Origin of the sequence: Sphingosinicella microcystinivorans (genome assembly GCF_003634215.1) — a bacterium.
Lineage (GTDB): Bacteria > Pseudomonadota > Alphaproteobacteria > Sphingomonadales > Sphingomonadaceae > Sphingosinicella > Sphingosinicella microcystinivorans.
The window spans coordinates 447,314-558,246 of record NZ_RBWX01000008.1 but is presented as its reverse complement, the minus strand read 5'-3'; the positions used below and the strand labels follow the sequence as shown (position 1 = coordinate 558,246).

General features: G+C 65.7%; 117 protein-coding genes and 1 tRNA gene (2 of these 118 running past the window's edge). 70 read left to right on the top strand and 48 right to left on the bottom strand.

Annotated elements, in window-relative coordinates; all coding sequences use genetic code 11:
• Together DFR51_RS11700 and DFR51_RS11695 are read right to left on the bottom strand one after the other, a co-directional pair.
• A protein-coding gene (locus tag DFR51_RS11700) for an acyl-CoA dehydrogenase family protein (RefSeq protein WP_121051617.1) crosses the window boundary here: on the bottom strand, window positions 1-1,129 show its 5' portion. The gene continues 14 nt to the left of window position 1, outside the view; only the first 1,129 of its 1,143 coding nucleotides appear in the window; it begins with the start codon at window positions 1,127-1,129; its stop codon lies beyond the left edge, outside the window.
• A 53-nt stretch (window positions 1,130-1,182) separates the two neighbouring features.
• Complete coding sequence (locus DFR51_RS11695) at window positions 1,183-1,746, bottom strand: helix-turn-helix domain-containing protein (RefSeq protein WP_121051284.1); 564 nt, start codon at window positions 1,744-1,746, stop codon at window positions 1,183-1,185.
• An 89-nt stretch (window positions 1,747-1,835) separates the two neighbouring features.
• Here DFR51_RS11695 and DFR51_RS11690 point away from each other — a divergent pair, with 89 nt between their 5' ends.
• Window positions 1,836-2,312: a DUF6456 domain-containing protein gene (locus DFR51_RS11690; RefSeq protein WP_243445517.1), complete on the top strand. Its 477-nt coding sequence runs from the start codon at window positions 1,836-1,838 to the stop codon at window positions 2,310-2,312.
• Here DFR51_RS11690 and DFR51_RS19510 read toward each other — a convergent pair.
• Window positions 2,300-2,431 carry a hypothetical protein gene (locus DFR51_RS19510; RefSeq protein WP_276330567.1) on the bottom strand — a complete coding sequence of 44 codons (132 nt, stop codon included), beginning with the start codon at window positions 2,429-2,431 and terminating at the stop codon, window positions 2,300-2,302. The genes DFR51_RS11690 and DFR51_RS19510 overlap by 13 nt on opposite strands.
• A 289-nt stretch (window positions 2,432-2,720) precedes the next feature.
• Here DFR51_RS19510 and DFR51_RS11685 point away from each other — a divergent pair, with 289 nt between their 5' ends.
• The 3 genes from DFR51_RS11685 to DFR51_RS11675 are packed head-to-tail and all read left to right on the top strand — an operon-like array spanning window position 2,721 to window position 4,949.
• Window positions 2,721-3,200, top strand: a complete 480-nt coding sequence (locus DFR51_RS11685) for a hypothetical protein (protein ID WP_121051282.1) — start codon at window positions 2,721-2,723, stop codon at window positions 3,198-3,200.
• 59 nt (window positions 3,201-3,259) lie between these two features.
• Entirely contained in the window at window positions 3,260-4,522 is a 1,263-nt protein-coding gene (locus tag DFR51_RS11680) for a DNA-packaging protein (RefSeq protein ID WP_243445620.1), read from the top strand.
• Window positions 4,523-4,577: 55 nt separating this feature from the next.
• Window positions 4,578-4,949 (top strand): hypothetical protein, encoded by a 372-nt coding sequence (locus tag DFR51_RS11675; protein ID WP_126494491.1) that lies wholly within the window; start codon window positions 4,578-4,580, stop codon window positions 4,947-4,949.
• A gap of 159 nt (window positions 4,950-5,108) precedes the next feature.
• On the opposite strand, the gene DFR51_RS18835 is transcribed toward DFR51_RS11675, so the two are convergent.
• Window positions 5,109-5,708 (bottom strand): nuclear transport factor 2 family protein, encoded by a 600-nt coding sequence (locus DFR51_RS18835; protein WP_126494489.1) that lies wholly within the window; start codon window positions 5,706-5,708, stop codon window positions 5,109-5,111.
• Window positions 5,709-5,911: 203 nt separating this feature from the next.
• Between DFR51_RS18835 and DFR51_RS18830 the strand changes: the two genes are divergently transcribed.
• The 23 genes from DFR51_RS18830 (at window position 5,912) to DFR51_RS11555 (ending at window position 23,627) form a co-directional block, all read left to right on the top strand.
• Window positions 5,912-6,100, top strand: coding sequence for a hypothetical protein (locus DFR51_RS18830; protein WP_126494487.1), 189 nt, complete (start codon window positions 5,912-5,914; stop codon window positions 6,098-6,100).
• Between the two features lie 614 nt (window positions 6,101-6,714).
• Window positions 6,715-7,044, top strand: coding sequence for a DHCW motif cupin fold protein (locus tag DFR51_RS11660; RefSeq protein WP_121051274.1), 330 nt, complete (start codon window positions 6,715-6,717; stop codon window positions 7,042-7,044).
• 115 nt (window positions 7,045-7,159) lie between these two features.
• Window positions 7,160-8,290 (top strand): phage portal protein, encoded by a 1,131-nt coding sequence (locus DFR51_RS11655; RefSeq protein WP_420853150.1) that lies wholly within the window; start codon window positions 7,160-7,162, stop codon window positions 8,288-8,290.
• Window positions 8,287-8,598: a DUF6127 family protein gene (locus DFR51_RS11650; protein WP_243445516.1), complete on the top strand. Its 312-nt coding sequence runs from the start codon at window positions 8,287-8,289 to the stop codon at window positions 8,596-8,598. The genes DFR51_RS11655 and DFR51_RS11650 overlap by 4 nt, the downstream gene beginning before the upstream one ends.
• Before the next feature lie 17 nt (window positions 8,599-8,615).
• On the top strand, window positions 8,616-9,047 hold the full coding sequence (locus DFR51_RS11645) for an HK97 family phage prohead protease (RefSeq protein ID WP_121051270.1): 432 nt from the start codon (window positions 8,616-8,618) through the stop codon (window positions 9,045-9,047).
• Window positions 9,037-10,128 carry a phage major capsid protein gene (locus DFR51_RS11640; RefSeq protein WP_121051268.1) on the top strand — a complete coding sequence of 364 codons (1,092 nt, stop codon included), beginning with the start codon at window positions 9,037-9,039 and terminating at the stop codon, window positions 10,126-10,128. Before DFR51_RS11645 ends, DFR51_RS11640 begins: the two co-directional genes overlap by 11 nt.
• A 74-nt stretch (window positions 10,129-10,202) precedes the next feature.
• Window positions 10,203-10,574: a hypothetical protein gene (locus tag DFR51_RS11635; protein ID WP_121051266.1), complete on the top strand. Its 372-nt coding sequence runs from the start codon at window positions 10,203-10,205 to the stop codon at window positions 10,572-10,574.
• 13 nt (window positions 10,575-10,587) lie between these two features.
• Window positions 10,588-12,939, top strand: a complete 2,352-nt coding sequence (locus DFR51_RS11630; RefSeq protein ID WP_121051264.1) for a hypothetical protein — start codon at window positions 10,588-10,590, stop codon at window positions 12,937-12,939.
• Window positions 12,940-12,962: 23 nt separating this feature from the next.
• Window positions 12,963-13,244: a phage fiber-tail adaptor protein gene (locus DFR51_RS11625; protein ID WP_121051262.1), complete on the top strand. Its 282-nt coding sequence runs from the start codon at window positions 12,963-12,965 to the stop codon at window positions 13,242-13,244.
• Complete coding sequence (locus DFR51_RS11620) at window positions 13,241-13,732, top strand: head-tail connector protein (RefSeq protein ID WP_121051260.1); 492 nt, start codon at window positions 13,241-13,243, stop codon at window positions 13,730-13,732. Before DFR51_RS11625 ends, DFR51_RS11620 begins: the two co-directional genes overlap by 4 nt.
• Entirely contained in the window at window positions 13,729-14,049 is a 321-nt protein-coding gene (locus DFR51_RS11615) for a head-tail adaptor protein (RefSeq protein ID WP_121051258.1), read from the top strand. The genes DFR51_RS11620 and DFR51_RS11615 overlap by 4 nt, the downstream gene beginning before the upstream one ends.
• Window positions 14,046-14,267 (top strand): hypothetical protein, encoded by a 222-nt coding sequence (locus DFR51_RS11610; RefSeq protein ID WP_121051256.1) that lies wholly within the window; start codon window positions 14,046-14,048, stop codon window positions 14,265-14,267. Before DFR51_RS11615 ends, DFR51_RS11610 begins: the two co-directional genes overlap by 4 nt.
• Window positions 14,264-14,656: a DUF3168 domain-containing protein gene (locus DFR51_RS11605; RefSeq protein ID WP_121051254.1), complete on the top strand. Its 393-nt coding sequence runs from the start codon at window positions 14,264-14,266 to the stop codon at window positions 14,654-14,656. Before DFR51_RS11610 ends, DFR51_RS11605 begins: the two co-directional genes overlap by 4 nt.
• A 13-nt stretch (window positions 14,657-14,669) precedes the next feature.
• Window positions 14,670-15,077, top strand: a complete 408-nt coding sequence (locus DFR51_RS11600) for a phage tail tube protein (RefSeq protein ID WP_121051609.1) — start codon at window positions 14,670-14,672, stop codon at window positions 15,075-15,077.
• On the top strand, window positions 15,074-15,376 hold the full coding sequence (locus tag DFR51_RS11595; protein WP_121051252.1) for a GTA-gp10 family protein: 303 nt from the start codon (window positions 15,074-15,076) through the stop codon (window positions 15,374-15,376). Before DFR51_RS11600 ends, DFR51_RS11595 begins: the two co-directional genes overlap by 4 nt.
• On the top strand, window positions 15,373-15,552 hold the full coding sequence (locus DFR51_RS11590) for a phage tail assembly chaperone (RefSeq protein ID WP_121051250.1): 180 nt from the start codon (window positions 15,373-15,375) through the stop codon (window positions 15,550-15,552). Before DFR51_RS11595 ends, DFR51_RS11590 begins: the two co-directional genes overlap by 4 nt.
• Window positions 15,545-16,108, top strand: a complete 564-nt coding sequence (locus DFR51_RS11585) for a phage tail tape measure C-terminal domain-containing protein (RefSeq protein WP_121051248.1) — start codon at window positions 15,545-15,547, stop codon at window positions 16,106-16,108. The genes DFR51_RS11590 and DFR51_RS11585 overlap by 8 nt, the downstream gene beginning before the upstream one ends.
• The gene (locus DFR51_RS11580; protein WP_121051246.1) at window positions 16,108-18,408 is read left to right on the top strand and encodes a DUF2460 domain-containing protein; all 2,301 of its coding nucleotides are present in this window, start codon (window positions 16,108-16,110) and stop codon (window positions 18,406-18,408) included. The genes DFR51_RS11585 and DFR51_RS11580 overlap by 1 nt, the downstream gene beginning before the upstream one ends.
• Entirely contained in the window at window positions 18,408-19,241 is an 834-nt protein-coding gene (locus DFR51_RS11575; protein WP_121051244.1) for a DUF2163 domain-containing protein, read from the top strand. The genes DFR51_RS11580 and DFR51_RS11575 overlap by 1 nt, the downstream gene beginning before the upstream one ends.
• Window positions 19,238-19,651 carry a peptidoglycan endopeptidase gene (locus DFR51_RS11570; RefSeq protein ID WP_121051242.1) on the top strand — a complete coding sequence of 138 codons (414 nt, stop codon included), beginning with the start codon at window positions 19,238-19,240 and terminating at the stop codon, window positions 19,649-19,651. The genes DFR51_RS11575 and DFR51_RS11570 overlap by 4 nt, the downstream gene beginning before the upstream one ends.
• 4 nt (window positions 19,652-19,655) lie before the next feature.
• On the top strand, window positions 19,656-21,854 hold the full coding sequence (locus tag DFR51_RS11565) for a phage tail protein (RefSeq protein WP_160119062.1): 2,199 nt from the start codon (window positions 19,656-19,658) through the stop codon (window positions 21,852-21,854).
• A gap of 9 nt (window positions 21,855-21,863) precedes the next feature.
• Window positions 21,864-22,355 (top strand): DUF2793 domain-containing protein, encoded by a 492-nt coding sequence (locus DFR51_RS11560; protein WP_121051238.1) that lies wholly within the window; start codon window positions 21,864-21,866, stop codon window positions 22,353-22,355.
• Window positions 22,356-22,502: 147 nt separating this feature from the next.
• The gene (locus DFR51_RS11555) at window positions 22,503-23,627 is read left to right on the top strand and encodes an OmpA family protein (protein ID WP_121051236.1); all 1,125 of its coding nucleotides are present in this window, start codon (window positions 22,503-22,505) and stop codon (window positions 23,625-23,627) included.
• Between the two features lie 131 nt (window positions 23,628-23,758).
• On the opposite strand, the gene DFR51_RS11550 is transcribed toward DFR51_RS11555, so the two are convergent.
• Window positions 23,759-24,361, bottom strand: coding sequence for a hypothetical protein (locus DFR51_RS11550; RefSeq protein ID WP_126494486.1), 603 nt, complete (start codon window positions 24,359-24,361; stop codon window positions 23,759-23,761).
• 4 nt (window positions 24,362-24,365) lie between these two features.
• Window positions 24,366-24,665, bottom strand: a complete 300-nt coding sequence (locus tag DFR51_RS11545; RefSeq protein WP_121051232.1) for an SCP2 sterol-binding domain-containing protein — start codon at window positions 24,663-24,665, stop codon at window positions 24,366-24,368.
• A gap of 152 nt (window positions 24,666-24,817) precedes the next feature.
• Here DFR51_RS11545 and DFR51_RS18825 point away from each other — a divergent pair, with 152 nt between their 5' ends.
• Both DFR51_RS18825 and DFR51_RS11535 read left to right on the top strand, forming a co-directional pair.
• On the top strand, window positions 24,818-25,054 hold the full coding sequence (locus DFR51_RS18825) for a hypothetical protein (RefSeq protein WP_126494484.1): 237 nt from the start codon (window positions 24,818-24,820) through the stop codon (window positions 25,052-25,054).
• A 123-nt stretch (window positions 25,055-25,177) separates the two neighbouring features.
• The gene (locus DFR51_RS11535; RefSeq protein ID WP_121051228.1) at window positions 25,178-26,296 is read left to right on the top strand and encodes an EAL domain-containing protein; all 1,119 of its coding nucleotides are present in this window, start codon (window positions 25,178-25,180) and stop codon (window positions 26,294-26,296) included.
• Between the two features lie 3 nt (window positions 26,297-26,299).
• Here the strand turns inward: DFR51_RS11535 and lipB are convergent, their stop codons facing one another.
• Entirely contained in the window at window positions 26,300-26,914 is a 615-nt protein-coding gene (gene lipB / locus DFR51_RS11530) for a lipoyl(octanoyl) transferase LipB (RefSeq protein WP_121051226.1), read from the bottom strand.
• A 66-nt stretch (window positions 26,915-26,980) separates the two neighbouring features.
• Between lipB and DFR51_RS11525 the strand changes: the two genes are divergently transcribed.
• Window positions 26,981-27,229, top strand: coding sequence for a FliM/FliN family flagellar motor switch protein (locus DFR51_RS11525; RefSeq protein ID WP_121051224.1), 249 nt, complete (start codon window positions 26,981-26,983; stop codon window positions 27,227-27,229).
• Window positions 27,230-27,279: 50 nt separating this feature from the next.
• Here DFR51_RS11525 and DFR51_RS11520 read toward each other — a convergent pair whose 3' ends face one another.
• From DFR51_RS11520 to DFR51_RS11510, 3 genes are all read right to left on the bottom strand, one after another.
• The gene (locus DFR51_RS11520) at window positions 27,280-28,404 is read right to left on the bottom strand and encodes an epoxide hydrolase family protein (RefSeq protein WP_121051222.1); all 1,125 of its coding nucleotides are present in this window, start codon (window positions 28,402-28,404) and stop codon (window positions 27,280-27,282) included.
• Complete coding sequence (locus DFR51_RS11515; RefSeq protein ID WP_121051220.1) at window positions 28,401-30,017, bottom strand: GMC family oxidoreductase; 1,617 nt, start codon at window positions 30,015-30,017, stop codon at window positions 28,401-28,403. The genes DFR51_RS11520 and DFR51_RS11515 overlap by 4 nt, the downstream gene beginning before the upstream one ends.
• Before the next feature lie 76 nt (window positions 30,018-30,093).
• Entirely contained in the window at window positions 30,094-31,671 is a 1,578-nt protein-coding gene (locus DFR51_RS11510) for an MFS transporter (RefSeq protein ID WP_121051218.1), read from the bottom strand.
• Window positions 31,672-31,768: 97 nt separating this feature from the next.
• On the opposite strand from DFR51_RS11510, the gene DFR51_RS11505 reads away from it, so the two are divergent.
• On the top strand, window positions 31,769-32,239 hold the full coding sequence (locus DFR51_RS11505) for a low molecular weight protein-tyrosine-phosphatase (RefSeq protein ID WP_174234213.1): 471 nt from the start codon (window positions 31,769-31,771) through the stop codon (window positions 32,237-32,239).
• Here DFR51_RS11505 and thpR read toward each other — a convergent pair.
• Together thpR and DFR51_RS11495 are read right to left on the bottom strand one after the other, a co-directional pair.
• A complete protein-coding gene (thpR, locus tag DFR51_RS11500; RefSeq protein WP_121051217.1) occupies window positions 32,203-32,733 on the bottom strand; it encodes an RNA 2',3'-cyclic phosphodiesterase in 531 nt (176 codons plus the stop codon). The genes DFR51_RS11505 and thpR overlap by 37 nt on opposite strands.
• Window positions 32,733-33,338, bottom strand: a complete 606-nt coding sequence (locus DFR51_RS11495; RefSeq protein WP_243445515.1) for an arylesterase — start codon at window positions 33,336-33,338, stop codon at window positions 32,733-32,735. Before DFR51_RS11495 ends, thpR begins: the two co-directional genes overlap by 1 nt.
• 68 nt (window positions 33,339-33,406) lie before the next feature.
• On the opposite strand from DFR51_RS11495, the gene DFR51_RS11490 reads away from it, so the two are divergent.
• The 4 genes from DFR51_RS11490 to mmsB all read left to right on the top strand — a co-directional run bounded on the left by DFR51_RS11490 (window position 33,407) and on the right by mmsB (window position 38,439).
• Window positions 33,407-34,111, top strand: a complete 705-nt coding sequence (locus DFR51_RS11490; protein ID WP_420853140.1) for an ABC transporter ATP-binding protein — start codon at window positions 33,407-33,409, stop codon at window positions 34,109-34,111.
• Window positions 34,108-36,606: an ABC transporter permease gene (locus DFR51_RS11485; RefSeq protein ID WP_121051213.1), complete on the top strand. Its 2,499-nt coding sequence runs from the start codon at window positions 34,108-34,110 to the stop codon at window positions 36,604-36,606. The genes DFR51_RS11490 and DFR51_RS11485 overlap by 4 nt, the downstream gene beginning before the upstream one ends.
• A 92-nt stretch (window positions 36,607-36,698) precedes the next feature.
• Complete coding sequence (locus DFR51_RS11480; protein ID WP_121051603.1) at window positions 36,699-37,427, top strand: Bax inhibitor-1/YccA family protein; 729 nt, start codon at window positions 36,699-36,701, stop codon at window positions 37,425-37,427.
• Window positions 37,428-37,545: 118 nt separating this feature from the next.
• A complete protein-coding gene (gene mmsB / locus DFR51_RS11475; protein ID WP_121051212.1) occupies window positions 37,546-38,439 on the top strand; it encodes a 3-hydroxyisobutyrate dehydrogenase in 894 nt (297 codons plus the stop codon).
• A 4-nt stretch (window positions 38,440-38,443) separates the two neighbouring features.
• Here mmsB and DFR51_RS11470 read toward each other — a convergent pair whose 3' ends face one another.
• The 4 genes from DFR51_RS11470 to DFR51_RS11455 all read right to left on the bottom strand — a co-directional run bounded on the left by DFR51_RS11470 (window position 38,444) and on the right by DFR51_RS11455 (window position 43,985).
• Window positions 38,444-39,607 carry a sugar-transfer associated ATP-grasp domain-containing protein gene (locus DFR51_RS11470; RefSeq protein ID WP_121051210.1) on the bottom strand — a complete coding sequence of 388 codons (1,164 nt, stop codon included), beginning with the start codon at window positions 39,605-39,607 and terminating at the stop codon, window positions 38,444-38,446.
• Between the two features lie 107 nt (window positions 39,608-39,714).
• Window positions 39,715-40,068, bottom strand: a complete 354-nt coding sequence (locus tag DFR51_RS11465) for a hypothetical protein (RefSeq protein ID WP_121051208.1) — start codon at window positions 40,066-40,068, stop codon at window positions 39,715-39,717.
• Entirely contained in the window at window positions 40,061-42,406 is a 2,346-nt protein-coding gene (gene clpA, locus DFR51_RS11460; protein WP_121051206.1) for an ATP-dependent Clp protease ATP-binding subunit ClpA, read from the bottom strand. The genes DFR51_RS11465 and clpA overlap by 8 nt, the downstream gene beginning before the upstream one ends.
• A 118-nt stretch (window positions 42,407-42,524) precedes the next feature.
• Complete coding sequence (locus DFR51_RS11455; protein WP_243445514.1) at window positions 42,525-43,985, bottom strand: sigma-54-dependent transcriptional regulator; 1,461 nt, start codon at window positions 43,983-43,985, stop codon at window positions 42,525-42,527.
• A 156-nt stretch (window positions 43,986-44,141) separates the two neighbouring features.
• Between DFR51_RS11455 and DFR51_RS11450 the strand changes: the two genes are divergently transcribed.
• From DFR51_RS11450 to DFR51_RS11425, 6 genes are all read left to right on the top strand, one after another.
• A complete protein-coding gene (locus tag DFR51_RS11450; protein ID WP_121050326.1) occupies window positions 44,142-44,282 on the top strand; it encodes an aa3-type cytochrome c oxidase subunit IV in 141 nt (46 codons plus the stop codon).
• A 7-nt stretch (window positions 44,283-44,289) separates the two neighbouring features.
• Entirely contained in the window at window positions 44,290-45,432 is a 1,143-nt protein-coding gene (locus tag DFR51_RS11445; protein WP_121051202.1) for an NAD(P) transhydrogenase subunit alpha, read from the top strand.
• Window positions 45,433-45,435: 3 nt separating this feature from the next.
• Window positions 45,436-45,723, top strand: a complete 288-nt coding sequence (locus tag DFR51_RS11440; RefSeq protein ID WP_121051200.1) for an NAD(P) transhydrogenase subunit alpha part 2 — start codon at window positions 45,436-45,438, stop codon at window positions 45,721-45,723.
• A gap of 6 nt (window positions 45,724-45,729) precedes the next feature.
• Window positions 45,730-47,151, top strand: coding sequence for an NAD(P)(+) transhydrogenase (Re/Si-specific) subunit beta (locus DFR51_RS11435; RefSeq protein ID WP_121051197.1), 1,422 nt, complete (start codon window positions 45,730-45,732; stop codon window positions 47,149-47,151).
• A 69-nt stretch (window positions 47,152-47,220) separates the two neighbouring features.
• Complete coding sequence (locus tag DFR51_RS11430; RefSeq protein ID WP_121051196.1) at window positions 47,221-47,748, top strand: superoxide dismutase family protein; 528 nt, start codon at window positions 47,221-47,223, stop codon at window positions 47,746-47,748.
• A gap of 63 nt (window positions 47,749-47,811) precedes the next feature.
• A complete protein-coding gene (locus DFR51_RS11425) occupies window positions 47,812-48,222 on the top strand; it encodes a DUF4112 domain-containing protein (protein ID WP_121051601.1) in 411 nt (136 codons plus the stop codon).
• On the opposite strand, the gene DFR51_RS11420 is transcribed toward DFR51_RS11425, so the two are convergent.
• The 10 genes from DFR51_RS11420 to DFR51_RS11375 all read right to left on the bottom strand — a co-directional run bounded on the left by DFR51_RS11420 (window position 48,203) and on the right by DFR51_RS11375 (window position 59,038).
• Window positions 48,203-48,910, bottom strand: coding sequence for a ribonuclease T2 family protein (locus DFR51_RS11420; protein WP_160119060.1), 708 nt, complete (start codon window positions 48,908-48,910; stop codon window positions 48,203-48,205). The genes DFR51_RS11425 and DFR51_RS11420 overlap by 20 nt on opposite strands.
• Window positions 48,897-49,742: a carboxylating nicotinate-nucleotide diphosphorylase gene (gene nadC, locus DFR51_RS11415; RefSeq protein WP_121051192.1), complete on the bottom strand. Its 846-nt coding sequence runs from the start codon at window positions 49,740-49,742 to the stop codon at window positions 48,897-48,899. The genes DFR51_RS11420 and nadC overlap by 14 nt, the downstream gene beginning before the upstream one ends.
• A complete protein-coding gene (locus DFR51_RS11410) occupies window positions 49,739-51,817 on the bottom strand; it encodes a prolyl oligopeptidase family serine peptidase (RefSeq protein WP_243446562.1) in 2,079 nt (692 codons plus the stop codon). Before DFR51_RS11410 ends, nadC begins: the two co-directional genes overlap by 4 nt.
• 147 nt (window positions 51,818-51,964) lie before the next feature.
• Entirely contained in the window at window positions 51,965-53,776 is a 1,812-nt protein-coding gene (locus tag DFR51_RS11405) for an ABC-2 family transporter permease (RefSeq protein WP_121051188.1), read from the bottom strand.
• An 89-nt stretch (window positions 53,777-53,865) separates the two neighbouring features.
• On the bottom strand, window positions 53,866-54,870 hold the full coding sequence (nadA, locus tag DFR51_RS11400; RefSeq protein WP_121051186.1) for a quinolinate synthase NadA: 1,005 nt from the start codon (window positions 54,868-54,870) through the stop codon (window positions 53,866-53,868).
• A 24-nt stretch (window positions 54,871-54,894) separates the two neighbouring features.
• Window positions 54,895-55,506 (bottom strand): DUF4230 domain-containing protein, encoded by a 612-nt coding sequence (locus DFR51_RS11395; RefSeq protein WP_160119058.1) that lies wholly within the window; start codon window positions 55,504-55,506, stop codon window positions 54,895-54,897.
• Window positions 55,503-56,402: an MBL fold metallo-hydrolase gene (locus tag DFR51_RS11390; RefSeq protein WP_121051182.1), complete on the bottom strand. Its 900-nt coding sequence runs from the start codon at window positions 56,400-56,402 to the stop codon at window positions 55,503-55,505. The genes DFR51_RS11395 and DFR51_RS11390 overlap by 4 nt, the downstream gene beginning before the upstream one ends.
• A gap of 37 nt (window positions 56,403-56,439) precedes the next feature.
• On the bottom strand, window positions 56,440-57,657 hold the full coding sequence (locus DFR51_RS11385; protein ID WP_121051180.1) for an acyl-CoA dehydrogenase family protein: 1,218 nt from the start codon (window positions 57,655-57,657) through the stop codon (window positions 56,440-56,442).
• 12 nt (window positions 57,658-57,669) lie between these two features.
• On the bottom strand, window positions 57,670-58,764 hold the full coding sequence (locus DFR51_RS11380) for an acyl-CoA dehydrogenase family protein (RefSeq protein ID WP_121051178.1): 1,095 nt from the start codon (window positions 58,762-58,764) through the stop codon (window positions 57,670-57,672).
• A 76-nt stretch (window positions 58,765-58,840) separates the two neighbouring features.
• Entirely contained in the window at window positions 58,841-59,038 is a 198-nt protein-coding gene (locus tag DFR51_RS11375; protein ID WP_121051176.1) for a DUF1192 domain-containing protein, read from the bottom strand.
• A gap of 75 nt (window positions 59,039-59,113) precedes the next feature.
• Here DFR51_RS11375 and DFR51_RS11370 point away from each other — a divergent pair, with 75 nt between their 5' ends.
• The 10 genes from DFR51_RS11370 to DFR51_RS11325 all read left to right on the top strand — a co-directional run bounded on the left by DFR51_RS11370 (window position 59,114) and on the right by DFR51_RS11325 (window position 68,062).
• On the top strand, window positions 59,114-60,136 hold the full coding sequence (locus DFR51_RS11370) for an NAD(P)H-quinone oxidoreductase (protein WP_121051174.1): 1,023 nt from the start codon (window positions 59,114-59,116) through the stop codon (window positions 60,134-60,136).
• Window positions 60,114-60,734, top strand: coding sequence for a glutathione S-transferase family protein (locus DFR51_RS11365; protein ID WP_121051172.1), 621 nt, complete (start codon window positions 60,114-60,116; stop codon window positions 60,732-60,734). Before DFR51_RS11370 ends, DFR51_RS11365 begins: the two co-directional genes overlap by 23 nt.
• 115 nt (window positions 60,735-60,849) lie before the next feature.
• Window positions 60,850-61,701, top strand: a complete 852-nt coding sequence (locus DFR51_RS11360; RefSeq protein WP_121051599.1) for a UDP-2,3-diacylglucosamine diphosphatase — start codon at window positions 60,850-60,852, stop codon at window positions 61,699-61,701.
• Between the two features lie 10 nt (window positions 61,702-61,711).
• Window positions 61,712-62,731 (top strand): glycosyltransferase family 4 protein, encoded by a 1,020-nt coding sequence (locus tag DFR51_RS11355; RefSeq protein WP_121051170.1) that lies wholly within the window; start codon window positions 61,712-61,714, stop codon window positions 62,729-62,731.
• A gap of 104 nt (window positions 62,732-62,835) precedes the next feature.
• The gene (locus DFR51_RS11350) at window positions 62,836-63,462 is read left to right on the top strand and encodes a DUF1013 domain-containing protein (RefSeq protein WP_121051597.1); all 627 of its coding nucleotides are present in this window, start codon (window positions 62,836-62,838) and stop codon (window positions 63,460-63,462) included.
• Window positions 63,463-63,513: 51 nt separating this feature from the next.
• Window positions 63,514-64,608, top strand: coding sequence for an MBL fold metallo-hydrolase (locus DFR51_RS11345; RefSeq protein ID WP_121051168.1), 1,095 nt, complete (start codon window positions 63,514-63,516; stop codon window positions 64,606-64,608).
• The gene (locus DFR51_RS11340) at window positions 64,598-65,284 is read left to right on the top strand and encodes an HAD-IA family hydrolase (protein ID WP_243445513.1); all 687 of its coding nucleotides are present in this window, start codon (window positions 64,598-64,600) and stop codon (window positions 65,282-65,284) included. Before DFR51_RS11345 ends, DFR51_RS11340 begins: the two co-directional genes overlap by 11 nt.
• A 26-nt stretch (window positions 65,285-65,310) precedes the next feature.
• Window positions 65,311-67,005 (top strand): long-chain-fatty-acid--CoA ligase, encoded by a 1,695-nt coding sequence (locus tag DFR51_RS11335; protein WP_420853139.1) that lies wholly within the window; start codon window positions 65,311-65,313, stop codon window positions 67,003-67,005.
• Window positions 67,006-67,016: 11 nt separating this feature from the next.
• Window positions 67,017-67,658 (top strand): maleylacetoacetate isomerase, encoded by a 642-nt coding sequence (gene maiA, locus DFR51_RS11330; protein ID WP_121051166.1) that lies wholly within the window; start codon window positions 67,017-67,019, stop codon window positions 67,656-67,658.
• A gap of 2 nt (window positions 67,659-67,660) precedes the next feature.
• Window positions 67,661-68,062, top strand: a complete 402-nt coding sequence (locus tag DFR51_RS11325) for an EVE domain-containing protein (RefSeq protein WP_121051164.1) — start codon at window positions 67,661-67,663, stop codon at window positions 68,060-68,062.
• A 137-nt stretch (window positions 68,063-68,199) separates the two neighbouring features.
• On the opposite strand, the gene DFR51_RS11320 is transcribed toward DFR51_RS11325, so the two are convergent.
• Window positions 68,200-69,633 (bottom strand): amidohydrolase, encoded by a 1,434-nt coding sequence (locus tag DFR51_RS11320; RefSeq protein ID WP_121051162.1) that lies wholly within the window; start codon window positions 69,631-69,633, stop codon window positions 68,200-68,202.
• A 154-nt stretch (window positions 69,634-69,787) separates the two neighbouring features.
• On the opposite strand from DFR51_RS11320, the gene DFR51_RS11315 reads away from it, so the two are divergent.
• Together DFR51_RS11315 and DFR51_RS11310 are read left to right on the top strand one after the other, a co-directional pair.
• Window positions 69,788-70,792: a threonine aldolase family protein gene (locus DFR51_RS11315; RefSeq protein ID WP_121051160.1), complete on the top strand. Its 1,005-nt coding sequence runs from the start codon at window positions 69,788-69,790 to the stop codon at window positions 70,790-70,792.
• Window positions 70,789-71,724: a DMT family transporter gene (locus tag DFR51_RS11310; protein WP_121051158.1), complete on the top strand. Its 936-nt coding sequence runs from the start codon at window positions 70,789-70,791 to the stop codon at window positions 71,722-71,724. The genes DFR51_RS11315 and DFR51_RS11310 overlap by 4 nt, the downstream gene beginning before the upstream one ends.
• Here the strand turns inward: DFR51_RS11310 and DFR51_RS11305 are convergent.
• The 3 genes from DFR51_RS11305 to DFR51_RS11295 form a co-directional block, all read right to left on the bottom strand.
• A complete protein-coding gene (locus DFR51_RS11305) occupies window positions 71,721-73,385 on the bottom strand; it encodes an MFS transporter (protein ID WP_121051591.1) in 1,665 nt (554 codons plus the stop codon). The genes DFR51_RS11310 and DFR51_RS11305 overlap by 4 nt on opposite strands.
• A 61-nt stretch (window positions 73,386-73,446) precedes the next feature.
• The gene (locus DFR51_RS11300) at window positions 73,447-75,720 is read right to left on the bottom strand and encodes a xanthine dehydrogenase family protein molybdopterin-binding subunit (protein WP_121051156.1); all 2,274 of its coding nucleotides are present in this window, start codon (window positions 75,718-75,720) and stop codon (window positions 73,447-73,449) included.
• Window positions 75,717-76,514 (bottom strand): Rossmann-fold NAD(P)-binding domain-containing protein, encoded by a 798-nt coding sequence (locus DFR51_RS11295; RefSeq protein ID WP_121051154.1) that lies wholly within the window; start codon window positions 76,512-76,514, stop codon window positions 75,717-75,719. Before DFR51_RS11295 ends, DFR51_RS11300 begins: the two co-directional genes overlap by 4 nt.
• Window positions 76,515-76,567: 53 nt before the next feature.
• Here DFR51_RS11295 and pepN point away from each other — a divergent pair, with 53 nt between their 5' ends.
• A complete protein-coding gene (gene pepN, locus DFR51_RS11290) occupies window positions 76,568-79,171 on the top strand; it encodes an aminopeptidase N (protein WP_420853138.1) in 2,604 nt (867 codons plus the stop codon).
• Here pepN and DFR51_RS11285 read toward each other — a convergent pair.
• Window positions 79,168-79,998, bottom strand: coding sequence for a class I SAM-dependent methyltransferase (locus DFR51_RS11285; protein ID WP_121051150.1), 831 nt, complete (start codon window positions 79,996-79,998; stop codon window positions 79,168-79,170). The two genes, pepN and DFR51_RS11285, sit on opposite strands and share 4 nt — an antisense overlap.
• Window positions 79,999-80,022: 24 nt before the next feature.
• Here DFR51_RS11285 and DFR51_RS11280 point away from each other — a divergent pair, with 24 nt between their 5' ends.
• Window positions 80,023-80,253: a hypothetical protein gene (locus DFR51_RS11280; RefSeq protein ID WP_121051148.1), complete on the top strand. Its 231-nt coding sequence runs from the start codon at window positions 80,023-80,025 to the stop codon at window positions 80,251-80,253.
• 4 nt (window positions 80,254-80,257) lie between these two features.
• On the opposite strand, the gene DFR51_RS11275 is transcribed toward DFR51_RS11280, so the two are convergent.
• The 5 genes from DFR51_RS11275 to DFR51_RS11255 form a co-directional block, all read right to left on the bottom strand.
• A complete protein-coding gene (locus tag DFR51_RS11275; RefSeq protein WP_126494480.1) occupies window positions 80,258-80,512 on the bottom strand; it encodes a hypothetical protein in 255 nt (84 codons plus the stop codon).
• The gene (locus tag DFR51_RS11270) at window positions 80,509-81,945 is read right to left on the bottom strand and encodes a TadA family conjugal transfer-associated ATPase (protein ID WP_420853137.1); all 1,437 of its coding nucleotides are present in this window, start codon (window positions 81,943-81,945) and stop codon (window positions 80,509-80,511) included. Before DFR51_RS11270 ends, DFR51_RS11275 begins: the two co-directional genes overlap by 4 nt.
• 147 nt (window positions 81,946-82,092) lie before the next feature.
• Window positions 82,093-82,515 (bottom strand): acyl-CoA thioesterase, encoded by a 423-nt coding sequence (locus DFR51_RS11265; protein WP_121051144.1) that lies wholly within the window; start codon window positions 82,513-82,515, stop codon window positions 82,093-82,095.
• A complete protein-coding gene (locus tag DFR51_RS11260) occupies window positions 82,512-84,566 on the bottom strand; it encodes a S9 family peptidase (protein ID WP_121051587.1) in 2,055 nt (684 codons plus the stop codon). The genes DFR51_RS11265 and DFR51_RS11260 overlap by 4 nt, the downstream gene beginning before the upstream one ends.
• Window positions 84,567-84,633: 67 nt before the next feature.
• Window positions 84,634-87,012: a bifunctional diguanylate cyclase/phosphodiesterase gene (locus DFR51_RS11255; RefSeq protein WP_160119056.1), complete on the bottom strand. Its 2,379-nt coding sequence runs from the start codon at window positions 87,010-87,012 to the stop codon at window positions 84,634-84,636.
• A 110-nt stretch (window positions 87,013-87,122) separates the two neighbouring features.
• On the opposite strand from DFR51_RS11255, the gene DFR51_RS11250 reads away from it, so the two are divergent.
• Both DFR51_RS11250 and DFR51_RS11245 read left to right on the top strand, forming a co-directional pair.
• Window positions 87,123-88,910, top strand: coding sequence for an aminopeptidase P family protein (locus DFR51_RS11250; RefSeq protein WP_121051140.1), 1,788 nt, complete (start codon window positions 87,123-87,125; stop codon window positions 88,908-88,910).
• 241 nt (window positions 88,911-89,151) lie between these two features.
• Window positions 89,152-89,226, top strand: a tRNA-Thr gene (locus tag DFR51_RS11245).
• 51 nt (window positions 89,227-89,277) lie between these two features.
• Here the strand turns inward: DFR51_RS11245 and DFR51_RS11240 are convergent.
• Window positions 89,278-89,790, bottom strand: coding sequence for a YybH family protein (locus tag DFR51_RS11240; RefSeq protein ID WP_121051138.1), 513 nt, complete (start codon window positions 89,788-89,790; stop codon window positions 89,278-89,280).
• A gap of 334 nt (window positions 89,791-90,124) precedes the next feature.
• On the opposite strand from DFR51_RS11240, the gene DFR51_RS11235 reads away from it, so the two are divergent.
• Window positions 90,125-92,080 (top strand): NAD(P)-binding protein, encoded by a 1,956-nt coding sequence (locus tag DFR51_RS11235; protein WP_121051136.1) that lies wholly within the window; start codon window positions 90,125-90,127, stop codon window positions 92,078-92,080.
• A gap of 90 nt (window positions 92,081-92,170) precedes the next feature.
• On the opposite strand, the gene DFR51_RS11230 is transcribed toward DFR51_RS11235, so the two are convergent.
• The gene (locus DFR51_RS11230; RefSeq protein ID WP_243445510.1) at window positions 92,171-92,830 is read right to left on the bottom strand and encodes a TetR/AcrR family transcriptional regulator; all 660 of its coding nucleotides are present in this window, start codon (window positions 92,828-92,830) and stop codon (window positions 92,171-92,173) included.
• A gap of 325 nt (window positions 92,831-93,155) precedes the next feature.
• Between DFR51_RS11230 and DFR51_RS11225 the strand changes: the two genes are divergently transcribed.
• From DFR51_RS11225 to DFR51_RS19350, 3 genes are all read left to right on the top strand, one after another.
• The gene (locus DFR51_RS11225) at window positions 93,156-93,506 is read left to right on the top strand and encodes a hypothetical protein (protein ID WP_121051135.1); all 351 of its coding nucleotides are present in this window, start codon (window positions 93,156-93,158) and stop codon (window positions 93,504-93,506) included.
• An 80-nt stretch (window positions 93,507-93,586) separates the two neighbouring features.
• Window positions 93,587-94,477 (top strand): hypothetical protein, encoded by an 891-nt coding sequence (locus DFR51_RS19355; protein ID WP_243445509.1) that lies wholly within the window; start codon window positions 93,587-93,589, stop codon window positions 94,475-94,477.
• A gap of 2 nt (window positions 94,478-94,479) precedes the next feature.
• Window positions 94,480-94,734, top strand: coding sequence for a sulfurtransferase TusA family protein (locus tag DFR51_RS19350; RefSeq protein WP_243445508.1), 255 nt, complete (start codon window positions 94,480-94,482; stop codon window positions 94,732-94,734).
• On the opposite strand, the gene DFR51_RS11215 is transcribed toward DFR51_RS19350, so the two are convergent.
• Complete coding sequence (locus DFR51_RS11215) at window positions 94,688-95,065, bottom strand: VOC family protein (RefSeq protein WP_121051134.1); 378 nt, start codon at window positions 95,063-95,065, stop codon at window positions 94,688-94,690. The two genes, DFR51_RS19350 and DFR51_RS11215, sit on opposite strands and share 47 nt — an antisense overlap.
• A gap of 51 nt (window positions 95,066-95,116) precedes the next feature.
• On the opposite strand from DFR51_RS11215, the gene DFR51_RS11210 reads away from it, so the two are divergent.
• The 4 genes from DFR51_RS11210 (at window position 95,117) to DFR51_RS11195 (ending at window position 99,584) form a co-directional block, all read left to right on the top strand.
• Window positions 95,117-97,045, top strand: a complete 1,929-nt coding sequence (locus tag DFR51_RS11210) for an alkyl/aryl-sulfatase (protein WP_121051133.1) — start codon at window positions 95,117-95,119, stop codon at window positions 97,043-97,045.
• Window positions 97,046-97,137: 92 nt separating this feature from the next.
• Window positions 97,138-97,581, top strand: coding sequence for an Hpt domain-containing protein (locus tag DFR51_RS11205; protein ID WP_338068315.1), 444 nt, complete (start codon window positions 97,138-97,140; stop codon window positions 97,579-97,581).
• 55 nt (window positions 97,582-97,636) lie between these two features.
• Window positions 97,637-98,305, top strand: coding sequence for a hypothetical protein (locus DFR51_RS11200; protein WP_126494478.1), 669 nt, complete (start codon window positions 97,637-97,639; stop codon window positions 98,303-98,305).
• Between the two features lie 88 nt (window positions 98,306-98,393).
• Window positions 98,394-99,584, top strand: coding sequence for a DmpA family aminopeptidase (locus tag DFR51_RS11195; protein ID WP_121051130.1), 1,191 nt, complete (start codon window positions 98,394-98,396; stop codon window positions 99,582-99,584).
• 21 nt (window positions 99,585-99,605) lie between these two features.
• Here the strand turns inward: DFR51_RS11195 and DFR51_RS11190 are convergent, their stop codons facing one another.
• The 3 genes from DFR51_RS11190 to DFR51_RS11180 are packed head-to-tail and all read right to left on the bottom strand — an operon-like array spanning window position 99,606 to window position 103,531.
• Window positions 99,606-100,031, bottom strand: a complete 426-nt coding sequence (locus DFR51_RS11190) for a GFA family protein (RefSeq protein ID WP_121051128.1) — start codon at window positions 100,029-100,031, stop codon at window positions 99,606-99,608.
• A 31-nt stretch (window positions 100,032-100,062) separates the two neighbouring features.
• Complete coding sequence (gene purL / locus DFR51_RS11185; RefSeq protein ID WP_420853136.1) at window positions 100,063-102,228, bottom strand: phosphoribosylformylglycinamidine synthase subunit PurL; 2,166 nt, start codon at window positions 102,226-102,228, stop codon at window positions 100,063-100,065.
• 40 nt (window positions 102,229-102,268) lie between these two features.
• Window positions 102,269-103,531: a DNA polymerase Y family protein gene (locus DFR51_RS11180; protein ID WP_121051124.1), complete on the bottom strand. Its 1,263-nt coding sequence runs from the start codon at window positions 103,529-103,531 to the stop codon at window positions 102,269-102,271.
• 31 nt (window positions 103,532-103,562) lie between these two features.
• Here DFR51_RS11180 and DFR51_RS11175 point away from each other — a divergent pair, with 31 nt between their 5' ends.
• From DFR51_RS11175 to DFR51_RS11165, 3 genes are read left to right on the top strand one after another with little or no spacing between them, the layout of a single operon-like run.
• On the top strand, window positions 103,563-104,306 hold the full coding sequence (locus DFR51_RS11175; protein WP_243445507.1) for a queuosine precursor transporter: 744 nt from the start codon (window positions 103,563-103,565) through the stop codon (window positions 104,304-104,306).
• A gap of 24 nt (window positions 104,307-104,330) precedes the next feature.
• Window positions 104,331-104,834, top strand: coding sequence for a MarR family winged helix-turn-helix transcriptional regulator (locus DFR51_RS11170; protein WP_121051120.1), 504 nt, complete (start codon window positions 104,331-104,333; stop codon window positions 104,832-104,834).
• Between the two features lie 43 nt (window positions 104,835-104,877).
• Entirely contained in the window at window positions 104,878-105,897 is a 1,020-nt protein-coding gene (locus DFR51_RS11165) for a phosphotransferase family protein (protein WP_243445506.1), read from the top strand.
• Here DFR51_RS11165 and DFR51_RS11160 read toward each other — a convergent pair.
• The 3 genes from DFR51_RS11160 to purS are packed head-to-tail and all read right to left on the bottom strand — an operon-like array spanning window position 105,891 to window position 107,771.
• Window positions 105,891-106,874: a sulfotransferase gene (locus DFR51_RS11160; protein WP_121051118.1), complete on the bottom strand. Its 984-nt coding sequence runs from the start codon at window positions 106,872-106,874 to the stop codon at window positions 105,891-105,893. The two genes, DFR51_RS11165 and DFR51_RS11160, sit on opposite strands and share 7 nt — an antisense overlap.
• Window positions 106,871-107,539, bottom strand: a complete 669-nt coding sequence (gene purQ / locus DFR51_RS11155) for a phosphoribosylformylglycinamidine synthase subunit PurQ (protein ID WP_121051116.1) — start codon at window positions 107,537-107,539, stop codon at window positions 106,871-106,873. The genes DFR51_RS11160 and purQ overlap by 4 nt, the downstream gene beginning before the upstream one ends.
• A 1-nt stretch (window position 107,540) precedes the next feature.
• On the bottom strand, window positions 107,541-107,771 hold the full coding sequence (purS, locus tag DFR51_RS11150) for a phosphoribosylformylglycinamidine synthase subunit PurS (RefSeq protein WP_121051114.1): 231 nt from the start codon (window positions 107,769-107,771) through the stop codon (window positions 107,541-107,543).
• A gap of 134 nt (window positions 107,772-107,905) precedes the next feature.
• Here purS and DFR51_RS19030 point away from each other — a divergent pair, with 134 nt between their 5' ends.
• The gene (locus DFR51_RS19030; protein ID WP_160119055.1) at window positions 107,906-108,070 is read left to right on the top strand and encodes a hypothetical protein; all 165 of its coding nucleotides are present in this window, start codon (window positions 107,906-107,908) and stop codon (window positions 108,068-108,070) included.
• Window positions 108,070-108,234, top strand: coding sequence for a hypothetical protein (locus tag DFR51_RS19025; RefSeq protein ID WP_160119054.1), 165 nt, complete (start codon window positions 108,070-108,072; stop codon window positions 108,232-108,234). Before DFR51_RS19030 ends, DFR51_RS19025 begins: the two co-directional genes overlap by 1 nt.
• A 160-nt stretch (window positions 108,235-108,394) precedes the next feature.
• On the opposite strand, the gene DFR51_RS11145 is transcribed toward DFR51_RS19025, so the two are convergent.
• The 3 genes from DFR51_RS11145 to DFR51_RS11135 form a co-directional block, all read right to left on the bottom strand.
• Entirely contained in the window at window positions 108,395-109,144 is a 750-nt protein-coding gene (locus DFR51_RS11145; RefSeq protein WP_121051112.1) for a PEP-CTERM sorting domain-containing protein, read from the bottom strand.
• Window positions 109,145-109,266: 122 nt separating this feature from the next.
• On the bottom strand, window positions 109,267-110,055 hold the full coding sequence (gene purC, locus DFR51_RS11140; RefSeq protein WP_121051110.1) for a phosphoribosylaminoimidazolesuccinocarboxamide synthase: 789 nt from the start codon (window positions 110,053-110,055) through the stop codon (window positions 109,267-109,269).
• Window positions 110,056-110,199: 144 nt separating this feature from the next.
• Window positions 110,200-110,933, bottom strand: the 3' portion of a protein-coding gene (locus DFR51_RS11135) for a DUF3667 domain-containing protein (protein WP_160119053.1). Its footprint extends 409 nt past the window's final position; 734 of the gene's 1,143 nt are visible here — the last part of the coding sequence; its start codon lies beyond the right edge, outside the window; its stop codon occupies window positions 110,200-110,202.

Here is a 110,933-nt window from a genome sequence, read left to right as displayed (position 1 = left end):
TGACGACTTCCTTCATGATCTCCGACGTGCCGCCGTAGATGCGCTGCACGCGCGCGTCGCGCCACAGGCGGGCGATCGGATATTCGTTCATGTAGCCGGCGCCGCCGTGCAGCTGGAGCGAGAGGTCGCAGGCATCCCATTGCAGCTCGGTATGCCAGAGCTTCGCGGCGGAGGCTTCAGCGGCGGTGAGTTGACCCTCGACGTGACGCTTCAGCGCCCAGTCGAGATGCGCCCAGCCGACCTGGAGTTTCGTCGCGAGATCGGCGAGCGTGAACTTGGTGTTCTGGAAATCGAAGACGGTTTTGCCGAACGCTTTGCGCTCCTTCGTGAACTTCACGGCCTCGTCGAACGCACGCTGCGCGACGGCCTGACCGGAGAGCGCAATCTGCAGGCGCTCCTGCGGGAGTTGCTTCATCAGATAGATGAAGCCCATGTTCTCTTCGCCGATGCAGTTGGTGATCGGCACGCGGACGTCGTTGAAGAAGAGCTCCGACGTGTCTGCGGAATGCTGGCCGATCTTGTCGAGGTTGCGGCCGCGGGCGAAGCCTTCGCGGTCGGCTTCGACGAGGATGAGCGAGGTGCCTTTCGCGCCGAGCGCCGGATCGGTCTTGGCGACGACGATGATGAGGTCGGCGTTCTGGCCGTTGGTGATGTAGGTCTTGGAGCCGTTCACAACATAGTGGTTGCCGTCGCGCTTCGCGGTCGTCTTGACGCCCTGGAGATCCGAGCCCGCGCCGGGTTCGGTCATTGCGATCGCGGTGATGACCTCGCCCGAGACCATGCCGGGGAGCCAGCGGCGCTTTTGTTCTTCGGAGCCGTAGTTGATGATGTAGTCGACAACGATGTCGGAGTGGAGGGTGATGCCGGCCGAGGAACCGGCGTAGCAAAGTTCCTCCCCTATGACGGCGTTGTAGCGGTAGTCGAGGCCGAGGCCGCCGTATTCTTCGGGCACTTGCGGGCAAAGTAGACCCGCTTCGCCGCAGGCGCGCCAGAAATCGCGGTCGACGATGCCCTCGTGCTCCCACCGATCGAGGTTGGGATAAAGTTCGCGGTCGAAGAACTTGCGGACGCTGTCGCGGAAGAGGGCGTGATCCTCGTCGAAGGCGGTGCGGGTGGCGGTTTCGAGCATATGGCTTCCTTTCGGCGCTGCGGTTAGCCGCGACGCTTCCGCGCGCATACTCCCTAAAGTGGCCGTACCAGCGTGACCGCGACCGCAAGCCAAGGCGTTTCGGAAATGACGAGCTGTCGTGCGCCGGGGACAAGCGGCAGGATGGCGAGGCGCTGCCCATCGAGATCGACGAGGCGTCCGAACACGAAGCGCCCGGCGGGACGCGGCACGAGCACGTCGCGGTTGCGCGCGCGCTCGAACTCGGCGGGCGACAGCCGCTCGCACCAGATTGAATCGCCGGTGCGGTAATCGCCGATTCCGGAGACGACCTGCACCGCGATCATCGCGCCCGAAGGGCGCGGCGGCAGCAGCGTCTGCGCCATGGTGGGCGCGCGCGCGCCGTCCGCGCCGAGGAGCGCGGCGACGGGAACGTCGGGGCGTTCGGGGTGGGTTACGAGTTCGGCGGCTTCGACACCGAGCGCGTCGGCGATACGGTTGAGCCAGCCGACCGAGACGGTGCGGGTGCCGGTTTCGAGGCGGCCGATGGTCTGGGGGGTGGTGGCGGGGCGGCAGCGCTCCGCGACGTCCGCCAGCGTGAGACCCTTGCCCTTGCGGACCTCGCGGATGCGTGTGAGCATCGAATTATCCTATTGGGTTATTTTTCACTGTCCTACAGCCGAAGCGCAATGGCAAGGGCGATTCGCAATCGAACGCGAGGGAGACCCGAATGCCCCAGACCCGTAACCGTATGATCGTGAACAGCATCGACAGCCCGCCGCACCGCCGCGCGGCCACGAAAGGCGCGCGCCACGCCAACCGCGCGGAAGAGCCGATCGCGTGGCTGCACGCGCGCGGCAAGATCAGCGACCGCCAGTTCGAGGCGGGCGTGCGCCTGCGCCGCGACTTCCTGATCGCCGCGCAAGGCCCGCGCGTGACGATGGCATGGGATGCAGGCCCGGTGGCGAGAGGTGCGCGCAGCGCGCCGGATGCACCCGATCCCACAACGGCCCAGATCGGCGCGAAAACGCGCGTGGATGGGGCACTCTCACACGCCGGGCGAGGGCTTGCGGATGTGTTGACGCGAACCGTCTGCCTGGGTGAAGGGCTGGAAACGGCGGAACGGGCGATGGGCTGGCCGGCGCGTGCCGGTAAGGTGGTGCTATGCCTGGGGCTGGACCGCGTGGCGGACTATTACCGCGTGTGAACGGCGGCGTCTGCGGCGGCAGGCGGCGTGGAGGCGATCGCGCCCGCATGCGGCGGAATCGCAATCGCGCCAACAGCGGCGATGAACAGAAGACAGGCGCAGACGATGATCGTTTTCATTTCAACCTCTATTGCCTGGCCCCGGTAAACGTCTCTTACGCCGCTTAAAATTACGATCCGATGAACGGCGTATGTGGATCGACGCGCGAAATGCCTCTGCCGCAGCCACATTACAACCCGCCTGCGACCAAAGGGGGCAATAATAACCAAATCGGTGAAATAATGCTTGACGAGCGAACCGCTCTTTGCTAGAGAACAGACACGCTGAGGAATTGCGGCTCCGGGGCTTCACCGCCTTCGGGGCCGTTTTCACATCGGGGCTCGGCGCTTCTCCAGCGAATGAGGCCCGATGACGAACACGACACCCGCCAAGCCCACGGCGCGCCGCGGCGCCGAGCGACACGACGGCTGGACGGCGAAACGGCGCGAGATCTTCCTGGAAACGCTGGCCGAAACGGCGAATGTGCGCCGCGCCGTGGCCGCGACGGGCAAGGCGACATGCGGTGTCTATGCGCTGCGACGCCGCGACACCGCCTTCGCGCGGGCCTGGGACGATGCGCTTTCGCTCGCGATGGACGAGCTTGAGGCGATCGCGTTCGACCGCATCCGCAACGGCGTGGAAAAAACCGTGGTGCGCGGCAACGGCGTGCCGGTGACCATCCGGGAATATTCGGATCGGCTGCTGATGTTCATGCTGAGCCGCCGCAGGCCGGAGGCCTATGCGATGATTGTGGGCGAGGAGGCGGAGGATGAAGCCCTGACGCTGTATCGCACCGTGGAAGCGCGCGCGACCGCCATCGAAGCACGACGGGTAGAGGGCGACGCGTGACAGCCTTGACCCTGAAAGCCCGGCTGGAGGCGATGACGCCGGCGGAGTTCTCCGAGGCAATGGAGGGGATCGCCGTTAAAAAGCAAAACGTGCTTGTCGGCAGCTGGTATTCGCGCGCGCGGGCTTCGCAGGTCGTGCCGCCGGGCGACTGGCACACCTGGCTGGTGATGGCGGGGCGCGGCTTCGGCAAGACGCGCACGGGCGCCGAATGGGTGCAGCGCGCGGCGCGAAACGGCGGCGCGCGCATCGCCATTGTGGGTACGACGCTGCATGAAGCGCGCGCCGTGATGGTGGAAGGCGAATCCGGCCTGCTTCGCGTGCGCGCGGATTGGCGCCCCGAATTCGAGCCTTCGCTGCGGCGACTTTCGTGGCCGACGGGCGCGCAGGGCTTTCTCTATTCGGCGGACGATCCGGATGCGCTGCGCGGCGCGCAGCATAGCCACGCCTGGGGAGACGAGATCGCGAAATGGCCACGCGGCCTCGACGTGTGGATGAACCTGCGCATGGGGCTACGGTTGGGAAGCGCGCCGCGCGCGGTGCTGACGACGACGCCGCGCCCCGTGCCGCTGGTGCGCCGCCTGCTTGAAGAGGCGATGGCGGGACACGCCCTCATCGTGACGCGCGGGCGCACGGCGGAGAATGCGGCAAACCTGCCCCCCGCCTTTCTGGCGGCGGTGACGGAGGCTTACGGCGGCACGCGACTGGGGCGGCAGGAACTGGACGGCGAGATGATCGAGGAGGTGGAGGGCGCGCTCTGGTCGCGCGCGCTGATCGAGCGATGCCGGGTGCCGGTGACCGGGGCGCACGATGAGGGCTTCGCGCGCGTGGTGATTGGTGTCGATCCGCCCGCCGGGCACGGCGCGGGATCGGTGTGCGGGATCGTCGCGGCGGGGCTGCGCGCGGATGGCACGATCGTGGTGATCGAAGATGCGAGCGTCGAAGGCCTGTCCCCCGAAGGCTGGGCACGCGCGGTTTCAGACGCTGCCGCGCGGCACGGCGCGGACCGCGTGATCGCGGAGGTAAACAACGGCGGCGACATGGTCGCGCGCGTGCTCGCCGCCGTGGACGAGGCGCTGCCCGTGAAATCGGTGCGCGCGACACGCGGCAAGGCGATCCGCGCCGAGCCGGTCGCGGCGCAATACGAAGCCGGGCGCGTGCATCATGCGGGCGCATTTCCGGCGCTGGAGGACGAGCTGTGCGGGCTGATCGCCGGGGGCGGCTACGAAGGGCCGGGACGCTCGCCGGACCGGGCGGATGCGCTGGTCTGGGCGGTGTGGGCGCTTATGGGGAAGAGTGCGCGGCCGGGGGTGCGGGTGGTTTGAGGGAATGGCATGGAGCCGGTATTGTAGGGAAAACCTTTTCGGCTATCCTCTCGCCGTGACGGAAAACCCTTCCAGAAGCGTCGGGCTCGGTGGCGATGGGGATGAGATCGCGGCGATAGCCGACGTTGAGCGGACCTTTGGCGTGAAGCTGGATTACGCGGATGCGCAAGGCTGGCTCACTGCTGGGGATGTGTTCACAGCTCTTCAAAGAGTTCTTCCGGCCGAGGAATTGAGCAAACCGGACCTGTGGGATCGCTTCACTTTTGCACTCTGCGAACAAACGGGCGTGAATCCCGATGACATAGATCGGGACAGTCCGCTGCTCTCGGAGTCAAGATTTTGGGCACGTCTGGCAGATGTGTCGGCGATGGTTTGGATTGTCGTCTTTGTGAGCACCCTTGTCATGTTTGCAGCGATTGCATTCTAGCGAACGTACCGTCCTTAAACAAATCATCGCCCGCCCCCTCGTCATACCGGCGAAGGCCGGTATCCATGCGACCGTAGTTATGGACCCCGGCCTTTGCCGGGGTGACGGGTAGAGTGTGTTCTGAATCGGAGGCGAACCGAGCCCCGGATGGACGCCAGCTCAGCGATTGTCGAGTAACGGAAGCGTTATGTGCCTGATCGATTTTATCCTCGTTCTGTCGAGAGGCGTTTCCGGCTTTGCTGTCGGCGCGTGCGAGGGTTTTGGTGATGACAAGGATTGCAGGGTAATGACCGGGGGGTCGACGGGCAGCACCGTCACATCATAAATCGCAATTCGCTTCTGCCAATTAAAGTCGTTGCCGCAGCTTGTCTGGCGTTCGGGCGGGATGTCTTCAAACTCAACGAACTCGAACTGCACAAGCTGAAAGTCGGAAACATCTATGGTGCGGGATTTTATGCCATCGCGCTTGGGCGTCGGCTCGCCTTGAAGGCCGGCGATGTACGCGTTTCCGTCCACCGGCGATTCATTCAAATCGGGGAAGAACCGGAAATCGTCGGACAGGAGGGGCGCGAGGCGTTCAAACTGTCGCTCGTTCAACGCATAGAGGAATGTTTTCACGATCTCTTCAAGCGCTTCAGCGCCTTCGAGGATGACGCACGCGGATGCAGGCTTTGCATAGAGGGCCACAATTCCCGTGATGGCGAGAAGCTCACGCCGCCCTACGCCGGTTAATGGTCCATGCTGGTGATCACTCGACATGTACAATTCCGATCATGTTGAGAGGCGAAACAGTAGTTTGGCTTCTCGCGGCTGTGAAGCTGTGCAGGACCGTTATGGGCCCGGCCTTTGCCGGGGTGACGGTCGAGGGTATGTTCTGGCCGACTCTCGACCTGTGTTTGGACGGCAGAGTGCTCAGTGATCGTCGAGCAGCGGAGGCGGACGATTGGAGGGTTTTGCCAGCTATGACCATCCTTCTGCGCAAAATTGGCTGCTATCCGCCGGACTCGCATATCCATGATGGAGGTGCTTGTACCGCCCATGAGGAGATGGGGGATGAAAAAGACTGTTATCGCGGCATTGCTGTTTCCAACGATGGCTTTTGCGGGTTCGCCGACCTTGAAGGCTTTCTCAGCCGTCGGAACTCACGTTGAGAACGCTGACGGCGTTTCGGGGCTACGACGCGGGCCTTGCACGCCAGATGACTGCGAAATTCTAACGCGTAATAACTCGCGGTGGACGATCTTTGGGAACACAGTGACAAGGCAACGGTACCTCCGATCGGAGGCGGGTAAACGCCTACCATTTGGGCTTGCCGGCGTTGCGGACAAGGACAAATCGTTAAGCACTGTGAGCGTTCGGGCTGGCGTTACGCTCACGCGGTCTGCACCACGTGTCTACGACGGGCCCGTTAAACTTCAGGATGGCACCGATGCCATCCTTTACGTTAAACTGAGTCCGAAGGGTGCGGTCGAGGAGATCGGGGTCACCCTTGGTGAGGCGGAGTAATGACGCTCTGACCGAACCTTTGCCGCAAAAGGTAAACGTCGATCAAAGCTGTGCCGGGAAGGCGGCAGCGAACGATCTTGCTGTTCAGGCGGCCGCTCTCGCTGCACTTAACTCAGCGCCTTCAAATGGTGCCGAATTCGGGTCCACCGAGGTGGTGGTGGAGGCGGGGTGTTCGGCAGAATGCTTCGGGCGCGGGTATCGCCTTGGCGAACGGGGGCGTTATGGTCGGCGGCATCATGATTCCGGAGAAGTCGTTACCATGCACATCGAACCACTCGCCTTCGAAACGATGGACTGGGCCTCTGCCCCCGAGACTGTGTATCCCGGCGAGACCGGCCACGCCGTCTGGCGGACACGGCAGTTCGGGGCGATCCGGGTGCGGATGGTGGACTATTCGCCGGGGTATCTCGCCGATCACTGGTGCGAGAAGGGGCATATATTGCTCTGCCTGGAGGGCGAGCTGGTGACCGAGCTTGCCGATGGGCGGCGGGTCACGCTGACGCCGGGGATGTCGTATCACGTGGGTGATGGCGCGATGGCGCACCGGTCGGTGAGCGCGGTGGGTGCGCGATTGTTTGTCGTGGATTGAGGGTTCTGCGCCGCTCCTGAAGGGGGCGTAGATCGGTTTTTTGATTGTCCCCTCTCCCCATCCCTCTCCCCAACGGGGCGAGGGGGATTTTCTTCTTTTTTGGAGATCGCTGATGTTGAACTGGTTCGGCCGCAAGAGCGGGCGTCCGGCCTTGCCGCGTCATGTGCTGGGCTATGGCGGGGGCTGGGACGCGGGCGATGTGCCTGCGTCTTATGCGGCGCGGGTGCGCGAGGCTTTGACGCGCAATCCTGTCGCGAGCCGGGCAATCCGGCTGGTTGCGGAGAGTGCGGGATCGGCGCCGCTCAAAGTTTCGGGCGGGGCGCTCGCGGGGCTGATCGCGCAGCCCAATCCGCGCGAGACGCGGGCGGGGTTTCTGGAAACGCTGGCGGTGCATCTTCTGCTGCACGGCAACGCCTATGTGGACGCGGCGATCGGCGCGGGCGGGCGGCCTGCGGAACTGCACGCGCTGCGGCCGGACCGGGTGACGGTGGAAGGCGACGCGCGCGGGTGGCCGGCGGCGTATCTCTACCGCGCCGGAGAGACGGCAGTGCGGCTTCCGGCGCATGGCTGCGGATCGGGTGATGGTGCCGGCGTGCTGCACATCCGGATGCTGAACCCGACCGACGATCATTATGGGCTCGGCTGCCTGGCGGCGGCGGCGGGGGCGGTGGCGACGCACAATGCGGCGGCGGCGTGGAACCGCGCGCTGCTCGGCAATGCGGCGCGGCCCTCCGGCGCGCTGGTGTTCGAGGGCGAGGGCGCGCTGTCTCCGGCGCAGTTCGCGCGGCTGCGCGCCGAGATGGAGGCGAGCTTCGCGGGGGCTGGGAACGCGGGGCGACCGATGCTGCTGGAAGGCGGGCTGAAATGGCAGGCGCTCTCGATGACGCCCGCCGACATGGATTTCGCCGGAATGCACGCCGCCGCCGCGCGCGACATCGCGCTCGCCTTCGGGGTGCCGCCGATGCTGCTGGGGCTGCCGGGCGACAATACGTATGCGAACTATTCGGAAGCCAATCGAGCGCTGTGGCGGCTGACGGTGCTGCCGCTCGCCCAGCGGATCGTGGAGGCGCTTTCGGGGTGGCTTTCGCACTGGTGGGCGGACGCGAGCGTCGCGATCGACAAGGACGAGATTCCGGCGCTGTCGCACGACCGCGAGATTTTGTGGGCGCAGGTGAGCGCGGCGGATTTCCTTTCAGGTGAAGAGAAGCGGCGGCTGCTCGGGATCGATGCGGAGGACTTCGCGTGAATGAAGCCGCGATGCTGACGGGCCTTATCGCGCAGGCGGCGGGGAAGGGCGCGGACCTGGTGACGCTGCGCGCGCTCGTGGAAGAGGCGAGCGAGGTGGGCGCGGCGCGGGCACTGGCGCGCGTGGGGCTGACCGACGCGAAGGCGGCGCATGACGTGGGTGAACTGCGCGCGCTGCTCGGCGCGTGGCGCGAGGCGAAGAAAAGCGCGCGGGCGGCGCTTGTCGGCTGGCTGGTGCGCTTGACGCTCGCGGGGCTGGTGATGGGGCTGGCGGTGACCGTGGGCCTCAAGGGCGTGTTCGCCGAATAACAGCGAGGACATTGCGGATGATGGGAACGGAAGGCGCGCTGCGCCTCGCCGGCTATGCGGCTGTGTTCGATGTGCCGGACCGGGGGCGGGACGTGGTGCGGAAGGGCGCTTTTGTGGGCGCGGGGGCGGTGCCGCTGCTGTGGCAGCACGATGCGGCGCGGCCGGTGGGGCTTGTCGAGCGGGTCGAGGAGGACGGGCGCGGGCTTCGGATTTCGGCGCGGCTTGCGGACGGGAGCGCGGGGGCACGGGAGGCGGCGAGTTTGCTGCGCGCCGGGGCGCTTTCCGGGTTGTCGTTCGGATACCGCGTGAAGCGCGCGCGGGCCGACCGGGCGCGGGGGCTTCGCGAACTGCTGGCGGTGGAGCTGATCGAGGTCTCGCTGGTGACCTTTCCCATGCAGCCGCTCGCGCGGGTTTTTTCAATCACAGAAGGAGGATCCCATGGACTATGAAGTGAAGGCGGACGGTGAGGTTGAGGCGGCGCAGGTGGATGTGCTGCGCGGCGAAGTGGCGGCGCTGACGGCCGAGCTGGTGAAGGCTGGGCGGCCGGCGCTTGGGCACGAGGCTGTGCCGGAGCGGAAGGCGTTTGCGGACGGGTATCTGCGCAAGGGGATTGCCGCGCCGGAGGTGAAGGCGATGTCGCTTGCAGACAGCGACGGCGGCTATGCGGTGCCTGTGGAAATCGATCAGAAGATCGACGCGACCTTGAAGGACATCTCGCCCATTCGCGCGATCGCGAACGTGGTGAAGGTGGGGAGCAGCAATTACCGCAAGCTGGTGGCGAGCGGCGGCTTCGCTTCGGGCTGGGTTTCGGACATCGCGGCAAGGCCCGAGACGGAAACGCCCGACTTCAACGAAATCGCGCCGCCCATGGGAGAGCTTTATGCGAACCCGGCGGCGAGCCAGGCGATGCTCGACGATGTGGCGTTCGACGTGGAAAGCTGGCTTTCGGACGAGATCGCCCGCGAGTTCGCCGCCGTGGAAGGCGCGGCGTTCGTGAACGGGAACGGGACGAACCAGCCCAAGGGGTTCCTGAGCTATGCGACCGCCGCGACCGGGGATGCGGTTCGGGCGTTCGGGACGCTGCAGCATCTGGCGACGGGCGTTTCCGGGAACTTCACGGCGAGTGAACCGGAGAACGCGCTGATCGACCTCGTGCATCTGCTGCGGCCCGTTTACCGGCAGGGCGCGGTGTTCGTGATGAATTCGAAGACGCTGGCGCGGGTGCGCAAGATGAAGGACGGCGACGAGAATTTCCTGTGGCGTCCGGGTCTCGCTGAGGGGCAGCCGGCGACGCTGCTCGGCTATCCGGTGGTGGAGGCCGAGGCGATGCCGGATATCGGCGCGGGCAGCCTTTCGATCGCGTTCGGCAATTTCGCGGCCGGTTATGTGATCGCCGAACGCACGGCGACGCGCATCCTGCGCGATCCCTATTCGCACAAGCCGTTCGTGCATTTCTACGCGACGAAACGGATCGGCGGCGCGGTCGCCAATTCGGAAGCGATCAAGCTTTTGAAATTCGCCGCGGCCTAGCCGCAGCGAACGCGCCGCGGCGGTCCCCCTGCCGCTGCGGCGCACCCCTTTTTCACGAAACAAGGAGACAGGACATGGCGAAAGCCGTGCACAACGACGTGCTCGATGCGGCGCTCGGCGCCGTGAAGACGGGCGCCACACGCATGGTGGCACTCGCCGCCGAACCCGCGAGCTACGGCGCCGCAAACAGCGGCGCACTTGCCGATGCGGCGATGACGAGCGCGGACTTCACGATTGGCGAGGGCGTCACCTCCGGGCGGCGCCTCAGCGTTGCGGCGAAAAGCGATGTCGCCATCACCGCATCGGGCACCGCGACGCATGTGGCGCTGCTCGATGCCGCCGGATCGCGGCTGCTTTATGTGACGACCTGCCCCGCGCAGCCGCTGGTTGCCGCAAGCACCGTGAGCTTCGGCGGGTGGGATATCGAAATCGGCGATCCGGCCTGAGAGGCACAAGGCCATGACCGCTCCCCAATTCGTGAACGCCGCCGTTGTCCATGTCGACACGACGGCGAACGCGAGCCCGATCGCCACGGACGCCTATGCCGTTTCGGGCAGCGGTCACACGCTGATCGCGGTGATCGACCACGAGCGTGCGAACGCATCGTCGCCGCTTGCCATCACCGGCATTGCGCGCGGTGCGCAGAGCTTTACGCGCGCAAACAAGGGCGACCTCGGTTCGTCGGCCACGGTGGACGTTGCCGACATGTGGGTTCTGGAGAACGCCGCGACGGGCAGCGCGCCGCTTTCGGTGAGCCACAACGGCGTGACGGGCAGCGACATCCAGATCGCGGTAATCGAATATGACGCCGGCAGCCCGGGCGCAGTTTCCACGCCCGCCTATGCGCCGGGATCGAGCGCCGCGTGCGCAACGTTCGACATCGACGTGCCCGCCGATGCACGGCTGGTTTATCTTCAGGTCGTGACCGCGGCGGGCTGCACGTGGGGCAGCCCCTCCCACGGGGCCGCGCGATTGACCGCCGCAGTCGGATCGGGCGCGTCGGGCGGGGCGATGGGCGTTGCGGACCATGCTCCGGGCGAGGCGCAAACGCTGACGGGTATCTGCTATCCGTTCACGCCGGCAAGCGGCAGCTGGTCGAACGGATCGAACCACGTCGTGGGCCTGATCCTTCAGGGCGCGGCAGCCGGTTCGCTTGCCCCTGCCGGCGCCAGGTCGGGCCACACGGCGGGGTCGCCGCTTCCCGGCGTAGCCGATATCACGCCGACGCTGTCGCGTCCGCCGGGCGGCGGCGACATCGATGTTGGGGCAACGGTCATCACCGGTGGCAGCACGACCACGCCGACCATCGCGCTGTTCGGCGATCCTGAAATGAACGCGAACATCCCCGGATCGAAGTGGGAAGGGTTTTACGCGACCGTCGACCTGAAAGAGGCGGGGCGTTCGCCGACGTTCACGCTCGACTTCGCGAACTGGCGGCAATCGACACCGCCCGCGAGCAACCGGCTTTACTGGCGATATGGCTCCACGATCGGCGACATGTCTGCCTGGGTGCCGTTCGACAGCCGATCGGTTTCGGGATCGCTGCTGACCTTTGCGAAGACGGGTGCCTTCGCCGAAGCGGTGATCCAGATCGCCAACATTCCGCCGGTGCCCTACGCTGAGCTGGAGGCCTGGCTGACGACGTGGGACGCGAACGCGCACATGTGCCGTCCGGCGGCGTGCGCGGCGCTCGGCGTTTCGGCCTCGGCGCCGAACAAATATGCGTATTACGATTTTCCGGACCTCGTGAGCCCGGACGGAATCGCTGTCGGTGACACATATGCCTTCGCATTCGGCATAACAGACGCCAGCGCCTCGGGACCGAAGACGCGGCTGTTTCACACCTGGACGCACGCGGGCGAATGGGGCGGGCTGCGCGCCATGCTGCGCTTCGCCGAACGGCTGATGAGCGTGGACGACGCTGACCACGACAGTCTGCGCAGCGCATTCGAGCACGTGTTCCTCATCACCAATACGGCGGGCATGGTCGGCGGCATGGCGCGCGGCGTCGCGGAGGCCGGAGATGTCGGCGACGATCCCAACCGGGCCTGGGGATCGAACGCGATCAACCGCAGCGACGTTGCCGATCCGATCCTCAGCATCGAGGCGAGCGTTGCGCTGCTTGTGGCCGAATGGGGCGTGAATGCCGCGAGCCTGCTGAATTGCGCCGGCCAGATCGCATGGCACAGCCATACGTTCAGCGGCGCGCAGTTCGGGACGTACAAGGACGGTGCGAGCGGCGCGGAAAGCGCGTTCATCGCCAATGTCGAGACGCTCTACGGCACATCGCTGCACAATTATTCTTCGAGTTCGACGGGCAGCAGCACGGCGTTTGCGCGAGCCGGAACCGTGGGCGGCTTCGGCATCACATTCGAATGGTCTTACGCCTTCGCGGATTTCCTGAGCGAGATCGGCGCTAGCGTCGACACGATCGGCCCTGCGCTTGCGGATACATATCAAGACGGCTGGTTCGGCGCCGCGCTGAGTCCGGCGGCGGCGGTGCAGAGCATGCAGTCCGGCCCGGCGGCATTGACGCCGTGGCTCGCGCCTGCGGGTGCCGCGCACGTGCAGCAGAGCAGCGCAGCGGCGCTGTCGCTCGCAGGACAAATCGCGGCGGCGTCCTGCCGTCACAGCCAGCATGTGGCTGCGTCCACTCTGACGGCGGCGGGACTGGTGCGGGGCGCGGGCGCATCGATGCCGCACCGCGCGGCGCGGCCTGTTCTCAGCACGGGTCTCATCCCGCCCGCCCTGTCCGGCGCGGTGCTGCGCGTGCGGCCGGACAGCCGCGTGCTCGGCGTCGGCGCGGCCTGACCAGATCAACCACGGAGTTTGCGATGGGATTCTATCTGAAGGATCCCGGCGCGCGGATCGACTACACGGTCGACTGGGCGGCGGGCTATCTGGCGGGCGACACGATCGCCGCCAGCGTATGGATCGTGGCGCCCGAGGAGCCGGGCGGCATTGCCGTGGATGGGGCTGCGAGCGAAGCCGGGCGCGCTTCGGCGACGCTTCAGGGCGGCATCCCCGGCCACGTCTATCGCGTGACCAATCGGGTGACGCTGACGAGCGGGCGTATCGAGGAACGCGCGCTTTCCATCCGGGTGGACGAACGATGAGCGCGCCGCTTGCCGTCTCGCTCGGCGAGGTGAAGGCGTATCTGCGCATCGATGGAGTTGAGGAGGATGCGCTGCTCGCCGGGCTGGTGCGGAGCGCTGCAGCGCTGTGCGAGGCCTTCACGGGGCAAGTGCTGATCGCGGAGGAACGCAGCGAGACGGTTGCGGCTGACGGTGAGTGGCACCGGCTGGCGGCGACACCCGTGCGCAGCTTCGAAGGCGCGTTCGTTGGTGAGGATGCCGCTGCGTTCGACAGTCTGACAGACGCTTCCGGCGATGGCTGGGTGCGTGTTTCCGGGCGTACGCCAGCGCGCATCGTGGTGGAAGCGGGGCTGGCCGGGGACTGGAACGGCGTGCCCGAGCCGCTGCGGCAGGGCATCGTGCGGCTGACCGCGCACCTTTATGGGCACCGCGACGCTGCGGGCGACGCGGGGCCGCCTGCGGCGGTTGCGGCGCTTTGGCGGCCCTGGCGGCGGATGCGCCTCGCATGAGCGGCGAGCTGGCGGGTGCGCTGAAAGAGCGCGTTGCGATCGGGGTCCACACCGCGGGCGATGCTGCGGGCGCGGCCGGCGATCCCGTGTTCGGCGCGCCGATGTGGGCGAGCGTGGAGAGCGAGACGCCTGTGATCGGTGCGCGGGCCGAACGGCTCTCGGCGCCTGCGCGCTACACGATCGTGATGCGCGGGGAGGCTTCGGCAAAGGTCGGGGACCGCTTGCAGTGGCGTGGACAGGCGCTGACCGTGATCGCCGCGACGCGCGATCCGCTGCGGCCTGATCGCATCCTCCTCAGAGCAGAAGCAAGGGTATGAAATTCCAGGATTTGCTGCGCAGCAAAGCTGCACAAATTTCCGGCCGTGCCGAGCATCGGATCGTGCGGCGGCTCGCGGGACTGGCGGATGATCTGCCCGGCGTGTCCATCCGCGCGGAGGGCAGCGAAATCCGGCTCGCCGGGCACGGTTTGCGGCGGCGGGCGATCAGCGACGCGCGGCTCCGCTGGCCGGGCGCTTGGTTGAGGAGCCTTTTATGAGTGATGCGGGACTTGCGCTGCAGCAGGCGCTGTACGCGGCTTTGGGTGGGTTGGCGGGTTCGTTGGCGACGGGTGTCTACGACGGGCCGCCGCCAGGCGCGGTGCTGCCCTACCTGACAATCGGGCCGGATCTCGTGACCGACATTTCGACCAAGACCGAGCGGCGGCGGCAGCATCTTTATGCCGTGACCGCGTGGGCCGCGGGGGACGCGGTTTCGGCGTTGAAGCCCGTTCTCGGCGCAGTGGAAACGGCGGTGCTGGGGATCGCTGCGCTCGAGGGTCACCGGCTCGTCACCAACGACATGCTGCGCAGCCGCACGGCATCCGACCCCGCGCGCGGGATGGTGAGCGGCACCATCGAATTTCGCGCGCGCACCGAAACGCTTTGAAGGAGACACGATGATGGCAGCCGAAAAGGGCAGCGCGTTCCTGCTGAAACTTTCGAACGGGGGAGCGCCCGCGACGTACCAGACGATCGCGGGGCTGCGCACGACGCAGATGTCGATCGCGAGCGAGGCGGTCGCGGTGACGAACAAGGGATCGGGGGGATGGCGCGAGCTGCTTTCGGGGGGCGGGGTTCGGCATGTTTCCGTGTCCGGCGCGGGGGTGTTCACCGGGTCGGCCGCCGAGGCGCAGCTGAAGACGCTGGCGCTCGGCGGCACGGTGGCGGGGTATGAGCTGAGCTTCGAGAGCGGCGAGAAAATGCAGGGGCCGTTTTTGGTGACGCGGCTCGACTACGCGGGCGATTTCGGCGGGGAGCGGACGTACACGCTCGCGCTGGAAAGCGCCGGGCCGGTGGTGACGGCGTGACTGCGAACCCCCTGCGCGGTGAAGCTGAGCTTCTGATCGCGGACGAGCGGTTGCGGTTGCGGCCGAGCTTTGCGGCGCTGGTGGCGGCGGAGGCGGAGTTGGGGCCGCTGTTCGGGCTCGTCGAGCGCGCGGCGGCGGGGCAGCTTTCGCTGGCCGAGATGGCGGGGCTGTTCTGGCACTGCCTCGATCCGCAGGGCGCGGAGCGGGAGGCATTCTCCGAGGCGCTTGTGGCGGGGGGACTCGCGGCGGCGACGCCTGCGCTGAAAACGCTGCTGACGCAAATCCTTGCCGGGCGATGAGCTTTTCCGACTGTGCGCGGCGGGCGGCGGGGCTCGCGGCGCGGCTGGGGTGGCGGCCCGATGATTTCTGGGCGGCGACGCCCGCCGATCTGCTGAACGCGCTGGGGCCGGCGCCTGAGGGCGAGGCGCTGGGCGCTGCGGAACTGCGGCAATTGATGGAACGCGACGATGGATGATGAAATCGAAACGCTCGTGCTGAAGGTGCGCGCGGATACGCAGGGCTTTGCGCGCGATGTCGATACGATGTCGCGGCAACTGGATGGACCGCTGCAGGCGGGCATGGACCGGGCGGGGAGCGCGATGGAAAGCGCGCTTAATCGCTTCATCAGGACGGGCAAGTTCGGGTTCGAGGACCTGAAGCGCAGCGTGCTTTCGGTGATGAACGAGATCGCAGCCTCGACGCTGAAGATGAACTTCGGCGCGGGGGGCGGGGGTTCGAGCGGTATTTTCGGGACGCTGGCGAGCGCCGCGATGACCGCCTTCGGCTTGCCGGGGCGCGCGACGGGAGGCCCGGTCTCGCCGGGGCAGGCCTACCTCGTTGGCGAGCGGGGTCCGGAGGTGTTCGTGCCGACCGCCAGCGGACGCATCGAGACGGGCGCCGCGCGCGGCGGGGCCACGATCAACGTGAGGGTGAATGCGCCCGCCGACGCTTCGCCCGCCTTCATGGCAAAGAGCGGCCGACAAGTGGCGCGCGCGGTGCGGCAGGCGCTGCTGCGCGCCGAGGGGCGCTGATGCACTGGCTGGCGAAGCCGGGCGACGGCATACGGCGGGATTGGATGAAGCGCTTCGACGCGCGCTACTGGACGGTCGATTTCGCGCGGCCCGCGATGGGAAGCGTGGTGACGACGGCGTCCGACGCGCTGCGGATCGACGCGGCGTTCTATAACGCGAACGATCTCGTCGGGCTGATCTGGGAAAGCGCCGACCGCTGGGACCATCCGCTGATCGCCTATGAGACGCGGCGGGACTATCGGGGGACGCAGCTTTCCTTCCGGTGGCGATCGGAAGGCGACTGCCGGAAGCTCCATGAACTCGACGGGCCGACGCTTACGATCGAGGGGCGCGATGCCGCGGGCGTACCGAAGAGCTGGTACGTGCGGCTGTGGAACTATGCCGAGGGCGAGCCGGACGATGCGGTGATCACGCTCGACTTCGATGCGATGGACGGCGGCTTCCTGCTCCCGGGCGAGGCGGACCCGGTGTGGGCAGGCGATATCGACCGGATGTTCATCTCGGTGGTGCCGGGCGGATATACGCGGGAGGACGTGCCGCTCGCCGTGCCTGGCGTGGCAACGGTCCGGATCGAGGGCATGCGCTGCGACGGGCCATCCTCGGTGCTGGAGATCGGCGACGCCTGCCTGCCCCCGCACCGCCTGCGCATGGCGGGAGGGTACGACGACAGTTATAATCTGACGCCGGAGCGCGTGGTGGGGAACGCGCTGAAGCTCGGCTACCGGGCGTGGTTCAACCACTATGTGGGGATGAGCCATTATTTCCGGCTCGGCTGGGACGGCGTGCGGTTCGTTGTTGCGGAGGGGGATCCGCTGAACGCGCCCTGCCGGGTTTGGCACCAGGATTTCTGCGCGCGCGCCGGGGCGCTCGGGTATCAGGTCGTCCTGTCGCTGAGCTACGAACTGTTTGACGCGCACGCGCCCGAGGAGTGGAAGCAGCGCGCAGGCAACGGGTCGCCTGCGCTCACGGGCTGGGACCCACCCTCGACTCTGCTTTCGCCCGCGAACGACGATGCGATGGTTTGGCTACGGAGTGTGGGCGAGGCGTTCGCAGGGTTCGGGGCGCCCTGGTTCCAGATCGGGGAGCCGTGGTGGTGGACGGGATTCGGGGTGGATCGCACGCCCTGTTTCCACGACGCGGCGGCGACGGCGGCTTACACGGCGGAGACGGGCCTTGCTGCGCCGCCCGCGATGGCGGACGTTTCCGAAACACCGACCACGGCGCAGACGGCGTATCATGCATGGCTGGGCGGGAAGCTGGGGGCTTCGACGCTGGCGCTGCGCGATGCAGTGAAGGGCGCGGCGCCGGGCATAAAGGTGGCGCTGCTGTTCTATGCGCCGCAGGTGCTGAGGCCCGAGGCTGCGTGGCTCGCGGCGGTGAACATGCCCGCGGCGTGGGCGTATCCGGCGTTCGATGTGCTGCAGCTGGAGGACTACGACTTCGTCACCGACGGCAACGCGGGCGGGATGCGGCGGGCGCGGGCGGCGGTTTCGGATGCGCTCGGCTATGCGTCTGCCGAGCAGCATTATTTCGCGGGCTTCGTGCTGAACGGTGCGGAAGGGCACCTTTGGCAGCCGATCGCGGAGGCTGCGGAAGATGCGCTGAGCCGGGTCGCCGAAACCTTCGTGTGGGCCTTTCCGCAGGTTATGCGCGACGGATTCACGTTTTTCGAGATCGAGGAGGATGCGCCCTTGGGCTTTCATGACGTGGCGTTTCCGCTGGCGCTTGCGGAAGGCGCCAGCGGCGGTCCGCTGTTTTCGACGCAGGTCGTGACCAGCGTTTCGGGATACGAGCAGAGGAACAGCGACTGGGCACAGGCGCGGCTGCGCTACGACGCCGGGCCGGGCGTGCGCTCGGAGGAGGATCTTGCGACGCTGATCGCCTTCTTCCGCGCGCGGCGCGGGCGGGCGTTCGCGTTCCGGTTTCGCGATCCCTTCGATTTCAGCTCGAACGGTATGACGGGCGCCCCCTCGCCGCTCGATCAGATGTTGGGCGCGGGTGACGGCGTGCGGACGGTGTTTCCGTTGGTGAAGCGCTATGGCGAAGGCGAAACGCGGCACATAACGCGGCCCGATGCCGGCAGCGTGCGTGTGGCGGTTGCGGGCACGGAGTTGACGGACGGCTGGTCGCTCGAAGGGGGATCGGTGACATTCGATACCGCGCCTGCCGCGGCGGTGACGGCGGGCTTCCTGTTCGACGTGCCCGTGCGCTTCGCCGAGGACAGTATCGAAGCCTCTCTGCAGGGCTGGCGCGCGGGCGAGATGCCCTCTGCTCCCATCATCGAAGTGCGCGAGGCCTGATGCGCGCTATCCCGGAAACGCTTGCCGCCGCGCTTGAAGAGGAAACGACGAGCCTTGCCTTCTGCTGGCGAATCGAGCGCGCGGACGGCGCGGCGCTTGGTTTCACGTCGCACGACCGCCCACTCGTCGTGGACGGCATGGCCTGCTCGCCCGTGCCCGGCATGGTGCCTTCGGCGGTCGCCCACGCCGATTCAATCGAGGGCGGCGGCATGGAGGTGTCGGGCGCGCTCGGCAGCGGTCGCATCCGCGCCGACGATATCGCGACGGGCCGCTACGACCGTGCCTGTGCGACGCTATCGCTTGTCGACTGGAGCGCGCCAACGGCTTCAATACTGCTGGCGAGTGGCGAGATCGGCGACATCGTGCGCCGCGATGACCGCTTCGAAGCGGAACTGAAAAGTGCGCACGCGGACCTCGATCGTACGCCGATCGCGCTCTGCACGCCGGAATGCCGCGCGCGGCTGGGCGATGCGCGCTGCCGCGTGGCGCTGGCGCCGCTGACGCATATCGCGTGCGTGACGGCGGTGACGGGCGCGGCGCGCATCGAGACCGATTGCGCGCTGCCGAGCAGTGCGCTTGCCTATGGACGGCTTCGGCCGCTCGCCGGCGCGCTCGCGGGGCTGGATTTCGAAATCGTCGCTTCGGATGGCGTATCCGTTGATCTGCGCGAGGCGGTTGCCGCGCGGCTGGCGCCGGGCGAACTCGTGGAGCTGCGCGAGGGCTGTGACCGCCGCTTTTCGACCTGCCGGGACCGCTTTCAGAACAAGGACAATTTTCGCGGAGAGCCTCATGTGCCCGGCACCGATTCCGTAATCCGCTATCCAAGCCTGTGACGGACAGGCATTCGCGCCACGCCGACATCGTGCGCGCGGCGCGGGCCTGTGTGGGCACGCCCTGCCGCGTGCAGGGGCGCGTGCCGGGCCTTGCCCTCGACTGCGTCGGTGTCGCCATCGCGGCGGCGAAGGGCGCGGGGCTCTCGTTTTGTACGCCGCAGGACTATTGCCTTGCCGCCGACAATCGCGATCGGTTGGCGGCCGGGCTGGCGGCGGCCGGATGTATGCTGCGAACGGGCGAACCGCTCGCGGGCGATCTGGCGTTGATCGCGGTGTCGGCTGCGCAGCGCCATCTCGCCGTTTGCTGCGGCGATACGTTTGTTCATGCCCATTTCGGCCTTGGGCGTGTCGTCGACGCTCCCCTCCCACCGGAATGGGCGCGCACCGCCTGGCGTTTTCCGGAGATTTGAGACCATGGCGACACTTGTTCTGACCACCGTCGGCGCAATCGTCGGCGGACCCATCGGCGCTGCCATCGGCGCGGTCGCGGGGAACGCCATCGATCAGATGCTGTTCGCGCCGAAGGGGCGCACGGGCCCCCGCCTCGACGATCTCACCGTACAAAGCTCGGCCTATGGGGTGCCGCATCCACGGCTTTACGGCACAACCCGTGCGGCGGGGAACGTGATCTGGAGTCGGGGCCTCAAGGAAACGGCGCACCGTTCAGGCGGCGGCAAGCGCTCGGGCGGCCGCACAACGACATACAGCTATTCCGCATCCTTCGCGGTGGCGATTTCGGCGCGGCCGATCGTGGGGGTCGGACGCATATGGGCCGACGGCAAGCTGCTGCGCGGTGCAGCCGGCGAGATGACGGCGGAAGGGACCGTGCGCATCTATACGGGCAGCGAGACCCAGGCGCCTGATCCGCTGATCGCCGCTGCAGAAGGGGGGGCGAATGCGCCCGCTTATCGCGGCCTTGCTTATGCCGTGTTTGAAGACCTGCAGCTCGGCGATTTCGCGAACCGCATTCCGAACCTGTCATTCGAGGTCATATCCGATGCCGCGCCGCCAACGGTCGGCGCGATCCTCGGCGATCTTGCGGAGGCCGCCGGTGTGCGAATCTCCACCGGCGGCCTTTCGGAGTCTCTGCCGGGCTTCGCCGCTGCAACCAACGCGCCGCTTTCGACGTGGATCGCATCGCTTGGCGAACTCGGCGACGTGCGGGCGCTCGGCGGCAAGCGGATACGGCTTCATGACGACAGCGCCGAGACCGGTATCGTTCTCGACGACGACGGGCTGGTCGAGGGTGAGAGCCGCCATTCGATTGCACGCCGCAGCGGGGATGCGCCGGCATTGGTGACCTTTGGCTACCTCGACATTGCGCGCGATTATCAGGCGGGGACGCAGCGCGCATTTCGGCCGGGCGCGCGCGGACGCGAAGATCATAGCGCGCTGCCGGTCGCGCTTTCAGCCGGTGCTGCGAAACGTGCGGCACAAAGTGTGCTGCAACGTTTGTGGACACGGCGTGAGACCGCGGCTTTCCGGCTCGGCTACCGGGCGCTTGCGCTGCAGCCTGGTGACCGGCTTTCCGGCCGCGACGGTCGGCGCTGGGAAATTCGCCGGACGGTTTTGGAAACGATGACGGTCGCCATCGAGGCGGAGCCGGTGGATGCAGGCGTAGGCTTGGACCCGGCGGCCGACGGCGGCCGCGCGGAAACGACCATCGATGCGCCGCAGGGAGAGACGCAATTCCACGCCTTCGAACTGCCGCCCATCGCGGGCGAGATGCCGAGCGTGCCGCGCCTTTGGATCGCCGCGGCAGGATCGGGGAGCGGTTGGCGTCGCGGCGAAATCTGGCTGAGCGGGGATGCCGGTGCAAGCTGGTCGAGCGTCGGCATGGCGAGTGGCGGCGTGCCGATGGGCATGGCGCTGGCGGCACTTCCCGCCACGGACCCGACGCGCTGGGACGAAACTTCTGCGCTGGACGTGGAACTGATATCCGACACGATGTGGCTTGAAAGTCGTCCGGCGCTCTCTGTGCTGGCAGGTGCGAACTTGGCGCTTGTCGGGGATGAACTGATCCAGTTTCGCAGTGCGGTTCCCACCGCGCCGCGCCGCTTTCGGCTTTCGGGCCTGCTGCGTGGCCGGAAAGCGAGCGAGGCGGCGATGGCCGGGCATGCGGCAGGCGAACGCTTCGTGTTGCTCGAAACGGCCGCGCTGTTTCCAATAGATCTTTCCGTCGACGCGATCAGCACGGATGTCGCCGTGCGCGTCGTGCCGCCAAACACGAGTGCTTCGGACAGTCCGCATGTCGTGCACCGGGTAACGGGACGTGCATTGCAGCCGCTGTCACCCGTGCATGGAGCGGCGCATGTGCTGGCGGACGGCGCGATCATATTCTCGTGGACCAGGCGGAGTCGGACAGGATTCGGCTGGGTCGATGGCGTAGATGCGCCGCTTGGCGAGGAATACGAGCGCTATGCCGTCCGCTGCCGTGTCGGCGCGACCTCTGTAGACGATGAAGTGGGCGAAGGGATGTGGACCCTGACCGCGAGCGCGCAGACGGCGGCGTTCGGTGGACTTCCAGGCGCTGTTCATTTCGAGGTCCGACAGCTGAGCGCGACCGTGGGCGGGGGCGCGCCTTTTGCCGCCGATTTCATCCTCAACCGATAGGAACAACCGATGACCGCCACTGCACGCCTTGGTTTGCCGCTCATCGCCACCGGGCAGGCCCAAAAGGAACTCACGCACAACGCCGCGATTCACGGCCTCGACCGCCTTGTGCATTTGTGCGTAGCAAGCCGCGCGCTTTCCGAACCACCCGAATTGCCGGCACCCGGCGCGCTGTGGATCGTGGGTGAAGGCGCTTCTGGCGCATGGGCCGGGCACACCGGCGCTCTCGCGCACTGGGAGGGCGCGTGGACGCTCGCGGCGGCGGCGGAGGGGATGCTTTGCTGGATCGCTGACGAAGGGATCGTCGCGGTGTTCGACGGTGATGCCTGGAACGCTGCACTGCCGGTTGCAGGGCTCAGAATCGGCGGCGCCGTGATGCTGACCGAATCCCCGATCGCGATCGATATGCCCGAAGGCGGAAGCGTGATCGACATCGAGGCACGGGCCACGTTGGCAACCCTGCTGACTTATCTTCGCGAACAGGGTCTGTTGACGTCATGACCCCACGGGAAACGCTGAATTCCGCCGCAAGGTGCGGTATTTATGCAACATTTCGGGGTTATATTCGATTGCGCGGGAAACTTCCGTGATATAGATCGTTCAGGCGACTTCCATGGAAGTTCGTGGAGACTGAGAAAGGGGATTTCAATGCGTAGACTCGCCGTAGTCATGGCGCTGGCCGGCACCGCTCTTGCGGGCCCGGCGCTCGCGCGCGACAAGGCCTGGTATGCAGGTATCGAGGGCGGTGCGCTGCTCATCGAGAATATCGATTTCGACGTGACCAGCCCGCAGGGTGTCGAAACGAGCAATGGTGTCAGCGTCAAGCACAAGATGGGCTATGACGTCGATGGCATCGTTGGATACGACTTCGGTGGTTTCCGCACCGAATTCGAGCTTGGTTACAAGAAGGCTTCGCTCGATAAAGTGACCCTGGCCGGTTATGCGGTTCCGGGTAGCGGCGCGACCGCCTCGGGAACGTTCCCGGATGCCGGTGGCACCACGAGCGCGCTCAGCTTCATGCTGAACGGCCTGTTTGACTTCGGCGACGACTCTGGCTGGAATGGCTACGTCGGCGGCGGTGTCGGTATCGCGCGCGTCAAGGCGGACATCTATCAGGTCACCGACTTGGGCACGGATTTCGCTGATGACAGCGATACGGGCTTTGCCTGGCAGGTGATCGCCGGCGTCCGCAAGGCGATCAGCGACAATGTCGATCTGGGCCTGAAGTACCGCTTCTTCAACGCGCCGTCGGTGGATCTCGTCGGCGTGGAGGGATCGGGCTATGACGGTCGCTTCCGCAGCCACTCGCTGCTCGCGAGCGTGATCTTCAACTTCGGTGCGGAAGCGCCGCCGCCTCCGCCGCCTCCGGTTGCGGAACCGGCTCCCCCGCCGCCCCCGCCGCCCCCGCCGCCCCCGCCGCCGCCTCCGACGCCGGGACCGTTCATCGTGTTCTTCGACTTCGACAAGTCGGACATCACGGCGGATGCAGCGGACATCCTCAACCGCGCCGCGCAGTCGTACAAGGAAACGGGCCAGGCCAGCGTTACGCTTGCGGGTCACGCCGACGCCGCGGGTCCGGCCGACTACAACGTCGGTCTGTCGCAGCGCCGTGCTGACTCGGTTCGCAAGTACCTCGTTGGTCAGGGTGTGCCGGAAACGGCGATCGCGTCCGAAGCCTTCGGCGAAACCCGCCTGCTTGTTGAAACTGCCGACGGTGTGCGTGAACCGCAGAACCGCCGCGTGGAAATCAACTTCGGCGGAGCTTCGATGTAAGCTCGACGGAACACGGGGCGCCTTCAACGGCGCCCCGCAACCGGAAAGGGCCGCCTCTGAGAGGCGGCCCTTTTTTTATGCGTCGGCTATGTGAGATTGAGATGCGTGGCGAAACCGGTCGCGCAATCCCGTCAGACGTTACAGCGCTTGATGGGTTTTCCGCGCTTGTCGATACACGGATCCGGAATACGCGGCAGGACGACATAGCCGAGCTGAACCTGCCGATAGGGATCGGGCGGTGCGATAAGCGCGGCGCGCAGGCGCTGAACAGCGGTTACGGCCTTACCGCTTAAACTGCCGGGTCCCCAAGACAGCGCTTCCCGACCAATATCGCCCGCAGCCGAACAGAAACTACGCTGCGCATCGAGCGCCGAGAAGCTGTTGTAAATGCGCGTCGTAAAGCTGTCGAAGGCACGGGGGCCGGCTTTCCCGTCGAGACGACGGAAATGCTTCTCCAGTGTTTGATAGGCGCGGGACAGTTCGGGCTGATGCTGTTTCAGCATCTCGTTGTAGTTTCGCACCGTGGCCAGATAGGGCGAAAATTGGCACTGCAACGCGGAAACGTTCAGGCCCGCGCGCAGCAGCCAGATCGCATGGGCCGTGCTCTCTTCTGATGTCATCGCACGAACGGGCGGGCCGCCGAGATCGGCTGCGGCGTAGGCCGACGGCGCTGCCGCAAGACAGATGCCGAGTGCCAGAGTTGCTGAACGGATACGCTTTACCATGGCAGACACGGGATCAGCCAAGCACCTTGCCCAGCTGCAGGGCGACCGACATGTCGCCTTCCACCTTGAGCTTGCCCATCATGAACGCCATTTGCGGATTCGTCTTACCCTCCGCGATGTCGAGAAAGTCAGACATCGACACCTTCACGGTGCAATCGACCGGAAGGTCCTGATTGTCCACGACCGCAGGCGAGGACTTGTCGTCGATGCGTACCACGCCCTCGTCGCCAAAATCGAACTTCACGCTTTTCCCGAGACCTGCATCCGCGCCGACGCGGCCGCGCATTGTTTCGGTGATTTCGGCAAGGCTCATGCAAATCCTCCCACAAGAATTGGCCGCGAAGGCCGTCAAGTCACTGCTGCGCGGGAGCCTGTTCGGACGCAGGGGCATCCGGGATCGGTGCGACGTCCACCAGCGCCGGATCGGTCATCGGCTCGACGCCGCCCGCCGCCACGTCGACAGACATGGCATCCGCCGTCGACGCATCCGCGCCGAGTTCCGACATGGACGCGTCGGCCGCGCCTTCCACGGCGGCCTTTTCGCCTTCCTTCCCGGCATTATCGCTTTTCCCGCAGGCGGTTGCCGCCAAGGCGATTGCCATCGAGAACCCCAAAATCGTGCGTTTCGACATGCTTCCCATCGTTTTACCCCGGCATTTTCTTGTTGCTGCGGATTTTTTCACCGCTTCGCCCGCAACGTAACCGCATTCCGCCAACGGCTCAAGGCGGGTTGGGTTCTAAGCGTTCCATGGTTGATCGCGCATTAACCATTTTTACACCGCTGGACGGCAGTCTGCACTCCACGAACATCCTACGGGGGCCAGAATGTCTGTGTATGCCGGATTGCCGTTGCGGCTCGTTTGCTACGCGGCAGGCGCTGCGGCGCTTTCGATTGCCGGTCCCTCGCTCTGGAACGCGCCGACATTTATCGCGGCGGCGGCCTCGGTAGCCACGGCGCTTTGCTTTGCGGTTGCGGATGTCCTTTTCTCCACACATCGCTTCGCACGGCGCGCATTCGTGACGGCAGCTTACAACAAGGCTGAGGTCGAAGCACTTGGCGCCCGTGTCGCTGCACTTGAAATGCTGCGCCCGGCAGCGTCCATGACGGCGGCGGCGCCTGAAACTCATGATGTTTCACTGGAGACGGCAAACAACCTCCTGCAGTTCGCGGCGCATGTGAGCGCGCGCTGCGGGCGAAAAGTGACGCCCGACTTCGTGGCGGACAGCGCTGGCGACCCGATTGGAGACGCACAGATCGAGCTGCATCTGCAGCCGATCGTCGGCATTCCCGATCGCCGCGTGCAGCACTACGAGGTACTCTCGCGCCTACGGTCGCACACGGGCACGCTGATGATGCCCGCCGAATTCCTCCCTGCCGCCCGTGCTACGGGGCGCGCGGCGGATATCGACACGCGGCAGCTTTCCAGCATCGTCGGCCTCTGCCACCGCATTGGCGACCGGCATATGGAAACACGGCTTTTCTGTAACCTTTCGGGCGATTCGCTGCAGAGCGACAGCTTCCGTGCAGCGCTGACCACCTTCGCGCGGCAGCAGAAGGCCCTGTCGCAGCGCATCGTATTCGAAATCGATGCGGCGACCGCCGTCACGCTAAACACCGAGGTCGCGGCGGACCTGCGCGGCATCGAGGCGATGGGCTTCGCTTTCTCGGTCGACAAGGCATCGCTCGGCGACCTGCCGCGCCTGCAAGGCATATTCCGCCGTCCGGGCTTCCTGAAGCTCGATGCCGCGATCCTTGAGAAAGCCGACCCAGGCGTGCTGAAGGCGCTTGCGCGCGGCGGCACGCAGGTGATCGCGACGCATGTCGAGACCGAAGATCAGGCCGCCTCGGTGCGCCGCGCGGGCGTTGCGCTCGGACAGGGCTTCCTGTTCGGCAAGCCGCGCCCGGCACGCATGGACGACAGCGCGCGTCGCCGCGCCGCCTGAAACCTACAAGAACGGGCAGTGCCGTTGCAGCGCGGCATCGACGTCGGCCATCGACGCTTCGATACCGAGGCCTGAGAGGCTGGTGACGGGATATTCGGCAAGGCCGCAGGGCACGATGCCCGAGAAGTGCTCGAGTTCGGGCGCGACGTTCAGCGAAAAGCCGTGGAAGCTGACCCATCGCCGCACACGCACACCGATCGCGCCGATCTTTGCTTCGCCCGCAGGTGTATCCGTCCACACGCCGACCCGGCCGGGCACCGCGCGTGCTGAGACCCCAAAATCGGCAAGCGCCGCGATCAGCCAGCGTTCGACCGAACAGATGAAGCCCCTGAGATCGCGGCCGCGTTGTTCCAGATCGAGCATCAGATAGCCGACGCGCTGGCCCGGCCCATGGTAGGTGTAGCGGCCGCCCCGGCCGGTCGAAAACACTGGAAAGCGTGTCGGTGCCAGCAACTCCGCCGCGTCCGCGCTGGTGCCTGCGGTGTAGACCGGCGGGTGTTCGACGAGCCAGATCAGCTCGCCCGCCTCACCCGCCCGGATGTCCGCCGCGCGCTGCTCCATTGTGGCCAGCGTTTCGGCATAATCGGCAAGGCCGCTTTCCACCCGCCACTCGGGCATCTCTTTACCCCGTTCTAACCCTATCCGGTGCATCATGCCCGAAACCCGAAACGCAGATAGGCGGTCATGAGCGTTATCGAAAGGATCAAGGTCGAGATTTCGGTCGTCATCGGCAGCAAGCAGATGCCGATCCGCCAGCTCCTGAAGATGGGGCGGGGCGCTGTGATCGATCTCGACGCACGCCGCGACGATCCTGTGTGGATCTATGCGAACGATGAACTCATCGCACGTGGCGAGATCGTGCTGCTCGGCGATCGCATCGGTGTTTCCATTTCCGAGCGCGTGCGCAGGGCCACCCTCACCAACTTCGCCTAGCCAGCACGCTGGCAAGGCTTCGTATCCTCTCCCATCAAGGGAGAGGTTTTTTACAGCGCTGCGACGAATTTTCTGAGATCGGCGAGGAACAGTTCGGGTTCCTCAAGGCTCGCGAAATGGCCGCCGCGCGGCATCTTCGTCCAGTGCACGATGTTGTAGCCGCGCTCAGCCATCGCGCGCGGCGGGAAGGCAAGCAGGTCGTGGGGGAAGGCGGCGACGCCTGTGGGCACCTCGATGCGCCGACCGTCCGGAATCGTGAAACCGCCCTCGTCGAACAGGCCGCGATAGATCCACGTTGCCGTGTGGAAGCTGCGCGTCGAAAGGTAGATCATGATGTTGGTGAGCATCTGATCCATGCTGAACGGCGGCGCTGGGTTGTGCGTGCCGACATCGCTCCAGCCGCAGAACTTTTCGGCGAGCCACGCGGCGATGCCCATCGGCGAATCCATCATTGCGTAAGCAAGACTCTGCGGCTTGGTGCCCTGAAGCTGGAGATAGGCGGTTTCGGTCGCGCGAATCTGCAACGCCCATTTCAGCCAGAGCGCTTCTTCCTCCGTAGTCGGCTGCATGTCTGCCGGGCGGAGACCGAAGCCGTTCAGGTGAACCGCCGTGACGCGCGCGGAATCGAGCCCGATCCAGCCGCCGATGACGCTGCCCCAGTCTCCCCCTTGGTAGATATAACTGTCGTAGCCCAGGCGGCCCATCAGGCTATCGTAGAGCTTCGCGACACCGCGCGGCCCGATCGGCGATTTCGGCTTGTCCGACCACGCATAGCCGGGAAGCGAGGGGGCGACGACGTGAAAGGCCGGTGAACCGTCCTCGGGTTCCGCGAGCCGCTCGATGATCGCATCGAATTCGAGGATCGACCCCGGCCAGCCATGCGCAATAAGCAGCGGTTTCGCATCGGGACGCGACGAGCGCTTGTGGATGCAGTGCAGGCGGAAGCCGGGCAGCACCTCGGCGCGAACGTGTGGATGACGGTTGAGACGCGCAACCGCGTCCGGCCAGTCGAACACCGTGAGCCAGTAGTCGCGCAGTCGTTCGAGATAGGCGCGATTCGCGCCGTAGCGCCAACCGGCGTCCTCGGGTTCCTCGAAGAAGCGGAAAGCCTCGACGCGGCGCCGGACCCATTCCGCCTCTTCAGGCTCCACAGGGATTTCAAACGGTGCGATCATGCCGCCAGCGATTGCTTGGCGTCTGCCAAGATCATGTCGGCCGCCTTCTCGGCGATCGCGATCGTCGGCGCGTTGGTATTGCCGGAGATGAGCGTCGGCATGACCGAAGCATCGACAACGCGCAGGCCGGAGACGCCGCGTACGGCAAGCTGCGTATCGACAACCGAGCGCTCGTCCGCACCCATGCGGCATGTGCCGATCGGGTGATAGATCGTCTCACCCCATGCCTTCAGCGCCGTCACGACGTCCTCGCGCGCGGTAACGCCTTCGCCGGGCCACACCTCCTTGCCGCGGAACGGTGCGAGCGCGGGCATACGCCCAATATTGCGTGTGATCTCGATGCCAGCGAGCAGCGTTTCGAGGTCGCCGGGCGCTGAGAGATAATTGGGATCGATCGCCGGGTGGGCCGTAGGATCGGCCGACTGGAGGCGGATCGTGCCGCGGCTTTCCGGGCGAAGCTGGCACATGTGCATGGCATAGCCGTGCTGATGGCCGAGCGTTCCACGCCCGTGCGGCTCGCCCAGCACAGGCATGAAGTGGATCTGGATATCCGGCGCGGCGAGGTCCGGCCGGGTGGAGAGGAACGCGCCGGCAGGCGTCGGCATGTAGGCACCCGAACCGTCGCGGCGCAGCACCCAATTGCCGAGCGCGAGCAGCTTGTTGTGGAAGCCGGCGTTCTTGTTGAGCGTGATCGGCTGCGTGCAGGTCCATTGCATCAGGATATCGAGATGATCCTGCAGATTGCCGCCGACGTCCGGCGCATCGTGGATAACCGCGATACCATGCTCCGCCAGATGCGCGGCGGGGCCGATGCCGGAGAGCATCAGCAGCTGCGGCGAGTTCACCGCGCCGCCGCAGACGATCGTCTCGCGCGCGGAGGCCGTTTCGGCCTTGCCGTTTTTCAGATAGGCGATGCCGGTCGCCTGACGCCCGTTGAAGGTGACGCGTTCGACGAGCACATCGGTGAGGACATCGAGATTGGGGCGATCGAGGATCGGTTTCAGATAGCCCTTCGCGGCAGACCAGCGCTCGCCGTTCTTGATCGTCGAATCATAGCGGCCCGCGCCTTCGAACTGCGGCCCGTTGAAATCGTCCGTTACGGGATATCCCGCTTCGGCCGCGGCTTTGATGAAGGCGTCGATGAGCGGGGTGGGCAGGCTGCGGCGCCCGGTATGAAGCGGGCCATCGCCGCCGTGATAATCGTCGGCGCCGCGCTCGCTCGTTTCGGAGCGGCGGAAATACGGCAGGATGTCGTCCCAGCCCCAGCCTATGCAGCCCATCTGCGCCCAGCGGTCGTAGTCGCTCGCGTGACCGCGAATATAGACCATGCCGTTGATCGACGAGGAGCCGCCGAGCACGCGCCCGCGCGGCCAATAGAGGCGGCGGCCATCCAGGTGCTTCTGTGGTTCGGTCCAGAAGCACCAGTTGGTCGCGTGCGCGTTTTCGGGCGGGATGATCTTCGAAAGTCCGCCGGGCATGTGGATCAGGAAGGAACTGTCCTTGCCGCCCGCTTCGACGAGAAGCACGCGCGTGGCGGGGTTCGCGGACAGGCGATTCGCAAGCACGCAGCCTGCTGAACCCGCACCGACGACGATATAGTCGTATTCCGACATCCCAATCTCCCCCGAGTCCTGAAAGCAGGCGCAAGAGTGGCGCTGTTTGGGCGCGTGCGCAATTCTGGATAAAGCATCAGGCTCGCGCGGCGACTTCCCCGGCCGCGACGGCGCGTTCCAGGCGCGTCGCCTCTGCCTGCGGGAGCCTGCGCCAGACAACCCAGAGGCAGACGAGCGTTACCGGCGCGGCGACGAGCAAGCTGAGGATACCCACGCCGAGGCTTCCGGTGACGAGCGACATCTTGCCCGCGAAATACGGCCCGAGGCCAAGGCCGACGAGCGTCGTGCCGAGGAAATAGGTCGCGGTTGCGGCGCCGCGCATCCGCGGCAGCACGAGGTTCTGGCTCGTGGCGGCGGCGATGCCGACCCAGCAGCTGTTGATGATCGCCATCGGCACGAACGCGAGATAGAAAACCGTGAGGCTCTCTGTGGTGTAGACGACGAGCATGAGCGGCGCGGGAACAATGACGCCGAGCGTTGCAACAAGGATATCCCCCGCCGGCCAGCGCGATTTCGCCCAGTCCGCAAGGCGCCCGCCTGCGATCACACCGATAAAGCCGCCCGCAGCACCGACACCGCCGATGATGAGGCCGACGATGGCCGGATCGGCGCCAAACGTACGGATCGCATAGGGTGCAGACCAGAAGCTGACCGCATAGGTAACGAACGCGATCGACCCGAAGCCGAGTATGGCGAGCAGGAAGGTCGGTGTGCCCCAGATGAGCTGATAGGTCGGTGGATCCCGGCGCTTCAGCGATTGCGACCACGAAAACACCGAATAGCAGCCGATGCCGATAGCACCCCATTGCAGCGTATCTCCGGTGAGCATCATCATCCCGGCCGCGCCGAGCACGACGACGATGAGCCCCGCGAGGTTGATTGCGAACGCTCGTCCCCCGATGCGCGCCGCCTGAATCAGCGTGAAGGGCGGAATGACGCTTGAGAGTTCGGTAAAGAACTTCGGCCATGGCGAGGGTTCGGGCACGCTCAGGATTCCTTCGGACATGCCGCGCAGCGGCTCGCGCAGGGAAAGCACCCACAGAGCGAGCATCAGCCCCGGCAGGCCGACGGCAAGGAACGCCGCCTGCCAGCCCGCGAGGCCGAGAGGGCCGCCATCAGGGAAAGCGCTGTTCCAGCTCTTCACGATGACACCGCCGATGAACAGCGACAGGCCGCCACCGAGATAGAGCCCGCTCGAATAGATCGCGAGCGCGGTGGCGCGCTTTTCACGCGGGAAATAGTCCGAGATGATCGAGAACGCGCAGGGGCTCGCCGTGGCCTCTCCGATGCCGACGCCGATGCGCGCGGCGGCGAGCTGACCGAAATTCTGCGCGAAGCCCGAAAGCGCCGTCATTGCCGACCAGACCGAAAGGCCGATCGTCATCAGGCGTCCGCGATACCACATGTCCGCAAGCCGCCCGAGCGGGATGCCGAACAGCGAATAGAACACGCCGAAGGCGGTGCCGTAGAGGAAGCCCATGTCGGCATCGGTGACGCCAAGGTCCGCCTTGATGTCCTCCGCGAGGATCGAGATGATCTGGCGGTCGATGAAGTTGAGCACATAGACGAGCACGAGTACGCCAAGCACGTACCAGGCGTATGGCCCGCCGACCTCGCCCTTGCGTGCTTCCAGAATTGCGGCTGCGTCGTTCATGCTCTCGACCCTCCCCAGTTTCGAGATGCTGGCCCTTGTCCAGCCGGTTGCGTCGTGGCTAACACAGCGCTCTCAAATCGAAAGCATGGAAATCGCGATGACGATATCGGTCCTGTTCGTTTGCCTAGGCAACATCTGTCGCTCGCCGCTTGCGGAGGGAGCGATGCGGCGGTTGGTGGAGTCGGAGGGCGCGGCGGTGGAGATCGACAGCGCGGGGACCGGCGACTGGCACATCGGCCACGCCCCCGACCCGCGTGCGCAGGCCGAGGCGCTGCGCCAAGGCCTCGACATCTCGATGCTGCGCGCGCGGCAGGTGACGGAAGAGGACTTCCACCGCTTCGATCATATCGTGGCGATGGACGCGAAGAACCTGGCAGACCTGCTCGCCATGCAGCCGGGCGGCGCGCGTGCGGCATTGTCGTTGCTGCTCGATCATGCCGAGGGCGGCGATGTGCCGGACCCCTATTATGGTGGCGACGAGGGCTTTGCCGAAACGTTCCGGCTCGTTGAGGACGGTGCGCGGGGTCTGCTTCAGGCGATCAAGGGCCAGCGCGCGACGACGGTGTAGTCCGCGCCCTCCGTGGTGAGGCGGCTTTCGAACAGGCTGATCGCGTCCACCTTGAAGGTGATTGGCGGAAAGCCTTCGCGCAGGAAAGCATCGAGTGGACCCGCCGTGCCGGAGAAGCGCGCCAGCGTGATGTGCGGCAGGTAGCTTCGGGTGTCGGGCGCGATGCCGACAAGCTGCAGCGCGCGGTCCACCTTGTTGTGCAGAGCCTTCACCGGCTCCTGCGGTTCGACGCCGACCCAGAGCGTTTCGATGCGGGCCTTGCGCTCGAAAATGCCGGGACGGGCGGTCGAAAGATCGAACGCACGCGCTCGTATCGTCGATAGCGCTTCGGCAACGGCATTCGCTGTGTGCGTGTCGACCGTGCCGATGAAGCGCAGCGTCAGGTGAAGCTGGTCCTCGCTCTGCCAGCGGGCGCCGAGCACACCGCCCATGCGTGCGACGAGCGCGTCCTTCACCATGTGCGGCAGGTCGATCCCGACGAACAGCCTGTGCACTAGCGGAGCGCCGCCTCGACGCTCGGCAAGATACCCTGCACGATCACGGAAACGCCCTTCAAATTAGGGTGCATCCCGTCACCGAGCAGCAGCGCCTTGTTTGCGACCACGCCTTTCATGAAGAACGGGTAGAGCGGCACGGCGTGCTTCTTCGCGAGCGCCGGGTACATGCCGTTGAACTCCGCCGCATAGGCCTTGCCCATGTTGGGCGCGGCGAGCATTCCCGCGACGAGCACCTTGCTGCCGCGCTTCTTGAAGTCGGTGATCATCGCATCGAGGTTGGCGCGCGCCTGCGCGGGCGGCAGGCCGCGGAGCATGTCGTTGGCACCGAGGCCGAGGATGACGAGATCGGGCTTTGCCTTCAGTCCGCCAAGCACCCACGCCATGCGCGCCTTGCCCGCGGCGGTGGTATCGCCTGAAACCGCGCCGCTCACGACACGCACCGAATGTCCCTTCGCCTTCAGCGCCTTTTCAAGCTGCGGCGCGAAGCCTTCGCCGGGCTTCAGCTGATAGCCCGCCATCAGCGAATCGCCGTAGGCGACGATTATCCGCGTTTCGGCAAGCGACGGACTCGCGCCGACGAACAGCAGAAATGCGGCAATCACGACTTGGACAAAGCGTGGCGCATCCCCATAACTACGGAACCTGCACGAACCAGACAAAGCGGATCCCCTTGAACGATATCTCCTCGGCGCCTTCCAATATCGTGATTGATGCGCGCAATGTCACCCTCACGCTCGGCGAAGGCGCAGGCGCGGTCGAAATCCTGCGCGGCGTCAGCCTTTCCGTGGCGCGGGGCGAAAGCGTTGCGATTCTCGGCCCTTCCGGTTCGGGCAAGTCCTCGCTGATGGCGGTGCTCTCCGGCCTCGAACGCGCGAACAGCGGGCGGATCGGCGTCGCGGGGCAGGATTTCGGTGCGCTTGACGAAGACGGGCTCGCCCGCGCGCGGCGCGGCCGCATCGGCATCGTGCTGCAGGCCTTCCATCTGCTGCCGACGATGACGGCGCTTGAGAATGTTTCCGTGCCGCTGGAGCTTGCAGGCGCCCCCGACGCGGAAGCGCGGGCCCGCGCCGAGCTTGAGGCGGTCGGCCTCGGCCACCGGCTGACGCACTACCCATCTCAGCTTTCGGGCGGCGAACAGCAGCGCGTCGCGATCGCGCGTGCAACGGCGCCGCGTCCCGGCATCCTCTTCGCCGACGAGCCCACGGGCAACCTCGACGCCGCGACCGGCCACGAGATCGTCGAGCTGCTGTTCGAACGGCAGCGCGCGCAGGACACCACGCTCGTGCTCATCACTCACGATACCGAACTTGCCGCACGATGCGGGCGCATCGTCGAAATGCGTGACGGGCAGATCGTGCGCGAGACCGTCGCTTGAACCTCCCCCTCAAGCTGGCGCTGCGCGACCTGCGCGGAGGCCTTGCGGGCTTGCGTCTGCTTGCGGTGTGCCTGTTCCTTGGCGTTGCCGCGCTCGCGGGTGTCGGCAGCCTTTCCACCGCCATCGTCACGTCGCTTTCCGAAAAGGGCCAGTCGATCCTCGGCGGCGATGTCGAGGTGATGCTGACGCAGCGGCAGGCGAACGAGGCGGAACTGGCGGCGTTTCGCGGCTTAGGTCGCGTTGGGGAAGTCGTTCGTATGCGCGCGATGGCGAGCCGGCTCGACGGTGCCGAAAGCGTTCTCGGCGAACTGAAAGCCGTCGATGGTACCTATCCTTTCTATGGCAGCGTGCGCCTCGAAGGCGGCATGCCGCTCGCGGATGCGTTGAAGGCGAGCGGCCTCGTCGTCGATCAGGCCGCGCTCGACCGGCTCGGCGCACGCATTGGCGACAGCGTTACGATTGGCGACGCGCGCGTGCGGATTACCGGCGTGCTCGCCGAAGAGCCCGACAAGGTCGGCGAAGGCTTCACGCTCGGGCCGACGCTGCTGATGTCGCTTGAAACGCTGGATAAAACCGGTCTCCGCCAACCCGGAAGCCTCTATCGCACGCACTATCGCTTGAAATTGCCATCGAGCGCCTCCCCCGAATCGGTGACGGAAGCGCTGAATGAGCGCTTTCCGGATGCGGCATGGCGTATCCAGGATCGTTCGAACGGCGCGCCCGGCACACGGCGTTTCGTCGAACGGCTCGGCCAGTTCCTGACGCTCGTTGGCCTTACCGCGCTGCTCGTTGCCGGTGTCGGCGTCGGGAACGGCGTCGGTTCCTATCTCGACGGCAAGACGCGCTCGATCGCAGCGCTCAAAAGCGTCGGCGCGGATTCGCGCACGATCTTCCGCATCTACATGATCGAGGTGGGGCTCATCGCGTTCGCCGCGGTCGTCCTCGGCGCGGTGGCGGGGGCATTCGTACCGGCGATCGTCGTGGCCTTCGCGGGCGATGCGCTCCCGGTGCCGCCTGAACTCGGCGTCTACCCCGTGCCGCTGATCACCGCGATCCTGTACGGCCTGCTCGCGGCGGCGGCGTTCGCGATCTGGCCGCTCGCGAAGGCGCGCGACGTTCCCGCCGCGCGCCTGTTCCGTGCCGGTGTGGAGCGTACCAAGCGGCCGCCGCTCGAAGTGGTCCTGCTCAGCCTCGGTGCGGCGCTGGTCATCGCGGCGATTGCCGTCACGCAGGCGCGTGAGCCGCTGTTCGCCGCCGCGTTCATTGCTGCCGCGCTCGGCCTGATGGCGCTGCTCGCGGTTCTCGCGCTCGGCATCCGGGCGGTTGCTGCGCGCCTGCCGCGCCCGAAGCAGCCGCTCCTGCGGCTTGCGCTCGGCAATCTGCACCGTCCAGGATCGATGACACGGCAACTCGTCGTCGCGCTTGGGCTCGGCCTCACGCTGTTCGCGACGCTTGCTGTCATTGAAACCAATCTGTCGCGCCAGATCGACGAAGCGCTGCCGCGCGAGGCGCCGAGTCTGTTTGTGGTCGATATTCCCGCAGGCGAAGCTGAGTCTTTCCGCAAAACCGTTCTCGATGCCGCGCCCGGCGCCGTGATCCGTATCGTGCCGTCGCTGCGCGGGCCGGTTGTTGCCGTGAACGGCAAGCTCGTGTCGGAAATGAAGGACGTGCCCGAAGGCGCATGGATCCTGCGCGGCGACAGAGGGCTCACCTATTCGGCGGCGCTGCCCGATGGAAACCGCGTGGTCTCGGGCAAATGGTGGCGGGAGGACTACAGCGGGCCGCAGCTCGTTTCGATGGACGCCGAGGTGGGCGAGGCGCTCGGACTCAAGGTCGGGGACAGTATCACTGTCTCCGTGCTTGGTGTCGATCTTCCCGCGACCATCGCAAGCTTCCGCGAAATCAACTGGGATTCGCTCGGTTTCAATTTCGCGCTCGTCTATTCGCCCGGCCTCATCGAAAGCGCGCCGCACAGCTACATGGCGACCGTCACCGTCTCGCCCGAAGAGGTTCCCGCGGTGTCGCGCGCCGTCGTGCGGGCGTTCTCGTCGGCTTCGGTGATCCGCGTCGGCGATGTGATTGAAAACGCCGGCGCGCTACTTGGCCAGATGTCGTCGGCAGTGAGGGCCGCCGCTTCGGTTGCGATCGCTGCGGGGATCGCCGTCCTTGTCGGCGCAATCGCGGCTGCGCGGCGTGCGCGCATCTATGATTCGGTGATGCTGAAGGTGCTCGGCGCCTCGCGGGGGCAGGTTCTGCTCAGCCTGCTTGCGGAGTATGCGCTGCTTGCGATCATCCTTTCGGCCATCGCCTTCGTGCTCGGCACGGCGGGCGGCTGGTACGTGGTGACGCAGGTTTTCGAGCTGGAATGGCTGCCCGTCTGGAGCCCCGTGATCCTTACCGTCGTGCTCGGTGCCGCGGCGATCCTGCTGCTCAGCCTCGTGGGGTCTTGGAGCGCGCTTGGCGCACGTCCGGCACGTGCACTCAGAAATCTATAGTGAATTTGTCCGGTTTTCCTTGAAGCTGCGGGCAATCCACACGATATTATCTTCGCAAGCCGGATGACCCGGCAAATGGGAGAGTGAAAAACATGGTGAACCAGACGGATCCTCGCCTGGCTTACGGTCGCCCGGCGACAACGGCCGAGGGCGTCGCTTTCGACGCCGGCCTTCGCAAATACATGCTGTCGGTCTATAATTACATGGCCTCCGGCGTGCTGCTTTCGGGCATTGTGGCGCTGCTGTTCGCGAATAGCGGCATGGCTGCACAGGTCTTTTCGCAGGGAGGCCTGCTCGCGTGGGTCATCATCCTGTCGCCGCTGGCGTTCGTGATGGTGCTGAGCTTCGGGCTCAACCGGCTGTCGACGCCCGCGACCCAGGCGATTTTCTGGGCCTTCGCGGCGGTGATGGGCCTGTCCATGTCCACGATCTTCCTGACCTACACGGGCACGTCGATCGCGCGCATGTTCTTCATCACGGCAGGCGCCTTCGCGGGTCTCAGCCTCTTCGGCTACACGACGAAGAAGGATCTGTCGGGCTTCGGCACGTTCCTCGTGATGGGGCTCATCGGTCTCATCATCGCGAGCGTCGTGAACATGTTCCTCGGTTCGTCGGTGATGCAGTTCGCCATCTCGGTGATCGGCGTGCTGATCTTCGCGGGCCTGACGGCGTATGACACGCAGCGCATCAAGAACATGTACTTCCAGGTCGCGGGCAGCGACTTCATGGGCAAGGCCGTGGTGATGGGCGCGCTGTCGCTCTACCTCGACTTCATCAACATGTTCATGTTCATGCTGCAGCTGTTCGGAAGCCGCGAATAGCATTTTCGCAGCTAGAGACTGCAAAAAGGCCCGGTACGTTTCGGCGTGCCGGGCCTTTTCTTTTGGCGCTCCGCATGGCTAGACCTTGCCCCAGAAAAGACACGCAAGGGAGATCGGCATGGCGGAGACAATCGCATTCATCGGGCTCGGCAACATGGGCTCGGGCATGGCCGCGAACCTTGCGAAGGCGGGGTATGCCGTGCGCGCCTTCGATCTCAGCGTCGATGCGCTCGCCCGCGCCAAGGGTGATGGCTGCGCCGTCGCTGCAAGTGCCGCGGAGGCCGTTTCGGACGCTGACGCGGTCGTTACGATGCTCCCGGCGGGAAAGCACGTCGAAGCCGTCTACAATGGCGACGTGTTCGGCGCAGCGAAACCTGGTGCCCTGTTCATGGATTGCTCCACGATTGACGTGGTGACCGCGCGCAAGGTCGTCGAGGCTGCAACAACTCAGGGCTTCGCGATGGTGGACGCGCCGGTTTCGGGCGGCGTTGCGGCCGCCTCGGGCGGCACGCTCACCTTCATGGTCGGCGGCACGGACGAGGCGTTCGCGCGCGCCGAGCCGATCCTCGCGTGCATGGGCAAGGCCGTGATCCATGCGGGCAGCGCGGGCGCGGGGCAGGCCGCGAAGATCTGCAACAACATGCTGCTTGGCATCTCGATGATCGGCACGTGCGAGGCGTTTGCGCTCGCCGAGAAGCTCGGCCTCGATCCGCAGGTCTTCTTCGACATCTCCTCGAAGGCGAGCGGCCAGTGTTGGTCGATGACGAGCTATTGCCCGGTGCCGGGCCCGGTGCCGACTGCACCGTCCAACCGCGACTATGAGGGCGGATTCGCTGCTGCGCTGATGCTGAAGGACCTGAAGCTCGCCATGGAGGCCGCCGCCGCGGCGAACGCGGCAACGCCGCTCGGCACGCAGGCCGAAGCACTCTACCAGACCTTTTCGAACCTCGGGGGCGCGGCGAAAGACTTCTCGGGCATCATCAAGCTGCTCGACGGTAGCTGGCGCGCCTGATCTCTCAGTGCGTGTTGCGGCGGGCTTTCGGCGTGCCGGAGCGCAAAGCTCTCAGCGCGTTGTCGCGTCGCTCGGCGTCGATCGCGAGCCTCGGGATCAGCTTTTTCAGAATCGGGCGCAATCCTCCGCGCTGCAGTTGAGGCGCGATCGCGAAGCAGTAGGCGTTCGATTCCAGCACGACCGGGCCGTCGGGCGTTAGCGAAATGTCGAGGCCGGGCAACGGAAGCTCTGGCATGGCCTCGGTCGCGGCGCGGGCCAGGTTCAAGATGTCCTTCCAGTATGGGATGCGGAAGCCGGTAAGCCCCGCGCCTGTCAGCGCATGCGTTTCGTATGTGTTCAGACGGATTCGGTCGCCGGGATCGCGCCCGTAAGAGTGTGTGATACAACCGCTTTCGGGGTCGACGAAGCAGAGCAGATGGCCAGTGGTGCCGTCGTGAAAATTGTCGGCAAGCGCCGGTGTCGTCATCACCTTCTGCACCGTGCAGAAAATCTCGGTCCCGGCGCTGGTGCGCGCTGTGTAAACGCGCGTTGCAGCAAGCCCGAGATCGGCTGTGATCGGGGCCAGTGCGGGATGGTTGCGAAGTTCGGGGCTGACCAGCGTTCCCGACCGGTCGTCCTGCGTAAGCAGATGTTCGGCGAAAGCTGCCGCCGACATCGAAATGTCACCGACGCGCCATTGCGCACCTTCACGATGTGCGCGGAAAACACCGTTTCCGAACGTGCCGGTCGCGGGCTTGCAGAACAGGCGGTCCGGCGCGCCGTCAAGCGATCGTCGCAATGCCGCCGCATCATTGACGACCGTGAGGCGCCCGCTTGTCGGATGGCTGTCGGTGTCGCGTCCAGCGATCACATAAACCGGCGCGACCGCCACCCCCCGCTCCATTAGCCGCTCGGTACTCAGCACCTTGTCGTTCGCAAGCCGCGCAAGCGGCTCCGGGTGAAGTGCGCGCATGATCCGCCGCATGTGCGGCACATCACTCAGATAATCGCGCCACGTCGACGTCGGGCGATGTCGCAATTCGAAATCGAAGAAGTCGCGCGGCCCGAGGCCGTGTCGCGCGCGGCACCAGCCCAGCTTCGCGGCGACCATGGGTAGGCTCTTGGGCTCGCGGCGCAACACCTCGCGCAGCGCGCGCGGATAATCATGCCAGGGCCCCTCTGCCTTCATAGGCGTAGTGTGCGTGCGAGAGATGTGGCGGGCAATCGCTCCGTGCGTTGTAACGCACTGTTTTCACGACGAGTGGTGCGTTTGGACGGCGATGCCGCACGGTCTGACTAAAGCGTTTCGATGGTCTTCAGGAAGCGTGCAGGATCGCCGTCGCGAAGTTCCTCGATCGCTGCATCAAGCTCGTCTTCATCGAGGCGGGTGCCCGATCCTGCGGCTTCGAGGCGTTCGGCGGTACCCTCCAGCCGTTTCTCGATGGCCGCTTCCATACGCTCCACCTTGGCGTCGATCTCATCGGTTTTCGATTCGATCGTGATCGCGGTTTCGTCGTCGTCGGAAATGAAGCTGAAACCGGGGCCGTCGATGTTCGAAAGCAGCAAAAGCGCGCCGAGACCGCCGAGAACGATCATCAAGTTCCGGCGGTTGATCGGCTTGTCTTCGCCCTGCTGAAGTTCATCACGCATCGACGGTTTTCTTACCGCCCTTCGCCTCGCCCGTCTTGCCCTTTTTGGCGGCACGCGGCTTCGGCGCCGCGGCGATAATCTCGAACGACGGCTTGTCGTCCTTGATATGGACGACCACCTCGCCGCCGTTCACCAACTTGCCGAACAGCAGTTCCTCGGCGAGGGGCTGCTTGATGGTGGTCTGGATCAGCCGCGCGAGTGGACGCGCGCCATAGAGCCTGTCGTAGCCGCGGTCGATCAGCCAGGTCTTCGCCTCGTCCGACAGCTTGATGTGGACATCGCGGTCCGCGAGCTGGAGTTCGAGTTCGAGGATGAACTTGTCGACGACCATGGCGACGACCGGCGTCGGCAGGTAGCCGAAAGGCACCGTCGCATCCAGGCGGTTGCGGAACTCGGGCGTGAACATGCGCTTGATGGCCTCCTCATCCTCGCCCACGCGTACCGTGGACCCGAAGCCGATGCCTTCCTTCGCCATGTCGGACGCGCCCGCGTTCGTCGTCATGATCAGGATGACGTTGCGGAAATCGACCGTTTTTCCGTGATGGTCGGTGAGCTTGCCGGCGTCCATCACCTGAAGGAGGATGTTGAACAGGTCCGGGTGCGCCTTCTCGATCTCGTCGAGTAGCAACACGCTGTGCGGGTTCTGGTCGACAGCATCCGTCAGCAGTCCGCCCTGATCGAAGCCGACATAGCCCGGAGGGGCGCCGATGAGGCGGCTCACCGAGTGCCGCTCCATATACTCCGACATGTCGAAGCGCTGCAGCGGAATGCCGAGGATCGCGGCGAGCTGGCGCGCAACTTCCGTCTTGCCGACGCCGGTGGGGCCGGAGAAGAGGTAGTTGCCGATCGGCTTGTTCGGTTCGCGCAGCCCCGCGCGCGACAGCTTGATCGCCGACGAGAGCGTCTCGATCGCCTTGTCCTGCCCGAAAACCACACGCTTCAGGTCCTGCTCCAGCGTCGCCAGCACCTTCTTGTCGTCCGACGAGACGGATTTCGGCGGGATGCGCGCGATCGTCGCGACCACGGCCTCGACGTCCTTCACGCCGATCACCTTCTTGCGCTTGGCGGGCGGCAGCAGCATCTGCGAAGCGCCGACCTCGTCGATCACGTCGATCGCCTTGTCGGGGAGCTTGCGGTCGTTGATATAGCGTGCGGAGAGTTCCACGGCCGTTTTCACGGCGTCGTTCGTGTAGCGAACCTTGTGATGCTCCTCGAAATAGGTCTTGAGGCCAAGGAGGATGCGCACCGTGTCCTCGATCGAGGGTTCCTTCACGTCGATCTTCTGGAACCGGCGCAGCAGTGCGCGGTCCTTCTCGAAGTGGTTGCGGAACTCCTTGTAGGTCGTCGAGCCGATGCAGCGGATCGACCCGCCCGACAGCGCCGGCTTCAGAAGGTTCGAGGCATCCATTGCGCCGCCCGAAGTGGCGCCCGCGCCGATCACGGTGTGGATCTCGTCGATGAACAGGATCGCTTCGGGCATCTTTTCGAGCTCGGTGACGACGCCCTTCAGCCGCTCCTCGAAATCGCCCCGGTATCGCGTGCCGGCGAGCAGCGCCCCCATATCGAGCGCATAGATCACCGCGTCCTTCAGCACGTCGGGCACGTCGCCCTCGATAATCTTGCGCGCGAGGCCTTCGGCGATGGCGGTTTTGCCGACGCCCGGATCGCCCACGTAGAGCGGGTTGTTCTTCGAACGGCGGCACAGGATCTGGATCGTGCGGTCGACCTCGGCGTTGCGACCGATCAGCGGGTCGACCTTGCCCGAAAGCGCCTTGTCGTTGAGGTTCACGCAGAACTGCTTCAGCGGCGAATCCGCGGGCTTTTTCGCCTTGTCCTTGTCCTTTGCCTCTTCTGCGGGCTCGTCCGCGCCGCGCACTGCGCGCGGTTCCGAGAGGGAGGGCGACTTGGCGATGCCGTGGCTGAGGTATGACACCGCATCGAGCCGCGTCATGTCCTGCTGCTGCAAGAAATAGACAGCGTGGCTCTCGCGCTCGGAGAACAGCGCCACGAGCACGTTGGCGCCCGTCACCTCGTCCCGGCCAGAAGACTGCACGTGCAGGATGGCACGCTGCACGACGCGCTGGAAACCGGCAGTGGGGTTGGGATCGACCTGGTCGCTGGCGCGCAGCGGCTCCAGTTCCTTGTCGAGATAGCCGGTCAGCTCCTCGCCGAGCTGGTCGAGATCGACACCGCAGGCCTTCATCACCGCAGAGGCATGGCTATCCCCGATCAGCGCGAACAGCAGGTGTTCAAGCGTGGCATATTCATGCCGCCGCCGGCTCGCTTCGGCGAGGGCGTTGTGAAGCGTGTGCTCGAGCTCGCGGGCAAAGGCCGGCATTCGTCACTCCTGCGATGCGGCGAAACATCCGCCGCCTGATGTGAAGATCAGGGACGATTGGCAAAACATCAAGGGGGCAATGTGCGGGCGGGCCCGCGGAAACCACGTTTTCCGCGGCTCAGGCAAACGTCCTGACATCGTCGTCGTGGTCGCCGAAATCGTCGGTGACGGCCATTTCACCAAGCTTGCGGTAGAGCGTCGAGCGCCCGATGCCGAGGCGACGCGCGACCTCGCTCATCCGGCCGCGGCAATGGTGGATCGCCTTGCGGATGATTTCCGCTTCCAGATCCTCGAGGCGGCGGAGCTTGCCGTCGTCGCCGAACAGCGAAACATCGCCCGAAAGATCGGACGACGCAGCGCGTGCCGGCGCCTGCTGCGCCATGCGCCTGGGCGCTGCAACGCCTGCGAGCTGCGGGAAATCGAGCGCCGTGAGCCTCGTACCTTCGCAGAGCACGGCGGCGCGGAACAATGCATTCTGGAGCTGGCGGACGTTGCCCGGCCAGTCGTAGGCCTCAAGGAGCGCGAGCGCGTCGTCTGAAAGGTCGCTGGCGCTGACGCCTTCCTCGGCGCCAAGGCGGCGCACGAAATGGCGTGCGAGCGCCGCGATGTCGCCCCGCCGTTCGCGTAGCGGCGGAATCGTAACGGGCACGACGCCGAGCCGGTAGAACAGGTCTTCGCGGAAACGTCCCTCGCGCACCTCTTCGGCAAGGTTGCGATTGGTCGCGGCGATCAGGCGCACGTCGACGGTCACATGGCCCCGGCTGCCGACAGGCTCGATCTGCCCCGTCTGCAGCGCGCGCAGCAGCTTCACCTGCGCGTCGAGCGGCAGTTCGCCGATCTCGTCGAGGAACAGCGTGCCGCCGTCCGCCTCGCCGAAGCGGCCGACGTGCTTTTCGATGGCGCCCGTAAAGGCGCCCTTTTCGTGGCCGAACAGCACCGATTCGACGAGATTTGACGGGATTGCGCCGCAGTTGACGATGACAAGCGGCTTGTTTCTGCGCGGCGATGCGGCGTGGACCGCCTGAGCGACGACCTCCTTGCCCACGCCGCTTTCGCCCTCGACGAGGATCGGCACGTTCTTCTGCGCGGCCTTTTCGGCGACGGCGAGCGCGGCGCGGAAACCTGCATCGCTGCCGACGATCTCGGCGAAGCCAAGCGAGTCCGGCAGCTTTTCCGTTAGTGGACGCAGCTCGCCGCCGGGCGTCTTCTGGTCAAGCGCGCTTGCCAGTGCACGCGTGATCCTGTCCGCGCTGGCAGGTTTGAGCAGGAAATCGCTCGCGCCTGCGCGCATCGCCTCCACGGCCGTGGAAACGCTCGAATGGGCGGTGAGCATGATGACGGGGAGCAGCGGGAATTGCGGGCGCAGTTCACGCAGCACCTCGATCCCGGTTTTCCCCGGCATGTTGTAATCGAGGATGACGGCGTCGATGGCTTTGGCGCGTGGGCCCGTCAGCAGATCGAGCGCCGCCTGGCCATGCTCGGCCTCCAGAGTCGCATAGCCTGCGCGCGCTGCCACGGATTCCGTGATGCGCCGCTGGCCCGACTCGTCGTCGACAACAAGGACGGTCTGCTTTGTCAAATGCCGAATCTCTGCTTCTCGAAAATTGACCCGCCTGTCTCGTTACGGCACATCCCATTGCCGTCAGGTTAAGATTTTGACCCGTTTTTCGCTTCACACTTGGCTGTGTGTTGGTATGAACGAGCGGAATTGGGTCCGGATTGGGGGACGTTTGAGATGGCGCAGAACAGCACGTACACCGACAAGGCGATGAAGGATCACGCGAAAACCTACACGGGTTTTCTTGCGATGATGAAGTACGGCACGGGGTTCATCGTGCTCGTGCTGCTCGGCATGCTCCTCTTCCTCTACAATTAGTAGATCTGTGACACAGCCGGTTCGGATCGCGGTCCTTGGTGAGACCGCCGATTTTGAGCGCCGCGTCGCTGCAAGCCCTGAGACGGTGAAGAAATTCATCGGCCTGGGGGCTGTGGTTGCCGTGGAATCGGGCGCGGGTCTCGCGTCGGGCATTGCGGACGCCGATTATGCGGCGGCAGGCGCCGAGGTGGGGCCGCGTGCTTCCATCCTCAGCGGTGCGGGTATCGTGCTTGCCGTGCAGGCGCCGGAACCGGCGTCGCTCGCAGGTGTTGCGCCGGGTGCGCGCGTCGTGGCGATGCATGCGCCTGCGGCGAGCCCTGACCGGGCGAAGGCCTATGCCGCTGCGGGCTACGAGGCGCTGGCGATGGAGTTGATGCCGCGCATCACGCGCGCGCAGTCGATGGACGTGCTCTCCTCGCAGTCGAACCTTGCCGGATACAAGGCGGTTCTCGATGCGGCGGCGGAATACGGCCGCGCCTTCCCGATGATGATGACGGCGGCGGGCACAGTTTCTGCTGCGAAGGTGTTCATCATGGGCGTCGGTGTCGCCGGGCTTCAGGCAATCGCGACCGCACGGCGCCTCGGCGCGCAGGTCTCGGCCACGGACGTGCGCTCGGCGACCAAGGAACAGATCATGTCGCTCGGCGCAAAGCCGATCTTCGTCGAAGCCGTGAAGGGCATCGAAGGCGAAGGCTCGGGCGGCTACGCGACGGAGATGTCGGACGAGTACAAGGCCGCGCAGGCCGAGCTCGTCTCGTCGCACATCGCCAAGCAGGACATCGTCATCACCACCGCGCTCATCCCGGGCCGCGCCGCGCCGCGCCTCGTCAGTGACGCGCAGCTCGCCACGATGCGCGCGGGCAGCGTCATCATCGATCTCGCGGTCGAGGCGGGCGGCAACGTGGAAGGTGCGGTGGCGGGCGAGATCGTCGTCAAGCACGGCGTCAAGATCGTCGGGCACAGGAACGTGCCCAGCCGCCTCGCGGCGGACGCTTCGCTGCTCTACGCACGCAACCTGTTCAACTTCCTGTCCGCCTTCTGGGACAAGGACACGAAGGTGCCCGTGCTCCCCGACGACGACGAGATCGTGAAGGGCGTGCGGCTGACCAAGGACGGCAAGGCCGTCCATCCGGTGCTGGGGGGAGCATAGGCCATGGACTTCATTTCGATCCTGTCGATCTTCGTAATGGCCTGTTTCGTGGGCTATTATGTGGTCTGGTCGGTCACACCGGCGCTGCACACGCCGCTGATGGCGGTGACGAACGCGATTTCGTCGGTGATTATCGTCGGCGCGCTGATCGCGGCGCTTGCCGCGGGTTCGGGCGTCGCCAAGTGGCTCGGCCTCGTCGCCGTGGCGCTCGCCAGCGTCAACATCTTCGGCGGCTTCGCGGTGACGCAGCGGATGCTCGCCATGTACAAGAAAAAAGAGAAGAAGGGCTAAGCGCCGATGGAACACGTCGCTTCCGCTGTGCCCGCATGGGCGCTTCTCGCTTACCTCGTCTCCGGGGTCCTGTTCATTCTGGCGCTTCGGGGCCTGTCCTCGCCCGAGACCAGCCGCGCGGGCAATCGCAACGGCATGATCGGCATGGGGCTCGCCGTGGCGACGACGCTCGCCACGCACGAGATCGCCTCTCTGCCGGAGATCGCAGCCGCGATCATCCTTGGCGGCGGCATCGGCTTCATCGTCGCGCGGCGCATCGCCATGACCGCGATGCCGCAGCTTGTCGCAGCGTTCCATAGCCTCGTCGGCCTTGCCGCCGTGCTTGTAGCGGCGGCGGCGTTCCTCAACCCGCAGGCGTTCGGCATCGCGGGCGCGGACGGTGAGATTTTCGCGGTCAGCCGCGTCGAGATGGGGCTCGGCATCGCGATCGGCGCGATCACCTTCTCAGGATCGGTCATCGCGTTCCTGAAGCTCAATGGCAACATGTCGGGCGCGCCGATCCTGCTGCCTCTCCGGCATGTGATCAACCTCGGCACGCTGGTCGGCATTCTCGGGCTTATCGCATGGTTCACGCTTGAACCGTCACCCGACGCCTGGATTTTCTGGACGGTAACGGGCCTTGCCTTCCTCATCGGCTTCCTGCTCATCATCCCGATCGGCGGCGCGGACATGCCCGTCGTCGTCTCGATGCTGAACAGCTATTCGGGCTGGGCGGCTGCTGCGATGGGCTTCACGCTGCAGAACACCGCGATGATCATCACCGGCGCGCTCGTGGGCTCGTCGGGCGCGATCCTCAGCTACATCATGTGCCGCGCCATGAACCGCAGCTTCATCAGCGTCATCGCAGGCGGCTTCGGTGCAGAGGCCGGCCCCGCGGGTGCCGCAGCGGCGATCGACCGTCCGTGGAAGCGCGGCTCCGCAGAGGACGCCGCGTTCCTGATGCAGAATGCCGAGAAGGTCATCATCGTGCCGGGCTACGGCATGGCGGTGGCGCAGGCGCAGCACGTGCTGCGCGAGATGGGCGACAAGCTGAAGGAGCACGGCGTCGACGTGCGCTATGCGATCCACCCCGTGGCGGGCCGCATGCCGGGGCACATGAACGTGCTGCTCGCGGAAGCGAACGTGCCCTATGACGAGGTGTTCGAGCTCGAGGATATCAACACGGACTTCGGCCAGGCCGACGTCGCGTTCGTGATCGGTGCCAACGATGTCACCAATCCGGCGGCGAAGACCGACAAGACCTCACCGATCTACGGCATGCCCGTGCTCGACGTCGAAAAGGCGAAGACTGTGCTGTTCATCAAGCGCTCGATGGGGGGCGTCGGCTATGCCGGTGTCGACAACGAACTCTTCTACCGCGACAACACCATGATGCTTCTCGCCGACGCCAAAAAAATGGTCGAGGAAATCGTCAAGTCCATGGATTGAGGTTGCGCGCGAAACCATAAGCGCCACAGTGCGTTGATCTGCCATACCAATACAGGGGACAGACCGATCATGCGCGTTTCCACCAGCCTCATCCCTTTGGCCGCCCTGATGGCCGGCGCTTGCGCGAGCAAGGCTGAACAGCCCGCGGCGCCGGCTGCGCCGCCGCCCGCGGCCTATGCGCAGCTTCTCGACAAGGATGGCGCCACGAAGGGTCGCGCGGTGCTCACCGAAGCGCGGGGCGGCGTCGATGTCGGGCTTGTGCTCGAAGGCTGGCCCGCCGGCACGTACGCTTTCCATGTTCACGGTGTCGGTCTTTGCACCGCGCCGGACTTCACCTCCGCAGGTTCGCACTTCAACCCGACGGGCGCGAAACACGGCCAGCACAAGGGCGACCTGCCGAACGTCACTGTCGGTGCGGACGGCGTGGGGCGCGTTGAGGCGCGCATCGAAGGCGCAACGCTCTACAGCGGCGAGACACCGATCCTGGATACCGACGGCGCGGCAGTAGTCGTGCACGCCAAGCCTGATGACGGTGTCAGCGATCCGGCAGGAAACGCGGGACCGCGTCTTGCATGTGGAGCCGTCGTCACCAAATAGCGCAACCACAGGCTTTCAAGGAGGCTGCAGGTGAGCGTCGATCAGCGTGCGTTTGAAGAGGTGATGGCCCGCGCGGGGTTCGATTCGCGCGATCCACACGCCGTACGCGCGCGTGTGGAGGCGCTTGAAGTGCTGCTCGAACGGTCGATCACCGTGCCGGGCATCAGCTACAAGATCGGCCTTGATGCTGTTCTTGGCTTCGTTCCCGTCGTCGGCGACATCATCGCCGGGCTGATGTCCGCCTATATCATCTGGGAAGCGCGCAACCTTGGCATGTCACGCTGGCACCTTGCCCGCATGGCCGGAAATACGCTGCTCGACACCGCGATCGGCTTCGTGCCGCTGCTCGGCGATGCGATGGATGTGCTGTTCCGGTCGAACACGCGCAACCTTCGCATCATCAAGAAGCATCTCGACCGGCACCACCCGAAGACGGCGGTGGTGGAAGGCACGATCACCCGCCGCGCCAGATAAGCACGCGCGCCGTATCCGTCGCGCCCGGTGCGCGGCAGGCGACGTAGTTGTAGTCGAGGTCCATGCACAGGCGCACTTCGGTGAGCCAGCCGCGCTTGTTGAGCGCCACGGCGATCGCTTCGGTTGGGAGGCCGATGTTGGCCTTCACGAACGCCTCGCGCACCATCCCCGCTGTCAGCGTTTCGCCGCGAAGCGTGCGGAGATCGGGGCGCTTCACGCCGTCCCACAGCGATTTTGCCGCGCCGAAATAGGCCTCCGCGCTTGAAAATGCGCAGGTGCCATGCGCGGCCCACTGGTGCTGCATCAGCTGCGCCGAAGGCATCATGCAATAATGCTGGCGCACGAGCGCTTCGCCCACGGGCACCGCCGTCGCGCAGGCACGCGGCGAAGCACCGGAGGCGCTGTCCACCCACAGGCCGTGCAGGATGAAATCGAAATGGTTGTCCCTGCACTGCCCCTCGTGGGCGTCCGCATCCTTGCGGAAGCGGCAGAATTCCGGCGACCACGACATCGCAAGGACATAGGCCGCTGCCGGTGCGTCCGGTGTTGTGTCCGGCAGGCTTGCGGTGCGCGGCAGGTCGAGCTTCGCGGGGATATTGCATTCCGCCGTTGCGGTGCCGCCGGAATCGTCCGTCGATCCGCAAGCGGCAAGGCACAGCGCCAGCAGCAGGCGCTCAGGCGCTCGCAAGGTCGAGCCCGATGTCGGCGGCGGGGGCGGACTGGGTGATCCGCCCGACCGAAACATAGGTGACGCCGGTTTCGGCGATGCCCCGGATCGTATCGAGATTGACCCCGCCCGATGCTTCGGTGGGCACGCGCCCCGCGACGAGGCTGACAGCTGCGCGGAGTTCTGAAACGCTCATATTGTCGAGCAGCAGGTGGGTCGCGCCTGCCGCAAGCCCCGGCTCGATCTGGTCCACGCGGTCGACCTCCAGAATGATGCTGGCGATGCCTGCGTCCTTCGCGCGGCGCACGGCCTCGCTGACGCCGCCGGCCACCGCGACGTGGTTGTCCTTGATCATCGCTGCGTCCCACAACCCCATGCGATGGTTCTGCGCGCCGCCCATGCGCGTCGCGTATTTTTCGAGCACGCGAAGCCCGGGGATCGTCTTGCGCGTGTCGAGCAGGATCGTCCCCGTGTCGGCGATGGCGTCTACATAAAGGCGCGTGAGCGTCGCGATGCCGGAGAGGTGCTGCACGGTGTTGAGCGCCGAACGCTCGGCGGTCAGCATGCCGCGTGCAAGGCCGGAGAGCCGCATCAGGTCGGTGCCCGCGGACACCTGGTCCCCATCCTTCGCCAGCATCTCGATCTCCACACCCGCGTCGAGCGTGCGGAAAAAAGCGGCCGCGATGTCGAGCCCGGCGACGACGATGGCGTCGCGGCTGTCCATCACACCGTGGAAACGCGCGTCCGCCGGGATCACGGCGGCGGAGGTGATATCGCCCGCATCGCCCAGATCCTCGGCGAGCGTGGCGCGCACGAAAGCTTCCGTGTCGAAGCCTGCGATCTCCATGCTCATTTCCCCATCAGCTCCCGGCGGGCGAAGTTCAGCATCAGCGCGGCGCGGTAGGCGTGCTCGGCGGCGTTGGCGGTGCCGGTGTGGCCGCCTTCGGTGTTTTCGTAATAGTCGAACGCATGGCCCTGCTGCGCGAGCCTTGCTGCGAACTTCCGGGCGTGGCCGGGGTGGACGCGGTCGTCCTTCGTAGACGTATAGATGATGACGGGCGGGTATTTTGCGCCCGCGCGCAGGTTCTGGTACGGCGAATATTTCGCGATGAACGCGCGGTCCTCCGCCACGTCGGGATTGCCGTATTCGCCCATCCACGATGCGCCCGCGAGCAGCCTGTTGTAGCGCAGCATGTCCGCGAGCGGCACGCCCATGATGACGGCGTCGAAGAGGTCCGGCCGCTGCGTCATCGCGACGCCCACGAGCATCCCGCCCTGCGAACGGCCCGAAACGCCAAGCTTCGAGGTCAGCCCGGCACGCTTCAGATCCTCGGCGACGGCATAGAGATCGTCGAAACTGTTCTGCCGCTTCTCGCGCAGCGCCGCCTCGTGCCACGCGGGGCCGTATTCGCCGCCGCCGCGAATGTTGGCGATCACGAAGCTGCCGCCGTCCTTCAGCCAGAATAGCCCGCCGGGGCCGATCTGGTAGGGATTCTTGGTGAGGTAGGTCGGCTTCTGCGCGCTCCGGAAGCCGCCGTAGGCGTGCATGATCGTCGGCAGCGGGCCTTTCGCGTCTGCCGGACGCACGACGAAATAAGGGATGCGCGTGCCGTCCTTCGAGGTTGCGAAGCGCTGCTCAACGGAAATCGAGGCGGGATCGAAGAACGCCCGAAGCGCGGCGACCTCCGTGGGCGTGTCACCGCCGCGCACTGCCATCAGCGTCTCGGGGCTGGCGAAGCTCTCGGTCGTGTAGAAGGCGGTGTCGTTCGCGCCCCCGGCCACCGCGAGCGTCACCGCACTGTTCGGCGGCACCGGCACGGTTTCCGCCGTCCAGCCGGCTGCGGTCGGTGTGAGCGCGATCAGCCGCCCGGCGACATCCTCCAGCAGCGACACGTAGAGGCGCCCGCTGCCCGCGACGACAGCCTCGATCGCCTGTTTCCCCGAAGGCGCATAGACCTGCTCGACCGCCGCCGGACCCCCGACGACGAGCGTCGCCGCGTCATAGGCGACGAGCGCGCCCGCCGCATAGGTCTTGCCGCCGTAAACCCAATCCTTGTGCAGCAGCGCGACGACGCGGCTGCCGAGCATGTCCTCGATCGTCGCCGTTTCCGGCAGCGGCGAACGAATGAGCGTGCCGTCCAGGTTCAGGTGGAAGGTCTCGGCGGTCCAGAAATCGGGATGGCGCGTGATGCGTGGCCACATGCGGCCTTCGCTGTCGGTTGCGCTCGCATCCATGCCCATGTCGCTGGCCTTGCCCTCGGCGAGGAGCGTAGCCTCCGCCATCGGCGTGCCACGTTTCCACAGGCGGACCTGACGCGGGTAGCCCGATTCGGTCACGTCTCCGCCGTGCGCGGTGGCGATCATCAGCCGGTCGAGATCGACCCACGCGACGTCGCCCTTCGCCTCGGGCGTCTCAAAGCCGCCCTCCACGAAGGCGCCCGCCTCCATGTCGAATTCGCGGTAGACGAGCGCGTCGGAGCCGCCGTCGGACAGGCCGACCATGCAGCGGGCATAAGCGGGCGCAAGGCACGCGGCGCCCTTCCACACCCATTTCCGCCCGTCCGCCTTCGACATCGCATCGAGGTCGATCAGCGTACGCCACACCGGCTTTCCGGCGGCGAAGGCGTCGAGATCGGCGATGCGCCACAGCCCCTGCGGGTTCTTCGCATCCGTCCACAGGTTCGTCACCTTGTCCCCGAGAATCGCCTCGGGCACGGCGATGCGGCTGTCATCCTCAAGGATCGCCTGCATCTCGGCCTGCAGCGCCTTGAACGCCGGACTATCCGTCTGCAGACGCTTCTCGGTAGCGGCATTCCACGCGCGCACCTGATCGAGCGCGCGGGCGCCGTCTACCTCTTCGAGCCAGAGGTTGGGATCGTCTTCAGCCGCGTACGCAGCAGGTGCAGTCGCCAGAGTGAAAGCCGCCATCAACAGAATGGAAAAACGCATGGATTCGGTTCGTCCCCAAGACGCTTGTTGCCGGACCCATCAAGTGAAACGGATTCGGGGCGGGGTCAATCGGGGGGCGATGGACCGGTTGGAGACCTGAACGTCGCGTAGCGGTAGTGATCGGTCCTAGCAGCGTATCTCGCTCGACGGGCGTCGCACGGCCCTGCGCAAGTTATCTCGGTATTTCTCATCACTACCGCCGAGGCTTTCCGGCTTGCGGATGGCTTCCAAAGGCTTGCCAACCCGGGCCATCATTCGGTCCCAGTCCATGCGATCGAACGCTTTGAAGGGCAGGCGATCCTCAATCTTCAATAGTCTATGGAGTTGCCCCGACGCCGCTGGTCCCATCCGACACAGGCCCTTGACCGCCGCTTCCATCGTCGCGCGGTGCGCTTCGTATTCGCGTTGGTTTTCGCGTTGGCGGAGTTTGCTTCGATCAAACCCCGAATACAAAGCCAAATGTTCGTCAAGAATGGTGGTCAACAGACCCGCCGCAGGTGCACCGCCATCGGACAGACGAACAATCAGTCCATTTGCCCGGGGACGCAGCCTCGCATCCTGCAAGAGAGCGGCTTCATCCGGAAGAAGCGTTGCAAAACTCGCTTCAGGCCAGTTTTCAAGCGCTGTCCCGAGGTTGGTTGGGCCCGGCTGGATCGCAGGTGCAGGAGAAGCAAGTTTACGGGCAATGTCGGGTCGAAGAGCGTTCAGGTCATCACTGCCGAAGAGGTTGGGCAGGTGATAAGCACCGGGCAGATCTGAAAAACGGGGATCACGGATCAGGCGCTGTACCAGTTGCAGGTCGCGCTCAGATACGGTCAGCCTGTTCAGCTGGCTCAGATAACCCTCCACGGCTTCGAAAATAATGGCCGTTTCCGGAAAAGCCGGATTGTCGAGAGCCGCGGAAATCGTGAGCCGCGTTTCTTCAAGAACACGCGCCTTATCAACGGAACGTCGCACGGCGAGCGCATCATCGACCGCACCTTGCACATCGCTTTCGGCTGAAGAGTCTTTCGTGGTCATTTGCGTGCGCTCCCAGCCGAAATGGGGGTTGGCGAGCCCGCCGTCTGGACCAATGTTCAGGGGAGCGAACAAACCAAGACTGCTGATGTTGACGGTCCGGAACAGAATCTCTCCGGTGCCGGCACGTATCTCTTCCAAGGTGACACGAACATTTTGCGGAGAAAACGTCCACGCACTGGAATTGGGCGGGCCTTCTGAATGCCAGCGTGCCTGACGCAGCAGCATGTCATGTCGCTCCATTGGCTCCTCCTCCGCAAGACAAGCATCCGTCGTAAGCCGGCGTTTGAAATCCGTGGAGATGGCCAGATTGTCCTTATGATTTCGCCCGTAGTAGCCCAAAAGCGTATCGTCGGGTTCCCGCCAATCGTCTCCGCATTGTCCGGCTTTGCGCAATCGGAATGTTTTGGCTCTCGCCGTCTGAAGAGTGCTGCCGGCCCGAAGTTGCTCCCAAGTGCGCGTTTCTGTCCGATTGATCGTGACGCTGCGTACCTTCGGTTCAAAGAGAAGGGAAAGGCATCGGCTACCACACTTTATCTCCCAACCACCGAACTGTTCATCAATGCGGATGTCCCCGGCCGGTTGGATCAAGCCTTGCGCCTTCACGGCTGGGAGGGCGTACTTCTCCAGCTCTGCTTCAGTCGCAGTAATCGAGTGCTGTGGAATGAGCCAAAGTACTGCAGGCGTCAGCACGAGGGCAGACATTGCTGCGCCGAGCGTGCCGACGAAGCGAAACGCGAGCCAATAGAACAGGCTGTAAACGACACCCCACAGAAATGCCGTGGGCGCGAACATGAGTGCCAATCCTGGGATGATCAAGATTATGGAGACGATGAACATTGACGCCATAAGAGGCATGCTCACGGTGATAAGTGTGAGCACCCCAGTTATGGCAAGATATCGCTTAAGAAATTTCCCCATGCTTCTGCGATCAATATTGGGAAGGTTCCAATATCGTCTTAACGGCAGAAGCGTTTCACGCTCTCAAACGTTGCAAGGCCGATGGGGCGTTAGTCCCCCGTGACGCGCACGCTCGAAATGTCGCCCTGGCCGACGGTGGAAGAGGCCATCGCGAGCATTCGTTCCAACGGCTTCAGGGCCTTCGTGCGGATGTCCTCGTCCATCTCGATCACCGGCTTGAGGTCGCGCAGTGCGAGGTAGAGTTTTTCCATCGTGTTGAGCGCCATGAACGGGCAGTTGTTGCAGCTGCAGTTTCCGTCTGCGCCCGGCGCACCGATGAAGGTCTTGTGCGGGGCGGCCTTTTCCATCTGGTGGATGATATGGGGCTCGGTGACGACGATGATCGTTTCCGCCGGGCTTTCGAGTGCGAATTTCAGGATCGCGCTTGTCGAGCCGACGAGATCGGCGTGGTCGAGGATGTTGCCGGGGCATTCAGGGTGCGCGGCGACGGGCGCGTCCGGGTGCTGCGCCTTCAGCTTCAGCAGTTCCTTTTCGCTGAACGCCTCGTGCACGATGCACGCGCCCGGCCACAGCAGCATCTCGCGGCCAAATTTGCGCGAAAGATAGCCGCCGAGGTGCCGGTCCGGCCCGAAGATGATCTTCTGGTCCTTCGGAAGCTGGCTGATGATCTTCTCGGCCGAGGACGAGGTGACGATGATGTCGGAGAGCGCTTTCACCGCCGCTGAGCAGTTGATGTAGGTGAGCGCGATGTGATCGGGGTTCGCCTCGCGGAAACGCTTGAACTGCTCGGGCGGGCAGGAATCTTCAAGGCTGCATCCCGCGTCCATGTCCGGCAGGATCACGGTCTTCTGCGGGGAGAGAATCTTCGCGGTTTCCGCCATGAAGCGCACGCCGCAGAAGGCGATGACGTCCGCGTCCGTGTCCGCGGCCTTGCGCGAAAGGTCGAGGCTGTCGCCCACGAAGTCCGCAATGTCCTGGATCGCGGCTTCCTGATAATAATGCGCGAGGATCACGGCGTTGCGTTCCCGCTTCAGGCGGTCGATTTCGCTCAAAAGATCCTTGCCCTTGGGCAGGTTGGCGCGGCGTGCGTCCATGTCGTCGATACTCCTGGGGTTCTTCTATAGTGCGTAGCCGCTCTCGTCCGGGAAGCGGACAATGACGCGGGCATCGATTCCTGCCGCCGCGAGCGGCAATGCAAAGCCGCGCTCGACGGCGGTGCGTGCCGAACTGCGCGCAAGCTCTCTCACAAGAGTGGTGTCGGCCTCCTTGAGCACGGCCGTCCTGATCTTGCTCCGGTTGGCGGCGTCGATGACCTCCTCGGCATTGCCGAGCGCCATCAGGATCGTGCCGCCGCTGTATTCGCGGATGTTCGCCATGTCGACCTGCGGTTCGTCGAGCTGGATGTCGGGCAGTCGCACCGTCATCACGCGCGAACCTTCGTCCCAAACGATGTCGTCGCGACCGAGCTTCGAATAATCGATATCGTAACGCACCGTGGCGGGCACGATCAGCGTCTTTTCCGCCGAAAGGCCCAGCTTTTCCACGCGCGTCGAAACCGTCACCGTGAAGCGCCCGGCGAACACGGTCAGCTTGTTCTGTGCGCGGATCGCATCAAGGCTGGCGGCGGCGATGGACTGCGCATCCACCGGCTTCACTTTGTCGCGACCCAAGAACCACGCTGCGAGCGCGCCGAGCAGCAGCCCGGCGAGGAGCGTCAGAACGGTTTTCACGCGACCTTCTCCCACACATCTCCGTCCGCGTTTACCACGCCGCGCGCCTGAAGGTCGATGAGGTGGGCGAGGACCGATCGGCCCGCTGCCGGATGCAGCCTGGGGTCGACTGCGGCGTACATGCTGGCCACGAGATCGGGGATCGCCTTCGGACCGCCGTCGAGCAGACGCAGAATCTGGCCCTCGCGCTGGCGGCGGTGCGCGATGTAGCCGCGTACCAGCCGCTGCGGCTCGGTAACGGGCTCACCGTGCGTCGGGTAATAGATGCGGTCGTCGCGGCCCTGCAGCAGCTTCAGGCTGGCCATGTAGTCGCTCATGTCGCCATCCGGCGGCGTCACGACGCTTGTCGACCAGCCCATCACATGGTCGCCGGTGAACAGCGCCTTTTCCTCGTGAAGCGCGAAGCACAGGTGGTTCGATGTGTGGCCGGGGGTGTGCACGGCCTCCATCGTCCAGCCGCCGTCCGCCCATGTGCCGCCGGGCACGACCTCGCCGTGCGCGAGCACACGGTCGGGGGTGTAGGTGCTGTCGAAGGCGGCGTCGGTGCGGGGGCCGTCGTCTTCCAGCACCAGCGGCGCGCAGCCCACGACCTCGGCGCCGCTCAGCGCCTTCAGCCGTACGGCGAGCGGGCTGTGATCGCGGTGCGTGTGGGTGATGAAGAGGTGGCTGATCGTCTCGCCCGCTGTGGCGGCGAGGATGGCGTCCAGATGCGCGTCCTCGTCCGGGCCGGGGTCGATCACGGCGACCTTGCCGCTCCCCACGATATAGGTGCCGGTGCCGAGGAAGGTGAACGGACTCGGATTCCGCGCAAGCACGCGGCGGACGAGCGGCGATATACGCTCGCTTGCGCCATAGGGTGCGGCTTCGATCGCGGCCTTGATGTCCATTGTTCCCATGTGGCAGCGCGAAGCGCCGCTGCCAAGGGCAGACGCCCTATAGCGGCACGATCTCGTTGAAAGGTGTGTCCTTGTCGGGCCGCAAATCGCCCGGCAGGCCAAGCACGCGCTCGGCGATGATGTTGCGCAGGATCTCGTCGGTGCCGCCCGCGATGCGGAGGCCCGCGGACCACATGTAGGCGCCCTGCAGGCGCTGCAGGTCGCTGTCCTTTTCGCCCGCCGCGAAGCCTGCGCTTTCGGACAGATCGAGCGCGAAGGCCGCCATGTCCTGCATGGTTTTCGCGACGACGACCTTGGAGATCGATTGCTCCGCGCCCGGCGTCTTGCCCTGCGAAAGCGCGGAAAGCGCGCGCATCTGCGTGAGCTTCACGCCCTCATCGCTGATGTAGGTGTCGGCGATGCGGGCGCGGACGTCCATGCGTTCGATCGCGGGGCCCTGTTCGGTGTCGATGCCCTTCGCAAGCTCCATCAGCGTGCGCCAGCCGGGCGAATTGCGCGGCTTGCCGCCGACCGCGAGGCGCTCGTTCATCAGCGTGGTGAGCCCGGCCTTCCAGCCGTCGCCGACCGCGCCGATGCGCCATGCGTCGGGTACGCGCACGCTATCGAAGAACACTTCGTTGAAGTCCGCGCCGCCCGACATTTGTTTGAGCGGCCGCGCGTCGACGCCCGGCGCGTGCATGTCCACGATGAACATGGTGAGGCCCTTGTGCTTGGGCGCGGACGGATCGGTGCGGGTGACGATGATGCCGTAGTCCGAAAGGTGCGCGAAGGTCGTCCACACCTTCTGGCCGGTGATGATCCAGTCGTCCCCGTCGCGCACCGCCTTGGTGCGGATGCCTGCGAGGTCGGAGCCGGCGATGGGCTCGGAGAACAGCTGGCACCAGATTTCGCTCCCCTCCAGCGCCTTCGGCACGAAGCGTTCGATCGCTTCCTTCGGGCCGTGCGTGAACACCGTGGGGATGCACATGCCGAGACCGATCGAATAGAGGCCGGTCGGCGCGGCGGATTTCGCCTCTTCCTGCCCGAAGATGATCGCGTTCATCGGCCCGAGGCCCTGCCCGCCGAACGCCTTGGGCCAGGTGAGGCCTGCGTAGCCGGCTTCGTATTTCTTTTTCTGCCAGCTTTTCTGGCGGGCGACGAACTCGTCCTGCGATTTCGGTTCGGGCAGGCCTTCGTATTCCTTCGCCGCCTCGGCGATCCAGGCGCGGACCTTGGCACGGTATTCGGCTTCCTGCGGGGTGTCGTTGAAATCCATGTCTTGTCTCCCTCAGGCGGCAGCGCGGTTGCGCTGTTCGAGCGCGCGCACCAGCCGGTCCGCCCAGAACGCGCGGCTGCCGAGCGCGGCACTGATCTGCCGGGCGCGGCGGTAGTAGAATTGGCAGTTCGATTCCCACGTGAAGCCGATGCCGCCGTGCAGCTGCACATTCTCCTCGGCGGTGAAGCGCACGGCGTCGAGGCTCGCGGCGCGCGCGGCGGCGGCGGCGTGGCGCAGCTCGTCGGCATCCGCCGCGAACGCCCATGCACCGTAGAGCGCGTGGGCGCGGGCGAGTTCGAGCTTGATGTACATGTCGGCGCACTTGTGCTTGACGCCCTGATAGCGGCCGATGCGCTGGCCGAAGGCGACGCGGTCCTTCGCGTAGCCGACGGCCATTTCCATTGCGGCGCTCGCCGTGCCGATCGCTTCGAACGCAAGGATCACGGCGGCGCGATCGAGGAAGCGTTGGTAGTCTGCGGATGTGCCCAGAGGTTCGGCGGGGGTGCCATCAAGCGTGATCGTGCCGTGCTTGCGGACGAGATCGAGCGTCGCGGCGGGCGCGACGGCGGCGTCTTTCAGATCGACGAGCCAGAGCGCCGGACCGTCCTCTCCTGCGGTGGTCACGACCGCGAGGCTCGCGGCGAGCGCGTCTGCGACCGGGGACTTCGTGCCCGTGAGCCTGCCGCCCTCAGCGCGTGTCGCGGGGATCACGGCGGGCGAATTCGCGCCTTCGCCCCATGCGTAGCAGGCGATGACGCTGCCTTCCGCGATGCCAGGCAGGTATTTCGCCTGCTGCGCTTCGGTCCCGGCAAGAAGCAGCGCCTCGGTTACGAGCAGCGTCGAGAGGAAGGGGACGGGCGCCAGGCTGCGGCCGAATTCCTCGGCGAGCACGCAGCTTTCCTCGGGCGACAGGCCGACGCCGCCGTGCGCCTCCGGCACGCGCGCGGCGGTGAGGCCGAGGTCGACGACCTGCCGCCACAGCGCTGCATCATACACGGCTTCAGAGTCCATGATGCGCCGCGCCGCGTCGGGGCCTGCGTTCTCCTTCAACATGCGGCGCGCGGATTCGCGTAGCGCCTTGGCGTCGTCCGAGAAATCGAAGTTCAAGAAACCCTCCCACGGTTGTTGAGCGAAGCATGTGCCGCTGAGGCGGCGCGCGCATCCCGTGACTTGTGAGAGGCGTCTATTTTCGTGCGAAAAGCGCGTCAGCGGCGGATTTCACGCTGCCCGCCGCGGTGAGCTTGGCGCGCGTTCGACCGATCTCGGCTTCAAGCGCGGCGATGCGCGCCCTGAGTTCGTCCTGCGACAGCGGATCGAGATCCTGCCGCGTAAGCAGGGTCAGCGGATCGTCTTTCGTTTTCGGCAGAAAATCGTCGTCCATAGGGTTAACCCGTGTCTGGAATGGCCGCGCAATCTGCGCTAGAGGGGCGCCGCGAACAAGGGGGAGGATGACGTCATGGCCGGGGTTCCAGTGGACATGATCGCGATCGACCCCGAAGGCCCCGGCGGCCCCGAAGTGCTCGTCCCCGTCCAACGTCCCGTCCCCGTGCCGAAGGACGGCGAAGTGCTCGTGAAGGTCGCAGCGGCGGGCGTGAACCGGCCCGACGTGCTGCAGCGCCTCGGCCTGTATCCGATGCCACCGGGCGCACCTTCGATACCGGGGCTGGAGATCGCGGGCGAAATCGTCGCTTTGGGCAGCGGAACCGGGCGTTTGCAGATCGGCCAGCAGGTGTGCGCGCTCGTCGCGGGTGGCGGCTATGCGCAGTATTGCACGGTCCCCGAAGGCCAGTGCCTGCCGGTGCCCGAAGGGCTGACGCTCATCGAGGCGGCGAGCCTGCCGGAGACGTATTTCACGGTGTGGTCGAACCTCTTCGAGCGCGGCTACGGCGCCCCGGGCGAAACCGCGCTGATCCACGGTGGCACGAGCGGTATCGGCGTCACCGCGATTTTGCTCTGCAAGGCGTTCGGGCTCACGTCGATCGTCACCTGCGGCAGCGCGGAAAAATGTGCGGCGGCGCTGGCGCTCGGCGCGGATCACGCGATCGATTACAAGGCGCAGGATTTCGTTGCCGAGGTTGCCGCGATCACCGGCGGGCGAGGCGTCAATCTCGTGCTCGACATGGTGGGCGGCGATTATCTCGCGCGCAACGTCAAATGCCTTGGCGAAAGCGGGCGTCATGTGTCGATTGCGTTCCAGCGCGGCCAGACCGGCGAGCTCGATCTCGGCGCGGTCATGCGCAAGGGACTGATCCTGACGGGATCGATGCTGCGCCCGCGCAGCATCGAATATAAATCGCTGCTTGCCGACAGCCTCGCCGCCGATGTCTGGCCGCTGTTCGCGGGCGGTGGCTTGAAGGCCGTCGTCGACCGGGTCTTCCCGCTGGAAGCCGCGGCGGACGCGCATCGTTATCTCGAATCCGGCGAACACGTAGGCAAGGTCGTACTGGAGATCGCGCATGGACAGGCTGACGCTGCATGAAGACCCGGTTTCGGGCAATTGCTACAAGATCCGCCTGACAGCGGCGCACCTCGGCTTGCCGCTGGAGCGCAAGCTCTACGACATCCGCAAGGGCGAGACGCGCACACCCGCCTATCTTTCCACGGTGAACGCGAACGGCCGGGTGCCCGTGCTCCAGGTGGGTGAGCGCTACCTGCCGGAATCGAACGCGGCGATCTTCTACCTCGCCAAAGGCTCGGCATTGATCCCGGCCGACCGCTGGGACGAGGCGGACATGCTGCGCTGGATGTTCTGGGAACAGTACAACCACGAGCCCAATATCGCGACGCTGCGCTTCTGGCTCGCTTACGTCGGGCGCGACAATCTCTCCGATGCGCAGCACGCACAGATCGACAGTAAGCGCGCAGGCGGCGAAGCGGCGCTGAAACTGATGGACGAGCATCTGACGCATCGCCAGTGGTTCGTGGGGAACAGCTTCAGCCTCGCCGATATTGCGCTCTATGCGTACACGCACGTTTGCGAGGAAGGCGGCGCATTCGACCTGACAGGCTACCCGCGCGTGCAGGGATGGCTCGCGCGCGTAGCAGGTCTAGCGGGGCATATCCGCATCGATTCCTGACATTGTACGAGCGCGACTCGCGCAAAACCTTCATAATTCGGCCTGCAAACCGTAACGCAACATCGCGATACGCTGGCGCGCAAACAGCCGTCCGCCAGTGGAGGTCGACTTGAATATGTTTGCGCCCGGCGAGTTCGCCGAACGTGTCGCGTCGCTTCGGCCGAGTGAACCCGAAGTGCGCAGGAGCGATCGCCGCCGTTACCGCACGATCTGGATATCGGATGTGCACCTCGGCACGCGCGGCTGCAACGCCGACCTGCTCATCGATTTCCTCGACAGCGTCGATTCCGACACGCTCTATCTCGTCGGCGATATCATCGACGGGTGGCGGCTGAAGAAGAGCTGGTACTGGCCCGCCAAGCACAACGACATCGTCTGGCGCCTGCTGAAGCGCGCCAAGCGCGGCACGCGCGTCATCTACATTCCGGGCAATCACGACGAGGTGTTCCGCCAGTTCACCGGGCTCAGCTTCGGGGGCGTCGAGATTCGATCGAAAGCCATTCACGAAACCGCCGACGGCCGTCGCCTGCTCGTGCTGCACGGCGACGAGTTCGACGCCGTGGTGCTCTACGCGCGCTGGCTCGCGTTCCTCGGCGACGCTGCATACGAAATGCTGATGAAGCTGAACACGGTCGTCAACAAGGTGCGCGCGCGGTTCGGCATGCCCTATTGGTCGCTTTCCAAGCACGCCAAGCACAAGGTGAAGAATGCGGTCGAGTTCATCAGCCGCTTCGAGGAGGCCGTCGCGAAGGCGGCTGGCGACCGCCAGCTCGACGGTGTCGTCTGCGGGCACATTCACACCGCCGAGGAACGGCAATTCGGCGACGTCGTCTATTACAACGACGGCGACTGGGTCGAGGGTTGCACCGCGCTTGTCGAGCACTTCAACGGCACGATGGAAATCCTGCACTGGGCCGACGAGATGAACGCGCGCGTGCTTCCCATGCAGCAAGCAAACGCGGCCTGAGCCCGTTTCCATGCGCATAGCGATCGTCACCGATGCGTGGGAACCGCAGGTGAACGGCGTGGTGCGCACGCTTCAGATGGTGCGCGGCGAGCTGGAGCGCGCCGGGCATACGGTTCTGGTGCTTTCGCCTGACGCGTGGCCCTCGCTGCCCTGTCCGGGCTATGGAGAAATCCGGCTTGCGCTCGCAACGTCCGGCCAGGTCGGGAAACGGCTGCGCGCCTTCGTCCCCGATGCCATCCATATCGCCACCGAAGGAATGCTGGGTCTTGCCGCAAGGCGATGGTGTCTGCGCTCGGGACTGCCGTTCACGACCGCTTATCACACGCATTTCCCAGATTATGTGTCCGCGCGTACCGGCCTTCCGGCTGCGTGGTTCTGGCGGTACGAGCGCTGGTTCCACGGCCCCGCCGAGAGCGTTCTCGCCGCGACGCCAAGCCTGCGTGCGCAGCTCGCCGCGAAAGGCATCGGCCCGACGGCGCCGTTCGGACGCGGCGTCGACCTTGCGAATTTCTCGGCGGACAGCGCGCCGCACGCGGCCTACGAAGCGCTCCCCCGGCCAATCCAGCTTTATGTGGGACGGATCGCGGTGGAAAAGAACATCGAGGCCTTCCTCGCCACGCACCATCCGGGCACACGCGTCGTCGTGGGAGACGGCCCGGCGCGAAAGGCGCTCGAACGAAAGTTTCCCGACGTGATCTTCCTCGGCGCGCTGCGCGGCCCGGCGCTCGCTTCGGCCTATGCGGGCGCGGACGTGTTCGTGTTCCCAAGCCGCACCGATACGTTCGGCATGGTGTTGATCGAGGCGCTCGCCTCCGGCGTTCCCGTGGCGGCCTATCCGGTGCAGGGGCCGATCGACATCGTGACGCCCGAGACGGGGTGTCTCGATCAAGATCTCGGCGCGGCCATCGCCGGCGCGCTCGGCAAGGATCGTGCTGCGTGCGCCGATTATGGCCGAAGTTTCAGTTGGGAACGCGCTGCCGCCGAGTTTCGGTGCGCGTTGGTGCCGCTAAAACCCTTGATCGCAGCCTGAGGCGTGCCTATAGTTTAGAGGTTCGGCCGCCCCCCAAAGGGCGGCCCTTTTATTTCGCTCTTTCGAGAAGAGGCGCATTCGCCATGGCCCAGAATTATCCACTGATGCCGCACGCGACCGCTGCATGGCTGGTCGACAACACGGCGCTCACCTTCTCGCAGATTGCCGATTTCTGCGGGCTGCATGTGCTTGAAGTGCAGGCGATCGCCGACGAGACAGCCTCTGCAAAGCATATCCCGCGCGATCCGATCCGTGCCGGCGACCTGACGCAGGCCGAGCTCGACAAGGCCCAGGCGAACCCCGCGCACAGCCTGGTGCTGCAGAAGGGGCCGGAGCAGCAGCGCCGCACCAAGGGGCCGCGCTACACGCCGGTTTCGAAGCGGCAGGACAAGCCGGACGGCATCGCCTGGATCGTGCGCAACCATCCTGAGATCACCGACGCGCAGATTTCGCGCATCATCGGCACGACGAAGACGACGATCTCGGCGATCCGCGACAAGACGCACTGGAACATCCAGAACATTACGCCCAAGGATCCGGTGACGCTCGGCCTCTGTTCGCAGCGCGAACTCGATGCGCTCGTCGCCGTGGCGGCGAAGAAGGCGGGTATCGAGCGCGTCGACATGACGTTCGATCACGACCGCGACGAGCTTCTGGAAGAGCTGCGCAAGGAGCGTGCCGAAGCGGCCCGCGCCGCGCAGGAAGCGCTGGACGAAGCCGATCAGGGCTGACGTTTCCGGGAGGTCGCTGCGGCGCGCCGCGCGGCCTAAGCCGGTGCGGTCATGACGACTGAACCCATCGGCGACGCATCGCTCGCGGACCACGCGCTTCCACCCGACGAGGGCGAGGAGCGGCGCGGGCTGTTCTACCCGCTTGGCCGCTGGGCGCCGCCTCCAGACAAGTTGCACGAGATCGCGCCGGGCGTGTTCTGGCTGCGGATGCCGCTGCCGATGAGCCTCGACCACATCAACCTCTGGGTGCTGGACGACGGCGACGGCTGGGCGATCGTCGATACGGGGCTTAACACCGAAGGCTGCAAGGGCGTGTGGCGCGAGCTGCTCGCCGGGCCTCTGGCAGGGAGGCCGGTCACGCGCGTCATCGTCACGCACTATCACCCGGATCATCTGGGGCTTGCGGGCTGGTTGACTTACAAGAGCGGTGCGCCGCTGGTGATGGCGCGCACCGAATATCTGATGGCGCGGATGCTGACGCTCGACATCGCCGATGCGCCGCCCGATCAGGCCGTTGATTTCTACCGCGCCGCCGGATGGCCGGATGCGGTGCTGGAAAGCTTCCGCAATCGCGGTTGGGGCCGCTTTTCCCGCGCCGTCTCGCGCCTGCCATCGAGCTTCATCCGCATCGCCGACGGCGACGTGCTGCGCATCGGCGGGCGGGCGTGGCGCATCGTGGTGGGACGCGGGCATACGCCCGAGCACGCCTGCCTCGTCGCTGACGAAGACGGGCTGATGATCGCGGGCGACCAGGTGCTGCCGCGCATCACCTCCAACGTGTCGGTCTATTCGACCGAGCCCGAGGCCGATCCGCTCGGCGACTGGCTTGCGAGCATCGAGAAGCTGCGCGGGCTCGATCACGAACTTTACGTGTTCCCCGCCCACAACGAGCCGTTCCGGGGGCTGCACGCAAGGCTCAACCAGCTTGAGGCCGATCATCATCAGAAGCTCGACGCGCTGGAGGCGTTCATCGCGACGCCGAAGCGCGCCCACGATTGTTTCGGGGTGCTGTTCCGCCGTCCGGTCGGCGACGACGAGATCATGATGGCGACGGGCGAGACGCTGGCGCACCTGCATTATCTGGAGCGGCGGGGCCGTGCGGTGCGTGCGCGGACGGACGGAGTGGACTGGTATCGTGCGGCCTGAGATCGCGGCGGTTCTGTGGGACTTCGGCGGCGTCATCACGTCTTCGCCGTTCGAGGCCTTCAATCGATACGAAGCGTCGAGGGGTTTGCCGCGCGATAGTATCCGGCGGATCAATGCCGCGGACCCCGACCGAAACGCCTGGGCGCGGCTGGAACGCAGCGAAATCGATGCAGACACGTTCGACGCGCTGTTCGCTGAGGAAGCCGCGGCGCAGGGGTATCAGATCGCGGGGCGCGATGTGCTGAGCCTGCTCGCGGGCGATATTCGCCCGGCGATGGTCGCGGCGCTCGATATGCTGAAGGACGCGGGTTTTCGGCTCGGCTGCATCACCAACAACGCCAAGGTCGGACGCGGCGCGGGCATGAGCGCGGATCCCGAGAAGGCCGCGGCCGTCGCGGCGATCCTCGCGCGGTTCGAACATGTGATCGAAAGCGCGAAGGTCGGCGTGCGCAAGCCCGATCCCAAAATCTACCGCATGATGTGCGACGCGCTGGGCGTGGCGCCGGAGGCGTGCGTGTACCTCGACGACCTCGGCATCAACTGCAAGCCCGCCGCCGCGATGGGCATGGCGGCGATCAAGGTGACGAGCGAAGCACAGGCACTTGCCGATCTCGCGCGGCTCACCGGCCTCGAATTCCCCGGATTTTCAGCGAAAGTTCAGACACAGGCGCTATAGTCGCGCAAAACGCATTGCGGGAGAGGATGATGCCCGGCGGCATGGATTGGATGCAGAACTACGGCCATCCGGTGCCTTGGGATCTGACGCTGGAGCCGATGCCGGTCCACCGGATTCTGGAGGACGCCGCCGCGCGCACGCCGGACGCCGCCTGCATCGATTTCCTTGGCCGCATCTATTCCTATGCCGAGATCGCGGAGGCGGTGAACAAGGCGGCGCGGGGGTTCCAGATTCTCGGCGTGCGGAGGGGCATCAAGGTCGGCCTCTTCCTGCCGAACTGCCCGCAATACGTGATCGCTTACTATGCAATCATGAAGGCGGGCGGCACGGTGGTGAACTTCTCGCCGCTCTACACGGCGGACGAGCTTCGCCATCAGGTGGAGGACAGCGAGACGGACATCATGGTCTGCCTCGACGTCGCGCAGCTTTACCCGACGATCGCCGAGGTGCTGGAAAGCTCGCGCCTGCGCTGTCTTGTCGTGGGTTCGCTCGCCGACGTTCTGCCTACAGGCAAGGCGCTGCTCTACCGCGTGTTCAAAAGCCGCGAACGTTCGAAGGTAAAGGCGGACCTGCGGCACATCCACTTCTCCAGTCTGCTCGAAAACGATGGGCTGGAAGACGCGCCCGAGATCGACGTCCACGGCGACATCGCGCTGCTGCAATATACGGGCGGCACCACGGGGACGCCCAAGGGCGCGGTGCTCACGCACGCGAACCTTTCGATGAACGCGCAGCAGGTGCAGGCGATCGACCCCGAACCGGACATCGAAGACCGCATCCTCGGCGCGCTGCCGCTGTTCCACGTGTTCGCGAATACGTGCGTGCTCAACCGCACCGTGCTGCGCGGGGGCGAGATGGTGCTGCTGCCGAAGTTCGAACTGGGCCTCGCGCTGGAGACGATCCAGCGCCGCCGCATCACCGCGCTGCCCGGCGTGCCGACGATGTACCAGGCATTTCTCGACAGCCCGAAGATCGCCAAATACGACCTCACCTCGATCCGCGCGTGCATTTCGGGCGGCGCGCCGATGGCCGCCGAACTGAAGGCCCGGTTCGAGGCGAAGACGCAGGCGAAGCTGGTGGAAGGCTATGGCCTTACCGAAAGTGCGGGTGTGGTTTCGGTGAATCCCTACGAGACCGGAGGCAAGCCCGGCTCGATCGGGCAGCCGCTGCCCGGCACACGCATTGTCATCGTGGACAAGGACGACCCTTCGAAACCTCCGGCGGAGGGCGAACCCGGCGAGATTACCGTGGCGGGCCCGCAGATCATGCGCGGCTACTGGAAGAAAGAGGCGGCGACCGCTGAAGCGTTCATCGATGGCCGGCTGCGCACGGGCGATGTCGGCTACATCGACGCGGACGGTTATGTGTATGTTGTCGACCGGCTGAAGGACATGATCGTCGTCGGCGGCTTCAAGGCGTTCCCGAGCCAGCTTGAAGCCGTGCTCTACAAGCACGGGGCCGTGAAGGAGGCGCTCGTGATCGGCGTGCCCGACGCGTACCTGGGTGAGCGGCCGAAGGCGTTCGTGACGCTGATGCCCGGCGCGGACGTGACCGATGCGGCGCTGCTCGATTACCTGAACGCCCACGTCGGCAAGCACGAGCGCGCGGTCGGCGTGGAAATCCGCGAGAGTCTTCCCAAGACGATGATCGGCAAGCTTTCCAGAAAGGAACTGGTCGCCGAGGAACGCGCCCGCTACGAAGCGGCCCGAACAGCAAGCTGAAAGGGGCGAACATGTCGCGCGTGCTTTACGGATACTGGCGCTCGTCGGCATCCTACCGGGTGCGCATCGCGCTCGGTCTCAAGGGGCTCGACTACGAGAGCAAGGGCATTGATCTGCGCACGGGCGCGCAGGGCGGCGTCGGCTTCAAGCTGCTGAACCCGCAGGGCTTCGTGCCCTATTTCATCGACGGTGATGTCGGACTGAACCAGAGCCTCGCGATCCTCGAATATATCGACGAGATGTATCCTGAGCCCTCGCTCCTCTCGGACGACCCGGTGAAGCGCGCGCGTATCCGCGCCGCCGCGCAGATCATCGTGTGCGACATCCACCCGGTCGATAACCTGCGCGTGCTCAAATATCTGAAGACGGAGATGGGACAGGAGCAGGAGGCGATCGACGACTGGTATCGCCACTGGATCGAGGAAGGCTTCAAGCCGCTCGAAGAGATCGCGGAAGGCTCGCCCGGCCCGTATCTGTTCGGCGATCAAGTGACGCTCGCCGACGTGTGCATCGCGCCGCAAATGTATAACGCGCGCCGTATGCGCACTGACCTTTCGCGCTTCCCGACGCTCGTGGAGATCGACAAGGCCTTGATGAAACTGCCCGCGTTTCTTAACGCTCGCCCCGAGGCGCAACCGGACGCGGATAGTTGATCATGGCATATTGGCTGGTGAAGACCGAGCCCACCAAGTGGAGCTGGGACGATCAGGTGAAGGCGAAACGCACGCACTGGAACGGCGTGCGCAACGCGCAGGCGCTCGGCAACATGCGCGGCATGAAAAAGGGCGACCTCGTGTTCTTCTACCATTCGGTGGAGGGCAAGGAGATCGTGGGCATCACGAAGGTGGTGGCCGAATTCTACCCCGACCCTGACGACGAGAAATCCGGCCTCGTCGACCTCGAAGCGGTGAAGCCGCTGCGCACGCCGGTGACGCTCGCCGCGATGAAGGCGGACGACCGGCTGAAAGACCTCGCGCTCATCCGCCAGTCGCGGCTTTCGGTGATGCCGATCGACGAGACGGCCTGGAGCATTATTTCGGGAATGGGTGGGGTTTGATGTTCCTCTCCCGGTTGCGGGAGAGGATACGGAGCGTTGGCCCTAGGCCCACGCGCAGTTGGTGAGGGCGGCCCTCACCCTCCCACCGCTTCGCGGCAGGCCCCTCCCTCTCCCGCAAGCGGGCGAGGGGGAGTGCCTTACTTCCCCGGTGCGTTGCGGTAATCGAGGGGCGGGGTGCGGTCGCCCACGAGGGAGTGGTAGACGAAATCGGGGCCGCGTCGCTCGGCGAACTCCTCCTTTGCCGCCGCGATCAACTCGGGTTTCTGGAACAGGTCGATCGCGGTGAGCGCCAGCACCTTCGCGGCATTCTGCATGCCCTTCATGCCGATCGAGGTGCCGCCTGCCGCCACGGCCTGCCAGCTGTGCGCGGGCGTGCCGGGCACCCATGTCGCGGTGGAAAAGCCCGCGGTGGGCACCGTCCACGAGACGTCGCCGACATCCGTGGAGCCCGCTTCGTGGCTTTCCTTCATCGGCTCGACGAGCGCGGCGTCGGAGAGCTTGGCTTTCGTCTGCCCGAGCGTCGGGATGATCTTCTGGGCGAACGCGGTGTCCTCGGTCGTGTAGAGCACGCCGCCGACCTGGCTCAGTTTCGCATGGACGAGCGTTTGCAGCGTGCGGTTCGGGAGCAGCGGCAGCGCGCCGTGGATCACCTCGTAATCCACCGTGGTGCCAGTGCCGAGCGCGGCGCCTTCCGCCGTCTTCACCAGGCGCTCGAAGGTCTCGCGCACCACTTCGGCATCGGGATTGCGCACGTAGTAGAAGGATTCGGCGAAGTCCGGCACCACGTTCGGCGCGTTGCCGCCGGCGGTGATGATGTAGTGCATCCGCGACTTCTCGGGCATGTGCTCGTGCATCATGTTCGCCATCATGTTCATGGCCTCGACACCGTCGAGCGCGGAGCGGCCGCGTTCGGGCGCGCCCGCGGCGTGCGCTGAAATGCCGTGGAAGCGGAACTTGCCGGACTTGTTGCTGTTCGAGGTCTGAACATCGGCGCTGTTTTCCGATGACGGATGCCAGTGCAGCGCGATGTCGACATCGTTGAACAGGCCTTCGCGTACCATGTAGACCTTGCCCGCGCCGCCCTCTTCGGCGGGCGTGCCGTAGAAGCGGATCGCGCCTTTCGCGCCGTTTGCCTTCATCCAGTCCTTCACCGCGATGGCGGCGGAAGCGGAGGCGACGCCGAACAGGTGATGCCCGCAGCCGTGCCCGGCGGTCACGTCGCTGCGTATGGTCTTCGCGGGGTCCGCCGTCTGGCTGAGGCCGGGCAGCGCGTCGTATTCGCCCATGATGCCGATGACGGGACCCGTGCCGTTCGACCAGGTGGCGGTGAATGCCGTGGGGGCGCCAGCGACACCCGCCTTCACGTCGAAACCCGCGTCCTTCAGCCGCTTCTGCAGAAGCGCCGACGAGCGCGCCTCCTGATAGCCGACTTCGGCGAAGTTCCAGATCGCCTTGGCGGCGGCTTCGTTCGCGGCGCGGTCCGCATCAATGCGCGCAAGCGCGGCATTGGTTTCGGCGGCAGCGGCAGGCGCGGCGGCAAGCAGCACGGCGGCAACAATCGGTTTCAGCATGGTTTTCCTTTTCCAGCCCTGTTTCCGGCTCTCGCCGGATTCAATTTTGAATTCATATTCTGTTTCATGTTTGATTTGTGCACGCGACCATAATCGACTGGCGGGCCAGCGCCAGTGTTGACCAAGCGCAAGGAGCGGCTTAGCGGCTCGCAGAATGTATTTCGTCTCCGACAACGCCGCCGCCGCCTGCCCCGAGGTGATCGAAGCCGTCCTCGCCGCCAACACGGGCGTTGTGGGCACGTATGACGGAGACGCGCTGACGCAGCGCCTCGACGGCGTGTTCGGTGACTTTTTCGGCCATGCGTGCCGCGTGTTCGTCGTGGGATCGGGAACGGCGGCGAATTGCCTTGGCCTCGCCGCGATGGTGCCGCCGTGGGGCGCGATCGTCTGCAGCCGCGAGGCGCACATCCAGGTGGACGAAGCCGGGGCACCCGCCTTCTTCAGTGGCGGGGCGTCGCTGATCCTCGCCGAAGGTGCCGCCGCCAAGCTGACGGTGGACGCCGTGCGCGCGGCGGTGGCCGGGATGCGCGGCGACGTGCACCAGGTGCAGCCGTGCGTGCTTTCGATGACGCAGGCGACCGAATACGGCTGCGTCTACACGCCGGACGAAGTGGCGGCGCTTGGCGAGGAAGCGAAGCGGCGCGGCTGGCGGCTCCATATGGACGGTGCGCGCTTCGCGAACGCGCTCGTGCACCTCGGCTGCGCGCCCGCCGACATCACGTGGCGCGCGGGGGTGGACATGATGAGCTTCGGGTTCATCAAGAACGGCGGCATGTCTGCGGAGGCGATCGTGGTGTTCGACCCCGCGCTCGCCGGAACGCTGCCGCACCGGAATAAGCGCGCGGGGCAGATGCCTTCGAAGGGGCGCTATGCTGCCGCGCAGCTCCTCGCGATGATCGAAACGGGCGCCTGGGAACGCAATGCCGGCGCCGCGAACGCCGCTGCGGCGCGTCTCGCTGTGGCGGCGGGCGACCGGCTGCTCCACCCCGTGGAAGCGAACGAGCTGTTCCTGCGCGCGTCGCCGGAGGACTCCGCGGCGCTGCGCGCGAAAGGCTTCGAATTCTATGACTGGGCGCCGGGCGAAATCCGGCTGGTAACCGCCTGGGACACGCCCGAGGCGCATGTGCAGGCGCTCGCCGCCGCCCTCTCCGAACTGTGACGCCAAGCGGCGTTTCCCGTGTCGTCCTGCCGTTCGCGGCGGTCACGCTCATTTGGGGAACGACTTGGTATGTGATCAAGACGCAGCTTGGCGTCGTTCCGCCGCAATGGTCGGTGACGTATCGATTCGCCGTGGCCAGTGCGCTGATGTTCGGGGCTTGCATCCTCATGCGGCGGACGCTGCGATTTCCGCCCTCCGCGCACGGATTTTTCCTTCTGCTCGGCCTCCTGCAGTTCGCGGGCAATTTCAACTTCGTCTACCAGGCGAGCCGCAGCGTCACTTCGGGACTGATCGCGGTGGTGTTCGCGCTGCTGGTGGTGCCGAACACGCTGTTCGCCTGGCTTTTCCTGAAGCAGCCCATCAGCCGGCGCTTCATGATCGGCGCGGGGCTCGGCATCGTCGGCGTCGCGTTGCTTTTCCAGCGGGAACTGACGGAGACGGGATGGAGCGGCGCGTTCGCGACCGGCCTTGCGCTCACCGGCTGCGCCGTCATCGTCGCTTCGATTTCGAACGTGATGCAGGGGACCGTGCGCGCGCGCAGCTATGACATGTTCGGAATGCTCGCGTTCGCGATGTTCTACGGCGCGCTCATCGATGCGGTTGCTGCGTGGGTGACGAGCGGGCCGCCTGTCGTGGAATGGACGCCCCTCTATCTGGGCGGCGTCTTCTACCTCGCCGCCTTCGCCTCGGCGCTCGCCTTCGTGCTCTATTTCAACGTCATCCGCATCGTCGGGCCGGCGTGGGCCGGTTATACGAACGTGCTCGTCCCGTTCATCGCGATGACGATCTCGACAATTCTGGAAGGCTACCGCTGGACGCCGCTCGCTGTGGCGGGGGCGGTGCTCACCATCGTCGGCCTCGTCATCGCGCTTCGCGCGCGCAGCGTGCCTGCGGGAACTGCCGCGGCGGGCGGCACGACGGGGCGCAGCTAGCCCGACTGGGACGGATCGGTGATCGGCCCGGCAAGCTCACGCGCGCTCGGCAGGCGGAGACCGGGCAGAACAGCGGTCTGACGCTCGATCATCCGGTGCACGCGCGGCGGCTCCTCACCCGTATGCAGCGCGCGCAGGCGGTGGGTGTTGTCCGCGTCGGCATTGGTACGGCGCTGGTTGTGGCGGATGTAATCGAGCCAAGTCGGCACATGGTAGCGCTCGATCCAGAGCTCGGGATCGCCGAGATCGCGCAGCAGCGTCCAGTGCCGCGCGCCGTCACGCATGCGGATGCGGCGGCGCTCGCTCATCACTGTGAGAAATTCGCGGATGCTTGTCTCTGGGATGCGGTAGTCGATTGTGACCACCACGGGGCCGGAGCGAGGCTCGACCGGCACCGCGACTTCGGGTTCCCTCCAGCGCGCGATGGGATCGAGGTCGAGATCCTTTACCTCTGGCAGCGGCCGCGCGATGCCAAGGAGAAGCCCGAGCAGGAGGAGCGTGGCCGAGACCATCAGCGAGGTGCGCACATCGACCATTCCGGCAAGCTCGCCGAACGCCCACGCTCCGATCGCCATACCGCCGAACGCCCACATCTGATAAAGCGCGAGCGCGCGCGCCACGACCCAGCGCGGCGCCGACATCTGCACGGTGACGTTGAACGTCGACAGCGCGAGCACCCATCCGCCGCCCGCGAGAAACAGGCCCAGCATGGTGAGCGGCATCGCAGGACTGAACGCGGTGATCGCCGTGCCGGCGGCGAATGCCGCGATGGAAATGCGGACGATCCATTCGCTCGAGTGTGTTCTGCGCAGCCGGCCGCTCGACAGGGCGCCTCCGATCGCGCCGATTCCGAAGGCGCCGAGCAGAAGCCCGTAGGTCAGGGCGCCGCCCGAAATGAGATGGCGCGCGACGACGGGCATCAGCGCGGGCACGGCGCTCGCCGCGATGCCGAACACCGCCGCGCGCAGGAGCACGGCGCGAAGCGTCGGCGACATGGCGACGTAGCGGACACCCGCCGCCATCGCATCGAACAGTCCCTCGCGCGGGAGTGTCCGCGGCGGGCGCTGCGGACGCCAGCGGGCGAGCACGGTGATGAGGCCGATGTAGCTGAAAGCGTTCACGGCGAAGGCCGCAGCAGCGCCCGCCGCCGACACGATCGCGCCGCCGATCGCGGGACCGAGACTGCGCGCGATATTGAAGTTCATCGAATTGAGCGCGACCGCTCCGGGAAGCGCGGCGCGCGGCACCATGTCACCGACGGAAGCCTGCCACGCGGGGCCATTCAGCGCCGTGCCGCAGCCGATGAGGAAGGTGAAGGCAAGCAGCAGCCACGGCGTGATGAGCCCCGCCCATGTGCACACGGCAAGCCCCACCGACACGGCGAGCATGAAGCCCTGCGCGGCCAGCATCACGAGCCTCCGGTCCCGGTTGTCGGCTATCGCGCCCGCCGCGAGCGACAGCAGCATGATCGGCAGCGTAACCGACGATTGCACGAGCGCAACGAGCGCGGGCGATGTGGTGAGCGTTGTCATCATCCACGACGCGCCGACCGACTGGATCATGCCGCCGAAGTTGGAAACAATGCTGGCGATCCACACCGTTCGATAGATCGGGATGGCAAAGGGGCGCGTGGCAGCGGGATCGTCGAGACTGTCGGGCATAATGCGGGGCGCGGCCACTATGGACGCGTAACGCCTGTACCGACAACGTTTAAGTGCTGGATCAGGCCGCTGTGCGGTGGGCGAGTTCGCGGCAGATGCGCCAGAGTTTTTCGGGGGTGGCGGGCATGTCGACTGGGGTGCCGTCCAGCGCGTCGACGATGGCGTTCATGATGGAGGGCATGGCGCCGATCGTACCGGCCTCGCCGCAGCCTTTGGCGCCGAGCGGGTTGTTGGGGTTCGGCACCGGGCGCGACGCGAAGGTGATGGCGCGCGGCATGTCGTCGGCGCGCGGGATGCCGTAGTCCATGAAGCTGCCGGAGAGGAGTTGGGCGCTTTCATCGTAGACGACGTCTTCGAGAAGCGCCTGCCCCAGCCCCTGTGCGATGCCGCCGTGCACCTGGCCTTCGACGAGCAGCGGGTTCACCAGCGTGCCGAAATCATCGACGACGTCGTAGCGCGCGACACGCACGCGGCCCGTCTCCGGATCGACCTCCACCTCCGCGACGTGACAGCCGTTGGGGAAGGTCGGCGTGGGTTTTTCTTTCGCATAGCGCGCGCGTGTGTCGAGCGTTCGCGGGTGGCGCGCGGCGAGTTCGGCGAGGCTCATCGTCGCGTTCGAGCCGCGCGCCCGCAAAACACCCGCGTCGAAATCGACATCCTCGCCGAGATCGGCGCGGGCGAGATCGCGCGCCTTCTCGATGATCGTGTCCGCCGCTTCTATGAGCGCGCCGCCGCCCCACACCATCGAGCGCGAGCCGCCGGTGCCGCGCCCGACCTCCAGCCGCGCGGTGTCCCCCTGTACGATGCGTACCTGATTCATCGGCACGCCGAGCCGTTCGGCGAGTACCTGTGCGTAGGACGTTTCGTGGCCCTGCCCGTTCGATTGCGTGCCGACCGCCGCCTCGATGGTGCCGTCTGCGAGAAAGCGCACGTCCGCGAATTCGTCGAGATCGCTGCCGCCCGCGATCTCGACATAATAAGCCGCGCCGCGTCCATAGCGCAGCCCGCGCGCTTCCGCTGCCGCGCGGCGGGCGGGAAAGCCGGTCCAGTCGGCCTTTTCGAGCGCGGCGTCGAGCAGCGCCGGGAAATTGCCGACATCGAAGGTGAGGCCGAGACCGTTGGCGTGGGGCAGCTCATCAGGGCGCAGAAGATTGCGGCGGCGCAGATCACCCGCATCGCGGCCCGTCTCCCGTGCCGCCGTTTCGATGAGACGCTCGACAAGATACGTCGCCTCGGGCCGCCCCGCGCCGCGATAGGCATCGACGGGCGCGGTGTTGGTGACGACGCCGTGGACGTGGTTGTGCATCACCGGAATGCGATAGACGCCGCCGATGATGCGCCCGCCCGCCATCGTCTGGATCGCCGGGCCGAACTGCGCCTGATAGGCGCCGAGATCGGACCAGCTTTCCACCGCGAGCGCGAGGAAATTGCCCTCGGCATCGAGCGCCAGCGCGGCCTCCGACAGAACGGCGCGGCCGTGCGAATCGGTCTGGAACGCATCGGAGCGCTCGCCGGTCCACTTCACCGGACGCTTCAGATGTTCGGCGGCATGGAGGACGAGGCCATATTCGGGGTAGAGGAACACCTTGAGCCCGAAGCCGCCGCCGACATCGCCGGTGATGACGCGCAGCCGCTCCGGCGCGCACTTCAGGATCTCGCGGCTGAGCGTCTTGTGCATGGCGGCGACGCCCTGACTGCCGACGGTGAGCGTGAGGCCGCTCTCGTCCGACCATTCGGCGAGCGCTGCGCGGACCTCCATCGAGGTGGGGGCGACGCGGTTCTGCACGATCCGCAGGCGCGTGACGTGGGCGGCAGACGCGATGGCTGCGCGCGCGCCGGGTTCATCCCCGACATGCCAGTCGAAAACGCGATTATCCGGGGCGTCTTCCCAGATCGCGGGCGCACCGGGTGCGAGCGCGGCGTCGATTGTCGCGGCGGCGGGCAGCTCCTCGTAATCGACGACGACGGCCTCGGCAGCAGCGCGCGCGGCCGCGCGCGTTTCGGCGACCACGAACGCGACGCCGTCGCCGACGAAGCGCACGATGTCCTTCGTCAGCAGCGCCCGGTGCGTTTCTATGCGGCCGGGGAGGGATACGAGGCAGGGGATCGGGCCATAGTGCGCGATGTCTTCCGCCGTGTAGATCGCGAGCACGCCGGGCATGGCGCGCGCGTCGGCGGTGTCGATGCCGAGGATGCGCGCATGGCCGTAGGGTGAGCGCACGGTGACGCCGTAGGCGGTGCCGTCTGGCTGGAAATCGTCGGTGTAGCGGCCGCGCCCGGTGAGCAGCCGTTCGTCTTCCACCCTGCGAGGCGATTGGCCGACGCCGAATTTCATGGACACTCCTCCCGAAGACAGGCGCGAAGGCCGGATCGATAATCAGGATAGCGAAGCCGGATGCCGAGGTCGCGCTTCATCTTGCCGTTCGCGATGCGGCGGCTCTCCGCATAGAAGGCGCGCGCCTGCGGCGAGAGCGCGGCCCCGGCGAGCGGCACGAGCGGCGGTAGCGGCGCGCCCGCGAGTGCGCAGGCGAACGCGGTGACGGCGTGGCCGGGCGCGGGTTCGTCGTCCGCGATGTTCCAGACGCCGGGCGGCGCAGCGAACGCGGCGATGACGCCGGCCACGATGTCGTCGACATGGATGCGGCTGAACACCTGCGTGCCCGCGTCGATGCGCTGTGCCTTCCCTTCGCGCACGCGGCCCAGCGCCGATCGGCCGGGGCCGTAGATGCCGGGCAGGCGCAGCACGCGTGCGCCGATCTTCTGCCACGCGAGATCGGCAGCGGTGCGCGCGCTGCGGCGGCCATGTCCGACGGGCGCCGTTTCATCCACCCACGCGCCGCCGGTGTCGCCGTAGACGCCGGTGGAGGACAGGTAGCCGCGCCACGCGCCGGAGGCGGCGAGCGCCGCGCCGTGCCGCGCGAGCACCGGGTCGTGATCGGCTTCGGGAGGCACGGAGGACAGGATGTGCGTTGCGGTGGCGATGGCGTCCGCCATGCCGGGATCGTCGGCTGGGAGGATGCCGGGCCGTGCGGTGCGCGCCGTGCCGGTCACGGCCCAGCCTTCGCGTTCCAGCGCCGCGCGCAGGCGCGATCCGGTGTAACCCTGGCCGAGGATCAGGAGGTGAGGCATGGCGCCTTCTTAGCGTGCACGGAAGCCGCTGGCGATTCGCCTTTCCGCTCACTATGTCGACTCCCATGGAAGCACGAAGCGAAACCCCCACGATCACTCGCCGCGAGGACTATGCGCCGCCCGCGTGGCGCATCCCCGACATCAGCCTTGCCTTCGATCTCGATGCGGATCGCACCCGCGTTCGCGCGGTGCTGAAGGTGGAGCGTGCGGGCGACGGTCCGCTCGTGCTCGATGGCGACGACCTCGATCTGAAATCCGTTGCCGTGGACGGGCGAGTGCTCGGCGAAGGTGACTACACGCTGGCGGACGGCAAGCTCGTGATTCCGATCCCGGGCGATGCCGCGACTGTGGAAACGCTCGTGGAAATCGCGCCTGCCGCGAACACCAAGCTGATGGGGCTCTATGCCTCGGGCGGCAATCTTTGCACGCAGTGTGAGGCCGAAGGCTTCCGGCGCATCACCTTCTTCCCGGACCGGCCCGACGTGCTCAGCCGCTATTCGGTGGAATTGAAGGCGGACAAGGCGCGCTATCCGGTGCTGCTTTCGAACGGCAATCCGGTCGCGTCGGGAGATCTTGCCGACGGCCGCCACTTCGCGCGGTGGGACGATCCGTTTCCGAAGCCTTGCTATCTGTTCGCGGTCGTCGCGGGCGATCTTCGCGCGCTCGAAGACAGCTTCGAGACGATGTCCGGACGTCACGTGAAGCTCGGCATCTGGGTGCGCCCCGGCGACGTCGAGAAGTGCCGCCACGCGATGCAGGCGCTGAAGGACTCGATGCGCTGGGACGAGGTGCACTACGGGCGCGAATATGATCTCGAGGTGTTCAACATCGTTGCCGTCGACGATTTCAATTTCGGCGCGATGGAGAACAAGGGCCTCAACGTCTTCAACTCCAAATACATCCTCGCCGATGCCGAAACCGCAACCGACGCGGATTTCGACGCCGTGGCGGCGGTGGTGGCGCACGAGTATTTCCACAACTGGACCGGCAACCGCGTCACCTGCCGCGACTGGTTTCAGCTGAGCCTGAAGGAAGGCCTCACCGTCTTCCGCGACCAGAGCTTCAGCGCCGACATGGGTAGCCCCGCGGTGAAGCGTATCGAGGATGTGCGCGCGCTGCGCGCGGCCCAGTTCCAGGAGGACGCCGGGCCGCTCGCGCATCCGGTGCGGCCCGAAAGCTACATCGAGATTTCGAACTTCTACACGGCGACCGTCTACAACAAGGGCGCCGAGGTGATCCGCATGGCGGCGACGCTGCTGGGGCCGGAGAATTATCGGAAAGGCACCGACCTTTACTTCGCGCGCCACGACGGCGAGGCGGCGACGGTCGAGGACTGGGTGAAGGCGCTGGAAGACGGCGGCGGCACCGATTTCGGGCAATTCCGCCTGTGGTATTCGCAGGCGGGGACGCCGAGCGTGACGGCGGACCTTGCTTATGATGCGGCGGCGAAATCCGCGACGCTGACGCTGGCGCAGGCGGTGCCCGATACACCCGGCCAGTCGAAGAAGGCGCCGATGCACATTCCGCTGAAGATTGCGCTGTTCGGGCGGGAGTCGGGGTCACTGCTCGGGCCGGAGCAGCTGTTCCAGCTTCGCTCGGCGAGCGCGACGATGACGTTCGAGAATGTCGGCGAGCCGCCGGTGCTCTCGATCAACCGGGGTTTTTCGGCGCCGGTGACGGTCGAGACGAAGCGCAGCGCTGCTGATTTCGCGTTCCTTTCCGCGCACGACGATGATCCGTTCGCGCGCTACGAGGCGATGCAGCAACTGATGATGGATCGGCTGGTCGACGCCGTGAAGACCGGCGGCACCGACGCCGCGCCGCTTGTCGAGGCGGTCGGCCGGACGATCAGGAACCAGGCGCTCGACCATGCCTTCATCGGCGAATCGATCCTGCTGCCGACCGAAACGATGGTCGCCGAGCGGCTCGGCGCGAACGTCGACCCGGACGCCGTGCACACCGCGCGCGAGGGACTGCGCCGTGCGCTTCTGGAAGGCGTTGGTCGCGAGACGTGGGCAGCGCTGCACGCCGGCCTTTCGGACGGCGTCTACGACCTGTCGGCCGACGGCAAGGGGCGGCGGCGCCTGAAGAATGTCGCGCTCGGATATTTGTTCGCGGATGCGGATGATGGCGCGGTCGCAGCGGCGGAAGCGCAATACCAGGCGGCGACGAACATGACCGACCGCATCGCTGCGCTCGGCCTGCTCGTCGATACGGACGCCCCGGCGCGTGAGCGCGTGCTGCAGGACTTCTACGAGCGCTTCAAGGGCGATGCGCTGGTGCTCGACAAGTGGTTCACGGCGCAGGCGTTGGCGACGGGGGAGGGCGCACTTGAAAAGGCGATTGCGCTATCCGCGCATCCGGACTTCACGATCCGCAACCCGAACCGTTTCCGGTCACTCGTCGGCGCGCTTGCGATGAATCAGTTCGTGTTTCACCGGAAGGATGGTGCCGGTTACCGCTTCGTGGCGGACAAATTGCTTGAGGTGGACGCGATCAATCCGCAGACGGCGGCGCGCTTCATCGCGCCGTTTGGACGCTGGCGGCGCATGGAAGACGCGCGCGCGGCGATGATGCGCGCCGAGCTCGAACGCATCGTCGCGGCGCCGGGCGTCTCGCGCGATACGTTCGAGATGGCGTCGAAGAGCCTCGCTTAAGAAGCGGGCTTCACGAACTTCAGCGTCATGCGGTCGGATTCGCCGATCGCGGCATATTTGGCGCGGGTCTCGTCGCCCTCGCGAAAATTGGGCGGCAGTGTCCACACGCCCTTCGGCCAGTCGGCGCTGTCCTTCGGGTTCGCATTCACATCGGATTCGCCGGCGAGTTTGAAGCCCGCCGCCTCGGCGAGCGCGACGATCGTCGAGCGCTTCATGTAGCCGGAGGACTTCATCGCCTCGTCGGGTCGGTCTTCCGGCAGGCGATGCTCGACGACGCCGAGCACGCCGCCGGGCTTCAGCGCCTTGTAGAAGGCCTTGAAGGCATCGCCCGCGAAATCGCCCATGTACCAGTTGTGGACGTTGCGGAAGGTGAGCACCATGTCGGCGCTGCCCGCGGGCGCGAGGCCGTCGTAGTGGCCCTTGCCGAACTTCGTGACGTCTACGACCTTGTAGATCGGATCCGACGCCAGCTTCGCCTGATATCCCGCCAGCGACTTCGCGGCGTATTCGCTCGCCTCGGGGATGCCATGCGCGGCGTAGAGCTTGCCGTGGCCCGAGAGGATCGGCGCCAGCACCTCCGTGTACCAGCCGCCGCCTGGTGCAACCTCGACCACCGTCATGCCGGGCGTGAGACCGAAGAACGCGAGCGTTTCGGCCGGGTGGCGATATTGGTCGCGCGCGCGGTTCGCTTCGCTGCGGTGCGCTGCGGCGAGCGCTGCGGCATAATCGGGCGCGGCAGGGGCGGCGTTGTGGCTGTGATCATGTTGCGCAGCGGCGGGAACAGCGGCCGCGGATACAAGCGCGGCGGCGAGAATAGTGCGGATCATGGAAAGTCTCCCTCGTTGGCCCACATGGGCCTGTTCTATACGCAGGCGACACATTATCTGCCCCGCATGACATTCGAGATCACGCTGAAGATGATGCTGGTCGCGCTCGCGTTCGGCCTCACCAGCCTCTGGCAAGTGCGGCGCAAACGCAAGCCCGGAGAGCTACCCTGGGTGCCCTGGCACGCTGTGATGTTTCTGGCGCTGCTCGCGCTCGTCGCAGGTGCAGCGCACCTGCCTGCCGTTTGGCCGGCTTAAAAGCTCAGTCTTCGAGCGGGCGGCAGGCGGCGATCTTCAGCTTGGCGACGATCAGCATCGTGCCGTCGGACTGAAGGAAGGGGAGGAACGGCCGCGCGTCGTTGAGGCATTCGAGCACGCGCTCGTCCGGCCCCACGAACATGTGGCCGGCAAGGCTGGTGCCGTCTTCCAGAACGAGCTCCACCGCCGCCTTGCGCTTGGTGCGCAGGCGCGATTTCACCAGCGGCGGCGTTACGGGAATGAGAGCTTCCACGGTCACAGGCAGGCCTCCAGCAGGGCCTGGTCGAAGCCGAAGGCCTTGGCTTTTTCGAACGTGTGCGGGCGCAGGCCCATCGAACGGTATTCACCGATGATGCGGCCGTCTTCGGCCTCGTCGAGATACTCGAACTTGAACAGTTCCTGCGTCACGATCACCGGGCCTTCCATGCCGACGACCTCGGTGATGTTCGTCACGCGGCGCGAACCGTCGCGCAGGCGCTTCACCTGCACGATCATATCGACTGAATCGGCGATCTGGCGGCTGATGGCTTCCTTGGGGATCTTGATGTCGCCCATCATCACCATGTTCTCCATACGCGCGAGGCATTCGCGCGGGGAGTTGGAGTGGAGCGTCGCCATCGATCCGTCGTGGCCGGTGTTCATGGCGGCGAGCAGGTCGAAACACTCCTGCCCGCGGATTTCGCCGAGGATGATGCGATCCGGCCGCATACGCAGCGCGTTGATGACAAGATCGCGAATGGTGACCGCGCCCTTGCCTTCAAGGTTCGCGGGGCGGGTTTCCAGCGTCAGAACGTGCGGCTGCTGGAGCTGAAGCTCGGCCGCGTCCTCGATGGTGATGACGCGCTCGCCGGGGTCGATCATCTTCGACATGGCGTTCAGCATCGTCGTCTTGCCCGAACCCGTACCGCCCGAGATGACGACGTTGAAGCGGCAGGCACCGGCGATCTTCAGCGCCGTTGCCATCTTCTCCGACATCGAATCGCCCTTTTGCATCATGTCGATGGTGATGGGCTTGGCGGAGAATTTACGAATCGAGATGGCCGTGCCGCGAAGCGAGAGCGGCGGTACGATCACGTTGACGCGGCTGCCATCGGGCAGGCGGGCGTCGGCGAGCGGCGTGGTCTGGTCGATGCGGCGGCCGACACGGTTCACGATGCGCTGCGCGATCTGGAACAGGTGCTCTTCGTCGCGGAACACGATGCTCGCGAGCTCGAGCTTGCCCTTGCGTTCGATGAAGGTCTGGTTGGGGCCGTTCACCATGATGTCCGAGACGGCCGGATCGGCGAGCAGCACTTCGAGCGGCCCGAGGCCGAGCAGCTCGTCGACAAGAACCTTTTCAAGCGCGATCTGCTCGCGGCGGTTAAGCGTCAGTTTCAGCTCGGCGAGCACCTCGCCGATGATCGGCCGGAATTCCTCGCTGAGTTCGTCCTTCGAAAGCGTCGCGGCGGCTTCCGGGTCGACACGTTCGAGCAGGCGCGGCAGCACCTGTTCCTTGATCTTGTGGATCGAGGCTTCGAAGCCTTCCTGCTGCGAATTTACCGAGCCGGCAGCGCCGCGCTCGCGTGCGCTGAGGCGCTGCATCGCATCCTGGACGCGATCGCCTGTGAGTTCGAGCGCGGGCTCGACGCGTTCAGGTGCCTCTTCAACTTCGGGAAGCAACTCCACCGCGGGGGCGCTGCGCGACCCGCGCATGGGCGCCGCATTGCCAAAGCCCCGACGCGGCGCGCTCAGTGCCGCTCCAATTCCAGCTTTTTTGCCGAATGCACTCATCATGGTCCCCTCGGCCGAAACCGTCGACCGCTGAGGGAAACTAGCGCGGCAAGCTTAGCAAACTCCTAACTATACCGACTTTTTCGGAACGAAAGGCGCAGTGAATTCCGCCGTAACCCGCATCGGACGGCGGCTTTCGCGATCGAGCAGCGCCCATGTGGTGAGCGCGCGCACGCGCACCTTGCCGTCTGGGCCGACGACTTCGACGAAGCGGTCGTAGCGCGCGCCCTTGGGCGCGTCGCCGACCCATGTCCGCAGTGTCAGCGTCTCGCCGAGGTGGCTCGGCGCGCGGTAATCGATCTCGTGGCGGACGACCACCCACACGACGTTTTGGGAGAGATCGGCGGGCGCGACGGAATACCAGTGCGCGACCGCGATATCCTGAATCCAGCGCACGTAGACGGCGTTGTTCACGTGGCCGAGCTCGTCGATGTCCTCGGCGACGGGGGCCTTCTGCTGCGTGAACACAGGAACCTGGGCCTCCTCGCTCATTGGCCGATCTGACTGATCAGGAACGCATATTCCTCCGCGTCTTCCTCCAGCGAGACATAGCGCCCCGATTTGCCGCCGTGGCCCGCACCCATGTTGGTCTTGAGGAGCAGGACATTGTCGTCGGTCTTGGCCGCGCGCAGCCTTGCCGCCCACTTCGCCGGTTCCCAATAGGTGACGCGGGGATCGTTGAGCCCGCCGGTGATGAGCAGGGCCGGATAGGCCTGCGCCTTCACATTGTCGTAGGGGCTGTAGCCGCGGATGAGATCGAACGCGGCCTTGTCCGCGATGGGGTTGCCCCATTCAGGCCATTCGCCGGGGGTGAGCGGCAGCGTGTCGTCGAGCATCGTGTTCAGCACATCGACGAACGGCACGTGCGCGGCGACTGCGCCGTAAAGCTCCGGCGCCTGGTTGACGATCGCGCCCATCAGCTCGCCGCCCGCCGAACCGCCGGACGCGGTGACGCGGCCGGGGGAGGCAAAGCCCTGATCGATCAGGAAGCGCGTGACGTCGACGAAATCGTTGAAGGTGTTGGCGCGTTTCTGCAGCTTGCCGTCGAGATACCACTGGTAGCCGAGATCGTCGCCGCCGCGGATATGCGCGATGGCGTAGGCGAAGCCGCGATCCAGCAGCGACAGGCGATTCGCCGAGAACCCGGGCGGGAAGGCGAAGCCATAGGCGCCGTAGGCATAGACGTGCAGCGGCCCGCGCCCGTCCTTCACGAAATCCCGGCGGTAGACGACGGAAACGGGAACCAGCGTGCCGTCGCGCGCGGGCGCCATCAGTCGTTCGGTCGCGTACTGCGAGGGGTCGTAACCGCTCGGAATTTCGCGCACCTTCAGGGATTCGAGGCGGTCGCCTTCGATGTGGTAGTCGAACACGGTGTTGGGCGTGACCATCGATTGGTAGTCGATACGCAGCCGGTCGACGCGGTATTCCGGGTTGGTGGACAGGTTCGCGACGAAGCTGGCTTCAGGGAAGGCGATGTAACGCTGACTGCCGCTTTCGTAGTTGTGCAGCCTGATCTGCGAGAGGCCATCGACGCGCTCCTCGATGGCGAGGAGGTTCTCGAAGCTCGTGACAGACTGGATATAGTGCCGGTCGCTGCCCGCGACGAGTTCGCTCCACGTGTCCGGCGCAGAAACCGGCGCGGTGACAATGCGGAAGTTCGGATGGGTGTCGTTGACACGGATGTAGAGCGTGCCTTCGCGCTCATCGACGTCGTATTGCCGGTCGGCCTTACGCGGCGACACCAGCATTGGCTCCGCTCCGAAATCGTCCGTGGGGAGCAGGCGCACCTCGCTCGTCGCGTGGTCGCCCGTCTGGAGCACGGCATATTGGCGTGATTGCGTGCGGCCGATCTGGACGCCGAACTCCTCGGCCTCTTCCGTGTAGACGGCGCGGTCGGCGGACTGCGCGTCACCGAGCCGGTGGTGCCAGATCACTTTGGAGCGCCAGTTCTCGTCGGCATCCGTGTAGAGGAAGCTCTGCGAATCGGCGGCCCAGACGAGGCCGTAGCGCCAGTTTTCGATCACGTCGGGAAGCTCCGCGCCGGTTTCGAGGTCGCGGATGCGCAGCACATAGCGTTCTGAGCCGTTCGTATCGACCGCATAGGCGAGCAGGCGGCCGTTCGGGCTGACGGCAAGGCCGCCGAGCCGGAAATAGGCGTGGCCTTCGGCGAGATTCGGCTCGGCGAGTATCACGGCATCGCTGCCGCCGGCGACTGGCCGGCGATACCAGGTGCGATACTCGGCGCCTACATCGAACGCATACCAGTAGAGGAAATCGCCGTCGCGCTGCGGGACGCTCGCGTCGTCGTCCTTCACGCGGCCCTTCATCTCGTTGAAGATCGTTTCGATGAGTCCCTTCTGCGGGGCCATCACCGCTTCGAAATAGGCATTCTCGGCATTGAGGTAGGCGAGGACGTCGGTATCCGTCACCTCCGGATAGCCGGGGTCGCGAAGCCACGCGTACGGGTCTTCGATCGTGACGCCGTGGTGCGTGAAACTGTGCGGCCTCAGGGCAGCAACGGGCGGCTTCGGAAACTCGGTCATGGCACTCCGGTCGATCTGGGCGAAGGTCCGGTGTGTTTGCGCGAGCGGCGCTGCCGCGGTCAACCGTTCAGGAGGCCTGCGCGATCTGGTCGTCCTCCAGGCCCGGCACGATGGGGCTCGACGGCGCGACAAGCCCGGCGTGCATGTCGATGTGCTCGGGGCGGCCGATCAGGAAGCCTTGCACCTGGTCGCAGCCTTCGCGGCGCAGGAATTCGAGCTGGGTTTCGGTCTCGACGCCCTCGGCGGTGATCGGCACGCCGAGGCTGTGGCCAAGGCTGACGATGGCGCGGACGATCTTTTCGGCCTGCGGCGAACGGCTGATCTCGTCGACGAAGCTGCGATCGATCTTGATGCGGTCGAACGGGAAGGCGTTCAGCGTGGAGAGCGACGAGTAGCCGGTGCCGAAGTCGTCCATCGCGATGCGAACGCCGAGCGCCTTCAGGCGGCGCAAATTCGAAAGCGCGCGCGCCTGATCGAGGAATAGCGCCGATTCGGTGATTTCGATTTCGAGCCGCGCCGGCGAAAGCCCGCTGTTCACGAGAATCTCGTGTACGCGGCTGACGAGCGAATTGTCCTGCAGGTGCAGCGCCGAGAGGTTCACGGCGACGCGGAACGGGCGTTCCCACTTCGCAGCCTCGAAACACGCTTGCTTCAGGACCCAGTTGCCGAGCGCGATGATGAGGCCGTTTTCCTCGGCGACGAGGATGAAATCGTCAGGTTGCAGGAGCCCGCGCACCGGGTGCTGCCAGCGCACGAGCGCTTCGAAGCCGACGATGCGGCCGTCTGCCATCGCGGCGAGCGGCTGGTAGCTGAGCCGAAGTTCGCCCGCGTCGATGCCTTTCTTGAGGTCGCGTGCGAGGCGGCGGCGGTCGCGGATCGCCTCGTCCATGTCGCGGCTGAAGAAGCAGGCGGCGTTGCGTCCGCCCCGCTTTGCCCGGTACAGCGCCATGTCGGCGAAGGCGACGAGATCGGAAGCGTTGCCCGCGTCCGCGGGATAAAGGCTGATGCCGACGCTGCCGGAAATCTCGACCTTGTGCTCGTCGCAAGAAACCGGTTCCAGCAGCTTTTCAAGCAGGCTGTGGGCGCACTGCGCGGCTTCGGTCGGCTGCGTGCCGCCGTAAAGCGCGATGACGAACTCGTCGCCGCCGATCCGGCCCAGCAGGCTCGATCCTTTGGCCATGCTCCGCAGGCGATTGGCGACTTCGGAGATGACGATATCCCCTGCGCGGTGGCCGTGCACGTCGTTGATATGCTTGAAGAGATCGAGGTCGATGAACAGCAGCGCTACCGGCTCGCCTTCCTGCGCGGCACGCTCGAGCAGCGCATCAAGGCGTGCCATGAAGGCGTTGCGGTTGAGAAGGCGCGTGGCGCTGTCATGTTGCGCGAGGTAGCGGATTTCCTCCTCGGCCTTGCGCTGCGCGCGGAGGTCTCGGATCGCATAGACCGCCTCGGCCTTGTCGTCGGAAAGGCTGCGTGTGCGCACCTCGACCGGGATCGCCTCGCCGTGATCGAAGGGACTGAGGAGCGCGTCGTCATTGCCGCTCTGGCTGTAGCCGCGCTCAAGCAGGTTCTTGTCGACTGCACGCCCAACGACATCGTCATGGTCTGCGCGGACGAGGTTGAGGAAGCTGGTGTTCGCGTCAACGATTTTGCCGTGCGCGGTGATCACGATGCCCTCGAACGCACCGTTCGCAAGCCGCCGCAGGCGCTCGACCGCGCGCTCGGCGCCCTTGGCATCGACAAGCGCTGCGCCGAGGCCGGTGGCGATGACGACCAGCGTCACAGCGGCAATGGCGCCCGCGATGGCGAATTCCGAAATGACGAGACCGCCCGCGTCACCCCGGCCCGGAACGATGGTGAGCGCGGCCATGGCGATGAAATGGAAGGCCGCGACCGCAAGACCAAGGACGATGCCGCCGATGGCTTGTCGCGGCACGGTGCGCGCCGGACCGATAATCGTAAAGCCCCCGCTCGCGAGAAGCGCGCAGGCGATGAAGGCCACGGCCACGAGATCGCGATCGACATGGAACATGCCGTCGACCCGGAAATCCTTGAGGCTGGAGAAGTGCATCACCGTGACCGCGAAGGTGAGGATGACACCGCCGAAGGCCGGGCGGACCCAGCCGTCGAGGTTCGCTGCGGCATAGAAGGCTGCGATCGCCATCGGCAGCACGAGGATCAGCGAGGTGAGCAGTCCGACCGGACCGTGCCCGGTCGGCACGCCCGGGTGGTACGCCAGCATGGCAAGGAAATGCATCGCCCAGGCGCCGAAGCCGGCGGAGATGCCTGCGAGCAGCAGCCACGTTGGGCGCGCCTCGCCGCGTGCCACGAAACCGCGCGAGAAAAGCCGCACGGCCGTGAGCATCGACATCACGCAGATGATGACGGCGAGTGCCGTGAAATTCGGGTCGAACTGGCCGCCAAGCGCCAGTATGCGGTCCATCATTGCGATTGTTCCAGTCTCGATCTCGCGCCATATTGGCACGCGAAATTTAACAAAGCCTTGGCGCAGCGGTGCAGAAGCAGCCGCAAGGACCGCCTTTTGAGGAGTTTTCGATGTCGACATACCGCGATCGGCTGGCTGCGCTGCGCCGCACGCTGGCAGAGAACCGCTACGACGGCTTCGTGGTGCCGCTCACCGACGAGCACATGAGCGAATATGTCGGCAGCTACGCGCAGCGGCTGGCGTGGCTCACGGGTTTCGAAGGCTCGGCCGGATCCGCCGTGGTGCTCAGCGGGGAAGCGGGCATTTTCGTGGATGGGCGCTACGCACTGCAGGTCCGCGATCAGGTGGATGGAACGCTTTACCAGTATTTCGGCGTGCCCAAGGTGCAGATCGCCGATTGGCTGGAGGAGAAGGTCGGTCCGGGGCAGCGCATTGGATTCGATCCTTGGCTGCACACGCGCGGATGGGCCGAGGCGACGGGCAAGCGGCTCACGGCGAAGGGCGCCGAACTCGTGCCGGTGACGGATAACCCCGTCGACCGTGTATGGACCGAACGGCCCGCCCCGTCGGCGGAGCGTTTCGAGGTGCATGGCGAGGAACTCGCCGGGCAGGCATCTGCGGAAAAGCGTGCCGAAATCGCCCGCTGGCTCGGCGACAAGAAAGCAGACTGCGTGGTGATCGCCGCGCTCGATTCGATCGCCTGGCTTTTCAACGTGCGCGGCCGGGACGTCTCGCGCACGCCCGTCGCGCTCGCCTTCGCGATCGTTTCGGCGGACGGCAAGGCGCAACTCTTCACCTCGCCCGCGAAGATTACGCCGGAAGTCGCTGCACATCTCGGGGCGGACGTGACGCTCCAGCCCCCGGAAGCCTTTGTGGATGCGCTCACGGCGCTCGGCAAAGCGGGCAAAACCGTTGCGGCCGATCCGGCAACGTGCGTGGCGGCGATCTTCAACGCGCTGGAAGCCGGCGGTGCGCGCATCGTCGAGGCCCGCGACCCCTGCATCCTTGCGAAGGCGATCAAAAATCCCGTGGAGATCGCAGGCACGAAGGCCGCGCACGTGCGCGACGGCGCCGCGCTTTCGCGCTTTCTCGGCTGGTTCGATCGCGAGGCGCCGAAGGGGATGCTCGACGAGATCAGCGTTGCTGAAAAGCTTGAGGATTTCCGCCGCGAATCCAATCTGCTCAAGGACCTTTCGTTCGATACGATTTCGGGGGCGGGACCGAACGGCGCCATCGTTCACTACCGCGTCTCGCCGGAAACCAACCGGAAGGTGGAGCAGGACAGCATCTTCCTGCTCGATTCGGGCGGCCAGTATCTCGACGGTACGACCGACGTGACGCGCACGATGATCGTCGGCACGCCGACCGCGGAGATGAAGGACCGATTCACGCGCGTTCTCAAGGGCCACATCGCACTTGCCACGGCGCGCTTCCCGGTCGGCACGCGCGGTAGCCAACTTGATGTGCTGGCGCGCCAGTTCCTCTGGCAGGCAGGGCTCGATTACGCGCACGGCACCGGTCACGGCGTCGGCAGCTTCCTCGCGGTGCACGAAGGTCCGCAGCGGATCGCCGCGTTCGGCGGCGGTGACGAGCCGCTTGCCGCAGGCATGATCCTTTCGAACGAGCCTGGCTACTACAAGACGGGCGAATACGGCATCCGCATTGAGAACCTCGTTCTCATCGTGCCGGTGGAGGTGGAGGGCGCCGAACAGCCGCTGCTCGGCTTCGAAACGCTGACGCTCGCGCCGATCGATATTCGGCTCGTCGACGTCGGGCTGCTGAGTGATGCGGAACGCGCTTGGCTGAACGCCTACCACGCGCGTGTGCGAGAGACCTTGACGCCTGTCGTGCCCGAGGACGTTCGTGGCTGGCTCGCCGAAGCGACGCGCGCGGTCTAGGCCGGATCCTGCCCCAGTTCTTGTACTGCAGCATCAGACGCCTGCTCAGTCGCGGCACGGGCGGCCGCCTTCCGGCGATGCAGATTCTGTCGCAGTGCCTCTGCGAGGCGGGCCTTGCGGTCATCGGCGGTCGGACGGGTCATGGCTCGGCGTTTAGCGGGTTTCGTGCGCTTTCGCCAAGCACCTTGCTTGACAAGGCGCCGCGTGCTCGCCCATAGGACGCCGCCCGCATGAATGGCAGGCTGCCGTAGCTCAGTGGTAGAGCGCATCCTTGGTAAGGCTGAGGTCGTGAGTTCAATCCTCACCGGCAGCACCATTCAGTTTTGGATTTCCTGTGCTGAGCGTGCGGCGATCTTCGCCATCGGCATCAACGGCTCGGGCTAAACTCGCCCACCGTGTAGGCATCGCCGCCCGACACCCACTGGCCGTCCTTTTTCGCGAAAACGAACAGCATGATGAAGGTGAAGGGTTTCTGAGTTTTGTCCTTCGGGAAAGCGCGGAAGTTGACCCATTCCCAACCGGCATCCTTGCCCACATGCGTGGCGACCGGTTCCACTTTCACGTTCGCGATCTTGACGATGTTGCGATAGTCCTCGCGAAAGGCGTCGCGTCCGATGACGGGCTTGCCTTCCGGTCCGAACGTGATCGCATCGCGCGTGTAGAAGCGGTCGACGATCGCATCCGCATCTTCTTTCGCGAAGGCCTCCTCCTTCATGCGGTACAGCGCATCGACCTGGCGTCGGAACTCGGCAAGATCGGCGGCCTCGGCCTGGGGCAGGTCGCCCACAGCCGGAGCCGGTCCGGCTGCGACCGCGGGCGCCGCCGCGAAGGTGGAAAGGCCCAGCGCCAGGAACGCCAGCAGAGCAGCAGGTTTGAACATCTTCTTCCTCTTTCGTTGGGGATCATTTGTAGAAATCGATCGGCGCCACCCGATTTCTTTGAATCGTTTCTCGAATTGAATCGAGTATCTAACGCCCTTCAACCCCTGTCAATCACGCGGAGCGGCGATTCTGGAGCGGCGCCCACCCATCATGAGTTTCGCCTATTGCCGGGCTGAACTGTCGAAAACGCTGCTGCCGACCGCATAAGCCACGCGAAAGCCAAGCGGAATAGATAGTCAATCAGAATCGAGAATCTCGATTGCCAGCCGCTCCAAGCTTTGGCACTGTGCCAGCGGTACCGGCGATGAGCCGGGCCGGGAGGAACGACCGAAAATGAGCGAAAATGGGGAAGGCAAGGCCGCACCATCAGTGACACGCCGTGATTTCGTCGGCGGGACGATGATCGGCTCGGGCGCGGCGTTGTTGACCATGGCCGCGCCAAGCATGACGTCGAGCGCCGGGGCGCAGACGGTTTCCAGCCCGCTCGCGGACCTCGGCCCCGACTGGACCGGCCCCGGCGGCGTGGGGGACTATGCCGGCAAGAACGGCAACACCCACGAGGTTGTTAACGCGGCCCATGGCCATATCCGCAACGGCGATCTCGACAAGCACGTTGCCAACGCCCCGCTTGTCGACGACCTCTATGATGTGATCATCGTCGGTGCCGGTATTTCCGGGCTCACGTCCGCCTTCGTCACCGCCCGCGACAATCCCTCCGCGAAAATCCTGATTCTCGACCAGCATGCCATCTTCGGCGGAGAGGCCAAGCAGAACGAGTTTGAAGTCGATGGCTATCGCCTCACAGCGCCTCAGGGATCGACCGGCATCGTGGTGCCCTTCGCCCCGGCAGAGAAGTTCGGGTTCGGCAGCCCCTTCCTCAAGGAACTCGGCTATCCTGAGGAGTTTGTCTATCAGGAGCCGAAGAACCTCTCCCAGCCGATCCTGGTGCCGCGCGATGCCTGGGGCCCCATGCACATCTCTTGGGAGATGGCCGACACCGCCTTCTTTTATGAGGGCAAGGGCATGGTGAAGAATCCGTGGCGAAACGGCTTCCGCGACGCCCCTATTCCGGAAAAGGTCAAGAAGGCGCTGGTAGACCTCGAGCTCTATCGCACCCCGCCGATCCGCGAGGACTGGGCCGAATGGCTCGACACAATGACCTACAAGGAATTCCTGCTCAACGTCTGCGAAGTGCCGACCGACTGCATCGACGGCGTGCTCGACGTGCTCAGCCCGGTGATGGCCAGCATGGGCTGCGGCCAGGGCGGCGACGTTATTTCCGCCTATTCTGCCTATAATTATCTCATGCCGGGCGTGATCGGCTATTATCGCTACCAGCATGGCGGCGCCGACCCGACCGACACCATCTATCTTGCGACTTTCCCCGGCGGCAACACGGTCGCGGCGAAGCGTTTCCTGAAGCTCGCCAAGCCGGAGGCGCTCGACGGTGACGCGAGCCTTTACGGGCTGATGGAAAGCAATGTCCTTTGGGAACAGCTCGACCTGCCGGGCCAGAAGGTGCGGTTACGCCTGTCGAGCACGGTTCTCTCGGTGGTCCATGAAGGTAAACCCGCCAGGGCGAAGGCGGTGCGCGTCACCTATGACAAGGACGGGCAGCTGGTGAGCGTGCGTGGCAAGGCTGTGATCTGCGCGGGGCAGCAGCACGCCAATCGCCGCATCTGCCACGATGTCGACGCCACCTATCGCGCCGCGATGCAGGAGTTCCACCACGCGCCGATGCTCGTCATCAACGTGGCGCTCAGGAACTGGAAGTTTCTGGACAAGCTCGGCGTGGCGGGCGTCCGCTGGTTCGAAGGGCTCGGCTGGTGGACGAGTCTTCGCCGCAACCTCGTCGTCGACGGCCATGACCCACAGCCGCTCGATCCGAACAAACCGGTGGTGCTCACCCAATATATCCCCTTCCTGTTGCCGGGCGTCGAATGGCCCGATCAATGCACGCAGGCGCGGATGATGCTCTTTTCCATGTCCTATGCCGATATCGAGGCGCAGGTCCGCGATCAGTTCACCAAGATGTTCGGCCCTTATGGCTTCGACGCCGACAAGGACATCGCTGGGATCATTACCAACCGGCAGGGCCACGCGTACATGGTCGCCCCGCCCGGTTTCCATTTTGGCCGCGAAGGCAAGAAGGCGGGCAAGGACGTGTTGCGCGATCCCTATCATCGCATCGCCTTCAGCCATTCCGAACTGTCGGGGGCGCAGATGTGGGAGACCGCGGTGCTGGAGGGGGAGCGCGCAGCGAAACAGATCCTGGCCATGAAGCTTTGAATCCGCTCGGCGATCGGGATCGTTGAACCCCCTTCTCGATCCCTGTCACCGGTCGAGGGCGCCGGTGCCGTGCTTTTCGAGGATCAAGAATCAGTGGCTCTGCTTGGACTGCAGCACGGGGGGCAGATAATTGCCGAGATAGGCGGTCGCCCCGCGAACCGCTTCATCCAGCATGTGGTGCGTGATCATGCCATCCTCCAGCACCGACAACGCGAAAAAAGCGTCGGCGATGACGATCGCGCGGTAAAAGATGGCGACCGGCTCGGCGAGCGGGGGCAGGTGGAAACGCTCGCTCAGCGCCGCGTGGAGCTGCACGCCGAAGCGGAAATCATCATGGCAACCGGCTTGCCGGATGTCGGGTGTCGTTCGCGGGCCCAGGATAAGTTGCCGGGCCGATGCGTCGGCGTTGAAATAGTCCGCCGAAGCGGAAAGGTAGGTGCCGATGATCGTCTGCCATGAGGCGTCGGCGTTGATGGTCGGCTCTCCGCTTGCCATCTCATTGGAGATCGTGCGCGCCAGTTCCTTGAGGAGCTCCCGCAGATCTGGAAAGAAATGATAGGTCGAGCTCGACGGAATGCCCGCAGCCTCCGACACCATCGGCAGGGTGATGTCGTCGATCTCTCGCTCCTGAAGCAACTCGCGCGCCGCCTGGAGCAGCGCCTCCCGCCGCGCACGGCCCCGCGCCTGCGTATAACGACGAGGTTCAGGGGTGAGTGTGATGGGTTGGGACTCGTTGATGCGGTCGTTCACTGAGATGAATTGTCCTGCTTGAACGGCTTGAGGCCAACATGGACGCTGATCGTTTCAGCTGTCGTGTTCGTTATAACAGCTTCTGACTGCGATGTCGTTTATGTTGCCGACCACTCTGGGCCACCTTTGTAATGGTGCGCTCATGCGAAAACATCCGCAATGTGCCGCGCGGCCTTCAAGAAGGATCGCGCTCAAGGCGGCAATGCGTTACGAGACCCGCCCCATGCAAACGGTCCGTCGCGTTTGTCGCCCGGGAGATCGGAGGGGGGCTTATCCGCGTGCGGCGGTAGCCCTAACTGACCTGAGCATCCATTGGGGGCCGTGTATGAGTTTCGAAGCGTTTGCCGATCAGATCAACGCCATGGTGCTGGCTGGAACGCTGCTCACCAGACGCGCTGACGTGATCCTGCAGGCGACGGCCCAAACGCACGTCACCGACCCGGATGCGTTCAATGCCATCGTGAAGGCCGTTTCGGACGGGCAGGTGTCGGAGGATCAGCTCCGCACCCTTACGGAGCGTGCGCCCGCCTTTGTCGATATGTTGCGCGCAGGGCTGCGCCCGCTGCTCGGCCCCGCGACCGAGGCGCGGCTCACCGGCCTTGCGCGTTACGGCCATATCACCACGTCCGTTCTCGATCGAGCCCTCTGCAACATGCTGCGAGCGAAAGCCGCGTAGGAAGGGGCTGCAAACACGCCGCACCCATTGTTGCTGTTCCGTGCTGACAGGGCGCCGCCGCATCGGTATCAATCGGCGCCATGTCAACTGCGGCTCTCGTTGCGATCGCATTGATGCTCGCGCCGACTGTGGCGACGGGCGAGCCTCCGGTCGTCCCCGAAGCCGTGCTCGATGGCGACCCGGAGACGCTGGAACCCCCCGTGCAGTCCGCTGGACCGGCTGCGGAAAACGCGCCCGACCCCAGCCTTCTTGCGCTGCAGCCAGCAACCACGCGGCTTTTCCACGCGCTGAAAAGCGGCGGCGGGGACGAGGAGCTTGAAAAACTCGTTTCCGCAGCGGTGATCGAGCTCGATGTGAACTGTCCGCGCGTTCGGGAATATCAGGTGTTCCGCTCCTCCGCGCGTGCCCGGACGCTCAAGGTCAAATGCACCGAGCGACCGCTTTATGCGATCACGGTGGGCGCGTCGGGCGAGGGTTTCGTTTCTGGTGGCGACGGTACGATCGATCAGATGCGCCTCGCGGACGGCCCGATCAAGGCGGTGATGGGGCTTCGTGTCGAAGAGTATCTGGCGCACGAACAGGCCGAAGCGCGCGAGGGGCAAAGCGCGGAGGGCGAAGCCCTGTCGGACAACACGGTTGTCACGCCGCGCGAGGTGGAAACGCACGTGGGACGCCGGTGGTTGGCGGGTCTCGCGTTGGCGGTTGGTCTAGCGGCGGCCGGAGCGGTTTTCTGGCTGATGTTGCGCGAGCGGCGGAGACAGCGCCGGGTTTATTCGCGCTGGCGCGGGCTCGATACGGCGGCGAAGGATCAGCTCGTGGAGGAAGCGGAGGAGGTTTACCCGAACCTCTACCGGCACCCCGAGGGGGTTTTCATCGCGCGCGGGCGACGGGGCAAGCGCCGCCTGTTCTCCTCGCTCGTGCTTGCCTATCTCTACGCGAGCCGGGGTATCAAACTGTTCGAGATTCGCTGAACGTGACGGACGCTTCCGCTGTGCAGGTGGATGCGCGCGGGATGCGTTGCCCGCTCCCCGTGTTGCGGCTCGCACGCGCGCTTCGCGAGCATCCCGAAGCAGCCGAGTTCGATCTTGTCGCCGATGATCCTGCTGCGGCAAGAGACATCCCCGCGTTCGCTGACGAGCAGGGCATCGCCGCCGAGGAAACGGGTCTGCTCACATGGCGCATCAGGCGGGTGGTGCCGGGCCAATCTGTTCCCACAGTTCGATCTTGATGCCGTTGGGGTCGATCACCCACGCGAACTTGCCATAGTCCTCGTCCTTGCGTTCGACGGGAACCCCGCCCGCCTCAAGCTGGGCGTGCAGGCCGTCGAGGTCGTCGACGCGCAGATTGATCATGATGCCGTGCGGCGAGGGATCGAGGTAGGTCGTTTCAGCCTTGAACGCGCTGAAGATGGAGAAGGCTTCCTTGCCTGCATCGGCGTAGCGGAACACTTTGCCGAAATCGCCCATGTCGATGCCGAGATGGTTGCGATACCAGGCCCGCGTCGCGGCGATGTCTGCTGCCTTGAAGAATACGCCGCCGATCCCTGTCACCTTCGCCATTTGCGCCTCCTCCTGATTCGTGCAGCATAACGCAAAACAGGGAGGATCGGGATGATGCGCCTTTGGATCGTGGCAGCGCTCGCGGCCGCGCAACCCGCGGCGGCGGAAGCGCCGAGCGCGGCGACGAAAGCTGCGAACAGTGCGGTGGCGGCGGCCTTGCCGTTCGGCGATACCGAGGACTTCGATTTCGCGCGGCGCGGCCTTCTCGCCCGGCCGGATACCGATGTGCTGGGGGCGGACGGCCGCGTGATCCGGTCTTTCGCCGACGACGCGAAGGTTGCCGGGGCGGTGCCCGACACGGTGAACCCGAGCCTGTGGCGGAACGCGCAGCTCGTGAGCGAATCCGGCCTTTTCGAGGTGGTGCCCGGCATCTGGCAGGTGCGCGGCTTCGACCTTGCGAACATGACGCTGATCCGGGGCAAGACCGGCCTGATCGTCGTCGACCCGCTGACGACCGTGGAGACCGCGCGCGCCGCGATCGCGCTTGCGCGCAGGCACATCGGCGACCTGCCGGTGACGGCGGTGATCTACACGCACAGCCACATCGACCACTTCGGCGGGGTGCGGGGCATCGTGGACGAGGCGGACGTGAGGGCGGGGAAGGTGCGGATTTATGCGCCTGACGGGTTCATGGAACATGCCATCTCGGAGAACGTGATCGCAGGGGCTGCGATGAGCCGGCGGGCGGCATTCATGTTCGGCAGCGCGCTGGAGCGGGGGACGGAAGGGATCGTTTCGGCGGGCCTCGGCCCGGTGGTGGCCGGGGGGACGTACAGCCTGATCGCGCCGACCGATACGGTGCGGGTGGGAGCTGAGACGACGGAGGTGGATGGGGTGCGGTTCGAATTCCAGCTGACGCCCGGCACCGAAGCGCCTGCCGAGATGAACTTCTACCTGCCGGACTTCCGCGCGCTCTGCCTTGCCGAGAACGCGAACGGCGCGATGCACAACGTGCTGACTCCGCGCGGCGCGCTGGTACGCGATGCGAAGGTGTGGGCGGATTACCTGACCGAAGCGCTCACGCGCTTCGGGCCGAAAAGCGATGTCCTGTTCACCTCGCACTTCTGGCCGCGCTGGGGCGGCGAGACGCTGCGGCGTACCATCGCGCTGCACCGCGACGCCTATAAATACCTGCACGACCAGAGCGTGCGCATGATGAACGCAGGGCTGAATGGCGACGAGATCGCCGAAGCGATCCAGCTTCCGCCGGAGCTTGGGCAGGCCTGGTTCAACCGGCCCCATTACGGCTCGCTGAAGTTCAACGCCCGCGCCGTCTATCAGCGCTACATGGGCCACTACGACGGCAACCCCGCGCACCTCGATCCGTTGCCCGATGTGGAGCGCGGCAAACGCATCGTCGCGGCGATGGGCGGCGCCAAAAAGGTGCTCGGCGAGGCCGCGAAGGCGCGAAATGCGGGCGATGAGCGCTGGGCGGCGGAACTCCTCTCCCACCTCGTGATGGCGGAACCCGAGAACGCCCGCGCACGCGACATGCTCGCCGCGAGCTTCGAGCAGATGGCATGGCAGACGGAAACCGCGCCGTGGCGCAACATCTACCTGTCCGGCGCGCGCGAGCTGCGCGGGCTCGCGACGAGCGGCGGCGGCGCGGACACGTCTGAAATCGCGATGTCGACGCCGCTTGCCGACCTGCTCGACCTGATGGCGGTGCGCCTGTCGCCCGAAAAGGCGGCGGGCGCCGAGCTTTCGATCGGTATTATCCTCCCCGACAGCGGCGAACGCCGCCTCGTGAGCGTGAAGAACCGCGTGCTGGTGCATCAGCCGTGGACGGAGGGTGCGGCCCCGTCGGTAACGCTCACCAGCCCGCGCCGCGTGTTCCTTGGCCTTGTCGGCGGGCAGGTGAAGGCGGCGGAGGCCGTGCAGAAAGGGATTCTGCGCATCGATGGGGATGCGGCGCAATTACAACGCTTTACCGGACTTTTCGAGCCGCCGCCGGCGAGCTTCGGCCTTGCCCTGCCATAGCGATCGTAACCCCTCGGCAAGCATCAGCGGAAACCAAAACTTTACCCCCGTGCCCGACAATCCTCGCGCAGAATAAGGTAAGGATCGCGCGCGTGGAAAAGCTGGACATCACCGACCCCGGTTTGCCGGTGGTCGACATCGAGGTCTTCGAGAAGACGCGTGCCACCATGGGTGCGGGATTCATCAAGATCATCACCTATTTCGGGGAAGACGGCGCCAAGGCCGTCGCCGAGATCGAGGCCGCGCAGCGCGAAGGCAATGCCGCGCGCATGGTGATGCCCGCGCACACGATGAAATCCGAAGCCCGCCAGTTCGGCGCGATGACGCTTGGCGACCTCACCGAGCGCATCGAAATGGGCGCGCGCCGCTGTGTGGAACATCAGGAAGCGCCCGACGAACTGCTCGTGCTCGTCGCAGGGCTGAAACCGCTGTTCCGCCGCACGATGGAGGTGCTTGAGCGCGAGACGAATCCGCTCGTGCAGCGCCGCGGCGAGATACGCAGCGCGGCGGGCAACCAGAGCTTCGGGCGCATCTGACCGCGAGACGCACCAACCCGTGCGTGTTAATCTGCAAGCGATGGGGGAACAGGGCATGATCCGGTCGACGCTGCTCTGCGCTGCGCTTTTGTTCGTGGCCACGCCTGCGATGGCCGAGGGGCCTTCGTGCGACACATCCGTCCGCGTGCGCGGCTGCCGGGCCGAGTTGCTGACCGAAGGCAGCACGCTTACCATCCGCACCGCGACCGAGCAGTGCGCGGTGGTGGACTGGACGCTGGACGGCGCACCGCGCTCCACAGTGGTGACGGACGGCGAGGTGAAGGTCGATCTCGGTGCGCCGGGAGGCACGGCCGTGCTCAAACAGTGCGGCATCGTGAAAGACCTGCGCGGCGTCGCGGCACGCGAGTTCGGCACCAGCGATGCAAGCGTGATCGGCAAGCCCCCCGAAGGCGCCCGCGAAACCATGGTCTGCAAGACCCTGCGTGAAGCGGCTGTGGCGGCGCAGCAGCGCACGGCGGCGGTCTCCAATTTCGATACGCGCAAGGCCTACCCGGACAAGCAAACCGCCTGCACGGAGATGCTGGCGAACTTCGACGCGCTGAATGCCGTGCTGCCCACGTTCATGGATGCGGCGCTGAACTACGCGCGCCAATGCCAGCCCCCCGGACGCGCCGACGCGCTGCGCACCGAATTCTCCCGCCGCGAGAGCGCCACGCGCGCGCAGCATGAGAAGGTGCGGCGGGCGTGCGTGAACGGCAGCTAGCCGCCAACAACCCTGACGGCCGGAGCCCAGGTTTCCTTCCGCGATCAAGGCGTTATGCTCTGCCCATATCGAGGGCAGGGGACGTGACATGCACTATCTGAAATTCCCGGCGATCATCGCGGGCATGCTTCTGGCGGGCGCGGCGAGTGCGGAGGGGCCGCGCGCGCGGGATCTCGGCGTGCCGTTTGCCGGGAAGCCGGGCGCGAACAATGCGATCACCGATGTTGCGGGGGTCGAGGTCGGTTACGTCAGCCTGATTTCGGGCGAGGGCAAGCTGGAACGCGGCAAGGGGCCGGTGCGCACGGGCGTGACCGCCGTGCTGCCGCGCGGCAAGGAGTCTCGCACGCCCGTGTACGCGGGCTGGGAAACCAGCAACGCCGCCGGGGAGATGACCGGCACGGTGTGGCTGGAGGAGCGCGGCTATTTCGACGGGCCGATGATGATCACCAACACGCACAGCGTCGGCGTGGTGCGCGATGCGGTGGTGGGGTGGCTTGCGGACGTGAAATGGCCGGGGGCGTGGTTCACGCCGGTGGTGGCCGAAACCTACGACGGTATGCTGAACGACATCAACGGCTTCCACGTGAAGCCCGAGCACGCGCTGCGCGCGATCCAGACCGCGGCATCCGGCCCGGTCGCCGAGGGCAATGTCGGCGGCGGCGTCGGGATGCAGTGCTTCGGCTTCAAGGGCGGCACGGGCACGGCCTCGCGCGTGGTCGAAATGGATGGCAAGAGCTACACGGTCGGCGTGCTCGTGCAGTGCAACTTCGGCATGCGGCCGTGGCTGCGCGTGGCGGGTGCGCCGGTGGGCGAGGAACTCGCGGGCAAGTACCTCCCCGAAACACGCGGGACGCAAACGGCGGCGGCGACGAATAACGGCGTCGCGCCGGGAGACGGCTCAATCATCGTGGTGATGGCAACGGATGCACCGATGCTGCCGCATCAGCTGAAGCGCCTCGCCAAGCGCGCGGCGGCGGGCATGGGCCGCATGGGCGACGCGGGCAGCAACGGCTCAGGCGACATCTTCGTCGCTTTCTCGACCGCGAACGCAAATGTGCAGAGCGTGGGCGGCAATGTCATCAGCGTCGAGACGATGCCCAACGACAAGCTGACGCTGATCTTCGAAGCGGCGACGCAGGCGACCGAAGAGGCGATCACCAACGTGCTGGTGGCAGCGGACACGCTGACCGGCGTCAACGGCTACACCATCCAGCGCCTGCCGCACGCGGAACTGCGGGCGATTTTGAAGAAGTACAGGCGGCTCGCTGCCGCGAAGTGAGGGGTCACGCAGACGCAGGCTTCACGGTGCGGCGATCGTGACGTCGGCGAACCAGATGGCTTTCCAGCGGTCGACCTTTTCCTCTCTGCCAAGGCGTTGAGGAGAGGCCGGCTGCGCGGCCGCGAACGTGGAGCCAGCGTCCAGAGCGCGGACGTTGGCCACGCCGAGCAACGTATCGCCTTCGCGATAGACAGCGCCGACGAGAACACCGCAGTTGCGGCAGACGAGCATTTCAGCCGCGCCGCTGCCTTGCCTGTACCGTCCTAGAAGCTGCGGATCGCGGACCTTGATCTCAAGCCTGCCGTCAGGATCCGAAACATAGGATGCGCCGTGCTTGCAGCAGAAATCGCAATCGCAAACGCGCGGCACGTAGTCTCCCGCCGAAGCGGTGAGCGCGACCGCAAGGCCCAGATTGCCGCAATGACAGCCACCGGCCAGCGTTTCCATCCTACGCCTCCTTTCGGGCGTGATGCGCTGTTTAGACGGCGCTATCCCGCCCCATCAGCGTCGGGAAGAAGCCCTCATAAGCGTCGCGGAGTGCGGCGAGGCTGACGGAGGCGCTGCCCACGGTGACGGCGTCGCCGCCGGTCGTGCCAATGCGCTTCACCGGCACTGCCGTGCCGTCCAGCGTGTCTTCGGGTGCCGTGACGACGTAGAGGCCTTGATCTTCGCCGAAGGCCTCGGCGGTGGTGAGGGCGTCGAGCGTCGCGCCGGTGCCGCCTGCGAGCGCCATTTCGGCGATGGTGACGAGGAGGCCGCCGTCGGAGATGTCGTGGACGGCGGTTGCCTTGCCCTCTGCGATGAGCTTGCGGACGTATTCGCCTGCCTTGCGCTCGGCAGCGAGATCGACCGGGGGCGGCGGGCCGTCTTCGCGGCCGTGGATTTCGCGGAGCCAGATCGACTGGCCGAGGTGGCCTTCAGCGCGCGTGCCGACGAGCCAGATCGGCTCGCCTGCGGCCTTGAAGGCGATGGTGGCACTTTTTGTGTAGTCCTTCAGCAGGCCGACGCCGCCGATGGCGGGGGTGGGGAGGATGCCGACGCCGTTCGTCTCGTTGTAGAGGCTGACGTTGCCCGAGACGACGGGGAAGTCGAGCGCCTTCGACGCCGCGCCCATGCCGGAGACGCAGCCGACGAACTGGCCCATGATCTCGGGGCGCTGCGGGTTGCCGAAGTTGAGGCAGTTGGTGATGGCGAGCGGCGTCGCGCCCACTGCCGAGAGGTTGCGGTAGGCTTCGGCGACCGCCTGCTTGCCGCCCTCGAACGGGTCCGCGAAGCAGTAACGCGGGGTGCAGTCCGTCGTGATGGCGAGGCCCTTCTGCGTGCCGTGGACGCGCACGACCGCCGAATCGCCGCCCGGGCGCTGCACGGTGTCGGCGCCGACCATGTGGTCGTACTGCTCCCACACCCAGCGGCGGCTGGCGATGTCCGGCGAGCCGACGAGCGTCATGAGATCGGCGGTGAGGTCGGCGCTTTCGGGCACGTCAGCGAGCGGTGCGCGCTTCGGCGTTTCGACGTGCGGGCGGTCGTAGAGCGGCGCCTTGTCCGCAAGGGGCGCGAGCGGGATGTCGGCGGCGGTTTCGCCCTTGAACGTGAGGACGAGGCGGCCGGTTTCCGTCACCGTGCCGATCACGGCGAAATCGAGCTCCCACTTGCGGAAGATCGCTTCGGCCTCGGCCTCGCGGCCCGGCTTCAGGATCATCAGCATGCGCTCCTGGCTTTCGGAGAGCATCATCTCATAGGGCACCATGCCGGTTTCGCGGCAGGGCACGGCGTCGAGGTTGAGCTCGAGGCCGACGCCGCCCTTCGAGGCCATCTCGACCGACGAGGAGGTGAGGCCCGCGGCGCCCATGTCCTGAATCGCGACGATCGCGTCCGACGCCATGAGTTCGAGGCAGGCTTCGATGAGGAGCTTTTCGGTGAAGGGGTCGCCGACCTGAACGGTGGGGCGCTTCTCTTCCGAATCGTCCGTGAATTCGGCCGACGCCATCGTGGCGCCGTGGATGCCGTCGCGGCCGGTCTTGGAGCCGACGTAGACCACCGGATTGCCGATGCCCGCGGCGGCCGAATAGAAGATCTTGTCGGTCTTCGCGACGCCCACCGTCATGGCGTTCACAAGGATGTTGCCGTTGTAGGCCGGGTGGAAGTTCACCTCGCCGCCCACGGTGGGCACGCCCACGCAGTTGCCGTAGCCGCCGATGCCGTGGACGACGCCCGCGACGAGGTGGCGCGTCTTCGCGTGATCGGGCGCGCCGAAGCGCAGCGCGTTCATGTTCGCCACAGGCCGCGCGCCCATCGTGAACACGTCGCGCAGGATGCCGCCGACGCCCGTCGCCGCGCCCTGATACGGCTCGATGAACGAGGGGTGGTTGTGGCTTTCCATCTTGAAGATGGCGGCGTCGCCGTCGCCGATGTCGATGATGCCCGCGTTCTCGCCAGGGCCGCAGATCACCCACGGCGCCTCGGTGGGCAGCGTCTTCAGGTGGATGCGGCTCGATTTGTAGGAGCAGTGCTCCGACCACATCACCGAGAAGATGCCAAGCTCGGTGCGGTTGGGCGTGCGGCCCATCGCAGCGAGGATGGTTTCGTACTCGTCTGGCGTCAGGCCGTGTTCGGCGACGATCTCGGGCGTGATGATATCGGTCATGGCCGCGCTCATAGCGAGGCGGCGCGCGCGGTTCCAGCGCCTATTCGTGGAACTCCGCCATGTCGGGGATGCGGTGGAAGGCGATCTTCGCGCCGACCTGGTCGATGCGGCCACCGATCAGCGGCCCGAGCGTGACGGCGTTGCGGCCGAACTTCGCGTTCGCCTTGTCCATCGCCTCGCTGAGGCGGAGGCCGCGCGCCTCGCGGGCGAGCGCGTGGTCGATATCGTCGCGATCGAAGAGGGCGCCCTGTTCGTGGCCGGCGGGCGCGATCTCTGCGAGCGTGACGCCGACCATGCGGATGCGCTGCTTCTGCGCCGCGAGGCGGGGCCAGAGCGCTTCGAGCGTGCGCAGGAAGCTGAAACTGTCCTGCGTCATCGGCAGGCGCTGGTGCGCGCCGAACTTGCCGTCGTCCTCGAGCCGGGCGTGGAGCAGCAGGCTGCGCGCGGCATAGCCTTCGCGGCGGAGGCGGCTCGCGGCCTTCAGGCACAGGCGGCGCGCCGTGGCGAGCGCGGCGACGGGGTCGCGCTTCGCGGGCGAGAGCACCTGGCTGTGGCCGATCGAGCGGTGCTGGGTCTCGACGTCGGGCACCTCGTGGCCGGTGAGTGTCCACCACAGCCGGTCGCCGTTCACCGCGCCCCATGCCTCTCCGGCGCGCTTCGGGCCGCGCGCGATGAGGTCGCGGATCGTGAGCACGCCCTTTATGGCGAGGCGCCGTTCCATCTTGCGGCCGATGCCGGGGATGTCGGTGAGTTTGAGGGCGTAGAGCCGCTCCGGCAGCTCGTGCGCCTCGATAACAGTAAGGCCGTCGGGCTTCTGCATGTCGCAGGCGATCTTGGCGACGAGGCGCGTCGGCGCGACGCCGATCGAGCATTTGAGATATTCGCCGACGTTCGCGGCGATGCCCGCCTTGATGCGCCGCGCGAGATCGCGGACGAACGCCGGGTCGTTCTCATTGTCCATCAGGCGGCAGGCGACCTCGTCGATCGAGCAGACCTTTGTGACGGGGATGTGCCGGTCCACCTCCGCGACGATGCGGTTATGGTATTCCACATAGGCGCTGTGGCGCGCGGGGGTGACGATGAGGTCGCGGCAAAGGCGCTTCGCTTCCCAGATCGGCGTGCCGGTGCGGATGCCGAAGGCCTTTGCTTCATAGCTCGCGGCGATGGCGCTTGTCGTGTCCGTATCCACCGGCGCGACGACGACGGGCTTACCGCGCAGTGCCGGCTGCAACTGCTGCTCGACACTGGCGAAATAGCTGTTCAGATCGAGAAACAGCCAGCGGAGCAGCGAATCGGGGCGCATGAGCGGGAGTGTAGCGCATGGAGAACAAACTGTGAACAGCGCGCATACGCCCCGCGCCGTGGAGGCGGAGTCGCTGCACGGGCGGCCGCTGCGCTACTTCGATTTCGTGATGGCGGCGTTCGTCACCATCCTTCTGCTGTCGAACGTGCTCGGCGCGGGGAAGGTGGCGGTGGTCGACCTCCCCGGCATCGGCGACTGGCCGTTCGGCGCGGGCATATTGTTCTTCCCCGTGGGCTACGTGCTCGGCGACGTGCTCACGGAGGTTTACGGCTACGCGCGGGCGCGGCGCTGCATCTGGGCGGGGTTCGCCGCGCTCATTTTCATGGCGTTCATGGCATGGGTGGTGGTGGCGCTGCCGCCCGCCGCCGATTGGACCGGACAGGCGAGCTATGAGGCGGTGTTCGGGCAGGTGCCGCGCATCGTCTTCGCCAGCATCGTCGCCTTCTGGGCGGGCGAGTTCACCAACTCCTACGTGATGGCAAAGATGAAGGTGTGGACGGGGGGCAAGCACCTGTGGACGCGCACGATCGGCAGCACTGTGGCGGGGCAGGGCGTCGACAGCCTGATCTTCTATCCGCTCGCTTTCCTCGGCGCGGCGGGCTGGACGAACGACCTTGTGCTGAAGGTGCTCATCACGCAGTGGGTGCTGAAAGTAAGCTGGGAAGCGATCCTGACGCCCGTAACCTATGCGGTGGTCGGCTTCCTGAAGCGGCGCGAAGGTCTCGACGTCTACGACCGCAAGACCGATTTCACGCCCTTCAAGGCGAGCGTGTAGCACCGGCACAGGGAGAGTTTTACGGTGTCGAAACCCAAGGTCACGCGTCAGCCCGCAGCGTATTACAGGCTGCCGGAGAACAGCATCGGCTATCTTTCGCGCGTGATGTTCCGCTCGTTTTCGCGCGCGCTCGAGCGGCGCACGCTGGAGCATGGCGTCTCCGCGGGGCAGTGGCGCTTCCTGCGCCAGCTCTGGCTTGAGGACGGCATTACGCAGCGCGAACTCAGCGCGCGCGTCGGGATGCGTGAGCCGACCACGGTGGTTGCGCTGAAAAGCCTTGAGGCGGCAGGGCTGGTGCGGCGCGAGAAGTGCAAGATCGATCGCCGCAAGATCTATATTCACCTCACGGACCATGCGAAGGCGCTTGAAGACGTTCTCGTGCCGATGAACGCGGAGGTGCATGATCTCGCGACGGCGGGGCTATCCGACGCGGAGGTGGATGCGCTGCAATCGCTGCTGCGCCGTGTGATCGCCAATCTGGCCGAGGAAGCGAAGGACGCGCCGACGTTGAGCGACGTGAGAGCTTAGCGCCGAAGCTTCGCGAAAACGTGTGAAAGGACGCCTCTGCGCCGTGCAAGACGAAACCGTTATCGAACACCTGCGCGCCTGCGGACTTGTCGCCCGCGGGGAGGTGCCCCGTATGACGCCGCTCTCGGGCGGCGTATCGTGCGACGTGTGGCGCGTCGATACCGCGGCGGGGCCGATCGCCGTGAAGCGTGCGCTGCCCAAACTGCGCGTGCAGGCGGACTGGTTCGCGCCCGTCGAGCGCGCCGAGAGCGAGGTGCGCTGGCTGCGGCGCGTCGGCGCGTTCGCACCCGGAATCGTCCCCACGATCGTCGCCGAAGTGCCCGAAGAGCATCTGTTCGCGATGCGCTTTCTGGAGCCGGCGCAGCACCCGGTCTGGAAGGACGAACTCATCGCCGGGCGTGTCGATCCGGGCTTCGCCGCGAAGGTCGGCGAAGCGCTCGTCGGCATTCATGCCGCGACCGCAAACGACCCCGCGATCGCGGCCGATTTCGATACGGGCGCGATGTTTCATGCGCTGCGCGTCGAGCCCTTCCTGCTCCATGTCGCACAGCACGATGCGGGGGTCGCGCCGCGTCTCAGGGCGCTCGCGGCCGATCTCGAAGCGCGGCATGTCGCGCTCGTCCACGGCGATGTCAGCCCTAAGAACATCCTCGCCGGTCCCGGTGGCCCCGTGTTTCTGGATGCCGAATGCGCGGTGTATGGCGATCCGGCATTCGACCTTGCGTTCTGCACCACGCATCTTCTGCTGAAGGCGGTGTGGCTGAGGCCGCACGCGGTGGCGCTGACGGCGTCCGCCACGCAAATGGCGCAGGCCTATCGTGCGGGCATCGCCTGGGAGGATGCTGATGCGCTGATGCGGCGCGCAGGGGCGCTCACGGCGGCGCTGCTGCTGGCGCGCGTCGACGGCAAGTCACCCGCGCCGTATCTGACGGACGAGCCGGACCGCACCGAGATTCGCACGCGCGCGAAGCGCCTGCTCACGGGGGCGGACGCAGATCTGTATGCAGGCTTGGAAACGCTGATCGCGGGTTGGCCGGGCAGCCGTCCGAGCGGCGTTCAGTAGCCGAAGAGCTTGCCGACGCTGGAACCCGCAACGATCGCACCGACGGTTTCCTGCGCCTCGGCGTTCAGTTCCTGCCGCCATTTCGCGGCGGACTTTGCCGGGTTCTGGTTGAGGCTGAAATAGCGGTCGCCGGTGCCATCGAAGCCGCGCAGACGATCGAAATAGGCCTGCACCTGCGTCGGGCGGTCCAGCCCCGCCCAGTCGAACATCGACGCGGCCTCGGGGTCGAGGTTCGCCGCGAGCCGGTCGTAGACGAGCGTGTAGACGTTGGGGAGCTCGGCGATCTCGCTGTGGACCCACTCATTCGTGATGAGCCAATCCCACGCCAGCTTCTCGATATCCGTCATCGCATCGGCGCGTGCCTTGTCGAGCCCGGCGGCGCGGGCGGGCGGCAGCGCCAGCACATCCGAATAGAGCGTCGCCGCGCCCATCTTGCCGAGCTCGGCGCCGCGCAGCTTCGAGGACACGACGCCGCAGGGGTGGCGCACGATGTAGATGAACTTCACGCCCGGGAGCGCGCGCGCGAACACGGGGAGGCGCGGGATCGAATCGACCGACTTCATGACGAGGTACGGCGTTTCGCCCGCGTTCGTGAGATCGGGCACCTGAAGGTTGCGGCTGCGGCCCACGGCGGGGAGCACGGCATCGACCGCGCGCAGTGCGCGGACGATCGCGGCGCGCGCCTGATCGGCGATGCCGCTGCGGTAGCTTTTGGGAAATAGCGTCGGCGTGTGGACGCTGCGCAGCGAGCGGTTGTGGGCCAGCCGCTCGAAGTAGTCACGTGTGATCCGGTCGATATCGGCCGGAAGATCGCCGTAGGGCACGAACGGAAGCCGCGGTTCCTTCTCGATGACGTCCGGCTCGTGAAGGTAGAGCGTCCGGGGATGCGAATCGAACAGCGAGCCGACCCAGGTCGTGCCCGATCGGGGGCTGCCGAAAATCATCAGCGGGCCTGCCATGTCGCCCGCCGTGTTCACGCGTCGACGAACGCCTGCACGAGGCCTTCGAACAGGCGGCGGCCGTCTGTGCCGCCCTGCGCTGCCTCGATGGCGCGTTCCGGGTGCGGCATCATGCCGAGCACGTTGCCGGATTCGTTGACGATGCCCGCGATGCGGCGCTGCGCCCCATTCACGTCCTCGGCGTAGCGGAAGACCACGCGGCCCTCGCCCTCGATCCGGTCGAGCGTGGCGCCATCGGCGAAATAATTTCCGTCGTGGTGCGCGACCGGAATGCGGATCGTCTCGCCCACCTTGTAGGCCGACGTGAACGCCGTCTGCGTGTTCTCGACCGTCAAAGGCACGTCGCGGCAGACGAAATCGAGCCCGGCGTTGCGCATCAGCGCGCCCGGCAGCAGCCCCGTTTCGGTAAGCACCTGGAAACCGTTGCAGACGCCGAGCACGAAGCGGCCCTGCTCGGCGGCACGCTTCACCGCGGCCATGATCGGCGACTGCGCCGAAATCGCGCCGGTGCGCAGATAGTCGCCGTAGGAAAAGCCGCCGGGAAGCGCGATCACGTCCACGTCGGGCAGCACGGTCTCGCGGTGCCAGACCATCGCGGGCGCCCGCCCCGTCACCTCGCGGAGCGCGACCGCCATGTCACGGTCGCAGTTGCTGCCGGGGAAGACGATGACCGCGCTCTTCATCTCAGGCGATCTCGATCCGGTAGTTCTCGATCACGGTGTTGGCGAGCAGCTTGCGGCACATCTCCTCGATGCGCGCCTCGCTTGTGCCATCTGCCAGTTCGAGCTCGATGAACTTGCCCTGCCGCACGTCCTGCGCCTCGTCGAACCCGAGGGATTCGAGTGCGTGGCAGATGGCCTTGCCCTGCGGATCGAGGACGCCGTTTTTCAGCGTGACATAGACTTTGGCTTTCATGGCGCGCCTTATGGCGTTCCCCGCGCCGCGCCGCAACGCCCAAATGGGCCTCGAAAGCGCGGACATGAGGGTTTTGTTAAGCCTGAGCGCCTATGGTTACGGCTGGGTCATTCTCAGTTCGGGGTCTGGGGCACGTGGACTATCTCGCCATTGCCTTGTTCGTGCTGCTGTTCGCGACCGCCGAGAAGTTTGTCGGCGGCTATATCTTTCCGTGGCTGACGCACGATCAGGAAGTACAGCTCGCGCTTGTCGCGTCGTTCCTGTTCGGCATCATTTCCGCCTGGCGAAAGGACGGCTGATGGGCCTTCTCGCCGCCGCCATGTTCGTGGCGCTGTTCGTCTATTACGAGGACATCCTCGGCCAGATGCGCGGCTCGAACCTGCACATCGCGCTGTTCTGCGCGTTCCTGTTCGGAATCATCTGCGGATATCAGGTCAAGAAGAAGCGCGCCAAACGCCGCTGAACGCCTGAACGGGCCGAGATGCCGCCCAAGCCGGGCTGCAAACGGCGGCTTTCCGCGCTTCCGGTGCTCACGGACACAAAGTCCGCTGCGCGCCGGTTCTCGAAATCCAACATTTTCGCCTCGCCCTGGACGGCATCTCGACCCGTTCAGGGATAGTCCGTCAGCCTTTGATTTTGCGCCGGCGCGTCAGGGCGAGACCGGCGAGGCCGAGGCCGAACAATGCAAGCGCCGCCGGTTCAGGAACGTCGACCGGCAGATCGAGCGAGCTCACGCGCAGTTGCATGCCGTTAAAGGGCGCTGTCCCTATGCCGTTGTAGTACCATGTGTCGCCGACGGTGCCGGAGGCGTCCTGCGCTCCGATCGTGAGGTTCGCGGGCAGTGCGCCAAGCGGACCATAGGTAAACGTAATGTCCTCTACGCCGTTGATGCCGATCCAGACCTGGAAGGAATAGGCTTCGGGGCTGCCGAACCCGTGCACGCCATCCCAATCGCTGACGAGCCAGGTGTCTACGCCGTCCGTCAGCGTTCCAATGCGGAAGGCGCCGCCCAGGCTAAAATCAAGATCGGTCCAAAAAGGAGCCAGGATATTCCTGGGAGCGGACGCGCCAGGCAGGGCGGTGTTGATAGAGGCACTGTCCGCCCCGGTAGCACCGCCCACCTTCAGATAGCCGTTGCTGGATATCCCCACGCTGCCCCATGTTTCTCCTCCAAAGACGAACGAGGAGGTCGTGAAATTGACGATGGTCTCGTCGCCCATGCCCGCGACGGGGGCGATGCCGAAAATTGAAAGAGGCAGATAGCCGCCAGCGGGGCTGTCGCCAGGTGCAATGGAAATGCTCGGTATGGCCAATGCCGGAGACGCGGACAGTAAGACAGACGCCACTGGTGCCAGAATTCTGGATGCGTTCATTTCGAGACCCCTTCCCTGTTACGGGAAGATCCATGCAAGAAAGAGGCCACTGGATTAAGTCAATGACTTAGCCGAAGCGCTGCCGAAAAGTGTAAAAAAACGGCAGACAGGCCGGAGGCCCCTCAGCTGTCTTTCTTGCCCCTCGCCTTGCGGTGCTCGTCGAGGTCGAGGACCGTTGAGACCGAGCCTTCGGGGAGCAGGCCGAAGCGGCGCGCGACCTCCTGATAGGCTTCCACTTCGCCGCCGAGATCGCGGCGGAAGCGGTCCTTGTCCAGCTTCTCGTTCGTGGTGCTGTCCCACAGGCGGCAGCCATCCGGGCTGATCTCGTCGGCAAGGATGATGCGGCTGTAATCGCCATCCCAGAGCCGGCCGAACTCCAGCTTGAAATCGATGAGGCGGATGCCGACGCCCGCGAACAGGCCGCACATGAAGTCGTTGATGCGGATCGCCATGTCGGCGACGTCGTGCATCTCTTCCTGCGTCGCCCAGCCGAAGCAGGCGATATGCTCGTCGGTGATCATCGGATCGCCGAGCGCATCGTCCTTGTAATAATATTCAAGGATCGTACGCGGCAGCGGCGTGCCTTCCTCAATGCCGAGGCGCTTCGAAATCGAGCCGGCAGCAACGTTGCGCACCACCACCTCGACCGGAATGATCTCCACCTGCCGCACGAGCTGCTCCCGCATGTTGAGGCGGCGGATGAAGTGCGTGGGGATGCCGATCTGTCCGAGCAGCGTGAAGATATGCTCGGAAATGCGGTTGTTGAGGACGCCCTTGCCGTTGATCGTGCCCTTCTTCTGGGCGTTGAAGGCGGTCGCGTCGTCCTTGAAATACTGGATGATGGTGCCGGGTTCCGGCCCTTCATAAAGGATCTTGGCCTTGCCTTCGTAGATCTGGCGGCGGCGGGACATCGGCGGACCTTCTCGATTCGGAGTTCTGAAAAAAGCACCGCCCCGGTTCGCACCGGTGCTGGCGCGCGCCCGAGGCGGAGAAACACACCACCCGCCATAGCGGAAGCCTGCGGGGCTGACAATGGAAGCGGTCGGGCGGCGTCCTCAGGCCGCGCCGAGCGCCATGACGACAAGCATGAACAGCACGAGGACCACGATCGCGAAGATCGACAGGAGAAGCGTCCGTGCGAGCGCGCCGCCGACGCTGAGGCCGTACGCCCCCTTCAGCTGCACGAATATGTGGATGGGCGGCACGAACATGCTGATCGCCATGGCATTCGGGAAGCTGATGAGGCCGATACGCGCCAGCAGCACCGCGAACACGAACAGAAGCGACATGAACGACAGCGAATAGAGCGTGAAGACGGCGTGATCGTAGAGATGTGTGTTTCGCCGGAACGGGAAGAGCAGCCACACGAAGGGCAGCGACAGCGGCACCAGCAGGAACGAGAACTTATACGCGGACTGCTGCATCTTGTAGAACAGCAGCTCGGGATTCTTGAGCGCCTTCCTGAGCTTCGCGTTGAGCCCGGGGTTGCCGGTATCGACTTTCATGTCCGTGTCGGCGGCCTTCGCGAGCGCTTCGCGCCAGTCCGGGGGCTGCGGCGCGTCGGGATTCTCCGGGTCTCGCGGCACGACACCCATCGTTCCAAGCGTCGCCTTCATGATGCCGATCTCGGTGCGCAGTTCGTTGATCTGGCCTTTGAGTTCAGCGGCTTCGCCGGGGACAGGCTCCGGCTTTGCCCTTGCCGCGGCCAGCTTCGCCTCGAGCGCTTTCAATCTTTCGGTTTCGGAGACGAGCTCCTGCTGCGCCGCCTCGACGCTCTTGGGATCGAGCT

Bases quoted from the DNA above. Each gene is read 5' to 3' on its own strand.
- DFR51_RS11695 (WP_121051284.1), bottom strand. From the start codon at position 1,746: ATGCTCACACGCATCCGCGAGGTCCGCAAGGGCAAGGGTCTCACGCTG.
- DFR51_RS11690 (WP_243445517.1), top strand. From the start codon at position 1,836: ATGCCCCAGACCCGTAACCGTATGATCGTGAACAGCATCGACAGCCCG.
- DFR51_RS19510 (WP_276330567.1), bottom strand. From the start codon at position 2,431: ATGAAAACGATCATCGTCTGCGCCTGTCTTCTGTTCATCGCCGCTGTT.
- DFR51_RS11685 (WP_121051282.1), top strand. From the start codon at position 2,721: ATGACGAACACGACACCCGCCAAGCCCACGGCGCGCCGCGGCGCCGAG.
- DFR51_RS11680 (WP_243445620.1), top strand. From the start codon at position 3,260: ATGGAGGGGATCGCCGTTAAAAAGCAAAACGTGCTTGTCGGCAGCTGG.
- DFR51_RS18835 (WP_126494489.1), bottom strand. From the start codon at position 5,708: ATGTCGAGTGATCACCAGCATGGACCATTAACCGGCGTAGGGCGGCGT.
- DFR51_RS18830 (WP_126494487.1), top strand. From the start codon at position 5,912: ATGACCATCCTTCTGCGCAAAATTGGCTGCTATCCGCCGGACTCGCAT.
- DFR51_RS11660 (WP_121051274.1), top strand. From the start codon at position 6,715: ATGCACATCGAACCACTCGCCTTCGAAACGATGGACTGGGCCTCTGCC.
- DFR51_RS11645 (WP_121051270.1), top strand. From the start codon at position 8,616: ATGATGGGAACGGAAGGCGCGCTGCGCCTCGCCGGCTATGCGGCTGTG.
- DFR51_RS11640 (WP_121051268.1), top strand. From the start codon at position 9,037: ATGGACTATGAAGTGAAGGCGGACGGTGAGGTTGAGGCGGCGCAGGTG.
- DFR51_RS11635 (WP_121051266.1), top strand. From the start codon at position 10,203: ATGGCGAAAGCCGTGCACAACGACGTGCTCGATGCGGCGCTCGGCGCC.
- DFR51_RS11630 (WP_121051264.1), top strand. From the start codon at position 10,588: ATGACCGCTCCCCAATTCGTGAACGCCGCCGTTGTCCATGTCGACACG.
- DFR51_RS11625 (WP_121051262.1), top strand. From the start codon at position 12,963: ATGGGATTCTATCTGAAGGATCCCGGCGCGCGGATCGACTACACGGTC.
- DFR51_RS11620 (WP_121051260.1), top strand. From the start codon at position 13,241: ATGAGCGCGCCGCTTGCCGTCTCGCTCGGCGAGGTGAAGGCGTATCTG.
- DFR51_RS11615 (WP_121051258.1), top strand. From the start codon at position 13,729: ATGAGCGGCGAGCTGGCGGGTGCGCTGAAAGAGCGCGTTGCGATCGGG.
- DFR51_RS11610 (WP_121051256.1), top strand. From the start codon at position 14,046: ATGAAATTCCAGGATTTGCTGCGCAGCAAAGCTGCACAAATTTCCGGC.
- DFR51_RS11605 (WP_121051254.1), top strand. From the start codon at position 14,264: ATGAGTGATGCGGGACTTGCGCTGCAGCAGGCGCTGTACGCGGCTTTG.
- DFR51_RS11600 (WP_121051609.1), top strand. From the start codon at position 14,670: ATGGCAGCCGAAAAGGGCAGCGCGTTCCTGCTGAAACTTTCGAACGGG.
- DFR51_RS11590 (WP_121051250.1), top strand. From the start codon at position 15,373: ATGAGCTTTTCCGACTGTGCGCGGCGGGCGGCGGGGCTCGCGGCGCGG.
- DFR51_RS11585 (WP_121051248.1), top strand. From the start codon at position 15,545: ATGGATGATGAAATCGAAACGCTCGTGCTGAAGGTGCGCGCGGATACG.
- DFR51_RS11580 (WP_121051246.1), top strand. From the start codon at position 16,108: ATGCACTGGCTGGCGAAGCCGGGCGACGGCATACGGCGGGATTGGATG.
- DFR51_RS11575 (WP_121051244.1), top strand. From the start codon at position 18,408: ATGCGCGCTATCCCGGAAACGCTTGCCGCCGCGCTTGAAGAGGAAACG.
- DFR51_RS11565 (WP_160119062.1), top strand. From the start codon at position 19,656: ATGGCGACACTTGTTCTGACCACCGTCGGCGCAATCGTCGGCGGACCC.
- DFR51_RS11560 (WP_121051238.1), top strand. From the start codon at position 21,864: ATGACCGCCACTGCACGCCTTGGTTTGCCGCTCATCGCCACCGGGCAG.
- DFR51_RS11555 (WP_121051236.1), top strand. From the start codon at position 22,503: ATGCGTAGACTCGCCGTAGTCATGGCGCTGGCCGGCACCGCTCTTGCG.
- DFR51_RS11545 (WP_121051232.1), bottom strand. From the start codon at position 24,665: ATGAGCCTTGCCGAAATCACCGAAACAATGCGCGGCCGCGTCGGCGCG.
- DFR51_RS18825 (WP_126494484.1), top strand. From the start codon at position 24,818: ATGGCATCCGCCGTCGACGCATCCGCGCCGAGTTCCGACATGGACGCG.
- DFR51_RS11535 (WP_121051228.1), top strand. From the start codon at position 25,178: ATGTCTGTGTATGCCGGATTGCCGTTGCGGCTCGTTTGCTACGCGGCA.
- lipB (WP_121051226.1), bottom strand. From the start codon at position 26,914: ATGCCCGAGTGGCGGGTGGAAAGCGGCCTTGCCGATTATGCCGAAACG.
- DFR51_RS11525 (WP_121051224.1), top strand. From the start codon at position 26,981: ATGAGCGTTATCGAAAGGATCAAGGTCGAGATTTCGGTCGTCATCGGC.
- DFR51_RS11520 (WP_121051222.1), bottom strand. From the start codon at position 28,404: ATGATCGCACCGTTTGAAATCCCTGTGGAGCCTGAAGAGGCGGAATGG.
- DFR51_RS11515 (WP_121051220.1), bottom strand. From the start codon at position 30,017: ATGTCGGAATACGACTATATCGTCGTCGGTGCGGGTTCAGCAGGCTGC.
- DFR51_RS11510 (WP_121051218.1), bottom strand. From the start codon at position 31,671: ATGAACGACGCAGCCGCAATTCTGGAAGCACGCAAGGGCGAGGTCGGC.
- DFR51_RS11505 (WP_174234213.1), top strand. From the start codon at position 31,769: ATGACGATATCGGTCCTGTTCGTTTGCCTAGGCAACATCTGTCGCTCG.
- DFR51_RS11480 (WP_121051603.1), top strand. From the start codon at position 36,699: ATGGTGAACCAGACGGATCCTCGCCTGGCTTACGGTCGCCCGGCGACA.
- mmsB (WP_121051212.1), top strand. From the start codon at position 37,546: ATGGCGGAGACAATCGCATTCATCGGGCTCGGCAACATGGGCTCGGGC.
- DFR51_RS11470 (WP_121051210.1), bottom strand. From the start codon at position 39,607: ATGAAGGCAGAGGGGCCCTGGCATGATTATCCGCGCGCGCTGCGCGAG.
- DFR51_RS11465 (WP_121051208.1), bottom strand. From the start codon at position 40,068: ATGCGTGATGAACTTCAGCAGGGCGAAGACAAGCCGATCAACCGCCGG.
- clpA (WP_121051206.1), bottom strand. From the start codon at position 42,406: ATGCCGGCCTTTGCCCGCGAGCTCGAGCACACGCTTCACAACGCCCTC.
- DFR51_RS11450 (WP_121050326.1), top strand. From the start codon at position 44,142: ATGGCGCAGAACAGCACGTACACCGACAAGGCGATGAAGGATCACGCG.
- DFR51_RS11440 (WP_121051200.1), top strand. From the start codon at position 45,436: ATGGACTTCATTTCGATCCTGTCGATCTTCGTAATGGCCTGTTTCGTG.
- DFR51_RS11435 (WP_121051197.1), top strand. From the start codon at position 45,730: ATGGAACACGTCGCTTCCGCTGTGCCCGCATGGGCGCTTCTCGCTTAC.
- DFR51_RS11430 (WP_121051196.1), top strand. From the start codon at position 47,221: ATGCGCGTTTCCACCAGCCTCATCCCTTTGGCCGCCCTGATGGCCGGC.
- DFR51_RS11425 (WP_121051601.1), top strand. From the start codon at position 47,812: ATGGCCCGCGCGGGGTTCGATTCGCGCGATCCACACGCCGTACGCGCG.
- nadC (WP_121051192.1), bottom strand. From the start codon at position 49,742: ATGAGCATGGAGATCGCAGGCTTCGACACGGAAGCTTTCGTGCGCGCC.
- DFR51_RS11410 (WP_243446562.1), bottom strand. From the start codon at position 51,817: ATGGCGGCTTTCACTCTGGCGACTGCACCTGCTGCGTACGCGGCTGAA.
- DFR51_RS11405 (WP_121051188.1), bottom strand. From the start codon at position 53,776: ATGGGGAAATTTCTTAAGCGATATCTTGCCATAACTGGGGTGCTCACA.
- nadA (WP_121051186.1), bottom strand. From the start codon at position 54,870: ATGGACGCACGCCGCGCCAACCTGCCCAAGGGCAAGGATCTTTTGAGC.
- DFR51_RS11390 (WP_121051182.1), bottom strand. From the start codon at position 56,402: ATGGGAACAATGGACATCAAGGCCGCGATCGAAGCCGCACCCTATGGC.
- DFR51_RS11385 (WP_121051180.1), bottom strand. From the start codon at position 57,657: ATGGATTTCAACGACACCCCGCAGGAAGCCGAATACCGTGCCAAGGTC.
- DFR51_RS11375 (WP_121051176.1), bottom strand. From the start codon at position 59,038: ATGGACGACGATTTTCTGCCGAAAACGAAAGACGATCCGCTGACCCTG.
- DFR51_RS11370 (WP_121051174.1), top strand. From the start codon at position 59,114: ATGGCCGGGGTTCCAGTGGACATGATCGCGATCGACCCCGAAGGCCCC.
- DFR51_RS11365 (WP_121051172.1), top strand. From the start codon at position 60,114: ATGGACAGGCTGACGCTGCATGAAGACCCGGTTTCGGGCAATTGCTAC.
- DFR51_RS11360 (WP_121051599.1), top strand. From the start codon at position 60,850: ATGTTTGCGCCCGGCGAGTTCGCCGAACGTGTCGCGTCGCTTCGGCCG.
- DFR51_RS11355 (WP_121051170.1), top strand. From the start codon at position 61,712: ATGCGCATAGCGATCGTCACCGATGCGTGGGAACCGCAGGTGAACGGC.
- DFR51_RS11350 (WP_121051597.1), top strand. From the start codon at position 62,836: ATGCCGCACGCGACCGCTGCATGGCTGGTCGACAACACGGCGCTCACC.
- DFR51_RS11345 (WP_121051168.1), top strand. From the start codon at position 63,514: ATGACGACTGAACCCATCGGCGACGCATCGCTCGCGGACCACGCGCTT.
- DFR51_RS11335 (WP_420853139.1), top strand. From the start codon at position 65,311: ATGATGCCCGGCGGCATGGATTGGATGCAGAACTACGGCCATCCGGTG.
- maiA (WP_121051166.1), top strand. From the start codon at position 67,017: ATGTCGCGCGTGCTTTACGGATACTGGCGCTCGTCGGCATCCTACCGG.
- DFR51_RS11325 (WP_121051164.1), top strand. From the start codon at position 67,661: ATGGCATATTGGCTGGTGAAGACCGAGCCCACCAAGTGGAGCTGGGAC.
- DFR51_RS11320 (WP_121051162.1), bottom strand. From the start codon at position 69,633: ATGCTGAAACCGATTGTTGCCGCCGTGCTGCTTGCCGCCGCGCCTGCC.
- DFR51_RS11315 (WP_121051160.1), top strand. From the start codon at position 69,788: ATGTATTTCGTCTCCGACAACGCCGCCGCCGCCTGCCCCGAGGTGATC.
- DFR51_RS11305 (WP_121051591.1), bottom strand. From the start codon at position 73,385: ATGCCCGACAGTCTCGACGATCCCGCTGCCACGCGCCCCTTTGCCATC.
- DFR51_RS11300 (WP_121051156.1), bottom strand. From the start codon at position 75,720: ATGAAATTCGGCGTCGGCCAATCGCCTCGCAGGGTGGAAGACGAACGG.
- DFR51_RS11295 (WP_121051154.1), bottom strand. From the start codon at position 76,514: ATGCCTCACCTCCTGATCCTCGGCCAGGGTTACACCGGATCGCGCCTG.
- pepN (WP_420853138.1), top strand. From the start codon at position 76,568: ATGTCGACTCCCATGGAAGCACGAAGCGAAACCCCCACGATCACTCGC.
- DFR51_RS11285 (WP_121051150.1), bottom strand. From the start codon at position 79,998: ATGATCCGCACTATTCTCGCCGCCGCGCTTGTATCCGCGGCCGCTGTT.
- DFR51_RS11280 (WP_121051148.1), top strand. From the start codon at position 80,023: ATGGGCCTGTTCTATACGCAGGCGACACATTATCTGCCCCGCATGACA.
- DFR51_RS11270 (WP_420853137.1), bottom strand. From the start codon at position 81,945: ATGCGCGGGTCGCGCAGCGCCCCCGCGGTGGAGTTGCTTCCCGAAGTT.
- DFR51_RS11265 (WP_121051144.1), bottom strand. From the start codon at position 82,515: ATGAGCGAGGAGGCCCAGGTTCCTGTGTTCACGCAGCAGAAGGCCCCC.
- DFR51_RS11260 (WP_121051587.1), bottom strand. From the start codon at position 84,566: ATGACCGAGTTTCCGAAGCCGCCCGTTGCTGCCCTGAGGCCGCACAGT.
- DFR51_RS11255 (WP_160119056.1), bottom strand. From the start codon at position 87,012: ATGATGGACCGCATACTGGCGCTTGGCGGCCAGTTCGACCCGAATTTC.
- DFR51_RS11250 (WP_121051140.1), top strand. From the start codon at position 87,123: ATGTCGACATACCGCGATCGGCTGGCTGCGCTGCGCCGCACGCTGGCA.
- DFR51_RS11240 (WP_121051138.1), bottom strand. From the start codon at position 89,790: ATGTTCAAACCTGCTGCTCTGCTGGCGTTCCTGGCGCTGGGCCTTTCC.
- DFR51_RS11235 (WP_121051136.1), top strand. From the start codon at position 90,125: ATGAGCGAAAATGGGGAAGGCAAGGCCGCACCATCAGTGACACGCCGT.
- DFR51_RS11225 (WP_121051135.1), top strand. From the start codon at position 93,156: ATGAGTTTCGAAGCGTTTGCCGATCAGATCAACGCCATGGTGCTGGCT.
- DFR51_RS19355 (WP_243445509.1), top strand. From the start codon at position 93,587: ATGTCAACTGCGGCTCTCGTTGCGATCGCATTGATGCTCGCGCCGACT.
- DFR51_RS11215 (WP_121051134.1), bottom strand. From the start codon at position 95,065: ATGGCGAAGGTGACAGGGATCGGCGGCGTATTCTTCAAGGCAGCAGAC.
- DFR51_RS11210 (WP_121051133.1), top strand. From the start codon at position 95,117: ATGATGCGCCTTTGGATCGTGGCAGCGCTCGCGGCCGCGCAACCCGCG.
- DFR51_RS11200 (WP_126494478.1), top strand. From the start codon at position 97,637: ATGATCCGGTCGACGCTGCTCTGCGCTGCGCTTTTGTTCGTGGCCACG.
- DFR51_RS11195 (WP_121051130.1), top strand. From the start codon at position 98,394: ATGCACTATCTGAAATTCCCGGCGATCATCGCGGGCATGCTTCTGGCG.
- DFR51_RS11190 (WP_121051128.1), bottom strand. From the start codon at position 100,031: ATGGAAACGCTGGCCGGTGGCTGTCATTGCGGCAATCTGGGCCTTGCG.
- purL (WP_420853136.1), bottom strand. From the start codon at position 102,228: ATGACCGATATCATCACGCCCGAGATCGTCGCCGAACACGGCCTGACG.
- DFR51_RS11180 (WP_121051124.1), bottom strand. From the start codon at position 103,531: ATGCGCCCCGATTCGCTGCTCCGCTGGCTGTTTCTCGATCTGAACAGC.
- purQ (WP_121051116.1), bottom strand. From the start codon at position 107,539: ATGAAGAGCGCGGTCATCGTCTTCCCCGGCAGCAACTGCGACCGTGAC.
- purS (WP_121051114.1), bottom strand. From the start codon at position 107,771: ATGAAAGCCAAAGTCTATGTCACGCTGAAAAACGGCGTCCTCGATCCG.
- DFR51_RS19025 (WP_160119054.1), top strand. From the start codon at position 108,070: ATGGGCCTTCTCGCCGCCGCCATGTTCGTGGCGCTGTTCGTCTATTAC.
- DFR51_RS11145 (WP_121051112.1), bottom strand. From the start codon at position 109,144: ATGAACGCATCCAGAATTCTGGCACCAGTGGCGTCTGTCTTACTGTCC.
- purC (WP_121051110.1), bottom strand. From the start codon at position 110,055: ATGTCCCGCCGCCGCCAGATCTACGAAGGCAAGGCCAAGATCCTTTAT.